This window comes from Bacteroides stercorirosoris (assembly GCF_900142015.1).
GTDB lineage: Bacteria > Bacteroidota > Bacteroidia > Bacteroidales > Bacteroidaceae > Bacteroides > Bacteroides stercorirosoris.
Genome location: NZ_FQZN01000006.1, coordinates 115,344 through 228,527, shown reverse-complemented (window position 1 = coordinate 228,527; position 113,184 = coordinate 115,344). Strand labels below are relative to the sequence as shown.

Annotated in this window: 89 protein-coding genes and 1 tRNA gene (1 of these 90 cut by a window edge); 32 read left to right on the top strand and 58 right to left on the bottom strand. The window is 44.3% G+C overall.

Annotated features, from left to right (window positions below):
- Positions 1-252: 252 nt before the first annotated feature.
- Positions 253-987, bottom strand: a complete 735-nt coding sequence (gene recO, locus BUC01_RS06770) for a DNA repair protein RecO (RefSeq protein WP_025832459.1) — start codon at positions 985-987, stop codon at positions 253-255.
- A gap of 285 nt (positions 988-1,272) precedes the next feature.
- Here recO and BUC01_RS06765 point away from each other — a divergent pair.
- From BUC01_RS06765 to gyrB, 3 genes are all read left to right on the top strand, one after another.
- A tRNA-Glu gene (locus BUC01_RS06765) sits at positions 1,273-1,344 on the top strand.
- Positions 1,345-1,383: 39 nt separating this feature from the next.
- Positions 1,384-1,638 (top strand): 30S ribosomal protein S20, encoded by a 255-nt coding sequence (gene rpsT, locus BUC01_RS06760; protein ID WP_009129655.1) that lies wholly within the window; start codon positions 1,384-1,386, stop codon positions 1,636-1,638.
- Positions 1,639-1,849: 211 nt separating this feature from the next.
- Positions 1,850-3,811: a DNA topoisomerase (ATP-hydrolyzing) subunit B gene (gene gyrB, locus BUC01_RS06755; RefSeq protein WP_025832456.1), complete on the top strand. Its 1,962-nt coding sequence runs from the start codon at positions 1,850-1,852 to the stop codon at positions 3,809-3,811.
- A 182-nt stretch (positions 3,812-3,993) separates the two neighbouring features.
- Here gyrB and BUC01_RS06750 read toward each other — a convergent pair whose 3' ends face one another.
- Positions 3,994-4,575, bottom strand: a complete 582-nt coding sequence (locus tag BUC01_RS06750) for a DUF3109 family protein (protein ID WP_025832455.1) — start codon at positions 4,573-4,575, stop codon at positions 3,994-3,996.
- Positions 4,576-4,645: 70 nt separating this feature from the next.
- On the bottom strand, positions 4,646-6,160 hold the full coding sequence (gene gpmI, locus BUC01_RS06745) for a 2,3-bisphosphoglycerate-independent phosphoglycerate mutase (RefSeq protein WP_025832453.1): 1,515 nt from the start codon (positions 6,158-6,160) through the stop codon (positions 4,646-4,648).
- A 270-nt stretch (positions 6,161-6,430) separates the two neighbouring features.
- Between gpmI and BUC01_RS06740 the strand changes: the two genes are divergently transcribed.
- Positions 6,431-7,357 carry a magnesium transporter CorA family protein gene (locus BUC01_RS06740; protein WP_025832451.1) on the top strand — a complete coding sequence of 309 codons (927 nt, stop codon included), beginning with the start codon at positions 6,431-6,433 and terminating at the stop codon, positions 7,355-7,357.
- A gap of 6 nt (positions 7,358-7,363) precedes the next feature.
- Here the strand turns inward: BUC01_RS06740 and BUC01_RS06735 are convergent, their stop codons facing one another.
- The 6 genes from BUC01_RS06735 to BUC01_RS06710 form a co-directional block, all read right to left on the bottom strand.
- Positions 7,364-8,179: a hypothetical protein gene (locus BUC01_RS06735; RefSeq protein ID WP_025832449.1), complete on the bottom strand. Its 816-nt coding sequence runs from the start codon at positions 8,177-8,179 to the stop codon at positions 7,364-7,366.
- 102 nt (positions 8,180-8,281) lie between these two features.
- Positions 8,282-8,899 carry a hypothetical protein gene (locus BUC01_RS06730; protein ID WP_073313082.1) on the bottom strand — a complete coding sequence of 206 codons (618 nt, stop codon included), beginning with the start codon at positions 8,897-8,899 and terminating at the stop codon, positions 8,282-8,284.
- 20 nt (positions 8,900-8,919) lie between these two features.
- Positions 8,920-10,110, bottom strand: a complete 1,191-nt coding sequence (locus BUC01_RS06725; RefSeq protein ID WP_025832446.1) for a hypothetical protein — start codon at positions 10,108-10,110, stop codon at positions 8,920-8,922.
- Between the two features lie 17 nt (positions 10,111-10,127).
- Positions 10,128-12,668 carry a BACON domain-containing protein gene (locus tag BUC01_RS06720; protein ID WP_025832444.1) on the bottom strand — a complete coding sequence of 847 codons (2,541 nt, stop codon included), beginning with the start codon at positions 12,666-12,668 and terminating at the stop codon, positions 10,128-10,130.
- An 18-nt stretch (positions 12,669-12,686) separates the two neighbouring features.
- Positions 12,687-13,550, bottom strand: a complete 864-nt coding sequence (locus BUC01_RS06715; RefSeq protein WP_025832442.1) for a DUF5683 domain-containing protein — start codon at positions 13,548-13,550, stop codon at positions 12,687-12,689.
- Between the two features lie 4 nt (positions 13,551-13,554).
- Positions 13,555-14,202 (bottom strand): hypothetical protein, encoded by a 648-nt coding sequence (locus BUC01_RS06710; protein ID WP_025832440.1) that lies wholly within the window; start codon positions 14,200-14,202, stop codon positions 13,555-13,557.
- Positions 14,203-14,469: 267 nt separating this feature from the next.
- On the opposite strand from BUC01_RS06710, the gene BUC01_RS06705 reads away from it, so the two are divergent.
- Both BUC01_RS06705 and BUC01_RS06700 read left to right on the top strand, forming a co-directional pair.
- Positions 14,470-14,853, top strand: coding sequence for a helix-turn-helix domain-containing protein (locus BUC01_RS06705; RefSeq protein WP_025832439.1), 384 nt, complete (start codon positions 14,470-14,472; stop codon positions 14,851-14,853).
- 676 nt (positions 14,854-15,529) lie between these two features.
- A complete protein-coding gene (locus tag BUC01_RS06700) occupies positions 15,530-17,038 on the top strand; it encodes an outer membrane protein assembly factor BamB family protein (protein ID WP_243462504.1) in 1,509 nt (502 codons plus the stop codon).
- Here the strand turns inward: BUC01_RS06700 and BUC01_RS06695 are convergent, their stop codons facing one another.
- Positions 17,039-17,644 carry a ribonuclease HII gene (locus BUC01_RS06695; RefSeq protein WP_073313080.1) on the bottom strand — a complete coding sequence of 202 codons (606 nt, stop codon included), beginning with the start codon at positions 17,642-17,644 and terminating at the stop codon, positions 17,039-17,041.
- A gap of 96 nt (positions 17,645-17,740) precedes the next feature.
- Here BUC01_RS06695 and BUC01_RS06690 point away from each other — a divergent pair, with 96 nt between their 5' ends.
- The 9 genes from BUC01_RS06690 to hepB all read left to right on the top strand — a co-directional run bounded on the left by BUC01_RS06690 (position 17,741) and on the right by hepB (position 34,940).
- Entirely contained in the window at positions 17,741-19,363 is a 1,623-nt protein-coding gene (locus tag BUC01_RS06690) for a tetratricopeptide repeat protein (protein WP_073313079.1), read from the top strand.
- A 218-nt stretch (positions 19,364-19,581) separates the two neighbouring features.
- Complete coding sequence (locus tag BUC01_RS06685; RefSeq protein ID WP_139261820.1) at positions 19,582-22,707, top strand: SusC/RagA family TonB-linked outer membrane protein; 3,126 nt, start codon at positions 19,582-19,584, stop codon at positions 22,705-22,707.
- 23 nt (positions 22,708-22,730) lie between these two features.
- The gene (locus BUC01_RS06680; RefSeq protein WP_025832437.1) at positions 22,731-24,251 is read left to right on the top strand and encodes a RagB/SusD family nutrient uptake outer membrane protein; all 1,521 of its coding nucleotides are present in this window, start codon (positions 22,731-22,733) and stop codon (positions 24,249-24,251) included.
- A 163-nt stretch (positions 24,252-24,414) separates the two neighbouring features.
- On the top strand, positions 24,415-26,022 hold the full coding sequence (locus tag BUC01_RS06675; RefSeq protein ID WP_025832436.1) for a hypothetical protein: 1,608 nt from the start codon (positions 24,415-24,417) through the stop codon (positions 26,020-26,022).
- A 29-nt stretch (positions 26,023-26,051) separates the two neighbouring features.
- Positions 26,052-26,330 (top strand): LysO family transporter, encoded by a 279-nt coding sequence (locus tag BUC01_RS06670; protein ID WP_009129666.1) that lies wholly within the window; start codon positions 26,052-26,054, stop codon positions 26,328-26,330.
- Entirely contained in the window at positions 26,327-26,932 is a 606-nt protein-coding gene (locus BUC01_RS06665; protein WP_007660790.1) for a LysO family transporter, read from the top strand. The genes BUC01_RS06670 and BUC01_RS06665 overlap by 4 nt, the downstream gene beginning before the upstream one ends.
- 72 nt (positions 26,933-27,004) lie before the next feature.
- The gene (gene lacZ, locus BUC01_RS06660; RefSeq protein ID WP_394363902.1) at positions 27,005-30,106 is read left to right on the top strand and encodes a beta-galactosidase, LacZ type; all 3,102 of its coding nucleotides are present in this window, start codon (positions 27,005-27,007) and stop codon (positions 30,104-30,106) included.
- A 353-nt stretch (positions 30,107-30,459) separates the two neighbouring features.
- Positions 30,460-32,388: an MGH1-like glycoside hydrolase domain-containing protein gene (locus tag BUC01_RS06655; RefSeq protein WP_025832434.1), complete on the top strand. Its 1,929-nt coding sequence runs from the start codon at positions 30,460-30,462 to the stop codon at positions 32,386-32,388.
- A gap of 236 nt (positions 32,389-32,624) precedes the next feature.
- Positions 32,625-34,940 (top strand): heparin/heparin-sulfate lyase HepB, encoded by a 2,316-nt coding sequence (gene hepB / locus BUC01_RS06650; protein WP_073313077.1) that lies wholly within the window; start codon positions 32,625-32,627, stop codon positions 34,938-34,940.
- 91 nt (positions 34,941-35,031) lie between these two features.
- Here hepB and BUC01_RS06645 read toward each other — a convergent pair whose 3' ends face one another.
- Positions 35,032-37,236, bottom strand: coding sequence for a sodium-translocating pyrophosphatase (locus BUC01_RS06645; RefSeq protein ID WP_021967977.1), 2,205 nt, complete (start codon positions 37,234-37,236; stop codon positions 35,032-35,034).
- Between the two features lie 173 nt (positions 37,237-37,409).
- Between BUC01_RS06645 and BUC01_RS06640 the strand changes: the two genes are divergently transcribed.
- The 3 genes from BUC01_RS06640 to BUC01_RS06630 all read left to right on the top strand — a co-directional run bounded on the left by BUC01_RS06640 (position 37,410) and on the right by BUC01_RS06630 (position 41,577).
- Positions 37,410-39,995 carry an outer membrane beta-barrel family protein gene (locus tag BUC01_RS06640; RefSeq protein ID WP_073313076.1) on the top strand — a complete coding sequence of 862 codons (2,586 nt, stop codon included), beginning with the start codon at positions 37,410-37,412 and terminating at the stop codon, positions 39,993-39,995.
- Between the two features lie 89 nt (positions 39,996-40,084).
- A complete protein-coding gene (locus BUC01_RS06635; protein WP_025832432.1) occupies positions 40,085-40,609 on the top strand; it encodes an RNA polymerase sigma-70 factor in 525 nt (174 codons plus the stop codon).
- Positions 40,606-41,577: a FecR family protein gene (locus BUC01_RS06630; protein WP_083595444.1), complete on the top strand. Its 972-nt coding sequence runs from the start codon at positions 40,606-40,608 to the stop codon at positions 41,575-41,577. The genes BUC01_RS06635 and BUC01_RS06630 overlap by 4 nt, the downstream gene beginning before the upstream one ends.
- A gap of 40 nt (positions 41,578-41,617) precedes the next feature.
- Here the strand turns inward: BUC01_RS06630 and BUC01_RS06625 are convergent, their stop codons facing one another.
- Positions 41,618-41,938, bottom strand: a complete 321-nt coding sequence (locus BUC01_RS06625) for a heavy metal-binding domain-containing protein (protein ID WP_007210905.1) — start codon at positions 41,936-41,938, stop codon at positions 41,618-41,620.
- 167 nt (positions 41,939-42,105) lie between these two features.
- Between BUC01_RS06625 and BUC01_RS06620 the strand changes: the two genes are divergently transcribed.
- Both BUC01_RS06620 and BUC01_RS06615 read left to right on the top strand, forming a co-directional pair.
- Positions 42,106-42,447: a hypothetical protein gene (locus BUC01_RS06620; RefSeq protein WP_034524363.1), complete on the top strand. Its 342-nt coding sequence runs from the start codon at positions 42,106-42,108 to the stop codon at positions 42,445-42,447.
- A gap of 88 nt (positions 42,448-42,535) precedes the next feature.
- Positions 42,536-43,579, top strand: coding sequence for a CNNM domain-containing protein (locus tag BUC01_RS06615; protein WP_025832428.1), 1,044 nt, complete (start codon positions 42,536-42,538; stop codon positions 43,577-43,579).
- Positions 43,580-43,651: 72 nt separating this feature from the next.
- On the opposite strand, the gene BUC01_RS06610 is transcribed toward BUC01_RS06615, so the two are convergent.
- From BUC01_RS06610 to BUC01_RS06545, 15 genes are all read right to left on the bottom strand, one after another.
- On the bottom strand, positions 43,652-44,863 hold the full coding sequence (locus tag BUC01_RS06610) for an aminotransferase class V-fold PLP-dependent enzyme (RefSeq protein WP_025832426.1): 1,212 nt from the start codon (positions 44,861-44,863) through the stop codon (positions 43,652-43,654).
- Positions 44,864-44,948: 85 nt separating this feature from the next.
- Positions 44,949-46,292 (bottom strand): Fe-S cluster assembly protein SufD, encoded by a 1,344-nt coding sequence (gene sufD, locus BUC01_RS06605; protein WP_025832424.1) that lies wholly within the window; start codon positions 46,290-46,292, stop codon positions 44,949-44,951.
- A gap of 14 nt (positions 46,293-46,306) precedes the next feature.
- Positions 46,307-46,747 (bottom strand): GxxExxY protein, encoded by a 441-nt coding sequence (locus BUC01_RS06600; protein ID WP_025832422.1) that lies wholly within the window; start codon positions 46,745-46,747, stop codon positions 46,307-46,309.
- A 54-nt stretch (positions 46,748-46,801) separates the two neighbouring features.
- The gene (gene sufC / locus BUC01_RS06595) at positions 46,802-47,554 is read right to left on the bottom strand and encodes a Fe-S cluster assembly ATPase SufC (protein ID WP_025832420.1); all 753 of its coding nucleotides are present in this window, start codon (positions 47,552-47,554) and stop codon (positions 46,802-46,804) included.
- Between the two features lie 146 nt (positions 47,555-47,700).
- A complete protein-coding gene (sufB, locus tag BUC01_RS06590) occupies positions 47,701-49,158 on the bottom strand; it encodes a Fe-S cluster assembly protein SufB (protein WP_007210913.1) in 1,458 nt (485 codons plus the stop codon).
- Between the two features lie 3 nt (positions 49,159-49,161).
- Complete coding sequence (locus tag BUC01_RS06585) at positions 49,162-49,665, bottom strand: CvpA family protein (protein ID WP_025832416.1); 504 nt, start codon at positions 49,663-49,665, stop codon at positions 49,162-49,164.
- Between the two features lie 102 nt (positions 49,666-49,767).
- Positions 49,768-52,875 carry a translation initiation factor IF-2 gene (gene infB, locus BUC01_RS06580; protein WP_025832414.1) on the bottom strand — a complete coding sequence of 1,036 codons (3,108 nt, stop codon included), beginning with the start codon at positions 52,873-52,875 and terminating at the stop codon, positions 49,768-49,770.
- A 67-nt stretch (positions 52,876-52,942) separates the two neighbouring features.
- The gene (nusA, locus tag BUC01_RS06575) at positions 52,943-54,301 is read right to left on the bottom strand and encodes a transcription termination factor NusA (RefSeq protein ID WP_073313075.1); all 1,359 of its coding nucleotides are present in this window, start codon (positions 54,299-54,301) and stop codon (positions 52,943-52,945) included.
- A 4-nt stretch (positions 54,302-54,305) separates the two neighbouring features.
- The gene (gene rimP, locus BUC01_RS06570; protein WP_025832413.1) at positions 54,306-54,773 is read right to left on the bottom strand and encodes a ribosome assembly cofactor RimP; all 468 of its coding nucleotides are present in this window, start codon (positions 54,771-54,773) and stop codon (positions 54,306-54,308) included.
- Between the two features lie 801 nt (positions 54,774-55,574).
- Complete coding sequence (locus BUC01_RS06565) at positions 55,575-57,908, bottom strand: glycoside hydrolase family 3 N-terminal domain-containing protein (RefSeq protein WP_073313074.1); 2,334 nt, start codon at positions 57,906-57,908, stop codon at positions 55,575-55,577.
- An 85-nt stretch (positions 57,909-57,993) separates the two neighbouring features.
- A complete protein-coding gene (locus tag BUC01_RS06560; RefSeq protein WP_025832409.1) occupies positions 57,994-59,187 on the bottom strand; it encodes an esterase in 1,194 nt (397 codons plus the stop codon).
- Between the two features lie 31 nt (positions 59,188-59,218).
- Positions 59,219-60,043 (bottom strand): alpha/beta hydrolase, encoded by an 825-nt coding sequence (locus BUC01_RS06555; protein WP_025832407.1) that lies wholly within the window; start codon positions 60,041-60,043, stop codon positions 59,219-59,221.
- A gap of 200 nt (positions 60,044-60,243) precedes the next feature.
- On the bottom strand, positions 60,244-61,497 hold the full coding sequence (locus BUC01_RS06550; protein ID WP_025832405.1) for a Kelch repeat-containing protein: 1,254 nt from the start codon (positions 61,495-61,497) through the stop codon (positions 60,244-60,246).
- Positions 61,498-61,675: 178 nt separating this feature from the next.
- On the bottom strand, positions 61,676-61,840 hold the full coding sequence (locus tag BUC01_RS25420; RefSeq protein ID WP_175560867.1) for a hypothetical protein: 165 nt from the start codon (positions 61,838-61,840) through the stop codon (positions 61,676-61,678).
- Positions 61,825-62,100: a hypothetical protein gene (locus tag BUC01_RS06545; protein ID WP_139261819.1), complete on the bottom strand. Its 276-nt coding sequence runs from the start codon at positions 62,098-62,100 to the stop codon at positions 61,825-61,827. Before BUC01_RS06545 ends, BUC01_RS25420 begins: the two co-directional genes overlap by 16 nt.
- Before the next feature lie 446 nt (positions 62,101-62,546).
- Here BUC01_RS06545 and BUC01_RS06540 point away from each other — a divergent pair, with 446 nt between their 5' ends.
- Positions 62,547-62,945: a hypothetical protein gene (locus tag BUC01_RS06540; protein WP_025832403.1), complete on the top strand. Its 399-nt coding sequence runs from the start codon at positions 62,547-62,549 to the stop codon at positions 62,943-62,945.
- A gap of 172 nt (positions 62,946-63,117) precedes the next feature.
- On the opposite strand, the gene BUC01_RS06535 is transcribed toward BUC01_RS06540, so the two are convergent.
- From BUC01_RS06535 to BUC01_RS06515, 5 genes are all read right to left on the bottom strand, one after another.
- Positions 63,118-64,062, bottom strand: coding sequence for a hypothetical protein (locus tag BUC01_RS06535; RefSeq protein ID WP_025833351.1), 945 nt, complete (start codon positions 64,060-64,062; stop codon positions 63,118-63,120).
- A 17-nt stretch (positions 64,063-64,079) separates the two neighbouring features.
- Complete coding sequence (locus BUC01_RS06530) at positions 64,080-65,201, bottom strand: tetratricopeptide repeat protein (RefSeq protein WP_025833352.1); 1,122 nt, start codon at positions 65,199-65,201, stop codon at positions 64,080-64,082.
- A gap of 11 nt (positions 65,202-65,212) precedes the next feature.
- Complete coding sequence (locus tag BUC01_RS06525; protein WP_243462576.1) at positions 65,213-66,478, bottom strand: DUF6175 family protein; 1,266 nt, start codon at positions 66,476-66,478, stop codon at positions 65,213-65,215.
- Positions 66,479-66,493: 15 nt separating this feature from the next.
- Positions 66,494-67,375, bottom strand: coding sequence for a hypothetical protein (locus BUC01_RS06520; protein WP_073313089.1), 882 nt, complete (start codon positions 67,373-67,375; stop codon positions 66,494-66,496).
- 212 nt (positions 67,376-67,587) lie between these two features.
- On the bottom strand, positions 67,588-68,292 hold the full coding sequence (locus tag BUC01_RS06515) for a YgjP family zinc-dependent metalloprotease (protein ID WP_025833354.1): 705 nt from the start codon (positions 68,290-68,292) through the stop codon (positions 67,588-67,590).
- A gap of 295 nt (positions 68,293-68,587) precedes the next feature.
- On the opposite strand from BUC01_RS06515, the gene BUC01_RS06510 reads away from it, so the two are divergent.
- On the top strand, positions 68,588-69,451 hold the full coding sequence (locus BUC01_RS06510; RefSeq protein WP_025833355.1) for a head GIN domain-containing protein: 864 nt from the start codon (positions 68,588-68,590) through the stop codon (positions 69,449-69,451).
- 639 nt (positions 69,452-70,090) lie between these two features.
- Here BUC01_RS06510 and BUC01_RS06505 read toward each other — a convergent pair.
- The 13 genes from BUC01_RS06505 to BUC01_RS06445 all read right to left on the bottom strand — a co-directional run bounded on the left by BUC01_RS06505 (position 70,091) and on the right by BUC01_RS06445 (position 88,795).
- Positions 70,091-72,235 carry a glycoside hydrolase family 97 protein gene (locus BUC01_RS06505; protein ID WP_025833356.1) on the bottom strand — a complete coding sequence of 715 codons (2,145 nt, stop codon included), beginning with the start codon at positions 72,233-72,235 and terminating at the stop codon, positions 70,091-70,093.
- Between the two features lie 49 nt (positions 72,236-72,284).
- Complete coding sequence (locus tag BUC01_RS06500) at positions 72,285-73,610, bottom strand: alpha-amylase family glycosyl hydrolase (RefSeq protein ID WP_025833358.1); 1,326 nt, start codon at positions 73,608-73,610, stop codon at positions 72,285-72,287.
- Position 73,611: 1 nt separating this feature from the next.
- Entirely contained in the window at positions 73,612-74,955 is a 1,344-nt protein-coding gene (locus BUC01_RS06495) for an alpha-amylase family glycosyl hydrolase (protein WP_034524515.1), read from the bottom strand.
- 187 nt (positions 74,956-75,142) lie between these two features.
- A complete protein-coding gene (locus BUC01_RS06490) occupies positions 75,143-76,819 on the bottom strand; it encodes a starch-binding protein (protein ID WP_073313072.1) in 1,677 nt (558 codons plus the stop codon).
- An 18-nt stretch (positions 76,820-76,837) separates the two neighbouring features.
- Positions 76,838-78,634, bottom strand: coding sequence for a RagB/SusD family nutrient uptake outer membrane protein (locus BUC01_RS06485; protein WP_025833362.1), 1,797 nt, complete (start codon positions 78,632-78,634; stop codon positions 76,838-76,840).
- Positions 78,635-78,669: 35 nt separating this feature from the next.
- Positions 78,670-81,648: a SusC/RagA family TonB-linked outer membrane protein gene (locus BUC01_RS06480; protein WP_073313071.1), complete on the bottom strand. Its 2,979-nt coding sequence runs from the start codon at positions 81,646-81,648 to the stop codon at positions 78,670-78,672.
- A gap of 203 nt (positions 81,649-81,851) precedes the next feature.
- Positions 81,852-83,507, bottom strand: coding sequence for a DUF6377 domain-containing protein (locus BUC01_RS06475; RefSeq protein ID WP_025833364.1), 1,656 nt, complete (start codon positions 83,505-83,507; stop codon positions 81,852-81,854).
- A gap of 275 nt (positions 83,508-83,782) precedes the next feature.
- Positions 83,783-84,265 carry a hypothetical protein gene (locus BUC01_RS06470; protein WP_025833366.1) on the bottom strand — a complete coding sequence of 161 codons (483 nt, stop codon included), beginning with the start codon at positions 84,263-84,265 and terminating at the stop codon, positions 83,783-83,785.
- Positions 84,255-84,764 (bottom strand): RNA polymerase sigma factor, encoded by a 510-nt coding sequence (locus tag BUC01_RS06465; RefSeq protein ID WP_025833367.1) that lies wholly within the window; start codon positions 84,762-84,764, stop codon positions 84,255-84,257. The genes BUC01_RS06470 and BUC01_RS06465 overlap by 11 nt, the downstream gene beginning before the upstream one ends.
- A gap of 62 nt (positions 84,765-84,826) precedes the next feature.
- On the bottom strand, positions 84,827-85,600 hold the full coding sequence (gene argB, locus BUC01_RS06460) for an acetylglutamate kinase (protein WP_025833369.1): 774 nt from the start codon (positions 85,598-85,600) through the stop codon (positions 84,827-84,829).
- Between the two features lie 4 nt (positions 85,601-85,604).
- Complete coding sequence (gene speA, locus BUC01_RS06455) at positions 85,605-87,497, bottom strand: biosynthetic arginine decarboxylase (protein WP_073313070.1); 1,893 nt, start codon at positions 87,495-87,497, stop codon at positions 85,605-85,607.
- Positions 87,498-87,603: 106 nt separating this feature from the next.
- The gene (locus tag BUC01_RS06450; RefSeq protein WP_025833371.1) at positions 87,604-88,131 is read right to left on the bottom strand and encodes a shikimate kinase; all 528 of its coding nucleotides are present in this window, start codon (positions 88,129-88,131) and stop codon (positions 87,604-87,606) included.
- 55 nt (positions 88,132-88,186) lie between these two features.
- Positions 88,187-88,795 (bottom strand): nitroreductase family protein, encoded by a 609-nt coding sequence (locus BUC01_RS06445; RefSeq protein WP_025833373.1) that lies wholly within the window; start codon positions 88,793-88,795, stop codon positions 88,187-88,189.
- A 106-nt stretch (positions 88,796-88,901) separates the two neighbouring features.
- Here BUC01_RS06445 and BUC01_RS06440 point away from each other — a divergent pair, with 106 nt between their 5' ends.
- Both BUC01_RS06440 and BUC01_RS06435 read left to right on the top strand, forming a co-directional pair.
- Complete coding sequence (locus BUC01_RS06440; protein ID WP_025833375.1) at positions 88,902-89,537, top strand: ribonuclease H1 domain-containing protein; 636 nt, start codon at positions 88,902-88,904, stop codon at positions 89,535-89,537.
- A gap of 253 nt (positions 89,538-89,790) precedes the next feature.
- Positions 89,791-91,581 (top strand): LTA synthase family protein, encoded by a 1,791-nt coding sequence (locus BUC01_RS06435; RefSeq protein WP_034524517.1) that lies wholly within the window; start codon positions 89,791-89,793, stop codon positions 91,579-91,581.
- Positions 91,582-91,620: 39 nt separating this feature from the next.
- Here BUC01_RS06435 and BUC01_RS06430 read toward each other — a convergent pair whose 3' ends face one another.
- Positions 91,621-93,462: an ABC transporter ATP-binding protein gene (locus BUC01_RS06430; protein WP_073313069.1), complete on the bottom strand. Its 1,842-nt coding sequence runs from the start codon at positions 93,460-93,462 to the stop codon at positions 91,621-91,623.
- Between the two features lie 479 nt (positions 93,463-93,941).
- On the opposite strand from BUC01_RS06430, the gene BUC01_RS06425 reads away from it, so the two are divergent.
- The 3 genes from BUC01_RS06425 to BUC01_RS06415 are packed head-to-tail and all read left to right on the top strand — an operon-like array spanning position 93,942 to position 97,198.
- Complete coding sequence (locus BUC01_RS06425) at positions 93,942-94,913, top strand: hypothetical protein (protein ID WP_025833379.1); 972 nt, start codon at positions 93,942-93,944, stop codon at positions 94,911-94,913.
- A gap of 36 nt (positions 94,914-94,949) precedes the next feature.
- Positions 94,950-96,089, top strand: coding sequence for a glycosyltransferase family 4 protein (locus BUC01_RS06420; RefSeq protein ID WP_025833381.1), 1,140 nt, complete (start codon positions 94,950-94,952; stop codon positions 96,087-96,089).
- A complete protein-coding gene (locus BUC01_RS06415; protein ID WP_025833384.1) occupies positions 96,086-97,198 on the top strand; it encodes a glycosyltransferase family 4 protein in 1,113 nt (370 codons plus the stop codon). The genes BUC01_RS06420 and BUC01_RS06415 overlap by 4 nt, the downstream gene beginning before the upstream one ends.
- Here BUC01_RS06415 and BUC01_RS06410 read toward each other — a convergent pair.
- The 6 genes from BUC01_RS06410 to BUC01_RS06385 form a co-directional block, all read right to left on the bottom strand.
- Positions 97,191-98,003: a glycosyltransferase family 2 protein gene (locus tag BUC01_RS06410; protein ID WP_025833386.1), complete on the bottom strand. Its 813-nt coding sequence runs from the start codon at positions 98,001-98,003 to the stop codon at positions 97,191-97,193. The two genes, BUC01_RS06415 and BUC01_RS06410, sit on opposite strands and share 8 nt — an antisense overlap.
- Before the next feature lie 29 nt (positions 98,004-98,032).
- Complete coding sequence (locus BUC01_RS06405) at positions 98,033-99,172, bottom strand: glycosyltransferase (protein WP_025833388.1); 1,140 nt, start codon at positions 99,170-99,172, stop codon at positions 98,033-98,035.
- A 38-nt stretch (positions 99,173-99,210) separates the two neighbouring features.
- The gene (locus tag BUC01_RS06400; RefSeq protein WP_051568826.1) at positions 99,211-100,212 is read right to left on the bottom strand and encodes a glycosyltransferase family 2 protein; all 1,002 of its coding nucleotides are present in this window, start codon (positions 100,210-100,212) and stop codon (positions 99,211-99,213) included.
- Positions 100,205-101,308 carry a glycosyltransferase WbsX family protein gene (locus BUC01_RS06395; RefSeq protein WP_073313068.1) on the bottom strand — a complete coding sequence of 368 codons (1,104 nt, stop codon included), beginning with the start codon at positions 101,306-101,308 and terminating at the stop codon, positions 100,205-100,207. The genes BUC01_RS06400 and BUC01_RS06395 overlap by 8 nt, the downstream gene beginning before the upstream one ends.
- On the bottom strand, positions 101,301-102,311 hold the full coding sequence (locus tag BUC01_RS06390; protein ID WP_051568827.1) for a glycosyltransferase family 2 protein: 1,011 nt from the start codon (positions 102,309-102,311) through the stop codon (positions 101,301-101,303). The genes BUC01_RS06395 and BUC01_RS06390 overlap by 8 nt, the downstream gene beginning before the upstream one ends.
- Positions 102,312-102,384: 73 nt before the next feature.
- Entirely contained in the window at positions 102,385-103,269 is an 885-nt protein-coding gene (locus tag BUC01_RS06385) for a beta-1,6-N-acetylglucosaminyltransferase (protein ID WP_073313067.1), read from the bottom strand.
- 218 nt (positions 103,270-103,487) lie between these two features.
- Between BUC01_RS06385 and glf the strand changes: the two genes are divergently transcribed.
- Entirely contained in the window at positions 103,488-104,609 is a 1,122-nt protein-coding gene (gene glf / locus BUC01_RS06380) for a UDP-galactopyranose mutase (RefSeq protein ID WP_025833395.1), read from the top strand.
- Between the two features lie 361 nt (positions 104,610-104,970).
- On the opposite strand, the gene BUC01_RS06375 is transcribed toward glf, so the two are convergent.
- The 5 genes from BUC01_RS06375 to BUC01_RS06355 form a co-directional block, all read right to left on the bottom strand.
- The gene (locus tag BUC01_RS06375) at positions 104,971-105,879 is read right to left on the bottom strand and encodes a glycosyltransferase family 2 protein (protein ID WP_025833397.1); all 909 of its coding nucleotides are present in this window, start codon (positions 105,877-105,879) and stop codon (positions 104,971-104,973) included.
- Positions 105,880-105,891: 12 nt separating this feature from the next.
- A complete protein-coding gene (locus BUC01_RS06370) occupies positions 105,892-106,737 on the bottom strand; it encodes an alpha-1,2-fucosyltransferase (RefSeq protein WP_025833398.1) in 846 nt (281 codons plus the stop codon).
- A gap of 25 nt (positions 106,738-106,762) precedes the next feature.
- On the bottom strand, positions 106,763-107,662 hold the full coding sequence (locus BUC01_RS06365; protein ID WP_073313066.1) for a glycosyltransferase family 2 protein: 900 nt from the start codon (positions 107,660-107,662) through the stop codon (positions 106,763-106,765).
- Positions 107,663-107,676: 14 nt separating this feature from the next.
- Positions 107,677-108,453 (bottom strand): lipopolysaccharide kinase InaA family protein, encoded by a 777-nt coding sequence (locus BUC01_RS06360; RefSeq protein ID WP_369862716.1) that lies wholly within the window; start codon positions 108,451-108,453, stop codon positions 107,677-107,679.
- Positions 108,454-108,575: 122 nt separating this feature from the next.
- Complete coding sequence (locus BUC01_RS06355) at positions 108,576-109,292, bottom strand: glycosyltransferase family 2 protein (RefSeq protein WP_025833402.1); 717 nt, start codon at positions 109,290-109,292, stop codon at positions 108,576-108,578.
- A gap of 145 nt (positions 109,293-109,437) precedes the next feature.
- Between BUC01_RS06355 and pdxB the strand changes: the two genes are divergently transcribed.
- Positions 109,438-110,490 carry a 4-phosphoerythronate dehydrogenase PdxB gene (gene pdxB / locus BUC01_RS06350; protein ID WP_073313065.1) on the top strand — a complete coding sequence of 351 codons (1,053 nt, stop codon included), beginning with the start codon at positions 109,438-109,440 and terminating at the stop codon, positions 110,488-110,490.
- Between the two features lie 175 nt (positions 110,491-110,665).
- Here pdxB and purN read toward each other — a convergent pair whose 3' ends face one another.
- Positions 110,666-111,241, bottom strand: a complete 576-nt coding sequence (gene purN, locus BUC01_RS06345; RefSeq protein ID WP_073313088.1) for a phosphoribosylglycinamide formyltransferase — start codon at positions 111,239-111,241, stop codon at positions 110,666-110,668.
- Between the two features lie 148 nt (positions 111,242-111,389).
- On the opposite strand from purN, the gene BUC01_RS06340 reads away from it, so the two are divergent.
- The 3 genes in view from BUC01_RS06340 to rnc are tightly spaced (at most 19 nt apart) and all read left to right on the top strand, a layout consistent with a single transcriptional unit that may run on beyond the window.
- Positions 111,390-111,626 carry an acyl carrier protein gene (locus BUC01_RS06340; RefSeq protein WP_025835181.1) on the top strand — a complete coding sequence of 79 codons (237 nt, stop codon included), beginning with the start codon at positions 111,390-111,392 and terminating at the stop codon, positions 111,624-111,626.
- A 19-nt stretch (positions 111,627-111,645) separates the two neighbouring features.
- Entirely contained in the window at positions 111,646-112,911 is a 1,266-nt protein-coding gene (fabF, locus tag BUC01_RS06335) for a beta-ketoacyl-ACP synthase II (RefSeq protein WP_025835179.1), read from the top strand.
- A gap of 6 nt (positions 112,912-112,917) precedes the next feature.
- Positions 112,918-113,184, top strand: partial view of a ribonuclease III gene (gene rnc / locus BUC01_RS06330; RefSeq protein WP_025835177.1) — the 5' end (the start) only. The gene runs 633 nt beyond the window's last position; only the first 267 of its 900 coding nucleotides appear in the window; it begins with the start codon at positions 112,918-112,920; the stop codon falls past the right edge of the window.

The following is a 113,184-nucleotide window of genomic DNA, read 5'->3' as shown; positions in this document are numbered from 1 at the left end:
ACCTTGGAAGTAAACAATTTTAGGAATTAAATTATAGTGAGTAAACTTATTAAGTCATAACAACCGAAGTTGTCAACTAAAACCAGTACACATCATTCTCTTGACAGGAACGCAAGTTTCTCTTAATGGGAATTGCAGTTTCTCTTAATGGGAACAACAGTTTCTCCTAATAGGAACGAGAGTGTCTCTCAATGGGAACGAGAATGCCCGCCAACAGCGCACATCAATCCCTTATGATATGCCCCGCAGATATCAATCGACGTCAAAGAGTTCCTTTAATACTTCAAGAGACTTTAATACAGGAAAGTCCGGTAGGTGGAGGCGATAATATTCATTCATTATCGTAAGACAACGTGTACGCTCGACGCGGTTCATGGCAAAGAGGTGCATCGTCTCATAATTCATGCGCATCAACATTGTCAGCCGTGCCGCCTCCTCGGGTATTATGTATGAAGAATGGAGTTGCGGACGCAAAGGAGTGAAACAAGCATTCAGCAAGTCGAAATAATCGCCGTTCTGATAATCTTCCAGATTAGGATACAAGCCCAGAAAGCGGGAAAGACGCATCAGAAACACCAAATGGAAATTGGCAAAATTCTCACGGCACTCGTCCAGCCAGATAATGGAATGTTGCAGATAGGCGAACAACGGACGATTCTCCGCCTCCTCACGTACCGCGCGATAAAGAAACTCCGCCAGAAACAAAGCAATAGCCGACTTATACGGATCGTAAGGAATAGTAGAGAACGGATAGAAAGACTTTGCTTCCTTTATCTTATATAGAGTTGCATTCGGAGGAAAATCCGCCTCCATCTCCACCAAAGCCAACGGCTGAAACAATACAGATTTCACCGTAGCCTTACGCGAACGCGGTATCTTTACAACGAACGAAGCACGTCCGGCAACCTCCGTATAAATATCAGCAATAAGAGAGGTATCGTTATATTTCAGGGTGCGCAGCACAATCCCCAGCGTTTTCTGTAACATTCGCGTTTACGATTTTAGTTTCAATCCGGTAACAAAACTACGAAAAAAGACGGAAACAGCGAGAATAAAACAAGGAGAAATAAAAAAATACAGGTGAAAGAGCAAAAAAATGAAAGCACTTATTCCACTGATTTTCAAAGGGCAAGAAACATAGCCAATAAAAACAGCCATAAATTCCTTTATTTTTTTCTTATGATTATTTTGTCAATTCAAAAATAGTCCCTACATTTGCAACCGCAAACGAGAGATAATCTCTCTGCAAGAGCAGAAATGCTCACTAAGGATGGCCCGTTCGTCTATCGGTTAGGACGCAAGATTTTCATTCTTGAAAGGGGGGTTCGATTCCCCCACGGGCTACAATTAAAAAAATAAACGAATTAAAAAAGATTAGTCGAGATGGCAAATCACAAATCATCACTGAAAAGAATCAGACAAGAAGAGACAAGAAGACTTCACAACAGATATTATGGCAAAACCATGAGAAACGCTGTTAGAAAGCTTCGTTCTACAACCGACAAAGCAGAAGCTACTGCAATGTATCCGGGCGTAACTAAAATGCTGGACAAATTGGCTAAGACCAATGTAATCCACAAGAACAAGGCTAACAACTTAAAGTCTAAGTTGGCTCTCTACATTAATAAGCTGGGATAAGCTAATTAATATTACACAAAAGATATACCGGAAGGTTGGACTTTTCAGTCCAGCCTTTCTGCATTTCTACCCCTCTGCTCCGACCTGCTTCCGGAACCTTTCTGTAGAAGCTAAAAAGCTGTAAACGAATGAAATTTATAACTTGCTTTAGTTTCGTATCTCACGATTTTTCACTATATTTGCTCTGTTATTTGAATAAGGAAATTATATTATGACTGAAGAACAGATTAACTCCAATAACGGGAACTATTCAGCCGAAAACATCCAGGTTCTGGAAGGTTTGGAAGCCGTTAGAAAGCGTCCCGCGATGTATATTGGTGACATTAGTACAAAAGGACTTCACCACCTGGTTTATGAAGTTGTGGACAACTCTATCGACGAAGCGCTCGCCGGCTATTGCGACCACATTGAAGTAACAATCAACGAAGATAACTCCATCACTGTACAAGATAACGGCCGTGGTATTCCGGTTGATTTCCACGAAAAGGAACAAAAATCGGCACTGGAGGTTGTTATGACTGTACTACATGCCGGTGGTAAGTTTGACAAAGGTTCCTACAAAGTATCCGGCGGTCTTCATGGCGTTGGTGTATCTTGTGTGAACGCTCTGTCCACCCACATGACTACGCAAGTTTTCCGTAACGGAAAAATCTATCAGCAGGAATATGAATGTGGTCACCCGCAATATCCGGTAAAGGAAATCGGCACAAGTGAAATCACTGGTACACGCCAACAGTTCTGGCCGGACAGTACTATCTTCACGGAAACCGTTTACAACTACGAAATCCTCGCTTCCCGTATGCGCGAGTTGGCCTATCTGAATGCAGGCATCAAGATTACATTGACCGATCTTCGCATGAAAGACGAAGAAGGAAATGCCAAGATGGAAATGTTCTATTCAGAAGAAGGCTTGAAGGAATTCGTCCGCTACATCGACTCTTCCCGCGAACATCTGGTGAATGATGTAATCTACATCAACACAGAAAAGCAAGGTACGCCGGTGGAAGTAGCCATCATGTACAATACGTCTTATAGCGAAAATATCCACTCATACGTAAACAACATCAATACCATCGAAGGTGGTACGCACCTTGCAGGTTTCCGACGCGCACTGACCCGTACGTTAAAGAAATATGCCGAAGACAACAAGATGTTGGAGAAAGCCAAAGTGGAAATTGCAGGTGATGACTTCCGCGAAGGTCTGACTGCCGTTATTTCCATCAAGGTGGCTGAACCACAGTTTGAAGGACAGACCAAGACGAAGCTCGGAAACAGCGAAGTTATGGGAGCCGTAGACCAAGCCGTAGGTGAAGCACTGAACTACTACTTGGAGGAACATCCGAAAGAAGCGAAAATGGTAGTAGACAAAGTGATTTTGGCTGCGCAAGCACGTGTTGCCGCACGCAAGGCACGCGAGTCCGTGCAACGTAAATCACCGATGTCCGGTGGTGGTATGCCAGGTAAGCTGGCCGACTGCTCAAGTAAGGACCCGGAAGAATGTGAATTGTTCCTCGTCGAGGGTGACTCGGCAGGTGGTTCGGCAAAACAAGGCCGTGACCGTAGATTCCAGGCCATCCTGCCACTTCGCGGTAAGATTTTGAATGTGGAAAAAGCCATGTGGCACAAGGCATTCGAAAGCGATGAAGTAAACAACATCATCCAGGCGTTGGGAATACGCTTCGGTGTAGACGGAGAGGACAGCAAAGAAGCGAACATAGATAAGTTGCGTTACAAGAAGGTGATTATCATGACCGATGCCGACGTCGATGGTTCTCACATCGACACGTTGATTATGACGCTCTTCTTCCGCTACTTCCCGCAGGTAATCCGCAACGGATATCTGTATATCGCTACCCCGCCCCTCTACCTCTGCAAGAAAGGTAAAGTGGAAGAGTATTGCTGGACTGACCAACAGCGCCAGAAGTTTATCGACACCTATGGTGGCGGTTCGGAAAACGCCGTACATACGCAACGCTACAAAGGTTTGGGTGAAATGAACCCGGAACAGTTGTGGACAACGACCATGAATCCGGAAAACCGTATGCTGAAGCAGATAAGCATTGAGAATGCTGCCGAAGTAGACTATATCTTCTCTATGCTAATGGGTGAAGATGTCGGACCACGCCGCGAATTTATCGAGAAGAATGCAACGTATGCAAATATCGATGCATAAAAGAAATCAGTGATTAACGACTAACGATTAGTGATTAGTCACTGAATAACACGTTTTTATTAACCAACCTCACATCTTACAACGAAGAAGCGCCGGACGGACAGGAGAATCCTGTTGACCGGCGCTTTTCTTTTCGGCTCATGAGATGATTTCTTTCGCCTCATGGAACAAATTTCATTATCTTACAGCATATCCTGCTTCTTCATTTCCTCTGCCACCAGTTCCAGTTCGGCATACCAATCTTCACCAAACTTACGTATCAGCGGTTCTTTCAAGAATTTATATACCGGAAGGTCCTCCTTTCGCCCCAACAGTACAGCTGCCTTGCAAACATCCCACCGGTTATAATTCACCGCCTTATAAACTCCGTAATCCCCTATCCTTATCGGATATAAATGACAGGAAACAGGTTTATAGAAATCCGTCTTACCTTCCCGGTAAGCCTTCTCAATGGCACAATAACAACAGCCTTTCTCATCGTAACAAGTAAAGACGCAATCCTTATTATTAACAATAGAGGTCACCAGATCACCTTCGCAATCAGTATAAACCACCCCTTGTTTTTCTAATACGGCACGCGCCTCAGGCGAGAGTTCATCCCAAATCACCGGAAGCACTTCTTCCAGTTTGCCTATTTCATCCAATTCCACAGGAGCACCGGCATCCCCTTCAATGCAACAAGCACCTTTACAGGCACTCAAATCGCAGAGGAATTTCTCACGCAGCACATCAAAACTGACCACTACATCACCTATCTGTATCATTGCTCATTCAAAGATTAGAAAAGAGAAAGGCGGAGTTATCCCCCGCCTCTATCCATATGATTATACCCGTTTACTTAATCAAATCACACCCTGTCATATCAGCAGGCTGTTTCATGCCCAAAATGTGCAGGATAGAAGGAGCAACATCTGCCAAAACACCGTTCTCAACCTTGGCGTTCTTGTTCTCCGTCACATAAACAAACGGAACCGGATTCAGAGAGTGAGCAGTGTTCGGAGTGCCATCTTCATTCAGTGCATGATCGGCATTACCGTGGTCAGCGATGATGATTACTTCATAATCGTTGGCTTTGGCAGCTTCTACCGTATCTTTCACACATTCGTCGATAGCTTTTACAGCTTTCTCGATAGCGCTATAAATACCGGTATGTCCTACCATATCACCATTAGCGTAGTTCACAACAATGAAATCGAACTTCTGAGTGCCGATAGCTTCCACCAATTTATCTTTCACTTCGTAAGCACTCATCTCCGGCTTCAGGTCGTAAGTGGCTACTTTCGGAGACGGAACCAGGATGCGTTCTTCAGCATCGTATGGAGTTTCACGACCACCGTTAAAGAAGAAAGTTACGTGAGCATACTTTTCTGTTTCAGCAATGTGCAGTTGAGTCTTGCCTTGAGCTGCCAGATATTCTCCCAATGTATTCTGAACATTTTCCTTATCGAAAAGAATATGTACGCCTTTGAAAGATGCATCATACGGAGTCATGCAATAGTATTGCAAGCCCGGAATAATGTGCATGCCCTGTTCCGGCATATCTTGTTGAGTCAGCACTACGGTCAACTCTTTCGCACGGTCGTTGCGATAGTTGAAGAAGATAACTACATCACCTTCCTTAATGGTTCCGTCGAAGTTACCATTTACAATCGGCTTGATGAATTCGTCCGTCACGCCTTCGTCATAAGATTCCTGCATAGCCTGAACCATATCGGTAGCTACTTTACCTTCGCCGTTTACCAGCAAGTCATAAGCCACTTTCACGCGTTCCCAGCGTTTGTCACGATCCATTGCATAGAAACGACCTATGATAGAAGCAATCTTACCTGCTGACTTTTCACAATGTGCAGTCAGTTGTTCAATAAAGCCCTTACCGCTCTTCGGGTCGGTATCACGGCCATCCATGAAGCAATGAACAAAAGTATTATCCACACCATATTCTTTGGCAATATCGCAAAGCTTGAATAAGTGGTCGAATGAGCTATGTACACCACCGTTGGAAGTCAGTCCCATGAAGTGAACGTTCTTACCGTTTTCTTTGGCATAAGTGAAGGCGGAAACAATTCCCGGGTTCTTCAGAATGCTATTGTCGGCACATGCACGGTTGATTTTTACCAGGTCCTGATATACGATACGTCCGGCACCGATATTGAGATGTCCCACTTCCGAGTTACCCATCTGTCCGTCGGGCAAACCTACATTTTCACCGCTTGCCTGAAGCTGTGAGTGAGGATATGTTGCCAGCAGACTGTCCCAGTACGGAGTAGGTGTATTGAAAATCACGTCGTCTTTACCCTGATCGCCGACACCCCAGCCATCAAGAATCATTAAAAGGGCTTTCTTACTCATAATATTAATTGATTTTAATTGTACAATCCTTAACCTTAGGAAAAGTATTCTCTTTAGAGAAGAACGATTTTTCCGGGTGCAAAGGTACGAAAAAGCACGGTTAATGCGTACTCTTTCAAATGATTTATGTACTTTTGTCGCGTTTTAAAAACAAAAAAGAAGAAATATGGACGATTCAAACCCACGAACGTGCAATAGTATTTACAATTAAAGCGGACTGAGACGTTGCTCGCAATGCCTCTGTTCGCACTAAAGAAAGGAGGCAATAAGATGAGAACGTATCTTTATTGTGAGGCCGGCTTTGTGGAAAAGCCGCAATGGATGCCCAACAGCTGGGTAAACGTTGAATGCCCTGATGACAACGATTTCGATTTCCTTACCCAAGAGCTGAAAGTTCCCGAATCATTTCTGGAAGACATCGCCGATGCGGACGAACGCCCGCGCACGGAAACAGAGGGCAACTGGTTGCTCACCATCCTGCGTATCCCCATGCAGAGCAGTCAGCATGGCATCCCTTTTATCACCGTGCCCATCGGCATTATCACCAACAATGAGATTATTGTATCGGTATGCTACCATAAGACTGAGCTTGTCTCGGATTTCATCCAGCATACACGCCGCAAAGGTATCGTAGTGAACAACAAGCTGGACTTAATCTTGCGGATAATTTATTCGTCTGCCGTTTGGTTTCTGAAGTATCTGAAACAAATCAACAATGACGTCACCAGTGCGGAAAAAGAACTGGAAAAGAGCATCCGCAACGAAGACCTGCTTCGCCTGATGAAGTTGCAGAAGACTCTTGTCTACTTCAATACTTCCATCCGTGGGAACGAAGTGATGATTGGTCGTCTGAAGAATATCTTCCAAGATACCAACTATCTGGATATGGAGTTACTGGAGGATGTTATTATCGAGCTGAAACAGGCATACAACACTGTGAATATCTACAGCGACATCCTTACGGGCACGATGGATGCTTTCGCTTCCATCATTTCCAATAACGTCAATGCCATCATGAAGCGTATGACAAGTCTTTCCATCACGCTCATGATACCGACACTGATAGCCAGTTTCTATGGCATGAATGTGGATATTCACCTGGAAGGTTTTCCGTATGCGTTCATATTTATCATCCTGATTTCCGCCATTCTGTCGGCAGGAACATTTATCTGGTTCAGGAAGATTAAGTGGTTCTAAAGACTATTACCGCATTTGTTTTTGCATTGAAGATGGGGTAGTTACGGTTTCGTGACTATCATCATCTTCAATTTCTATTTCCACATCTTCTTTCTCCTCTTCTTCATTCTTGACAAGACGGGGCCGGTTTTTCCAAGAGAGAGGCGTCACCATGACCGAAGGTTTAGCTGCCGAAGGTTTCATAAAACTGTCCATCCAGGAATCATCCGCATCGTCTACATTCTTCCTATTAGCAGCCGCTGAAGCTTGAGGTCCAGAAGTTTGGGATATAGAAGAGGCTTGTACCGGTTGGTTCGGAGCGTTCAACAGGAAAGCATACGCATTTTTCGTATCCTTCAGAGCGTTCGATGTTTTGAAGAATGTGACAAGATTCATGATTACCAGAAAGAAAGAAGCAATGGGCGCGAAAGCTATGATAAGTGCTAACCTGACCAAGAGTTGCATAATCGGATAGAAAAGGCTGTCAATTATATCAGAGCTGACGACCCGAGTTTCCCTTGAAGATTTTGTAGACTTAAAGGCTGAAGGGATGCCACCGATACCTGCATATATCCACGCATTCATAACGTCACCGGTAGACTGCCAGATAAAAAAGCCCAATATCATAAAAGCCAATACAAAGATACATTTAACCAGAGCCCACACTTTCCGTCTCCCCAAAGTGGATATTTCCTCTTCTGCCGCTTTCAGATTACAGTCATGACACAGAGGTTTACCGTCATAAGAATATACAGAACTATTCAGACAGTTCTGGCACAACCCCACTCCACAAGATGCACAGGTCGCAACGGCATAATCGTTTAAATGTTTGTAGCAATTCATAGCAGTGTCTTTCTTTGTGTACAAAGATATACAAAGAAAGACACTTTACCTACTTAAAATCATAAATAAAAAGAGTAATTACAATTGAAGTCGAATACAAACCTATTCTGACACTCTTTTTGGCACTCCTATTCCTCCGGGAATATGTGTCCATCGCTTGCTATCTGGCTCATAATACATCGCAATCCGGAATTTAGAAGGCATAGTTACCTCATCCACACCAATTTTGTGATATTCAAGATATCTTTTAAAGACAGAACTTAATGATTTTGGATCAACACCTGCTTCAAATGTAACAGTATAAGGTACATATTTCACCCCTTTTCCTGTAGTGTATCCTTCATCAATATTCTCTATTTTCAACACATTTGTCACTATCACACTATATTGGTAAATTTCAACAGAAGTAATACCACCATTTCTAGCCGTATAGCCATTATTTTTGACTTTTGCATCATTAGCATATTCGGGATTTATTGTATATACCCCATCAGGCATCTTTTTTAGGATATCGGCAGCAAGCCACTCTTTATATTTCTCCTCAAATTTACGTGGTGTATCATTATACTCATAAAAAAAGAACCTGGTACTTTTACCAATAATATATCCACGAGCATCCAATGCTTTTGTCACATCAGCAACTGTGGCCTCCGGTGTACAACCAGTTAAACTCAACAGAAGACCACACGCTATACTGATAGTCAATAATACTGTTCTCATTATTTCATTATATAATTTGATTATTTCTCACTCCATGTTCCATCGTTATTTTTCCCATACCATTTGCCATCGTTTCCGTGTCCATAATCGTCCACATCAACACTATGCCCATGTTGATCCTTTAAAGAAGTTGAAGAACCAAAGGTTACGGAATGTTTTATATTCCTGCCATGCACCAATCCTGCTACGAGAAGCGCTACCCCGGCCCCGATAGTCATCACAATGAGCAAAGCCCAAAAAACTAAAGAAACAAAATATACAGTAATCATTATTGTACTCATGGCTATAATGGTACAAAAACACAAATGAATCACCATGTCCGGATAATAATGAATCTTAATTGCACCATGAACATACAACCCTATCTGCATTATCATTGTCGCTAAATAAACGAAGACAGGAATATCTATAAATTCAGGAAAAAAAGCACCGACAGCAAGAACTATTGGAATAAATAAAATGGTACAAATATGATGGATTTTTACTCCCCACCAAACCACGGGAACGGTCACCGATTCATCCATATATATATAGAACTGCAACACAACAAGTCCCGCATAAAGGCAAAAATTTAAAATAGTCAATAACCATCCTGTCGTATCAGGCTCACAAAACCATGTTGGGTCAGTAGTTGTCATACAATACACAATCTCACAAACACACACTGCCAGTATACCACACATTACCATCCATCTTTTACCCCAAAGAGTCAAAATGAAAGTCAAACCGATGCAGCCCAATATTCCCCATATCCAACCTTTATTGTATGGAGTCCGCTCTAAACCATTCCACCAGTTGATAAAATTAGCCGTCAATGTGTTTTGACCTGCAATAGAATCATTATAACGTTCCATAGCATTTCGTTGTTTCTTGTCCGAAAAGACCTTCTTAAAATCATCGCAATCCACATATCCGTCCTGACCTTCATACTTGATATTGAACTGGTATTTAACACTCTCCCCACACAACTGCCGACTGCCATAAGGCTTTATTGTGTCGCCCACATAGACTCTTCCTATCACATTGTCAGCTCCTGAATAAATATTCGTATTCCTACTTGCCACATACCAATATTCTGTTTCTTCTCCGAACACAAAGTCTTCCGCTTTCTTTATTTTACTATAGCCACAGGACGCAAAAGACATAACCACAAAAGCAATTACGGCTAAATGGACGATGCTATACACCAGCAACAATTCTTTCTTTTTCATAGTAATCTTTACCGTTATTAGTTTTGTTTTTCCGCCTCGTATATTTCCCGTACTTCGCTCCCACTCAAAACGCGCGTATCATAAACACGAAGATTATCAATGTTCATCGATACGGCATTCAATGTTGTCGTCGAGTTCCGCTTCATTGCACCGCCAAACTGGAATTTGACGCCATACCCATAATCAGCCTGACTTGAATTACCCTGACTGTAAGGATTACAGTATTCCGTAGACACCCCCACATACTCGCCATCAATATAAAGCTTACTCGTTACTGTCGCATCCGAATTATTTGGGAAATCAGAAGTCAAAGTAATCATGTGCCAATCATCATCCAGCGTTGAATGCTCAAAAGGAGTAGATTTATCATAAGACGGGTATCCGTTATAGTACTTGGTTACAGTAAACTTCAACTGGCCATTCACCATCGAAAGGCAGAAATTATTCTCATTAGTACTCTTAACTGAATGGAATATATGTCCATCCGAAAGCCCCTTTGCCCAGAAAGATACAGAGAATTTATATTTGTCAACTAATCCCTCAGGGATGCTGATATAGCTTTCACTGGTACGGCTGAAACTGATAGCCTGGCTTCCATCCTTACTATTCGATACATAAGTGGGAGAGTTTATAGCAGAAGCTGTTAAAGTCTTCTCTGTTACACTCTTCGTATTTCCCTCAAAAGTGTAATAAACATATAGCCCGTTAGCCACTACTTTGGAGGCATCTTTCTTCTCAACAATCATTGTCAATGGAATTTCTTTATCGCCAAGATCCGTCTGCACCACAACCGTACAACTATAATCACCAACAGTCAGACCATTCCTGTTTATCCTCACTTCGACGTTCTCTGTCGCAGAAGCAGCCACCGTACCGGAGTTCTTGCTAAAAGACACCCAAGCTACATTTTCTTTTGTAGACAACTGATAAGATGTAGCCCCGTTATAAGAGCTGACAGAAAAAGATGCCTTATCATTCACTCCAATTGTCAGCGACTGCGGATTCACCTCAAAACGACGTTGCGGTTTCTCCTCGGCACTGACCGTAATTTCTTCCGAAGCCCCGGCGGCATTTACTTTGATGATAGTCCCCACTTGCCCTTTCACCTTAGAACGGTCCAAGGACACTGTTACGGTAGCAGACTTGCCCATACCCAAAGCACCCTCAACCGGAGATACTGTAATCCAATCTGCATTGACTCCGGAAACATTCCAGTCCAGCGTTCCCGTATTTCCGACATTCTTGACAGTAAAGGTTGAAGAATTAGTATCCTGTCCAAAGTCTATTGCTTTCGGAGTTACTTCCAGTTTTTTATCCGATTCTTTCACTTTCATCGTAACAGGTATTTCCAAATCCTTCAGGTCAGAACGTACTATTAAAGTGCAGCTATAATCTCCTGCCTGCAATCCTTCTCTCGAAACTGACAATTCCACCGTTTCCTTCATTGCAGGATTGGCGGCATCATATTGCGGAATGCTCCCATTCATTTTCGACAGTTTCAACCAATCGGCATCACTTTCCTTTATTATCAGCAAATAAGACGTAGCCCCATAATATGAACGCAAAGTCAAAGTGGATTTTTCCTGTTCTCCCAAAGCCACAGTTGCAGGATCAACTTCTATGCGGCGTTCCAACTTCTCATCGGCAGATACTTCAAGAGGCAGCGATTCACCATCTGCATTAATCAATATCGAAGTCTTTACATGATCTTTCACCTTAGCCCGGTCTAACGTAATCTTTACAGCACTGGATTTTCCCTGTTCTGTCTCACCCTTCATGGGAGTAATGGAAGCAATCCAGTCGACATCCAGTCCAGTAATGTTCCAACTAACATTTCCGCTATTACCGATATTCTTAACGTCAAATGTCAAGACAGATTCATCCGTTCCGAAATCCAACTTCGAGGGAGTGATTTCGATTTTCGATGTTTTCTTTTCCACTTCGGCCGTAATCTTCAATGATACGGATTCCTTATCGGCATTTACAATAATCGTCAGTTCTTTATTCTCCGTCAGCTTTTCGCGTAACAAAGAAACTTGTACGGCACAGCTCTTACCAGCTTCCAACGCTCCACTTGCAGGATTCACTTCCAGCCAGTCCACCTTATCAAGACCTGATATATTCCAATTAAATTTCGCAGTACCTTTATTAAAGATATCAAAAGAAAGAGAAGTATTATTCTTTCCGAAATTCAAAGTGGAGGCACTCAGCTCTATTTTTGCATCTTTCTTCACAGGAGCCAGCGTAATATCCCCCATCGCATTTTTAGCCGTAACGACACTGATACTTTTCGTATTGGTGACATAATCAGCTTTTTTTGCTTCAACCTGATATTGTCCCGGTTCCAGATTCAGAAACTCATAAGTACCATCACTACCCGTCGTCCGGGAGATGCCACCGGGAGTCAGCGTCACTGTTGCTCCTTGCAAGACTTCTCCGCTTTGCGCATCCGTCACTTTACCATATATAGAACCTGTTAAATCTTCCTCATCCTTGGCGCAGGAAAGCATCAGAAGTAACATCAACAAATACAAACATTTATTATTTAAAGATTTCATCTACTCAGATTTATTTAGTTAAAAATGAAAAGTCAAAGCCAACCCATTGCATTCGGTACCCACGACCGGAGTCATTGACAGGTATTTACTTCCCGATTGTATACGTCCGCGTTTCGCACCATTGGCAACGGCAGCATCCACCAGATTATAAATATAAAGAGCCGCCGCCGCACCAATGCATACATTGCGCCCTGTTTCCCAATTATCCGCTTTTGAGTTATAGGTTTTTGCATGTTTAGGTTGCTCCTTCATCTTTTTCACATAAGAGGCACGGGTATTTTCACATAGCACTATGGCAGCCGCTAAAGCTGCCTCACCGCCCAAAATAGAAAGTCCCTTTGCCGTACTTCCTTTATATAGCTGGCCTACACCGGGAATTAAGGAATACAACAACCCACGAGCTCCATATTTTTTTGTGAAAGCAACTTCCTGGAAGCGTACCTTGTCTGCATTATTTGCCACCTCAAACAGTACCCAGCAATTATACAAACCGTTTCTATCTTTCTCCCAATAAATATCAATTTGCGTAAAAGCCGTTCTAAAATTTTCAAAATCAAGATTATACGTATAGTTATGCTCTATATTCTCCGTATAAACATGATTTCGGCTTTCCGCCTTTATCTTCTCGATAGCCGTACCTTTGACAGATACCCCATGCATACTTGCCAAATCTCCCACCAAAGTCAAGACTGCGTTTCCACAAGCATCGGACAACGTTCCGCCCTCTCCTTGCACCACCTTAAAGTAATAGCTGCTATCATGATTTTTAGGAAAATTCCCATTCTTCCAACGTGGTGCAATCTTATCCGATTTGTCAGATTGGGCAGCCTGAACATTTATGCCACATAAGCATAGCAACAGGAATCCAAATATAATTTTCATGCCGTCACTCCGTTATTTGTGTCACTTTATCATTAATGAAGTCGGAAATCTGTTTCGCATATTCCTGCTTCAGTTTGGATTCTTCCAAAGCGGCATCCAAAGCTTTCTTTCTTATGTCCAAAGCCTTATCTTCATCCACCAGGAAAATAATCTGATACTCTTTAGCACCGTTCACCTCTTTATATATACTATAGCTTTCCGTCAAGGTTCCTTTATTGATCAATGTGCCAAGCACCCTTTCATAGGCTCCATAAAAACGGTCCAGTTCACCGGTTTCCGAATCTGCGGTAGCGACGTCGGAAGCTGTACGCCCCTTGATATAAGAACTCGCTAAATTAGCATACGTCACAATCGCATTGTTGTACGCAGCCTGACGGCAGACATTAGTGCGCATACAGCCGGATGATGTACCCACCAACTGTGTACAATTGCCATTCTGCAATTTGTCATAGTGTTGTAGCAAAACAACCTCAAAGGACCTTGAAGTTGCATCCAATTTCCAGCCATCTTTTTTGTACTCTTTGAGTTTGCTCTTATACTCTTTCTTCAGAGCTTTCTCTAACTCTTTGTTTTGTGCATTTCCATTTTGAGGCATCACGCACAATAATACAATTGCCCAAATGACAACCCAGGGTTTCATTGTAAGTTTCATAATTTTTAAAAAATTTAAAGCAGTAACATTGTCACTGTTTCATGTTTGTTACTTAATTTATCAATCTCTCTTAAACAAAAAAAATCTATTCGCGTTATGTAATCAAATGGGCAGAGACGAACCAACTGCATTCTATCGGCTTAACTGGTACTGGTATGAGTGTTTTTGTTTCTTTGCAAAGATAAGCACGGATTAACATTGATTATATCCACGATATTTGCTACATTTGCCCGATAAATGAAGAATATTCCCCTAATTTTTACGACCATGGAGACAGACTTGAAGAAATTTGTAGGACAACGATTGCAATTGCTCCGTTTGGAAAAGAATCTGACACAAGAGCAAATGGGTGAAAAGCTCAGTTTATCTACCAGTGCATATTGTAAGATAGAGTATGGAGAAACAGACTTAACCTTGACAAGGTTAAATAAGATTGCAGAAGTATTGAATATGTCGGCACTTGATTTATTCAGAAAAATAGACGGAAATTCATACATCAACAATTCAAGTACCATCGGAACCAGTATTGGAGTTGCCAGAGACTTGAAGATAGAATCGCCTGTAGATCTTCGTGAATTGATAAAAGCCAATAGCAAAATGATAGATATGCTGTGCAGAAGAATCGAAATGTTAGAAAATAAACTCCAGTAAACATCCCGGCTACTTGGAGTTTATATCTTCATTTCATATCAAATTTGCTTCGTCTTAAACCTTTTCAGCCAAAAGCAGCCATCACTCCTCACTCTGCTTTACCGCTCCGTTTTTATTTAATCTCGTTTACTTTCATCTTTCATCACCTCCCTGTTTATCGGCTTTCCCGCTGAAACCACTGACTGAAAGACAGGAAATACTTTCATTACAGAGCACACGGAAAAGAAAAAGCCTGTACAAAAAGAACAAACGGACACGGGCACTTAAGAAAAATGATAGAGCATTTTTGCAAGATACTTATATGCATAAGACGGTCAATAAGCAATATTACAAGCGACCGACTCCAATCGTTCGATCGAACAACTTCAGTCATTCAATCGAACAACAACAGTCGTTCGCACGAACGACTCCAGTCGGTCACTTGTAAACTGCCACTATGACTACAAGCAGAAGGCTATACAAGCCGAAAGATAAAGCACTCCTTCATACTTCATACCTCATGCTTTCTGCTTCATGCTTTCTGCAATGCACACTTTAGTAAGCGAAGTTTCACCTGCAATGCCCATATTCCGTTCCTTCTACCTAAAAGTTCCGCAAATAATATGTATGTTTGCGCCAAACTAAGTCAATGAACATGAAAATACACAGGATTCTAACGCTTGTATGCCTGGCTCTCATGGCATCAGTATCTTACGCGCAATCCGAAACCATCGTTGTAGGAAAGAAAACGGACGGGACGGAACTGAAAGCGCAGTGCTACACTTTTCCGCAACGGGTAGAAACTTTTTCCATGAGTAGCAAGGGAGATTATCTCTGCATCAGTTTCAGGGAAACGACCAAAAGCGGCAAGTATCTGAAAAACAAAGGAGAAATAGGTTTTTATGATACCAAGAGTAGTCAGTTGCTATGGAAACAGCCGATTGACTTCAGCAAATCACGCATCACCTGTCTCTCGGAAGGAGTATTGATAACCGAAATCGGCAGTAAGATATCATTGCTCAGCAAAGAGACAGGGGCAAAGAGATGGGAAGCTGACTTATTCCCGGTATATGTGGACGACTCATTGAACCTGGCATTGGGCTACAATTCCCCCACATCCAACAAGCTCCGAGCCGTCAGCCTGAAGTTTGGCAATGTCCTGTGGGAAAACAAGATGCCCCATCAATATGGCTGGAATGAAGTTCTCGACCTCGAACAGAACAAACGGCTGATTGTGGCTGACGCATTGCATAAACTGGATTTCATGACCGGAGAGTTTTTCACTTATCCGGGCAAGCCGGGAGCACACGACACGAAAGCGGCATTGCTGCAAGGACTTGTAGCCGTGGCCGGGGCAGCAGTCGGTGTGGCAGCCGGTGGTGGCGGGTATTACTACGTTCCTGTTGCCAACAATACAATCACGGGACTGACTTCCAACATCCTGTCACAGGACTCACTTTATTACTGGGCAGACCGCCAACAGATTTCCTGTTTGGACACCGCTTTCAATGTTGTGTGGCAAAAGGAATTTCCGGATGTAAAGGCTTCCCGTTCACAACTGTTCATGCAAGACGGCAAGTTGTTCATGCTTAACTACGGTTACGGTTTACGCGAAGGAGCAAGCCGCAGGAAATACGGACGCCCGTTTATCACCTGCTATAATCCACAGAACGGGGAAGAGATATTCTTCAATCAGTTGAGCGTCAGGAAAGATATGATTGAGGATGCTTTGCGGACAGACAATGCATTGTATATGCTGTTTGACGATGGGATGGCTTATCAGGAACTGACGGATTCGGCAGTAAACATAGTGCCGTGGGATACCAAGCAATATGGCAAACTGGAAGCAATATTGCCCGGCACATTGTACGCTGCCAATAAAGATACAACGGCTTTCCAGTCGCTTGCTTTTGATGGAGAACATTGTCTGGTGTACAATGATCAGGGAATTATTTACGAAGTGGATAAAGATTTGAATATCAGCAACACCTATGAACGGGAGCGCATTTATGTCCCCAGCATTCATCTGAAAGATTATTTGTGTATCGGCAATCGTGGAGACTACTGGTTTATCCACGAGATGGGAATGCCTGTGGCTCATCTGGAAACGGATTTCAAAAAGGGGCAGGTAATTGACAACAAACTGCTGCTATTAACCGACAAGAACCAGTTCCTGTTTATTGACCTGGACGAGGCGATAAAATAATTATCCGAAGTCGAGTGCCAACTGCCCGTCGCCCAGCAGATTGAATGTCATGCGGTGATAGGGAGTAGTGCCGTGTTCGGCAATGGCGGCACGGTGCTTCTTGGTGGGATAGCCTTTGTTATGGTTCCAGTCATAATAAGGGTATTCTTCGTGCAGGCGGTTCATATAGTCGTCACGGTAGGTTTTGGCAAGAATGGAGGCGGCAGCGATAGACAGATATTTGCCGTCACCCTTGACTACCGTTGTATGCGGCAGGTCCTGATATTTCTTGAAGCGGTTGCCGTCAATCAGAAGATGCTGCGGACGCATCTTCAACTGGTCCACCGCGCGATGCATGGCAAGGAACGAGGCATTCAGGATATTTATCTTGTCAATCTCTTCGGGAGATACGATGCCGACAGCCCAGGCAAGCGCTTCTTTCTCAATCACCTCACGCAAGGCATAACGCTGGTGCTCCGTTAACTGCTTGGAATCATTCAGTAATTCGTTCTTGAAATCTTTGGGAAGAATCACGGCAGCGGCATACACAGCTCCTGCCAGACAACCACGGCCAGCCTCATCACAACCGGCTTCTATCAAATCTTTATTCAAATAAGGCAATAGCATACAGCATTAATTTAGAGGCACAAAGATAAATCTTTTTGAAAGCAAACCGGACTTTTTAAAGGAAAATAATTACATTTGCAAAAATAAGACTATATCATGAAGAAAGCTCTGTATCTAATACTTGCAGTTCTCCCGCTAACTGTAACTCCTTTACAAGCCCAAGATATAAACCAAGCCAAGACTTTAGTTGAACAAGCTCAAAATGCTCTGTTCAGTAATCCGAAACAGGCTTCTTACTATGCGGCACAAGCTGCCGCTCTATTTCCCGAAGACCAGCCTAATGAGATTTGTACACAAGCCATGATTCTTCACAGTCAGGCAGAACAGCTACTGGGTAACTTCGACTTAAGCATCAAAAATTTATATGACACACAGAGATATATCAACCCTGCAAACAAACGGCAAACAGCTCAACTCTATTCCCTCATGGGGCGCGTATACAGCAAGTTGGGCGATTATAACAAAGGCATCGAACTAAATGACAAAGCCACTTCCATTTTCAAATCCTTAGGGGATTCGGCTTCGGTGGCCGGATGCTATAATGAGCGCGGAGTCATGCACTATCTACTTGATGAATTTGTGGTAGCTGAAAAATTTCTTCAACGGGCACTGACAATCAACCGTGCCCAACGAAACTTAAAGGAAATAGCTACCAATCTGAATAATCTGTGCCTATATCAGGGAGATACGGAAAAGAAACTCTCCCTTATTCAAGAAGCAATTGCCATCAACAAGAATCTGGATGCCCAATGGTCACTGGGTGAAAACTATAACAATATGGGCAAACAGTATTATTTCGGCGAACAATACTCCAAAGCCCTGGAAGCTTTGCAGAAAGCCTATGAATATGCCCGTAACATTGGTGCCAAAGAGCTGATCTGCGATAATTATGAATATTCATCGTGGGTATATGCCGCCATAGGTGACTATAAACAGGCTTACACCCGCCTCAGCCAGATGTATGCTTTGAGTAAAGAGCTGCAAAGCAGCAACAAGCTGCGCAACATTGAGCAGGAAATCTCTTATAAAAGATATCAAGACCAGAAATATGCTACTGAGATGCAGGAGCAAACCTATAAGATTGAACTACTGAAACGTAATTTATGGTTTTTGGGTAGCGTGCTCGTGCTTGGATTAGCTTTCAGCATCTTCTTATATAAATGGTATAAACGCAGAAAAGGCCTTCAACTGATAGAGGCCCGTTACCAACTGGAGTTGTCGCAACGCGAGTTATCCGAACTGAAACTGCACCAACAAGAGTTGGAACTACAGAATATACAGAATGCACTGGACAGTAGCCAGCAAGAAGTAACCAGCTTCGCCGTCTTCCTGAGAAGCCGCAACGAATTGCTGGACAAAATACGCGAAATGATTAAGGAAGGGTATAAAATGGATAATCAAGCACTTATCCCCCACCTGAAAAAAGTGAATGCCTATATCAGTCAATACCAAAGCGGAGACAAGACCAATAATGCGTTACTGCTGAATATCGAAGACAAGAGTAAAGAATTCATTGAAAGGCTCACAAAAGAACATCCCAACTTGACACAAGGAGAAAAATATCTGGCAACCATGCTGCGCGTCAATCTTTCAACGAAAGAAATTTCCATGATTAGCGGGAATAGTCCTAAAACAATTAATATGAATCGCTACAGATTACGTAAGGCTTTGAACTTACCAACAGAAAAAGACCTGGTGGAATACTTGCAAAACTACTAAAACACCCATTAGCACAAACTGCTTGTTTGTAGATATACCACCCCGCAATATAGCACTATATTACAAGCATTTACGATTATCTTTGTAGATCAAAAAGCCTGTAATTCCACCCCCTTTGTAGATATTTTACAGACCGTTCTTTATAGGAATACTTTTAATTATATCCTTTTCTTTGCCATGTGAGAAACAAATGTTATTAACCTTAAAAACTATCACACATGGGTAAAATTAAAAAGTATTCCTTAATACAAAGAGCCGCTTTGTTGGCCTTGCTCTTTGTATGTTTGGTACCGCTAAGTTCTTTAGCACAAACCATCCAATTAACCGGTACAGTAACCGACACCAAAGGAGAAACTCTCATTGGCGCCAGTGTTTTGGAAAAAGGTACAACCAATGGTTGCATTACCGACATCGACGGTAACTTTGCACTGACTGTTGCTCCTAATGCGACAATGGTAATCTCTTATGTGGGCTATGTCGCTCAAGAGATTCCTCTGAACGGACAAAAAGTATTGAAAGTAACTCTGAAAGATGATACTGAAATGCTGGATGAAGTTGTGGTAATCGGTTATGGTACAATGAAGAAAAGTGATATGACCGGAGCTATTTCTTCAGTGAAAGCGGAAGATCTGATGAAGCGTGCCACCACCAGCGCAACCGAAGCACTGCAAGGTAAAATTGCCGGTGTAAGTGTATTGAAATCGGGAGGTAATGCAGGTGCAAGCATTTCTGTAAAAATCCGTGGTATCAAGACTATGGGTGACAACGAGCCACTTTACATCATCGACGGGTATCCTGGTGACATCAACACCATCAATCCGCAGGATATCGAATCCATGGAAATCCTAAAAGATGGTGCTGCTGCTGCTATCTACGGTTCTGTGGCCGCCAATGGTGTAGTTATCGTTTCTACCAAGAACGGAAAGGAAGGAGAACTGAAAGTTTCCTTCAATACGTATATGACGGTCAACTCAGTAGCCAAGAAATTCGACATGCTCAATGCAGACGGTTACTTGAAAGTGCACAACATGATGTACGAAAATGCAGGAACAAACAAGCCCGCTTATCTTACATACAAGAACGGACAGAACCCTACCGGTGCCGATACAAACTGGCAGGATGAAATGCTCCGTATCGGTATCGCACAGAACTATTATGTAAACCTCATCGGAGGCTCCGGGATTGCCAAATATTCACTTTCTTATGGCCATGCCGATGAGAAGGGTATCTTTAAGGGTAACTCTTACATCCAAGACAATGCCCGTCTGAAACTGAATGCACACAAATATATCTTTGATTTCGATGCGAGCTTGAACTTCAAGGTCACACAAAGCAAACAACCCCAGTATTCCTTGAAAGAAATGTATTCCATTTCTCCGCTGGTACCCGTTTACGACGAAAACCAGACATACGGATATGGTCTGACCGACATGTCGGTAGACGGGACAAAGATGGAATTCCCGACCAACCGTAATGTCATGGCAGACGACCATTACAAAGACAGAAAATATACGGGTTATGACATCACCGGCAACATTGGCTTGACCATGAAGTTCGCCCCGTGGCTTACATTCAAAACAAGCTACACATACGACGGCTACTACTACAACGACCGTTATCATCGTGCCAAGTACGAAGCCAATGCACAAGAGCCAAGTCTTTATCCTTATAACTACGAGTATAACTCATACTATCGCAAGCAAACATTCGAGAATGTATTGACATTCATGAAGGACTTCGGCAAGCATTCTGTTACTGCCATGATAGGTAGCTCCATTATCTCCGCCCATCAGGATAAAAGTTCTGTCAGCGTAGAAGGAAAGAAAACCAAATATGACGTAGTAGGCGGAAGCCTGAGTTCCAGTGAAGTTCCCGGCGGCTTCTTCGACCCGACATCTCCCACTATTGATGCAGGTATCGGTGGTACATTTGCCGGTACGGGTACTTTCTACGACTACAACCGCGCTTCCTTCTTCGGACGCTTCAACTATTCATACGCCAGCCGTTATTTGCTGCAGGTGACAGTACGTTCCGACGGTTCTTCCAAGTTCGGTAAAAACAACCGTTGGGGTACCTTCCCTTCCGTAGCAGTGGGATGGAGACTCAGTGAGGAAGATTTTTTCCCTAAAAGCACCCCTATCAGCAACTTGAAGTTCCGCGCCAGCTGGGGACGCCTGGGTAGCGAGAGTGCACTGGGCTACTACTATGCGCCGACAATGAGTAACAGCAACACCCAATGGATGAGCTATATCCAAGGCGGTAATCCTTGGGCCGGCATGTCCAACCTCTATCTGGTAAACGACGATTTGCGTTGGGAAACTACTGATACCAAGAATATCGGCTTCGACTTCGGTCTTTTCAACAATAAGCTGAGCGGTAGCCTTAACTACTATTACAACACTACGGAAGACTTGCTGATTGAAAAAGTCATACCGCCTTCTGCAGGTATCTACAATCCTACTGTCAACGTAGGAAAAATGGTAAACAAAGGTTTCGAGCTTGAATTGAACTATGGAGACAACATCAACGGTTTCGACTATAACATCGGCTTCAACCTTTCTACCATCCACAACGAAATGTTGAAGGCAGACCCGAACCAGGTACTTTATGGTTCTGCATGGAAGGGCGACGGTCACTTCGTAACCCAAACACTGAAAGGTTATCCAGTAGCCAGCTTCTGGCTATACCAGACCGACGGTATGTTCCAGACAGATGCAGAAGCTGCTGCTTACGTAAACAGTGTAGGCGAACGTCTCCAGCCGAAGGCCAAAGCCGGTGATATCCGCTTCAAGGATGTAGACGGCAACGGAAGCATCGACTCTGGCGACAAGGTATATTCCGGTTCTGGTATTCCCAAGGTAGAAGCCAACTTGTCATTCAGCGGTTCCTATAAGAACTTTGACCTTTCCTTCCAGTTCGGCAGCGCGTGGGGACACAAACTCTACAACATAAACCGTCTGTATTATGAAGGAATGGACGCCGGTAGAAACTACTTTACAAGCACCATGAATGCATGGACACCGCAAAACGCAGGAACAAGCATGCCGAGAGCCGTACTGGGTGACCCGAACGAAAATGCCCGTGAATCCGATCGCTTCCTCGAAAACGGTAACTTCGTCCGCCTTCGCCAGTTGCAGTTAGGATACAGCTTGTCCAAAGCTTTGGCAAAGAAAATGTATCTTGAAAAATGCCGCCTCTATGTCAGTGGAGAAAACCTCTTTACCATCACCAAATATTCCGGTATCGACCCTGAATTCTCTTCAAGCATTCTGAACACCGGTGTAGACTCCTTTGTATATCCGTTCACCCGCTCATTTGTAGTAGGTCTGCAAGTTACATTCTAATCACCATTAAAAACAAGAAGACAATGAAAAAAATTATATATCTAGCCTCTTTCTTATGCACCGCCTTACTGGCAGGATGCGACGATTTCCTAACGACAGAGTCTCCCGACTTTTCTACAGACAAATATTGGAGAGATAAAGCCGACGTAGAGGCAGGTCTATCAGCAGTATATGGCCAACTGGATAACCGTACTGGCTCTTACACGGTTGCAGAAGTCAAGTTTGTTGTGGAAACCTTCCGTAGTGATGAAATGGTAAAAGGCCAGGACGTCAACAACTATCCGGAATGGGCTGCATTGTACGGATACACCTACAACAATGAGAACTCCAGTATCAAAGCATACTGGATGAACAATTACAATGGTATCAACTATGCCAACAACGTATTATACGGTATCGACAAAGTACAGACCAGCGGTGAGAAAATGAGTGCCGATGACGAGAACCATCTCACGGGCGAAGCTCTGTTCCTGCGTGCCTACTATCATTTCAAACTGATTATGAGCTGGGAGAAAATCATTATCCGCAACGAATATCTGACCGGAGAATCCCAGACTCACAAGGCATTGTCTACCAGAACGGAAGCATGGGACTTTATCTGTACTGAACTGGACAAAGCAGGCAGCATGCTGCCACAAGACCGCCCTTCTTCCGAAGCGGGACGTGTAACCAAAGGAGCAGCCTACTCTTATCTGGGATGGGCCTACTTGACCCGTGCTTATGAAGAAAGTGACAAAAAGGCCGAATACCTGGGACTGGCAGAAGCCGCCTTCAACAAAGTGACCGGCTACGAACTGGAGTCCGACTACGGAAGCATGTTCGATGGGACCAACAAGAATTGCAAAGAGTCCATTCTGGAACTTCAGTTTACCAACAGTACGGCCGACGGTACTTTCCACAAGCACGTACTCCATTTCTGGGTAGCTCCGGGCAGCATGTCCGGTTGGGACGAAATCCGTGTCAGCGACATGATGTACAACGAATTTCTGAAAGAAGGACGCATTGCCGAAAGCAACATGTACGATGCCCGTGCCTATGGCTCCATGATGTTTGATGATCCGTATTACTACGAAGGCGAGCATATCCTAGGGTACAATTACGATGACATCTACGATGAGAATTCCGCCACCCGATATAACTACCGTAAATACATGCCTTCAACTTGGAGCGACTACGCACAAAACTACGTAGGAACCAACATGCCACTGATGCGTTATGCCAATGTATTGCTGATGAAAGCTGAAGTCTACAATGAACAAGGTCATCCAGAAAAAGCCATTCCATTGATTAACGAAGTACGTAGCGTGCACGGCAAGCTTCCTGCCATGACCGGAAGTGACCAAGCTGCTGTTAAAACGCAGATTGAGCATGAACGTCTGGTGGAATTCACACTGGAAAACTCACGTTTCTATGACCTCCGTCGTTGGGGCAAATTAGATGAGGCTATGAATGCCGACGGTAGAACCGGATTCAATTCTGCATCGCATTCATTCCTGCCTATTCCGTTAATGGAAATCCAAACAAATAATGAGATATCAGAATAATTCTTTTTCTCTTATATAATCTTCAAGGCGGAATTTGCTTCCGGCAGTGCCGCCTTGAATATCTTAAATGTTTTATCTTTGCACATGCAAAAGACAGATATATACTCATAATCCTTTGCATGAAATTATCTTAGATAAGTAACAATTTAAATCCAATGCTAATATGAAGAAACTTATATATTATATCACATTAACTTCTTTATTTCTTTGGGGTTGCCAAAATGACAACTTAGAGAATATAAAAGGTACAGAACAAGTAGTAGATACATATGATAGCAATATAACCTATCCTATGGCTGCAACTACACGTAGTATAGATAACCTTAGCACATTCTGGGAAACCATAGAACAGATTAAATTACCCTCAGGAAATATTGTTTATACACCGTGGAATCCAAATTATTCTAAAAGTACAATTCCAACAGATTACAGTAGAGATATACAAAAAGCAGACGGTTGGAACATAATAGCACATACTATAAATGGTGTAGAAAGTGGACTCAATTACATATTATTCTACAATAAATTTACAGGAATGCTAAAAGTATTCTACTATTTGGAGCATAACTATTCACAAACAACAGGTTTATGGCATGTTCGTATAGACAGACCCCAGAATTTATTAGCTTTCACCAATAGCTTTGCAAATGCAATAGATTATTCTAATAAAATTCAAGACGTCTATTGTAGTAATATTACCATCAATCAGAACAAAGCATTCACCGAGGGTTGGAATTGTTTCGAATTGGAACTTGCATACGACCCATATTTTACAACCGGAATAATGCAAATTGAGCCTTGTGGTATTATTCAATCTGATTTAAGTATTTCTGGGAATTACGAACTCAATTCTGAAGGAAATATTATAACAATGAACAACCAGAAAACGGGAAATCTTAAGGGTAGTGGTGAAGATGCAAAAAAGTATATTACATCCGAGGCTTCCAAAGTGACAAATTCTCCTATACATGGAATTAATGTGAGTGGCATTAGCGCATCGTCTCTTGTCGTTGATATGCTCAAAAAAGGCGTTGCAAAACTTTTTAAGTCATTTACAAGTAGGACTAAAGAACAAAAGCCTCAAGAATATAAACTACAATTTACGACTAATGGAACAGCTACCTTAAACGGGAATATTACTACCAATTTGGGAGGAGGCTTCTCACCTATAGAAATCAATATCAGCAATGATAAAGTAGGAATATTAGGTGTATGGAACCTACTAAAACAGCCAGAAATTCAATTCAACACCCTGGGAAGACACATAGCAACCAGTGAAACAACATTTCCCACGTTCCGTATTTATGGCGCTGGAAAAGAGCTGTATTACCCAATTCGTAATCCTGACATAAAAGCTAATGAGTCTTACACCTACAATATCTTCACAGGAACTCATGACGACAATCAAGCACCTTACGGTTCTCTTAATGGAGGTATGAACTATAGTGGCAAAGGAACCCATATCTATGATGGATTATACACCGCAAAAGCCGTTGAATTCAAAGTGTATTTTCCTGGAGTAGACAACCATGACCGTTCTCAAATTCCAGGAATGATTTATTTGTACGATAGTACGGGAGAATATTCAAAGTTTGGAATCGCCAATGATTATATTTTCAGAGTAATTCTTACTTTAAATATAGGAGACATCCAAGTTACATCAACCAAAAGCTTTATTCCTAAATTAGAATGGAGAAAAGACAATTTAGAATTTAACAAAGGATGCATTGATCAACCTGATGCAAAGTTCATTTTGCAACAAATGTGGTAGATTATATTAATTGCTATAGCGACATAGATATGTTTACAATCATCGGACTAATGCTCACAGGAATGCTGCTGGGCTACCTCTTACGGAAACGGAATCTGAGCGGAATCCACAAAGTCATCACGGTGCTCATCTGGTTACTCCTCTTCATACTGGGTATTGAAGTGGGAGGAAACGAACAGATTATCAAAGGACTTCATACCATCGGACTCGAAGCCGTCATACTCACCATAGGCGGAACTTTGGGAAGCGTGATTGCTGCCTGGGCATTGTGGAGAGCTTTATACAAACGGAAAGGAGGCCGGGCATGAAAGGGAGTCTCATCATAGTCGGCTTTTTTGTGCTGGGAACACTCTGCGGAGTCTTTCACCTAATACCTATCGATATCGTAATAGATAGTAAAGTCAGCTTTTATGCACTTTGCGCACTGATGTTCAGTGTAGGGCTAAGTGTAGGCAACGACCCGCAAACGTTGAAAAACTTCCGTTCACTCAATCCACGGTTGATATTCCTGCCTATCATGACCATTCTGGGTACGCTGGCAGGTTCTGCCGCAGTCAGCCTGATACTGACACACCGTTCCCTGACGGATTGCCTGGCTGTAGGCTCGGGCTTTGGCTACTACTCACTCTCCAGTATCTTCATCACCGAATATAAAGGAGCCGAATTGGGAACCATCGCACTGCTCGCCAACATCAGTCGCGAGATACTGACACTACTGGCTGCCCCCTTGCTGGTGCGCTGGTTCGGTAACCTCGCCCCCATCTCAGCCGGAGGTGCAACCACGATGGACACCACACTGCCCATCATTACACGAACGGCCGGACAACAATTTGTAGTTGTCTCCATCTTCCACGGGTTCGTGGTCGATTTCAGTGTCCCGTTTCTTGTGACCCTGTTTTGTTCGATATAAACACTTAATCTGATTGATATCATGAAACTTAAATTATATTCTTTCATCTCCGCCTTACTGATTTGCAGTAATATGCTTGCTGACAATGAACCTTGGCAGAACCCGCAAGTCAATGAGATAAACAGAGAGCCAATGCATGCGCACTTCATTCCGTTTACGAATGAGGCCAACGCCCTGAAGCAACACTCCCTGCCTGCGGATGTACGTTTCAACGTAAATCCTGCTACCGAACGCCGCATCTCGCTGGACGGTACTTGGAAGTTCCTGTTCTCAAAGAACAACGAACTTTGTCCCAAAGACTTCCACAAACCGGGATACAACACCCGGAAATGGAGCAAAATACAAGTTCCCGGAAGCTGGGAGTTGCAAGGCTTCGATGCACCTATTTATACGGATACCCGTTATCCATTCCCTGCCAATCCCCCGCATGTGCCAGCCGATTACAATCCGGTGGGAGCATACATCCGCGAATTCACGGTTCCCGGCGGTTGGGAAGGTATGGATATCTTCCTCGACTTTGAGGGAGTGGAATCCGCCTACTACGTATGGGTGAACGGCGAACTTGCCGGATATGCCGAAGACAGCCGCCTGCCGTCTCACTTCAACATCACGAAGCTCTTGAAAAAAGGCAGCAACAAACTTGCCGTCAAGGTATTCCGTTACAGTGACGGCTCTTACCTTGAAGGACAGGATTACTGGAAATACAGCGGCATCGAGCGTGATGTTTATCTCTACGCCCGTCCGCAAAGCCGCGTGCGCGACTTCCGGATGACTGCCGAACTGATAAATGATTATAAAGACGGAGAACTCAACCTGGATGTCATCCTCCATCAGCCGAAAGCGGGAGAAACCGTTGAAGTAAAAGTGCTGGATGCAGGAAAGGTGATTTATAACCAGAAGAAAACCGTCTCTTCTCCTACGGACACTTTATTTAGCCAGCAACAGATTTTCCCGGACGCACGTGCCTGGAATGCCGAAACGCCCAATACCTATACACTGGTAGTCAGCACCTTTGATGCACAAGGAAAGCCGTTGGAGTCTTTCACCCAACTTTTTGGTTTCCGCACGGTGGAGATGCGCAACGGCATGCAGATGATTAACGGAAAAGCGGTGCTCTTTAAGGGAGTGAACCGTCACGAACACGATCCGCACAAAGGACGCACCATCAGCGTAGCTTCCATGATACACGATATTCAGTTGATGAAGCAATTCAATCTGAACGGTGTGCGCAACTGCCACTATCCGAATAATTATGCGTGGTATGAGCTTTGCACGGAATTCGGCCTGTATATGGTGGATGAAGCCAACATCGAAAGCCACGGCATGCAGGATCACAAGGATGGCACGCTGGCCAATTATCCGGATTGGGAACTTCCTTTCATGCAACGCATGAGCCGTATGATTGCACGCGACCGTAACTGCACAGCTATCGTCACCTGGTCTATGGGCAATGAGTCCGGCTATGGTAAGCATTTCGAAACCTTATACGATTACACGAAGAAGGTAGACTCCACCCGCCCGGTACAATACGAGGGTGGCGGTTATGATGCCAAGAGTGACATATACTGCCCGATGTATGCACGCATCTGGTCGTTGCGCCGCCATATCAATCAGCGCGACAAGCGTCCTATGATTATGTGCGAATATGCTCATGCCATGGGCAACAGTGTAGGAAACTTCCAGGATTACTGGGATTTGATTTATAAGTACGACCAGTTGCAAGGCGGCTTCATCTGGGACTGGGTAGACCAGACATTCGCTATCAAAGATAAGGATAACCGCGACATCTGGGCTTTCGGTGGAGACATGGGATTTGTAGGCATCGTCAACGACTCCAACTTCTGCGCCAATGGTCTGGTAGCTGCCGACCGTACTCCTCACCCGCATATCTATGAGGTGAAGAAGGTGCTTCAATATATCCACTTTGAGCCGGTTGCCTTCACACCTAATAAAATAAAGGTTACCAACCGGCACGACTTCATCGGTCTGGAAGGATATACCTTGCGTTGGGCAGTGGAATGTGACGGCAAAGCGGTACAAAGCGGTGAAATGGATTTCCCAGCAATCGCACCGGGAAGCTCTGTCAACATCGAACTGCCTCTGAAAGCACTGCCTGCCGATGGCAAAGAGTACTTCCTTACCCTGCGCGCATTCACCAAAAACGAAGCGCCGTTAATCCCGAAAGGACACGAGGCCGCCATCGAACAATGGGCGTTGCCTTCCGTCCCTGCTGCAAAAGCCATTCAGCCGGCTAACGGTAAACTGACCGTAGACCGCAACAATGACGCCATCACTCTGACAGGAAACAACTTCCGGATAGCTTTCTCGGCTCAAAGCGGTGGAATGACAGAGTTGAGTTACAATGGAAAGAATCTGATAAAAGAAGGTCTGCAATCCAACTTCTGGCGTCCGCTGACGGACAATGATATTCCGAACGGACATCTATACCGTTGTCTCACTTGGAAGACTGCCGGACAGGATGCCAGACTGGAGAACCTGGATATAACGGAAAATCAACAGACAGTTACCCTTACCGCTACCTATAAGATGGAAGCGCAAGACTCGAAGCTGCAAACAATATACGATATTCATCCTGACGGAGCAGTCCGCGTGAGCATGCACTTCACTCCCGGCAAACAGGCGTTGAACGAAATGCCTCGTCTGGGTATGCGCATGATACTTCCGGCTGAATATGAAAGGATGTCCTGGCTGGGACGCGGACCACAGGAAAACTATGCAGACCGGAAGACGGGAGCATTGGTAGGACTGTACAGCGCGACGGTTTGGGAACAGTTTCATCCGTATGTGCGTGCTCAGGAAACAGCTAATCATTGCGATGTACGTTGGGTTGCACTGCGCAATGCCGATGGTGACGGTTTGCTCGTTACGGGAGAAGAACCGCTAAGTATCAGTGCCTGGAACTTCCCGATGGAAGATATCGAGTACCGCCCTTCGCAGGTGGAACGCCGCCACGGGGGAAGCATAGTGAAGAAAGATATGGTGTGGCTGAACATCGACCACAAGCAGATGGGCGTAGGTGGTGACAATACGTGGGGGGCACAAGTGCACCCGGAATACACCATCACACCGCACGAATGGAAGTACAGCTTCACGCTGCTGCCACTCGGAGCTAAGGATGATGCAGCAGAACAGGCGCATAAGTGCTGGTTCTAAGGGATAAATGATAATTTAGGGGCACATAGCCTAAAATTAAATATGTAAGGAATTGAAAAAATACCATATATTCTGCTTTCTAAGTAATATGTGTCCTACAGGCTATTCTGAAGGGGGCGGGAGACTTGTGCTAAGTATCAACGATACTTGTGCTAAGTGTCGGGCACACTTGTGCTAAGTATCAGGGATACTTGTGCTAAGTGTCAACGACGCTCATTTAGGTCTTCTCCCGCCTGTATCAGATGTCGGAATTTATTTAATTCTCGGAACGATTGTTTAAGCACAATATAGCGCAGCCTAATTATCAATTATCCCCCCAAAAAGTAATTATTAAATCCGTAATAATAAGGAATATGAAACACAAGTTTATACACATCATTTGCTTTACGCTACTGGTTGCAGGCCTCACCGCCTGCACCTCCGGTAGTAAAAAAACTGCGGAGCAAAGGTACACCTTCAATAACATACTGGATATTGCCTACACTCCCGACACCCTGCACCGTTGCTACGGCTGGTTCACAGACGCCGGTTCATGGATGGGCTTCACCCTGCCCGAAAAGGCACAATGGGTGAACGGCTTCTGCGGTCCGTTCAGTCTGGATATGTTCCGCCGCCAATGGATGGCACAGTCCGCCGTCACAGTAGATTTCGCCGGAAACGCTTCTGCCAGCTTCATTCCCGACTCTACCTGCTACTTCCCCGGCGAGCTCTATATGTCCGCCCACTCCGATGCAGGGAGCATCACGCAACGACTTAACTTTGCAGACGCCTCAACCGCCCTCCTGCGCATAGAGTCCGATAAAGCAGAAGACCTGCTTCTGACAGGCAGTCAATGGGGAAAAGACGTCACCGTCACCGTAGAGCAAAACTCCGTCATTGCCCGCCACCCCAGCGGAGAGAGCGTGACCGTAACATTTACCCCCGACGTGACACTTTCCCGGACGGAAAACAACTACACAGCCCTTGTTCACAGTCCCAGATATCCCGTCCATGTAGCCATTTCCTTCTTCACCTCGGAAAAAGAGATGACCGCCGGATTGCAGAATATCCCTACCCTACTCAACAATCCCGGAAAGGCATTGCAAGCCAATGCCGAACGCTGGGAGGGTTATCTGACCAAGATACTGCGCAAGGACATGAAGCCCGAATACGACCGTATAGCCGTGAAAGCCGTCACCACCCTTATTTCCAACTGGCGCACGCATCGCGGCGGACTGCTTCATGAAGGTATCGTCCCGAGCCACGCCGTAGGCTACTTTGTGGGTTTCTGGGCATGGGACAGTTGGCGTTTCAGTGCCGGAACCGCTAAATTCGACCCTGAACTGGCAAAGAACAACATCCGCGCCATGTTCGATTATCAGCAACCGGACGGCATGGTTATCGACTGCATCTACACCGACCCGTCGGAAAACAATGCCCGCGACAGCAAACCGCCTTTGGTGTGCTGGGCGGTAGACGAAATCTTCACGCATACAGGCGACACCGCTTTCGTTGCCGAAATGTACCCGCAACTGCTCTCTTACTACAAATGGTGGTACGAGAAACGCGATCACAACCGTAACGGCATGTGTGAATACGGTGCAACAGACGGCACACTGGAAGCTGCCGCATGGGAAAGCGGCATGGACAATGCCATTCGTTTTGACAACGCCGTGATGCTGAAGAACGACGGAGCCGATGATGCCTGGAGCATGGACCAGGAAAGCGTAGACCTGAATGCTTATCTGGCCTTGGAGTGCAAACTGCTGAAGAAGTTTGCCGGGCTGCTCAACGTGGCTTTCGACGGTCCCGATTATAGCGATAAAGTAGCAGATTACTTCTTCGACAAGCAACTCAATTTCTTCTTCGACCGCCGCCTGAAAGATGGCTCTTTCATCGAAGAACCGGGCTGCGAAGCTTATACTCCGCTGTGGACACAGATTGCCACGCAATCGCAGGTGGACAGCATGTTGCCCATACTGCAAGACCCCGCGAAGTTCTCCACGTATATCCCCTTCCCTACCATCGCAGCAGACAATCCCAAGTATAACCCGCGCGGCTACTGGCGTGGCCCCATCTGGCTGGACCAGACTTACTTTGCCATTCGCGGACTCCGCAACTATGGTTATCATAAACTGGCCGATGAATATACCTTGCAGGTATTCGACCGCCTGAACGGACTGAAAGAAGGAGCGCCCATCCACGAGAACTACGGTACGCATACCGGAGAACGATTGAAAGCACCGCACTTCAGTTGGAGTTCCTCCCATCTGCTGATGATGTACGATGATTACGGGAAGTAATTCTTGCGTGAGGGATAGCTTTTCTTGGAAATCTATCCCTCTATGATTTCACAGCTACGCTAATATTGTTTCGGAGAATGTCACTTATGTCTCAGAATGCTGCACTGGCAGTATTTTGTTGTTTTATAATGATGTAGGTAATGGTTGAATGTTCTACATTTGTAAACAGAGTATATGGTTTTCACACCGTATATCATGCATGAACAAGTACTTTATTAATCTATAGAACAGCAACCATGAAGAAAAATTTTCTTTTAGCAGCGAGTTTTCTCTTCATCTTTTGTCTGGAAGCCGGTGCTCAGAAAAGAGATGAAGTAACTTGGGAGAAATTCGAGGACATCACCATCCCCATTCCTCCCTCAACTCACCCCCGACTCTATGTACGTCCCGCCAATTTACCGGATTTAAAGAAACGGATGGATCACCCGCAAGTAAAAGCAAACCTGGCAACCTTGCGCAAACTTGGCATAGACCGCACCGCAGAGGAAGAGGCAAAAGTAACCGACAGAGGCTTCCGCTACTACTTCGAGATGCGGGGAGTAACCAGCCGTGTACAAGTACAAGCTCTCGACTATCTGGTATATGGTGACAAGAAGCAAGCCAGACGCGCCATCACTTCCATGCTCGATTCATTGCAGCATACCAATTTCGGAACCAAACAAGACTTATCGCGCGCCAGCGGAGTCATGCTGATGTGCGGCGCGATGGTATATGACTGGTGCTACGACCAGATGAAAGAATCGGAAAAGAAAGCCTATATAGAATCGTTCATCCGAATCTCCAAGACCATGGAATGCGGTTATCCGCCCAAAAATAACGAACCCATAGCCGGACACTCGTCCGAATGGATGATCTTGCGGGACATGCTTTCAGCCGGTATTGCTATCTACGACGAATATCCGGATATGTACCTCCATGTCATCCGAATGCTGTACAAGGATTACTTGCCGGTAAGAAATTACATCTATTCTGGTCATAATTATCATCAGGGAACAAGCTATGTCAATGTGCGTTTCAGCAATGACCTGTTCTCCTTATGGATTCTGGATCGTATGGGAGCCGGCGCAATCTACAATCCCGCACAACAATTCGTACCGTACGACTTCCTGTACCGCCGTCGTCCGGACGGACAAGTAATGCCCGCAGGCGATACGAATCCTAACAAAAGAAACATTCCTTCTTACTCCCTGCCCGCCATGCTCGCTTCCAGCTTCTATAAAGACAATTATCTGGCTTACGAATACGAACTCAAGCCCAAATTAGAAAGCCACTGCCTCATCTTCGAGATACTGTGGAGAGATTTTGATTTGAAAGCCAAGACTCCCGATGACTTGCCGCTGACCCGATACTCAGGCTCACCTTTCGGGTGGATGATAGCGCGTACAGGATGGGACAAAAACAGCGTGATTGCCGAAATGAAAATCAATGAACAATTCTTTGGTAACCATCAACATATGGACGGTGGTTCGTTCCAACTTTATTATAAGGGTCCGTTGGCAATAGATGCTGGAGCTTACCAAGGAAGTTCCGGCGGATATAACAGCCCGCACAATAAAAATTTCTTCAAACGTACCATTGCCCATAACTCATTGTTAGTATACAACCCGAACGAGAAATTCGCCAGCTGGAATTATGGCGGGCAAGATAAAACAGAATTTGCCGATAATGACGGTGGACAACGCATGCCGGGTGACCGCTGGGAGACTTGCCGCTCTTTTAAAGATTTATTAAGCAAGGAATATACTACAGGCAAAGTCCTGGGACATGGTTTCGGCCCCGATGCCAATAAACCTGACTATTCTTATCTGAAAGGTGACATCACACAAGCCTATACAGACAAGGTAAAAGAAGCGAAACGCTCTTTTGTTTTCCTCAACCTGCACACTACCGAAGTGCCTGCCGCCTTAATCGTGTTTGATAAAGTAGTCTCTGCCGACCCTCAGTTCAAGAAGTTCTGGCTACTGCACAGTATAGAAGAGCCGATAATAGAAAGTAACCGTTTCACCGTCAAACGCACCCAAAACGAAGACACCGGCATGTTACAGAATCAAGTGTTGCTCCCCGAAATTCAAGATGCACGGATAGAGAAAATCGGTGGAAAAGGAAAAGAGTTTTGGGTATTCGGCACCAATTATGCCAACGATGCCATGCCGAGACGTCCCGACGACGCCAACGAAAGAGGCGCATGGCGTGTAGAAATATCACCTGCAACCGCTGCTGCCGAAAATTACTTTCTGAATGTAATGCAAGTAGCCGACAACACCTGTCTGCAAATGAATGAAGTAAAACGCATCGATGCAGATAAAATAGTAGGCGTGCAGATAGCCGACCGCGTCGTCACCTTCAGCAAAGACAGCCAACCACTGCCCGGTAAATTTGATTTCGCGGTAAGTGGCAGCCAAACTATGAAGTTTGTCATTACCGACCTTATCCCGGGAACCTGGCAAATCAAAAAAGACGGCAAGGTATATATTCCCGCGCTGGAAGTTCGTACAGACGATGGTATCCTTTCTTTTGAAGGTACTGCCGGACGGTATGAATTTCTTCGATAAAAAGAAAGCCATCTGTCAATGTGGAAGAAGTCATTGACAGATGGCTTATTTATTAAGTTTCCTCACCCCTTGTTTTTCCAGGCAACTTTCCTTAGAAGAGGCTCCACGCAACCGTCAGTCCGGCCATCACGATAGCTACCATACTCATCAGCTTGATAAGTATATTCAAACTCGGACCGGAAGTATCTTTGAATGGATCCCCTACTGTATCGCCTACCACAGTAGCTTTATGTACTTCGCTACCCTTACCGCCGAAGTTTCCTTCTTCCACATATTTCTTTGCATTATCCCATGCACCGCCCGCATTCGCCATAAAGATGGCAAGAACGAAACCGCTACTCAATCCACCGATCAGCAAGCCCAGAACACCGGGAACACCAAAGATAAGTCCCGTAGCAATCGGAGCTAAAATGGCTATCAGCGAAGGAACTACCATTTCACGTTGCGCCCCCTTTGTGGAGATAGCTACACAACGTTCGTAATCCGGTTCTGTCTCACCAGTAAGTATACCCTTGATTTCACGGAACTGGCGGCGTACCTCATCCACCATGTGACCGGCAGCACGGCCAACAGCGTTCATTGTCAATCCGCAGAAGAGGAATGCCATCATACTACCCAGGAACATACCCGAAAGTACTTTCGGATTCATCAGCGTCACATCATAATGATGCATGAAGTCGAAGAAGGTGGCATCCTGAAGAGCCACGGCATCCCCATGGGGAAGCGCTAATTCCGTGGTTCCCAAACGGGTCAGTCCAATACGGATTTCTTCAATATAAGAGGCTAACAGGGCAAGTCCCGTAAGTGCAGCCGAACCAATAGCAAAGCCCTTTCCGGTAGCGGCAGTAGTATTACCCAAAGAGTCGAGGGCATCCGTACGTTTACGCACTTCCACACCCAGACCGGACATTTCAGCGTTTCCGCCCGCATTATCAGCAATAGGACCGTAAGCATCCGTAGCAAGCGTGATGCCCAGGGTAGAAAGCATACCTACGGCGGCAATACCGATACCGTAAAGTCCCATGCCTACATTATTGAAATCGAACCCCGATGCAAACAGGTAGGAAGCAATGATACCGACTACCACAGCAATCACAGGAATTGCAGTAGACAACATACCCAAACCGATACCGGAGATAATTACCGTAGCCGGGCCAGTCTTTCCGCTTTCGCTCAACTTCTGAGTAGGACGATAGGATTGTGAGGTATAGTATTCCGTAGAGCGTCCGATGATGATGCCGACTACCAGACCGACTATAACGGCACAAGATATCCACATCCAGTTATCAAGTTTCAATAGCCAAAGAATAAAGAAGGTAGCCACTACAATCAGTACGGAACTCAGGTTCGTACCGAAAGCCAACGAAGCGAGCAGGTCTTTCATCTTCGCATTCTCCTTGGTACGTACTGCGAAGATACCGATAATAGAAAGAAGAATACCTACGGCCGCAATCAGCATCGGAGCTATAACAGCTTTGAACTGCATGGCCGTATCTCCCGTATGAATAAAGGCAGCAGCACCCAGAGCGGCAGTTGCCAGGATAGAACCACAATAGCTTTCGTAAAGGTCTGCACCCATACCGGCTACGTCACCTACATTATCACCTACGTTATCAGCAATCGTTGCAGGGTTACGCGGGTCATCTTCGGGAATACCGGCCTCAACCTTACCTACCAGGTCGGCGCCTACATCGGCAGCTTTCGTATAAATACCTCCACCTACACGGGCAAAGAGCGCTTGTGTGGAAGCACCCATCCCGAAAGTGAGCATGGTGGTAGTGATAATGCAGAGTTTATGAGTCGGAGTCAAAACATCTTCCGGTATAACCGCATTCAATAACAGATACCAGAAAGAAATGTCGAGCAAACCCAAGCCCACTACAACCAGTCCCATTACCGCACCGCTACGGAAAGCGACGCGCAATCCCGCATTCAGTGAACTACGGGCAGCATTTGCTGTGCGTGCCGAAGCATACGTTGCCGTCTTCATACCGAGGAATCCGGAGAGTCCGGAGAAGAAACCGCCCGTCAGGAAAGCAATCGGTACCCAACGATTCTGTACATCGAAACCATAAGCCATAATAGCGAAAAGGATCACAAGTCCCAGAAATACCCAGCCAACTATCTTATACTGTTGTTTCAGATAAGACATCGCGCCTTTACGCACAGCGGCGGCAATCTTTATCATTTGCGGAGTACCCTCACTCTCTTTCATCATTTGCTTATGGAAATAGTAAGCAAAGCAGAGAGCTAAAACGGAAGCGGCCGGAATCAGCCAGAAAAGCAAACTGTCCATGGTGTTATTCGTATTAAAAGGTTGATTGAAAGTCTAAAAGTATTGATTTGAAACGAAATAAACAAAGGAATAAAAGAAAAATCAACTCATTCTATTAAATTTGCAGGCAAAAACCGTACCCGATTGAGCACCCATGTTGTAGTATAAGTAAAATCAATAAAAACAAAGGAACAATGGAACACACAGATTTTACTTTCAGAAAGGCATGGATGATATACACAGTATATGTTCTTCTACTCTTTACTCCCACCGCAAAAGCACAGCAGACAGCCAGACTGATCAGTCTGGAACTAAAAAACGAGAAGCTGTCGGCCGCACTGAAACAGATAGAGAAGATGGGCGGCAAGAATATCCTTTTTGCCTATGAAGAGACGGAGAATTATCACGTAACAGCAAGTATACGTAAACAGACGCAAGGCGAAGCCATCCGCACAGTGCTGAAAGGAAAACCTTTCAACTGTATCGAACGTACCGATTACTTCGTGATTCAGCGGAAGGGAAAAGATGGCAAGACTACCCAAGTACGCGGAACCATATACGGAGACCGGAATGAACCGTTAGCGTATGCCAACGTCATCTTGTTGGCAGCAACCGATTCCGCCTTTATTACAGGATGCGTCACAGCGGAAGACGGTAGCTTTATCCTACCCGGCAACAATGAAAGAAATCATTTGCTGAAAGTAACCTACATAGGTTATCAATCCTTGACGCTTCCTTGCCAGCCGGAAAATGACATTCACCTGCAACCGGATGCACAAATGCTGAAAGAAGTGACCGTAACCGCCTCCCGTCCGCTGGTGGAACGCAAGAATGGCGCTTTCGTTGCCAACGTAGCAGGGACACCGCTTTCCATGCTGGGTTCGGCAAGCGATATGATCGGGCACCTCCCTTTTGTCACCGGCTCGGACGGTAACTATACCGTTATCGGACGAGGCAAACCGGACATCTACATCAACGGCCGGAAAGTACGCGACACCTCCGAACTAAACCAACTTCAAGCTAACGAAATACTCTCCGCTGAAATTGTAACCACGCCCGGAGCACGTTATTCCTCCAGCGTGTCATCCGTTATCCGGCTACGTACCATCCGCAAGCGCGGACAAGGTTTAAGTGCCAATGCCTACGCAGACTATACTCAGGGACACTCGGCAAAAGGTAAACAAGGTGCCTCCCTAAATTATCGTACCGGCGGACTGGACATCTTTGTCAAAGGGCACTTCAATGAGTCGGACACATACTCCACCAGTCATACCCAACTGCAACTGAGCACTTCCTCCGAATGGAAAAGTATCTCTGACAACGTCAATCGTGCACATGATGCAAACTTCAATGGCGAAGTAGGTTTCAACTACGAACCGGATGACCATCAGTCTTTCGGTATACGCTACATGCCCCAAAGCGGGCTGGGTAACACCGAACTTAAATCGCAAGGCGAAACCGTAATGACCAAAGACGGCAAGGAAGTGGACCGCCTCACCTCCTACTCGCATAGTCGCCGACAGCCCCACTGGACGCACAGCATGAACGGCTACTATAACGGCACCTTCGGCAAGTGGAATATCGACTTCAATGCCGATTACCTGAACGGTCGTTCTGCAGGCGGACAGAAAGTAGACAACAACGGCGAAACGGACGCCACCTCCAGCAGTGAAGTGAAAAATCGCCTTTATGCCGCCAAACTAATAATAACCGCCCCTCTCTGGCAAGGCAAGTTTTCTTTCGGAACCGAAGAAACCTTCACCGAACGACATGATATCTTTAAGCAAAGCGGCTTCTCCAACGATGCCGACAACCGTATCAAACAATCTGTAGTCTCTACTTTTGCAGACTACTCCATAGAATTAGGCAAGTTCAGCCTGATGGCCGGCCTGCGCTATGAATGCCAAAAGACAGATTACTACGAATCCGATGTTTATAAAGAAGAGAAGAGTCCCGTCTACCACGACCTGATTCCCGTAGCCGGCATATTTTATAAAGAGAAGGATTGGAGCATAAACCTAGCCTACCGGATGACCAAGTATAATCCCGGTTATCGGATGTTAAACAGCAGTATCGGCTACCAAAGCAAATATCAGTACAGCAACGGTAATCCGGAACTAAAGCCGCAGAAGCAGAGTCTCTTTTCACTGGATAGCGGTTGGAAATGGATTAATGCCAGTATACATTTTGTCCACGTGCAAGAGACATACATTACGTATGCAAAGCCTTATGACGATGTAAAACACCCCGGTGTAGTGCTGTGGACCAATGCCAATGTGCCGGATTCTTATGCTTATGGAGGTGCCATAGTGCTCTCCCCGCAGTTCAAATGGTGGCGGCCACAACTGATGGGCAGCATATCCTGGTTCCACTCTAACGCCCGTTCATTGAATATTCAGCAGCTCTATAACGAACCACTCATGCAATTTAGCCTGGACAACAGCTTCACATTGCCTCGTGAATGGTTTCTCAACGTGCAAGGCAGACTTTCTTCGGATGCCAAGCAAAGTTTCGGCGTAAGAAAAACAGAGGGGAGAGTGGACGCACAACTTACAAAGTCTTTTCTGAAAGATCACTCCCTACGCGTTTCTCTGGTAGCCAACGATATCTTCCGCACCGGTAAGTATCACTTCTACGTCTACGGTGACCGCACTTACAATGAGTTTGAACAGTATGCCGATAACCAGCGTTTCGGCATCCGCCTCAACTACCTGTTCAATGCCACCAAGAATAAATATAAAGGTAAAGGAGCCGGTGAGAGTGAAAAAAGACGTCTCTAAGGATATAATTCTGGCTCATTTATAGAACTACGCATTCTCCTAATGAACCAGAATTCTTACCTTTGCAAAATCTCAAAACGATTCGGAGAATGTCCTTGTTTCATAAAAAAGACACAAAAAGAGAAGTTTTCGGACAGATGTTCACGGAGCTATATCCCCGTCTGGTGCGCTACGCCACCCAACTATTGGGCGACGGAGAAGAAGCCCGTGATATTGTGGGTAGTGTGATGGAGCAGGCATGGAAGCAATTCGAAAAGCTGGAACCGGAAAACCGGGGAGCCTGGCTTTACACTGCCGCACGTAATGCCTGCCTTAACCGTCTGAAGCATCTGCAAGTAGAAGCCACCAACCTGGAAGCGCTACACGAAGCCACCCGCATAGATGTAGCGACCGACTACCGGGAACATGAACGACTACTGCAACAGGCGGAAAGCATCGCCCGCAACCTACCGGAACCAACCTGCACGGTATTGCGGCTCTGTTATTATGAACATAAAACCTATCGGGAAGTAGCCGAACAGCTTGGCATCAGTCCCGACACCGTAAAGAAACATATATCCAAAGCTTTGCGTACCTTGCGCGAAGCAATGACCCTGAAAGGAGGAAACCGATGATGGAAGAGAAAAAAGAAAATGATTTCAAGATGGATACTGAAGACCTCAGATTACTGAATGCCTTCGGAGAAGCGCTCGGAGACTTGCCTTCGGAAGAAGAAACCCGCGCGGCATGGAATGCTTTTGCCTCCCGGCAAGACGCCCGAAAGCGCAGACGCATCATACAGATGTGGACTTCCGGCATTGCAGCTGCCATCGTAGTGCTGGCAGTGCTTATCGTGCCCCGCATCACCGGCGAAGATACGATTCAAGATATTGAAATCTTTGCGGCCCTGGATGTCCCCGAAGCAATCATCACCTCGGAGAGCAATGGTAGGATTACTCTTTCAACTCCCCCTGCCACTACCACGCAAATCACTCTGGACGATGGCACACAGGTTACACTCAGCGCCAATTCCCGCCTGGAATATCCTAAACAATTCCCCACAGAGGGCACCCGTGAAGTCCATCTGACAGGAGAAGCACGCTTCGAAGTGGCAAAGGATGCCGAACGCCCTTTCATCGTCTCATCCAGCAAGATGCAGACACAAGTATTGGGCACGGTATTCGACGTAAATGCCTATCCGGGAAAAGTAGCGGCAGTTACTTTATTTCAGGGGCGCGTCCGCGTCAGCGACGAGAAACAAACACAGCAGAAAGACATCTTGCCCGGACAACAAGCTATATTGTCTGAAGATAATGGTTTCACCATATCCGAAGCACAACTCACCGCAACGGAAGGATGGACCAAAGGAGAGTTCAGCTTCGATGATGCCGAACTGGCGGAGATTATGAAGTCTGTCGGCACATGGTATAATACCAGTATCATCTTCCATTCGGCCGACTTGCTGAAACAACGCATTCATTTCCGCTTCCCGCGAACAACTTCCTTGGAAGAAGTAGTGCAAGCGCTCAATGATCTGGGCATAGCCAAACTGGAACAAAAAAAGGGAAAAGTAATCATCAGCGATTATTCTCCCAAGCATTGATATACAGGGGAAGAGCTTTCCGGCTCTCCCCCTGTATTCATTATTCTACGGTCACAGCCGTACCACAAGCGGTTACCATCAGCATACTGCCGCTTCCACCCACGGTTTCATAATCCAGATCCACGCCAATCACGGCATTGGCTCCGAGTGCCCTGGCATGCTCCTGCATTTCACGAAGGGCGATATCTTTCGCTTCGCGCAGCACTTCCTCGTAAGAGCCGCTACGTCCGCCCACTACATCGCGAATGCTGGCAAAAAAGTCACGGAATACATTGGCACCGATAATCGTCTCGCCTGAAACGATACCGTAATAGCGGGTGATACGTCCGCCCTCGATAGTTGGGGTTGTTGTTACTAACATAATCTTTCTCTATTTATTTAAGTTATTTGCACCCTATTAGACGCGCGAATAGAGCAGAAAGTTGCAGTAACGGGACTTTTTATATCTCTTCATTATAATAAAAAAACAAAAAAGGCAACATCCATATATGAGCTAAGATAACTATTTCTCTATCTTTGTCCGGAAGAATGGAAACAGATCATTTTATATTCAAGTTAGTGGTATGTCTGGTAGTTGTGCTTTTTGCACTGCAACCCGAGGATTATAACACCTTTTCCGAAAATGAGCCTCCCTTTCTTTGCATCGAACAAAGCGAACAGCATTCGTCTGGAGAGTTTAACGATGAAGCTGTTATCTCACGTACACTTTCTTTAAACCGTGCCCGCAAGCTCTGTGCAGAGATTACGACGACTTATACTTTCTCTACTGAGAACACTAATTTATACCAATATAGTGACGGTACCCAACCGCACACTCTCAAGAGCGTATACTCCCCCGAACGCTCCTTGCTCTGCACATACCGTCTTTAGAACAAGCCCTTCCATCACCGTATTTTTATATTTTATCCGGTACGAATCATAACATTCGTTCCGCTATGTTTAATTAATTAATTTATATATGGGACTTGTTTTATTATACCTAACCATTGCATTAGCATTATCATTTTTATGCTCCATCCTGGAAGCTGTCTTATTATCCACCCCGATGTCGTACATCTCCACCAAAGAGAAAACACACGGGAAAAGCGCCATTTTACTGAAGAAGTTCAAACAAGATATCGACCGGCCTATTGCCGCCATATTATCTCTGAATACCATTGCCCACACCGTGGGTGCGGCAGGTGTCGGTGCCGAAGCGGTAAAGATATTCGGAGAAGCTTACTTCGGTGTAATCTCCGCCATACTGACTATCTTAATCCTTGTTCTCTCGGAAATCATTCCTAAAACGATAGGTGCTTGTTACTGGCGCTCATTGGCGCTTCCGTCGGCACGTATCATTAACTTCCTTATTATTATCTGTTATCCCCTGGTGTGGCTGTCCGAGCTGATTACCCGTCTGTTTTCTTCCGGCAAGCAGGAATTATCCGTAAGCCGCGAAGAGGTTTCAGCTATGATTTCCATCGGAGTGGAAGAAGGTGTTTTCCAGATGAAGGAAAACAAGATGATACAGAACCTCATCAGATTGGATAAAGTAAAGTCACAATCCATTATGACTCCTCGTACCGTGGTGGCAACAGCTCCCGAAAGTATGTCTCTGAAGGAGTTCTATCAGGATGGGAAGTATAAGTTCTACTCCCGTATTCCGATTTATAATGATAGTGAAGATTACATCACAGGCTATGTGCTGCGGCAGACCGTACTCGAAAAGTTAGCCGAGGACAGATTCGATATGTGTCTGAAGGATGTGGCCCGCCCTATCCTTTCCTTCCCCGAGAATAGTCCTGTTTCCACGGTTTGGGAACAGATGCTTGAACGGAAAGAGCATATCTCGATCCTGATTGATGAATACGGTTGCTTCTGGGGAATTGTCACTATGGAAGATATTATAGAAACAGCCTTAGGCTTTGAGATTGTGGATGAGAAAGACAGCGTAACGGATATGCAGAAACTGGCACGGGATAAGTGGCAGAAGAAGCTGGCGGAGGCGAAAATTAATGATTAGTGATTAGGGATAGTGATTAGTGATTGGCGCTATACGGATGGTTATCACTAATCACTACCCCCTAATCACTAATCAAAACATCTTACTGACACGTTCGATGCCTGCCACCAAGACATCTATCTCCTCTTTCGTATTGTAGATTCCAAAGGAAGCACGCACCGTACCTTCTATGCCGAGACGCTGCATCAGCGGTTGGGCGCAATGGTGTCCTGTGCGCACGGCAATGCCGAGACGGTCGAGCAATGTGCCCATATCGAAGTGATGGATATCGCCTACCAGGAAAGAAATAACACTCCCCTTCTCTGCCGCTTCACCAAAGATGCGCATACCGGGGATTGTTTTCAATCGCTGCGTGGCATACTCCGTCAGTTCATGTTCATAGGCGACAATCTTATCCAAGCCGATGGCGGAAACATAATCGAGCGCTTTCGCCAGTCCCGTAGTGCCGATATAGTCGGGAGTTCCGGCTTCGAATTTAAACGGCAGTTCGTTGAAGGTGGTATGTTCAAAAGACACATGCTGTATCATCTCACCGCCGCCTTGATAAGGAGGTAACTTATTCAGCCATTCTTCCTTACCATAGAGCACGCCCACACCGGTAGGACCGTACACTTTATGTCCGGAGAATACAAGGAAATCAGCATCCAGATCCTGCACGTCCACTGCCATGTGGGGAATGGATTGTGCCGCATCTACCAGGAAAGGTACATCATGCTTATGGGCAATCTCAATCATTTCCTTGATAGGATTGACCGTACCCAGAACATTGGACACATGTACTACGCTCACAATCTTCGTCCGGTCAGTGAAAAGCTTCTCGTATTCATCCATCAGGAGTTCGCCGCGGTCGTTCATCGGAATAACCTTCAGATTGATGCATTTCCGTTCGGCCAGCAATTGCCAGGGGACGATGTTACTATGATGTTCCATTACGGAAACAATCACTTCATCACCCGGATGCAGGAATGCTTCACCGAAGCTGGAGACTAACAGATTGATGCTTTCCGTAGTTCCCCGTGTAAATACGATTTCATTTGTAGAACCGGCATTGATGAACTTCCGCACTGTCTCACGGCTTGCCTCGTGCAGTTCCGTTGCCTGTTGCGACAGAAAGTGTACGCCACGATGCACATTGGCATTGACAGAATAATATTCATCCGTTATGGCATCCACCACACAGCGCGGCTTCTGTGTCGTCGCCCCATTATCGAGGTAGACCAATGGTTTGCCGTACACTTCACGGGATAGTATCGGAAAATCGGCTCTTATCTTTTGAATATCCATATTAGCTTAGAATTATGAATGAAGAATGAAGAATTGGCTGCGCCATGTCATGCCGCATGGTAATTCTTCATTCTTAATTCTTCATTTATTTGCATATCGCACAGCCCTGGCACTTATTCAGTTCTCCACGGAAACGTTTTTCCACCAGCAGATGCAAGCGGTCTTTCAATGCATCCAGCCGGATAGTGTCGATCACTTCGTTCACGAAAGCGAACATCAGTAACAGGCGGGCTTCACGCTCCGGAATACCGCGCTGGCGCATATAGAAGAGTGCATTTTCGTCCAACTGACCAACGGTAGCGCCATGACTACACTTTACATCATCGGCATAAATTTCCAGTTGCGGCTGCGTATACATACGTGCCTCACGGGTAGCGCAAAGATTCCGGTTCGTTTGTTGAGAATTGGTATGTTGCGCATCCGGGCGCACCAATACCAAACCGGCAAATGCACCGACTGACTGGTCATCGAGCACATACTTGAAAAGTTCATTGCTCGTGCAGTTAGGTACGGCATGATCGATACTTGTATTGTTATCTACATGCTGATTCTTATCTGCAATGGCCATACCGCAAAGGTTGATTTCGGCACCTTCACCCGCCAGCAATACTTCGGTGGTGTTGCGGGAAGTACCGTTATGCAAGGTCATGCCATTCAGCAATACGTTGCTGTTGGCTTCCTGTCTCACATACATATTGCTGATACGCACGGTACTTGTATGCGTTTCTTCGAGCTCGTAAAGATCAAAGACAGCATTCTCACCTACGAATACTTCTATCACCTGGGTTGCCAGGAAATTCACGGCATCCATGGCATGGTCGCACACCAGCATGCGTGCCTGTGCGCCATCTTCCAATACAATCAATACCCGGCGGTTCACCAGGAAGTTCACGTCACCACGCAGGATGTTTACCAACTGAATGGGACGTTCCACTATTACATTCTTCGGCACATACAGCAGCACACCGTCTTGTGCAAAAGCGGTGTTGAATGCTGTCACTCCGTCTTTTGAAGTGTCTGCCAGTTTGCCATAATACCTCTTTACCAGTTCCGGTTGCTTCTCCGCCATCTCCTTCAAACTGCCGAAGATGACTCCTTCGGGCAGATGTGAAGCGGGTAGCGCTTTATTGTAAAAAGCATCATTCACTACAAAGTACAGGGAGGTACTCATATTGGGCACATCACATTTGAATACTTCATAGGGATTTACCGGAATATCCAGACGGTTCAGGTTCAACCCATAGTCCGGTTCAAAGAACTTGCTGACATCGGTATATTTATATTTCTCCTGTTTACGGGTAGGAAAGCCAAGCCGCTCAAAGTCGGCAAACGCAGTGGCACGAGGGGCATTCATCACCTCGGCACTGTGCTGGCATATCATCGCTTCCGTTTGGGAGAAAAGATCTATGTATTGTTGTTCTGCATTCATATTACATTTATATTTTATTTTTTAGACACGGATAACACGGATGACACGGATTCTTTATTTTCTTTCTGTAAACACTCTCTGTAATAGTTAGAGAACACCTTCCTGCTTATCTCTGGTTTTGGTCCAAAGTTTAGCAATAAACCAATCTCTATATTTGTTGCCTTCAGATAGTTTACTAATTGCAATTCATGTTCTTTTGATAGCCGACTGACTGCTTTCAGTTCTAATATAACAGAATCATAAACAATAATATCAGCTTCATAATAACCAACTATTTCATTCTTATAATAAACATTTATTTTCGGATGTGCAACACATGGGATATCACGTCTCAATAACTCCCTATATAATGCATTCTGGTATACATTCTCTATAAACCCATATCCGAGTTCATTGTACACATCATAAAATGCATTTATAATAGCACTCGTCTTATCAGCCTGTGTTAAACTCATAATATACTAATAAAGAATCTGCGTCATCCGTGTCATCCGCGTCTAAAAAATCAATTATTCTCCCAACTCCTTCTTAATCCAATCATACCCCTTCTCTTCCAGTTCCAGCGCCAATTCCGGTCCCGCCGTCTTCACGATACGACCTTTGTAAAGCACATGTACGACGTCAGGTTTGATATAATCCAGTAAGCGTTGGTAGTGGGTGATGACGATGGTACTGTTCTCCGGTGTTTTCAACTTGTTCACACCTTCGGCTACGATACGCAAGGCATCGATATCCAGCCCGGAATCCGTTTCATCCAGAATACTTAATTTCGGTTCCAGCATCGCCATCTGGAAGATTTCATTCCGCTTCTTCTCACCACCGGAGAAGCCCTCGTTCACCGAACGGTTAGCCAGTTTATTATCCAGTTCCACAATGGCACGCTTTTCACGCATCAACTTCAGGAACTCGCTTGCACTGAGAGCAGGCAGATGATTATATTTACGTTGCTCATTCACCGCTGCACGCATAAAGTTAACCATACTCACACCCGGAATTTCTACCGGATACTGGAAGCTGAGGAAGATACCCTCGTGACTACGGTCTTCCGGTGAAAAGTCCAGCAGGTTCTTACCGCAGAAAGTCACGCTTCCTTTCGTCACCTCAAAGGCAGGATTACCTACCAATACAGCCGAAAGAGTACTCTTTCCGGAACCGTTCGGTCCCATAATAGCATGCACCTCACCAGCTCTTACCGACAGGTTGATGCCTTTCAATATCTCTTTGCCATTTACACTGGCATGCAGGTCTTTTATCTCTAACATCTTTATATTTACTATTTGACTATTTACAATTTACTATTTAATGTCACTTCTCCACTATTCACTATTACTACCGACCTTTTACTTATCTACCATTCATCTGCCGATTGTGCAGTAAAATAGTAAATAGTAAATCGTCTAATAGTAAATCACCCTACGCTGCCTTCCAGCGAAATAGCCAACAACTTCTGAGCCTCTACCGCAAACTCCATAGGCAGCTTATTAAGCACTTCCTTAGCATAGCCGTTCACAATCAGCCCTACAGCATCCTCCGTAGAAATACCACGCTGGTTGCAATAGAAGATCTGGTCTTCATTGATCTTGCTGGTAGTCGCTTCATGCTCCACAACCGCCGTCTCATTATGGATATCCATATACGGGAAGGTATGCGCACCGCACTTGTCACCCAGCAACAAAGAGTCGCACTGACTATAGTTACGTGCATTATCCGCCTTTTGAGCTACACGCACCAAGCCCCGGTAAGAGTTCTCACTATGTCCGGCAGAAATACCCTTGCTGACAATGGTACTACTGGTATTCTTACCCAGATGAATCATCTTCGTACCCGTATCCGCCTGTTGGTAGTTGTTCGTCACCGCCACACTGTAGAATTCAGCCGAAGAGTTATCTCCCGTCAAAATACAGGAAGGGTATTTCCACGTAATAGCCGAACCTGTCTCCACTTGTGTCCAGGAGAGCTTACTGTTCGCACCTTTACAGTTACCACGTTTCGTAACAAAGTTATAAACACCGCCTTTACCTTCGGCATCACCCGGATACCAGTTCTGTACGGTGCTGTACTTCACTTCTGCACGTTCGTGCACCACAATCTCCACGATAGCGGCATGCAACTGGTTCTCATCGCGCATCGGAGCCGTACAACCTTCCAGATAGGAAACGTATGAATCATCATCCGCCACAATCAGCGTCCGCTCAAACTGACCTGTATTACGCGCATTGATACGGAAATACGTGGATAACTCCATCGGACAACGTACTCCTTTCGGGATATATACAAACGAACCGTCGGAGAATACCGCCGAGTTCAGCGCGGCAAAGAAGTTATCACGGTATCCCACTACGGAACCAAGATACTTCTGCACCAAATCCGGATGCTCACGTACAGCTTCACTGATGGAACAGAAAATAATTCCTTTCTCCATCAACGTTTCCTTAAACGTAGTTTTCACAGATACGGAGTCCATCACGGCATCCACCGCCATGCCACTCAGCGCCATCTGTTCTTCCAAGGGGATGCCCAGCTTATTGAAAGTTTTTATCAACTCAGGATCTACTTCATCCATGCTCTTAGGCGCATCTTTCTTCTTCGCCAACGGATCGGCATAGTAGGAAATAGCCTGATAATCTATCTCAGGAATACGGAGATGTGCCCATGTAGGCATCTCCATCGTCAACCAGTGACGATATGCTTTCAGACGGAACTCCAACAGCCATTCCGGCTCGTTCTTCTTCGCAGAGATCAGCCGTACAACATCTTCATTCAGCCCACGCTCAATGACTTCCGTATGCACGTCGGTGGTGAAGCCGTACTTGTACTTCTCTTGCGTCAGTTCCTTTACATATTTATTGGGTTCTTCGGGTTGCATTATTTAATTAAGTATATATTGTTCAGTAACTTCTTTTGCAGCCGGGAAAAACATTCCCGCGAACGACTCTATAGGATAATATAACACGGATTCCTCCTTCATTGTTCTATCAATCATCGTATTATCCGAGTCGATAAACTCGACAACACAGATCAGCAGGCTCACCAGCAGCAGAAACTTCAATGCGCCCAATCCGGCACCCAGCCAGCGATTCAGCCAACCGAGCGAGACTGCCTCCATCGCCTTCGTCAGCAAAGCCGCCACCAGCAGGAACAGCAATGGCACCACTACCCAGATAACAACAAACGCCAATATCTGGGCAAACGTCATGGAATCCGTTATCTTAGAAAAGACTCTCTCCGCTACCGACACATACAATGCTTTTGCAGCCAGCAATCCGACAATCAATCCGAGGATAGATGCCAATTGCTTGATGAAGCCTTTTATAAAACCGATGACCGCTCCCGCACCAATCACCACTAATAAGATGATATCTATTATTGTCATAACTATATCTAAAAAAAGACACGGATTACACGGATAAACACGGTTCTTCTTTTAAACCAATCCGTGAAATCCGTGTAATCCGTGTCTAAAAGATTATTTCGCTTACAGAGTCTGTTTTACTTCTATTTCTTCGTAAGATTCGATCATATCGCCTACCTTGATATCGTTGCAGTTCGTCAGGCTGATACCGCACTCGAAGTTGGTACCTACTTCCTTCACGTCGTCCTTGAAACGTTTCAAAGCATTGATAGAACCGGTAAAGATTACGATACCGTCGCGGATCAAACGGGCCTTGTCGCTGCGTTTCACCTTTCCGGTCTTCACTACCGCACCGGCTACGAGACCTACCTTGGTGATATTGAACACCTCGCGTACCTCGATGGTTGCAGTTACCTGTTCCTTCACCTGCGGTGCCAACATACCTTCCATGGCGGCCTTCACCTCTTCGATAGCGTCGTAGATTACCGAGTACTTGCGGATATCCACACCTTCGTTCTCCGCCAACTTCGCAGCGGCATTCGACGGACGTACCTGGAAGCCGATGATGATAGCATCCGAAGCAGCAGCCAATGAAACGTCGGACTCAGAAATAGCTCCAACACCCTTGTGGATTACATTCACCTGTACCTGTTCGGTAGACAGCTTGATCAGTGAGTCGCTCAATGCCTCAACAGAACCGTCCACGTCACCCTTAACGATAATGTTCAGTTCGTGGAAGTCACCCAGAGCCAGACGGCGGCCTACTTCATCCAGAGTCAACATCTTCTGAGTACGCAAGCCCTGTTCGCGTTGCAACTGTTCACGCTTGTTGGCGATTTCGCGCGCTTCCTGTTCCGTATCGATTACGTGGAACGTATCACCTGCGGCAGGTGCACCGTTCAATCCGAGGATCAATACCGGCTCAGACGGTCCGGCCTCTTTCAGACGCTGGTTGCGTTCGTTGAACATGGCTTTCACTTTACCGTAAGCCGTACCTGCCAGCACGATGTCGCCTACGCGCAACGTACCGTTTGAAACCAGCATGGTAGCTACATAACCACGTCCCTTGTCCAAAGAAGACTCGATGATGGAACCGGTAGCCTTACGGTTCGGGTTTGCCTTCAGGTCGAGCATTTCAGCTTCCAGCAACACCTTTTCCAAAAGATCGTTCACACCCAGCCCCTTCTTGGCTGAGATATCTTGTGACTGATACTTACCACCCCATTCTTCAACGAGGTAGTTCATCGCTGCCAGTTCCTCCTTAATCTTGTCGGCATTGGCAGTCGGTTTATCAATCTTGTTAATTGCGAATACGATAGGTACACCGGCAGCCATAGCATGGTTGATAGCTTCCTTCGTCTGCGGCATCACATTATCATCGGCAGCGACGATGATGATAACCACGTCCGTCACCTTCGCACCACGGGCACGCATAGCGGTAAATGCCTCGTGACCCGGAGTATCGAGGAACGTAATCTTACGTCCGTCTTCCAGCTTCACGTTGTAAGCACCGATGTGCTGCGTGATACCACCGGCCTCACCGGCAATAACGTTCGCCTTACGGATATAGTCGAGCAACGATGTCTTACCGTGGTCTACGTGACCCATGACGGTAACAATCGGTGCACGCGGTTCCAAATCTTCTTCGGCATCTTCTTCCTCGACAATGGCTTGTGCCACTTCCGCACTGACATACTCGGTTTTATATCCGAATTCTTCCGCCACCAGATTAATGGTTTCAGCATCCAGACGCTGGTTGATGGAAACCATGATACCGATGCTCATACAGGTAGCGATGACCTGTGTAACAGAAACATCCATCATGCTTGCCAACTCGTTGGCTGTCACAAATTCCGTGATCTTCAACACCTTGCTGTCCGCCATTTCACGGTCTTCCATTTCCTGCATACGGTTGGAAGCCATGTCGCGTTTGTCCTTACGGTATTTCGACGTCTTGCTCTTACCTTTGGAAGTGAGGCGTGCCAAAGTTTCTTTTACCTGCTTAGCTACATCTTCCTCCTTAACTTCCTGTTTGATAACCGGTTTCTTGAAACGGTCCTTGTTGTTGTTATTACGGTTGTTACGGTTTCCACCCGGATGATTATTACCACCACCGCCTTGACCGCCAGCACCTTGGGGTTTGCCACCGCCGCCGGGGCGGTTGTCACCTCCACGCTGGAAGTTGGACGCATTGTTGATATCTACTTTCTCCTTATTATTATTAATACGGAGACGTTTCTTCTTGTTGCCGTTAGGATCATTATCTTTCTCCTTACCATCCTTCACTTTATTGTCTTCGCGACGAATTTCCTTGATAATGGCCTCTTTCATCAGTTTCTTCTGATCCTGACGAATCTTCTCTTTCTCTTCACGTTCCTTACGTTTTTCCTCTTTGGTCTTCTTTTTGGGACGTGTAGACTGGTTCAACGTAGCCAGGTCAATCTGACCGATGATATTGATTTTGGAAACAAACTCCGGTTTATGAATTGTGAAGATTTCCTCTTCACCACTTTTTGCAGGTGCTTCTTCTGCCGCAACAGACTTCGGTTCTTCCTTGGCAGGTGCCGCAGGAGCAGGCGTTTCTTTTTTCATTTCTTCGTTATGGGGCACTGCCGGAGCAGGTGCCGTTTTTTCTTCCACAACCACTTTCGGTTCTTCTTTCACCACCGGCTCAGGCTTGGGAGCAGGAGCAGGTACCGGCTTAGGTTCTGGTTTGGATTCTGGCTTCGGTTCCGGTTTGACTTCCGGCTTAGGCTCCGGTTTAGGTTCGGGCCTGGGTTCCGGTTTAGGCTGCGGTTTGGGTTCTTCCTTCACCACAGGTGCGGTTTCTTCTACTTTCTTTTCTTCCACTTTCTCCACTACCGGTTTCCGGTTGTTCAGTTTATCCAAGTCTATTTTTCCGACAGGTTTAAACTTCGGACGCGCATCTTCGGGAATCACAGTCTTGATTTCCTCAACTTTCGCTTTCTCCGTAGTCTCCGCTTCGTAACCGTCAATAGATACCGACGCTTTGTTGCGGTCTTTGTTCTGTCGCTCCTGAATGAAACGTTCCGATTCAAGTCTAAGGTTCTTATCTGTACTGAACTCTTTCACGAGCAAAGCGTATTGCTCCTCGGTAATTTTCGTGTTGGGATTTGCCTCAACGGCAAAGCCTTTCTTCTGCAAGAACTCAACTACCGTTGAAATTCCTACATTCAAATCTCTTGTTACTTTATTTAACCTAATCGTCATACTAAAAAATTAATGAATAATGTGGAGAAAGAAGTTAGTGCAAACAGAAACAAACGTCAACAGACGCTTATTCGGCCTCAGGCTCAGGTTTTGTCTCAGCTTCAGTTTCTGTCTCAGGCTCTACCTCAGCTTCCGGCTCAAATTCAGGCTCCGGCTCGAACTCGGGTTCGCCTTCTTCAAACTCCGAACTTAAAATGCGTAATACCTCGTCCACCGTTTCTTCTTCCAAGTCAGTCTTCTCAATCAACATCTCACGCGGAGCGTTCAACACGGCTTTTGCGGTATCGATACCAATCGCTTTGATAGCATCAATCACCCAACCGTCGATTTCATCTCTGAACTCATCCAGATAGATATCTTCATCTTCAACGGCCTGATCCAACTCACGGAACACGTCAATGGTGTACTCGGTCAACATACTGGCAAGTTTGATATTCAAACCGCCTTTACCAATAGCCAGCGACACCTCTTCCGGTCTCAGGAAAACTTCTGCCTTACGCTCTTCTTCGTTCAGTCGGATAGAAGAAATCTTTGCGGGGCTAAGGGCGCGCTGAATAAACAACTGAATATTGTTCGTATAGTTGATTACGTCAATATTCTCGTTGCGCAACTCACGAACGATACCATGAATACGGCTACCCTTTACACCTACGCAGGCACCTACCGGGTCGATACGGTCGTCGTACGACTCAACGGCAATCTTGGCGCGCTCGCCGGGGATACGGGCAATCTTCTTAATGGTAATCAGTCCATCATTGATTTCGGGCACTTCCATCTCGAACAAACGCTGCAAGAATACAGGCGATGTACGTGAAAGGATGATTTTCGGGTTGTTGTTCTTGTTATCCACACGGGCAACCACAGCGCGTGCGGTTTCTCCTTTGCGATAGAAATCGCTCGGAATCTGTTCCGTCTTGGGCAACAGCAATTCGTTTCCTTCGTCATCCAGCAGCAGCATTTCCTTCTTCCATATCTGGTATACCTCTGCATTGATGATATTGCCTACCTTATCAATGTATTTATTATAGATACTGTCTTTTTCCAGTTCCAGAATCTTTGAGGCCAACGTCTGGCGCAGGTTCAGGATGGCGCGGCGACCGAAATTCGCGAAGATTACCTCATCCGTCACTTCTTCGCCTACTTCATAAGAAGCATCAATTTTCAGTGCTTCCGACAGTGCAATCTGCAAGTTCGGATTCTCCAAGTCTTCATCCGCCACCACTTCACGGTTACGCCATATTTCGAAGTCACCCTTGTCCGGGTTCACGATTACGTCGTAATTTTCATCGGTACCGAACATCTTCGCAATCACACTACGGAACGACTCTTCGAGTACGCTCACCATCGTGGTTCTATCGATATTTTTCAGTTCCTTAAATTCCGAAAATGTATCTATCAAGCTGACAGTTTCTACTTTTTTGGCCATAGTCTTATTTAAAACTGATTAAGTATTTAGTATATTTTATTTCATCATACGCAAAGGTTTCGTCCTCTTGCACCAACTGGGGGCGCTTGACTCCTTCGGGTTTTACTTTCTTCTCAATGGTTACGGTGAAATGCTGTTCGTCGGCGTCCTTGAGCACGCCGCACAACTTGCGTCCATCTTTTTTCAGCACTTCCACTTCTTTTCCGACGTGGTTACGATACTGTTGCAACACTTTAAACGGCTGTCCGATACCGGCAGAACCTACCTCCAACTCATAATCATCCTCTTCACGGTTCAACTTGGATTCGATGTATCGGCTCAGTTCCACACAATCCTCAATCCAAACACCTTCTTTGTGGTCAATTTCCACCACAATCTTATCGTCCGGGCTGATAGTCACTTCCACCAGGAAGTACTCTTTTCCGTCCAGCCACTCGTCAACAATTTGACAAACAGTTTTCTTTTCTATCATTGATTAACTATATAAGAACAAAAAAAGGAGCTCAATTGCCCCTCCACCTTTCATCCATTGCGGTTGCAAAGATATAAATAATCTGTTCGACTACAAAATATTAGAGAAAAAAAGAATCATTTAACGCTCTTGAAGAGAGAAAGTAGCATAAATGACTTCTGTAAAACGGCTTCGGAGGTGTAATTATGCATTTGACATTTTGTATTTTATGCATCACGAGAATGGCGTATTTACGTGTAGCGGGCGGCGTAAACGGAAATACGGAAGTAAAAAACCGTATCTGGCAGATAAATAAAGGAATACATAAATACGAACAACTCTAAAAAAAGAAATATATTCCGCTGGAGGACGAAATAGTGTTGGTTCATGAAGGAAATAGAGATGGGAAGTGTCGGATATAGAGATGGAAGGCATTACATATATAGATCGGAAGCATTAGATATATAGATTGGAGGCGTTACATATATAGATTGGGCATATCAGATAGTTAGTTATTTTGCATAAACATGGGGGAACTGGGAATTATTATTCAGATTCATGCATTTATATTCTTTTATGCAATAGAAAGGAAATCTATTTTCACCTTTTTACGAAACGAGAAGGACAGCAATACGGATGTTTTACTGTCTTTTTGATAAAGGGGAAGGGCGACAGGGTTACTTTATGTATGTGGGTGTATCAAAATACACCACAGATTACACGAATTGACACAGATCATCTATCTTGATAATCAATTATTTTATTTTAATCTGCGTCAATCCGTGTAATCTGTGGTGTGTTTCGGCACCTTCCGGAAAAATCTTATTTATTCGGCGTATTCCACTTCTTCGTATCCGTGCAGGTGATATTCAGCGTCTGATTACCTGTCTGGATGCGAAAATCACCTTTCTCCAATATCCATTTGCCGTCATAGCCAACGAAAGCAAGGTCGGAGCCTTTCACTTTCAGGGTAACGGTTTTGGTTTCACCCGGTCTCAATTCCACCTTCTCGAAAGCACGCAGACGGCGCACATCAGGCGTGAGTGAAGCTATCAGGTCGCTGCTGAACAACAGGACGCTTTCTTTGCCTATACGGTTTCCAGTGTTCTTCACGTCCACAGTAAAGGTCAGCACATCATCGGCAGTGAAACTCGTTTTGTCCGCCTTGAGATTACTGTAAGCATAAGTAGTATAGCTCAATCCGTAACCGAATGCCCACTGTACGGACATCACGGCATCATAATCATAAGCGCCCTGCATCTTTTCGAGGTCTTCACAAGGTTTATAGTCATAGGTAAACAGTGAATTGATATCTCTCGGATAAGTATAAGGCATCTTTCCGCTGAAGTTGGCGTCGCCGGATACAAGGTTTGCAAGAGCGTCGCCACCGTAATTGCCCGGGAGCATCGTGTTGATCACCGCTTTTGCCAACGGTTCTATTTCGCTGACGATGCGCGGACGTCCCTCGTTCAGCACAAGCACAACCGGTTTACCGGTGGCAGCCAGTGCTTTCACCAAGTCGAGCTGATTTTTGGAGAGGAAGAGGTTGTTCAGGTTACCCGGAGTTTCACAGTAGGAATTCTCTCCGATACAGGCAATGATATAATCCGCATGGACGGCGGCAGCCAAGGCTTTATCTATTTCGGGAGCGTTTTCTTCCCACCAGGCACCACCTTTCTTATAAGTAACGCCCGGCTCATAGATAATATTGGAAGCACCGAACTTGTTGGTGAACGACTCAAGGATGGTGTTATAATCGGCCGCGCAATCATCAGCCTTGTCGCCTTGCCAGGAGTAAGACCAGCCGCCGTTAAGCGTGCGCATGGAGTTGGCATTAGGGCCGGTTATCAACAGTTTCTTACCGGAAGCCAACGGCAGGATGCCATCTGCATTCTTCAGCAGCACCAAAGACTCTTCGGCAGCCTGCAAAGCCGCAGCAGCATGTTCCTTACCACCGAACAAAGGAAATTCCTTATGATTGTAAGCAGGGGTATCGAACAATCCCAACCGGTATTTCATGCGCAACACACGGCGTACGGCATCGTCAATACGGCTCATAGGCACTTCGCCTTCTTCCACCAGCTCTTTCAGATAGGTACAGAAACTCCATTCGTAGGGGACCATAGACATATCGATACCGGCATTGATGGCGATTTTGATGGCTTCCTTCTTGCTTCCGGCAATCTTGTCACGGGTATAGAGGTTATTGATATCCGCCCAGTCGGTCACGATCAGGCCATCCCAGTTCAGGTCTTCTTTCAGCCACTGCGTCAGCAATTCGTAGTTGGCGTGGAAAGGAAGTCCGTTGTTCATGGCAGAGTTTACCATAACGGACAGGGCACCGGCCTTGATACCCTCGACGAACGGTGCAAAATGCTTTTCACGCATATCCTGCACAGTAATAGATGAAGGAGTACGGTCCTTGCCCGACACCGGAACGCCATAGCCCATATAGTGCTTGAGGCAAGCGGCCACGTGTTGTTTTCCTATCTTATTGGGGTCTTCTCCCTGGAAACCGAGGACGGACTCGCGTCCCATTTCTGCATTTACATAGCAATCTTCGCCATAGTTTTCCCAATGGCGGGGCCAGCGGGCGTCACGCGCCAGGTCGAGAACGGGAGCATACGTCCAGGGGATACTTCCGGCCTTGGTCTCATAAGCGGAGATGCGCGAACCTTCACGCACCAGTCCGCGGTTGAAGGTAGCTGCCATATTGATGCCTTGCGGGAAGAATGTTCCGCCCAACGTATAAGTGGTTCCATGTATCTGGTCTACGCCATAGATGCAGGGAATACCCATCACTTTCATTGATTTATCTTGTATCTTCCGGATGATTTCCTCCCACTTCTCCTTGGATTGGGCAACACCCTGGGGGACATTCAGAATAGAGCCTACTTTATACTTACCGATAACGGTGTCCAGCAGGGCATCGTCTACCTGAAAATCTTTAGAGGAATGATCGCGCTTCGTAATCACGTCGATGGTAAGTTCCGTCATCTGACCTATCTTTTCTTCAAGGGTCATCTTCTTGAGCAGAGCCTCTACTTCCTTCTCTATTTTCTCGTCTCTGGGGATGGCGGGAGCTACGGAAGTCTGCGCCATAGTGGTTAACACAAGCCCGGACAGGGCTAAGGATAAGATTAATTTTCTATTCATGGTTTTGAATTTGGTTATTATGCGTGCAAAGATAACAACATCCTGCTATACCGAAGGGTACGGCAGGATGTATTTGCGGAAGACTTTACTTGAAAAGCAATGGAATAAACTCGCTCAGATAAATACGCCAGTTCTTCCAGATATGTCCTTCACCGGTTTCGTAATAAGTATATTTATACCCGTTCTCATCCAACAGTTTCCGGTAATCCTCATTCGCCTTATAAAGAAAATCGGTTTTTCCGATAGCTATCCAGTAGAGAGACGGTTTCTTGGCAAACTGTATTTTCAGCTTGCCTTCCATATCTTCATATACCGGAGAGGAAACATCCTTATTCGGCAGGATGGCGGCAGAGAACAAACCGACATAATCAAACATATCGGGATATTGCTTGGATATGTGCAGGGAGTGGAAACCACCCATAGACAATCCGGCAATGGCACGCCCGGACTTACTCTTAAGGGTACGATAGTTCTTATCAACGAATTTCACCACATCGGGAAACGCCTGTTCGAAAGAGCCGTCCATCGTTTTGGGCAATTGCATTGTAGGAGGCTTCATGCCGAGGGAAGACTCACCCGGAGCGGCTTCCTGTGAGGCATTGCCATTCGTCATCACCACAATCATGGGCTTCGCCTTACCTTGTGCAATCAGATTGTCCAGTATCTGCGAAGTACGGCCGAGGGAAATCCAGGCTTCTTCATCACCACCCATGCCGTGGAGAAGATAGAACACCGGGTAGCGTTTGCCACTGGTTTCATAACCGGCAGGAGTGTAGACAGTCATGCGGCGCTCCATGCCAAGTGCCGGACTGTTGTACCAGATGCGGGACACCGTGCCATGAGGTACCTGATTGACCTTATACAAATCGGCACGCTCACCACCGATGATAAATACATTGGTAAGAGTGGCCACGTCACGTATCAGATAGACATTGGCGGGGTCATTCATGCGAAGCCCGTCTACTATAAAAGAGTAACTGTAAAGTTCCGGTTGCAATGGTTCGGGGGTAGTGTATTCCCATACGCCATCCTTACCTTCGGTCATATCTACAACTCCCGGGATTTCATATTCCCCATTCGGAATCTTTACTTTCTGCTTTGGCAGGAAATCACCCGTGATTTGTACTTTCACCGCTTTCGGAGCCTTCAGCCGGAAAAGAACTATGTTATTATCATAAATTTCGGGAGATACGAGTGGACCGATTCCCCAAAGGGCTTCCTGTGCAAAGGTTGCCACACACATCAGCAGGACAGCGGCTAAAATTGTGAGTCTTTTCATAATGGCAATTTTGTTGAAGGTATGATGGATGTTATTTCTTCACCGCTTTGTCCGGACAATGTTCGCGGATATAATTTATAATCAGGAAGCAGGCGGGTTCAAGCACCGTGCCGTGATTGAATCCCTGCAATTCATACAAAGTGACTTGTTTATTACCGATATTCTTCGATACGGAAGCAAACAGGGCATTCTCTTCCCAACGGTCGGCCATTTCCAGATTGCGGTCTCCGGTAATCAATACAACAGGAGCAGTATTCTTACGCACGCGGTTCACCGGAGCGTATTCGTCAATAATAGGAATGCCATTCGGCAGCCCGCGTTCTTTGCGGATAGTGAAATGAGTAACCGTCTGTCCGCTGACCGGAAGATAGGCCGCCACCTTATCGGCGTCTGCGCCATAGGCTTCCAAATATTTCTTATCCATAGCCAGTATCAGTGAAAGGTAACCTCCGGCGGAATGACCGGAAACAAAAATTTTATCCTTATTGCCGCCATATTCTTCGATATGATTGAACGTCCACGCCACGGCAGCCGCAGCATCTTCAATATAAGCAGGATTCTTGGCTTTAGGACTCAGACGATAGTTCACCGCCACAACAGCAAATCCTCTATTCATCAGTTCCCGGGGAATGTGTTTATTGCCTCCTTCCAATCCACCACCATGAAACCAGACGATAGTCGGGAAATCTTTCTTGCCTGCCGGATAGTAGACATCCAGTTTGCAGCGTTCTTTCCGGTAAGCATCCGCTTCCGTGTCAGGGATATAGGACAAGTCTTTTTTCGTTTCATACACTTCCTGCGCGTGCAGGGTAAACATGCAGAATAATAGTAACAGAAAGGTTACTTTTCGTTTCATGGCATATTCATTTAAAGGTTTTCAGCTGCAATATTAGGCAAATAAATTCAAAGAGCAGCTTCTTAATTGTTGAAAAGATTGTCTGTACGTTCAAAATCAGTCATTTTTCTCATTCTTCATATCCGACCATCTTTCTTAATGATGCCAACAACCTTTCCATTTTGTCTAACTGTTTATAAAAGGAAAAGAACTCATTTTGTTTATTCAGAACTTATATGACTTACATCAACAGAAAAAACATTTTCAGGTTCGATTCTAGGCTCCAGGTCGTCAGAAAATGAAGGTTGTTGACGACCACCTACGACATAAAGTTTTCCGTCAGCATAGAACAATCCGGAACTCTCCGAACCGTCCGTAAAATAATAGGCATTCACAGTATTCGTTCTGATATTATATATCTGCAAGTTCATATTTTCATAAATATAAATCAGATTTCCATTGGTTGTAACTCCCGGGCAACAGACTCCTTCCTTTAAATTACATAAGTCGTTCCAGGCACCTGTCTCCAAATCATAACTTCTGACTTTCCACATTGAAGTCGTGTATTGACCACCAAAGAAATAAGCAATATGTCCCACCAAAACACATCTCATAAAATCTCTTCTTTCTTTTGGAATAACAATTCTGGCATCATACCAAATACCTGTTTTAAAATCAAGTATATGTATATTATCAGAGTACACGTTCTTTTTTATGGTGCCACCCATCATATACAGACAATCATCATAAATGAATGTAGCTGGATCTACCGCCTGATGAGGATTCACCCAATCCACATACAGAGTATCTCTATCCGAATCATAAATTTCAATCTGAGGTGCCGTATATTCCAATCTACGGTTGGTGGATAAATACTTTCCCCCCACGATGAATACCTTTCCTTTATAATAATGCGCTCTATGCCCATTACGTCGGGCAAACTTTTGCAGACTTTCTGTCCAAGTATTTGTAGCAACGTCATAAACATACATTTTATCAGAAAGACTACTGCCGGGTACCAGAGTCTTTTCATTTCCTGATATGATATATATCTTGCCATTTTGGATGAAGGAGCCAGAAGAGACAACAGCTACAGGCAAATCCTTCAAAGGTTCATAATTGAGAAAGATGCGTCCTCGTTCTCCCTTCACACTCACTTCCGGCAATTGCTGAGAATAAGTATACATTGTCACGCGATAGGCCGAATATCTCAAATCCTTAAGGGTAAGTTTAAGAGAAAGATATCCCACATACGAGAAAATAATCGTATCACTTCCTGCAATATTCTCCATATCCTCAATATTGAAATGCCCATTTTCATCAGTCACACCTATTCCTACAGAATCTTTTTGCAGGTATATATTTACGCCGGATAAGGGGCTATTATCTTTCCCGTCTATAACATACCCCTGTGATTGAGATTCCATCGGCAGGGAACAAGTCATTATAAGAAATAAAAATATGATTATCTTCATATATAAATATTTAACATTAAATTAAAAGGGAGAAAAGAGAAACATTCTTTCTCCCAATAATCAAGCAATTAAATTTGACTAATATACTGGCTAATTAATTGCTCATTGGCAGCAATAATTTCCTTGTTTTGTTTCATATACTTCTGTAAACTCTCCCGATAATCCTGCTCATTACATTTCACCTTCTTTTTGTTATAAAAATAAACTTCTGATAGTTATCCAATGCCATATCATATCTTTCTTGATCATCATTTATTCGTCCGACATATTCTTGTATCCAAGCCTGCAATTTATATTCTTTTGTACCTTCCAGCCTTTCTTGTGCTTCTAAATAGGCTTGCATGGCCTTTCATTATCTCCTTGTAAAGCAATTACTTTACCATAATAGAATAAAACCTTCCCCCCTCTTACCTTATCATCACTATCCTGATAATAATCTACCGCCAGCTTTATTAAAGAATCAGATTGTAAACTATCCAAACAGTTTTTATCACGTGCCTGAGTCAATAGTAAAGCATAATCAGCACATTCCTTTCCTTGAAGTTTTTCCGATTGTGGTATTTGATTTAAAAGCAATAATGCACTATCAGGACATGTTTCCATATACTTCTCTACCCTATCAAAAATTTCAGATGCATCTTTTGTTCTTCATATCTTATCAGCAAAAAGACTGTTTATTCATAGCATTCAGAACAGAGTTCTCATTCCTGACAACCAAAGATACGAATATGTAGTTTAATAACATACAAAAACAAGGGAAAAAGTACTCAATCATATAAAATAATTACCACCATTTCTAAAGCGAAATATTATCCACTCCAAGGCTACACCCTTTCCCTAAAAGGGCTACACCTTTTATCGGAAAGGGTGTAGCCATTCCAACCAAAAGGTGTAGCCCTAGCAAAAAGGCCTTGTAGCTATCTGTAGATAGGATAGTAATTACACATTTGCCCAATGATGAGTGCATTCATCAGATACAAAACTCTTAAAATATTACCTAATATAGGGTTTATTCATTACATTTGTACCATTCTTAAAACTTTATCCTTATGGCACACCACTTGAATACCAACAAACAGTTTATGATAGGCAATGGCATCCTGGCTTTTGCAGTTATCTTCATAGTCGTTATCTTCATCTATATGAGCCTACGCCTGCAAAAACAAAAAGACGAAGACCGCAACTTCATCGAGACATATACCATTACGTTAACGAAAGGATTTACCGGAGACTCCCTATCGATCCTGATAAACGACAGTGTACTGGTAAATAAAAAAATCACAGAAGAGCCGTTCAGTATGGATGTAAAGCGTTTTGCGGAACAGAGCGCATTGCTGATTGTGGATAATGCAACGGAACAACTCTCTTTATTCGAACTGAGCGAGAAAGGTGGTAATTATCGGTTTGAAAAAGAAAATGGCGAGGTGAAACAACTGTCTCAAAAATAAGACAGGCGGTTGATTCAAAACGGTACAGAAATGAATTATTTCACCACAGATTACACAGATTAGCACAGATTTAGTTTATTAATAATCAGAGACATCTTTCCTAATCTGTGTAAATCTGTGTAATCTGTGGTGCATCATAACCGCTCAAAAAGCAATGAAACAATCAATGCCACTATTTCACCTGAAAATAAAACTTATGCTTCAATGATTTTCCCGGCATCCTGAATGTCAGCTCCACAAAGTTTTCTTCATCTTCCAAACAGTCTTCACTACTATAAGTTATCAGAATATCTTCGCCACGCGGCACAGCTTTCAATTGGGAAGCGCAGTTGGACGTCAGTTTCGGCATGGCAGCTGTCGTAATCTTCTTTCCTTTTATAAATAAGGAAACCACATACGCACCTTTTCCGTTCTCTTTTCCTTCGGCAGTGATAAATCCAGGCAGTTTCTTGTAATTCAGAACTACACCTTCCGCCCATTCCCGACGAGTCTTATCAAAGAAATACTCCACAGCAGGACGCATCTTAGTAATGCACTGATCTATCTCTTCCACGGAAGATATATCGGAAATATGCTCTTCCAGACCCTTTACCAAATCTTCCATCGCACGGTCCTGCTCTTCAAACTGACGTACTAATGCCTTATGTTCACTCTCAGGAAAGGGATAGCGTATGGCATAAACATAAGTAATCTTACCGGATTTCTTGTCACGGCGTTTCTCCCAATAGGAACCGTCTACTTTAGAAAGCGAAATACCTTTGATAAAAGGCAAAGAAGCCGCACGGGTAGAACCTTCCGCCAGATATTGATCCACAAATTCCGTGATACGGTCACCGTTACCGGAAGTTTGCTTCACTACGTGAGAATCCGAAAACTCGATATTCTGCGCAACGGCCTGGATAATCTGCCGCTTTACGCTTTCCATACATTGCTGGCGAGCCTCTTCCATAGAAGCCGTCTCAGCAGAAGCTACAATGTAACCGGACTCTGCCGACTCATACCATGCAGGAGCCCTTTTGTCACTCTTCTCAATCACCTTATATGCCTGAGCAAACAAGGAAACTGTTCCCATACAGAAAAGCAAGGCTACCGTCAGCCCTATTCTTTTTATCTTCATAAGCGATTCTCCTTTCCTTATTTCCACACAACGGGCAGATTGTGAATAATCACCTTACAATTATCTACCGTAATTTCCACATACGAAAGAGTAGTACAAGGCGAATTAACACCCTTGATTTCAAACACTTTTCCAATTTTTATTCCCTTCGGCATCTTATTGCCGTAAGTCCAGGACGTACAACCATTTGTCTCCACCTGAGAAAAATTAGTAAATGTCGCACCATTCGGATCGATGGCTGAAGTCATGCGGATAGTCGCACTGTTGTTCGTCACTCCTGTGTTGGTGAAACGGGCATAAATGCGGATGGACTCAGCCGTCTCATTACCTTCGCAAGACACAAGTTCAAAAGAGAGGTCATTGCAAGATACTGAAATCTTACACTCCGGCAGAGGAGTAGTTTCCGGCTGTGGCACTACGGATTCAGGTTCAGCCTCAGCCACAGGTTCTTCCGACACAGGCTGCACTTCCGGTGCAGGCTCTTGCGGAACCACTTCCGGAACATCGGGAGTTTCTTCCGGCTTATTTTTACCTATCTTCTCAAGCAAGGTAATTACCTCATCATAGCAAGGTGCCGTTGCAGGAACAGCTGACAAGTAATCCGCCGCTTCTTCCATTCTGCCCGCTGCCACCAAGGCTTGCGCTTTCTTCAGAATAACGGAACAATTCTGGTCGTAAAATTCTGCAATACGTTTACGTGTAGTACGAATGAAACGGACAAAGGCCGGGTCTGTCACTTTAATGCTGGAAATGAGTGAAGCAATGGCATCCTCTTTACTTCCGGTAGCATCACCCTGCACTTCTATCACCGACGTTCCGTAAACGCTGTCATCATATTTGTTACGCGCCGTCAACGAAAATTCACCTGTAACCAACGTCACATCACGCAGCAATCCTTCTGTTTTCTTTGTTTCTCCAAGCACCAGTTCCGGCTGGATGACAAAGGCATTGTACACCGAAGCCGCTCCGGCATTATTGCGCGCAATGATTTGCTCCACTTTCAGTTTCAACGCATCTATTGTTTTCTGACTCAATCCTTGCTGTGCAGGCGTACCCGCTACAAAATGGATAGTCTCTTGCGCCGCCGCTCCCAACGAAACAACGAACAATAAAGCCCACAGAATTATATTCTTCTTCATACAGTGCTGATTTATTTGATGGTTACAGTCAACCCTTGCCCCATTGTAACTACAGAGGCAACATATTCTCCCCCTAATTTTTCATCAAGGAAGTTCTTCAGTTCGGTACTGAAGCGGGAAATGGTATAAGCACGTCCCTGTCCTTCATCCCAAATAGGCACTTGAACAGACATATCAATCACCTTGTCATTGCTACGGCTCATATCGTAAACCCCATTCAGCGCATGAGTCTGCAACCAGTCTTCCAGTACCGGTTTAAAACTTGCACTTCCATCGGGCAACGGCTGGTCGAAGTCCCAGTCGGTAACGGATTTTGCCAGAACCATCTGGATAGCCATCTCGCGTCCGTTCTTCACAATGTCATTGAAAGAAGCCTGCAATTTGGTGAAGAATTCATCTTTCACCTTTTTGAGAGCATAATCCGTCAGTTTGATGGTATCTGTAGTGACAAATTTACCACTCTGGAAAGTAGCGCTTGCCAGGTTACCCGCAGTCTGGAATTCGGTTGCCGTCAGTTCCAGCGACACTTCACTCTGGCGTCTGGCGTCGGTGGTAGTCATTACTTTGGCTGTCACAATGATGTCCGCACCCATGTTCTGTATCATCTTTGTCACGGCATCGGACTGGGAACCGGCTGTCAGCACATCGTTTCGTTTCGCACGCTTCAGTTGAGCGAGAAAGTCTTTCGTCTTATATCCACGTGAACTGAATTCACTGGTCATTTTACTTACGGCATAACTCAGCATCTGGTTATGGTCGAGCACAACCCGCACGTCTTCGTTTTCCCTGGTATAAGGAACCACCGCCACTGTAGGCAAACTTACCTGACTATTGGGAGTTCCCACCGCCATTCCGAGATTAGTCTGAACTTTATTCCGGTTCAAGTCTTTCTGCAAAGCATCGAACAAGATGGTCATCTCCACCGTGCAACGATATTGTTTGTCTTGCTTCTCCGGCCCTTCCGTAATGGTATAGTCTCTCACGAATATCGAGTAACGATTCTCATCGAAGAAGCGGCGGTCATAATCGGGTTTCGTAGTCGAAATCATCGGATTGCCTTTATTTACACCCTCCACTCCTGTATAGAACAAGGTATAGAAAGCAGACTTCAATGCCATATTCGCCGCTTCCTTCTTCTTCTCACTGATGCCCAAGGCGCGCACCGTCAAAGTATTTCCCTGCTGTTGCAGGAAAACGACTTCACTGGAATAGTTCTGTCCACAGAGCACAGCGGACAAAAATATCCCCAAAAGAAACATAAAACAATGCTTCATCATAGTTGTATTTTTAGATTAGTTGAAAATTCCGCCCATCAACGTCTGCTCGCGGGAAATAATCTTTATCGGTTGCTCGTCGCGGATAGCTTTCATAATTTCCTCGCCACCCTTCTGAACCTTGCACAAAGAAATATCATCACCTTCAACAGCCTTCACGGTCAGACGTCCGATTTCTTTCTTGGCTTCGCGTCCGGCAACCTCACGTATGGCATAAACCGTAAATTTCTGGGCTTCCTTCACACCGTTCATAGAACCGAGATTGATATAAACTTCCTCTGCCTTACCCTTCTTCTCACTGTTCACTTCAAGAATAGTTCCTTCCATTTTAAAGTATTCGTCCACAAAGTCACGCATACTGTACACTGCACTCTTGATGGTATTGGCAATCGCTTCTTCCTTATTGGCTCCCGTACCTCCGGTCAAGCCGCTATGCTGGAATGTTTTCGTACCTATCAGCGTACCATTCTTTGCATTAACCACTTTAAGCGTATAAGAAACGGAACCATCATAATAACCTTTTCCATCTCTTGTCTTATAGGCAGCGGTCATCGAAGATACTTGTCCGGTCACGATAAACTGAGCACCTAATTGTTCCATCACAGCAAGACGGTCCATTTCATTATCATCTCCCGAGGAAATATTAGCGGATGAACGGCGTTGCGACTCGATGCGCAAAGCGTCCTGCGCATCCACATCAATCAAAATTACACGTTCCATCTTCTGTATACCTTCGATTACCGTATTACGCAACCCTTCAACCCATGAAAACGGTGAATCGTTGGAGCGTTTAAAATAGTCGATAAACACTGTCGGCTTTCCTTTCGGTTCATCAAAATTCTGGCTATAACCTGCAAGTGAGCATACCACACAGAACACTAAGAGTACGATCTTTCTCATAAACATCTGATTTTATAATTTAAACTATTGACTTATATCCCGTTTAATTTTTCAAATTTAAACATTTGTTATCAAACAGCAATAACGTTCACGTTTATTAACTCAAAAAGAAAAGACAATCACGGAAAACAGTGACAAGAAAGTAGATAGCAAATGGCAGATAGGGAATAAATAAAGAAAGAATAAACAAGATACGCTTGTTCCGGCCGACATTAGAAATCAGTACGATATTGCCTTAGTTCTTTTCGCAAGAGCTGGGATTTACCTTCCGTCAGTTCGTCAAGAAGAGCCCAGAAACGTTCTCCATGATTCATCTCACGGGTATGAGTCAGTTCGTGCAGCAGCACATAGTCTATCAGATGCTTCGGAAGCAACATGAGGTAATAGGAAAGATTTATGTTCCGGCGTGCCGAACAACTGCCCCAACGGCCGTTACTGGAATTGATTTTCACACACTGATAAGGCAGATTATGTTTCTGTGAAAGCATATACAACCGGGGCGGAAGAATAATTTTTGCATTACGCCGCAATGCTTCTTCTATGACTTTGCGCAGCCACGCTTGCAATGCAGGATCGGTAAAGTCGGCGTCCGGCGGGCAGATGATTTGCATCTCGCCCAGTTCGGAACGCGAAAGGAAACGCTCCCGCTGTCCGCTCACAAGGCTCAGTTTGAAGAATTCCGTATCAATCCGGTAGTTCAAATCAATCAGAGGCCGGGTATATTTTTGCCGGGCCACCCTCAAGCGGGGACGTAACTCTTCTATTGCATTTTTCACCTCGGTAAGCGTGGTTCCGGGTGGAACGGTCACGTAAATAGCATCTTCCCGCGTACGAAAAGTCAGACGACGCGCACGGACATTAACCCGAATCAACAGGCGTCCCAGTTCCTTATCTTCCAATACATTTTCCAAAGCAATAAAACCTCCCGATGAATAAACGGACAAATGAACAAAATATCGCCCGAATATACAAATGATTGTGTACCCAAAAACGGACAAGTGTCCGAAAATGAACACTTACAGAAAAAGAGCAAGAGCTAATTATCAGTATTTTACACTTTTGGCACACATATTGACTTAAAATATGCAACCGGACGTCATTAAAAAAAGTTTCTGAAAAAAGAAGAAACAGCGTGCAACTTTTTTTAAGTAACATACGTCTAACATATAAACAGGAATAATATTAATGAATAATCATAAAACAAAAGAAGTTATGAAAAAGTTAGCAACTCTTATCACATGCATCTGTCTAATCATGAGTACAACAGCATGTTCGCAAAGCAAGAACTACAGTTCAGGAAACTGGGGCAGTAAGAAAGTAGTAGCCAGTAATAACTATGTAACCAAAGACATCAAGGTAGACAATTTCAAAAAACTTAGTGTAGCCGGAAGTCCCGATGTTATATTTACCCAAAAGTCAGGACGTCCCGAAGTAGAGGTTTACACTTCAGATAACATTGTAGATTTGCTGGATATCAAAGTTAAGGATAATACATTATATATAGGTTTCAAGAAAGATGTCAACGTTTCTTATAAGAAACTTGAAGTACGCGTATCTGCCGAAACTCTGAATGGTATTTCCGTCGCCGGTTCGGGAGACATCTTCCTGAAGAACGGGCTCCAGATCAATGATGACCTGACTATCAATGTGGCCGGTTCGGGTGATATCAAGGGCAGCAACATCAAATGTAATGACATGAAGGTATCCGTTGCAGGATCAGGTGACATCAAGTCTGATAATATTACTTGCAATAACCTGAAAATATCTGTTGCAGGATCGGGCGACATGGTATTGAACAGTGTAACCGCCATAGATACGAATGCAAGCATCGCCGGTTCAGGTTCGGCAACCATAAGCGGAACCACCCAGACTGCTTCTTACAGCGTTGCCGGTTCGGGTGACCTCTTTACCGAAAGCTACGAAGCCAAACGCGTAAATGCAAGTGTAGCCGGTTCGGGCAGCATCAAATGCTTCGCCACCGAGTTCTTGAAAGTACGCACCAGCGGTAGTGGCAAAGTAGGCTACAAAGGTAATCCGGAACTGGATTATCCGAAGAAGAGCCTGTATAAACTTTAAAATTCTCTCTTAGATTATTATAGGAAGGATAGTTTAACACACTATGAAGCGAAGGGTTTCCGTGAGGAAACCCTTCGTTGTATCACAGATTGATCATCAGATACTATTTTTATCTTGCAGTTCTTTCATTTCTCTTCAACTGCCTTGTTTATCGGCTTTCCGACTAAAAGAATCTTCTGAAAGAACATTTTTTTGCTTTCAGCCAGCCCCCTTCGATTGATCTAAAAATAGAACAAACCAACGGATTGACAAGATGAGCAAGGAGAACAATCAGGATGGCCTATTGAGCCTGTAGGATTCACTGCACGCATAAGTTAAAGCTGAGTAAGTTCTGATTACACAATCACGCCATATTTATGTTCGAGAAATGCTTTCAGATCCCCCAGTAAATCTGCTGACAGTTCTATTTGTTCGCCCTTCAACATTTCAAAAGGAAGATAAGTTCTACCTTTAAGTGTTAACAAAAAGGTTAGTGGAGAAACATGTTGCTCCATGCAATAATGATGAAGAAATGAGACACACCAGAAAAATAGGGAAACCTCACGGCCTCCCTATTCGCATTGTTAACTTTAATATTAAATGCAGAGTATATCTCCATTCAATGCCTTTATACCTTGGCAGAGGCCTCATGCCTCAGCCTTAGCGAATGACTTTCAATCCTTTCATCTCCGTTTTATCAGCTTCTTTTATGCTGATGGCAACGCCACCGCTTGCGGCCAGTTTCTGTTTCAGTACACTTTTAGGTGTCACTATTACCTTACGGATTTGATAGCTTTGGGGATTGGTGTCCCAATCAGCATCCTTGCCATCTTCGTATATGGTAGCAATATATTGTTTTCCTTCCGGAAGCCAGGAGAAAGGAATCGTTGCCGTACGCCTGTTCTCATCGGTAATTCCGCCAACAAACCATTCGTTCTTGCCTTTTGCCTTACGGGCTACAGTGATGTAGTCTCCCGGTTCGGCTTCCAAATACCAACTGTTATCCCAATCTACCGCCACATCTTCAATAAAACGGAAAGCATCGGGGAAGCGGGCATAGTTGGACGGCAGGTCGGCTACCATCTGGATAGGAGAAGGCATGGTCATGTAGAGTGCCATTTGCTTCACCAAAGTGGTATGCACGCGTTCGTTGGGTTTCTCACCATTATAATAAGACAATCTTGTCTCGAAGATGCCGGGGGTGTAATCCATCGGTCCACCTTTCAGACGGGTGAAAGGAAGAATACAGGTATGGTCGGGATCGTTACCTCCCATTGTTTCGAACTCTCCGCCACGGGCAGACTCCTGAGCCAGCCAGTTGGGATAAGTGCGGCATAAGCCGGTAGGACGTACCGCTTCGTGACTGTTGACCATAACCTTATAATCGGCAGCACGGCGGACTACATGGATATAATGATTGTTCATCCATTGGGAAGAGTGGTATTCATTGCGGGGAATGATATATCCCACATAACCGGTCTTCACGGCGTGATAGCCATTATCAACCATGAACTGGAAAGCCTCATCCAATTGGCGCTCGTAATCGGCGGCATTGGCAGCAGTCTCGTGATGCATAACCATCTGCACGCCTTTCTCTTTGGCATAACGCTGCAATTCCTTGACGTCAAAATCAGGATAGGGTTTGGTGAAAAGGAACTGACGGTCTTTACGATAGGACGCCCAGTCCTCCCAACCTTCGTTCCAGCCTTCTACCAATATGCCATCGATGCCGTGGGCGGAGGCAAAGTCGATATACTCTTTCACATGGGCAGTATTGGCGGGATGATGCCCATTCGGTTTCAGCTTTTCATAGTCCGTAATGCCGGGTTTCGCCTGATAGAAATCACTGTAAGCCCAGGTCTTTCCTTCGCCCGTGAACATCTCCCACCATACGCCAACGAATTTCATCGGACGAATCCAGGAAGTGTCTTCGTAACGGCAGGGTTCATTCAGGTTATAAATCAATTGGGATGCAAGAATATCGCGGGCATCATCGCTGACGATGACCGTGCGCCAGGGCGACAGCACAGGTAATTGAAGATATCCTTTCTTACCCAGTTTATCGGGAGTGAGATGGGCACTCAGTTTATAGTGCTTATCATCCACGTTCAGCAACATTCCGGCATAGTCCACCAAGGCGGCTTCATGAATATTCAGATAAACGCCATCTTCACTTTTCAGCATGAGCGGGGTTTGCACGGTCAGCCCGCCTTCCGCTTTCGACTCGTATGACTTCCTGGCGATTCTTCTTTCCATATCCGCAGCGATCTCCGAGATGGGGGCTGTGGTATAGGCAAACTCATTGGTATCATAATCGCCGGGAATGCAAAAGGCTTTGTGATTTCCCGTGAGATTGAATTCGGTTACTTCATCTTTTACGGTGAGGTAGTTCATCTTGCGTTGCAAAGGCAGTTCGTAGCGAAAGCCCAGGCCATCATCGAACAGGCGGAAACGGATCTTTAGGATACGTCCTGTTTCCGGTTGTTCCAGGGTGACGGTCATTTCGTTATAATGATTCCGTACCCGGTTGTACTCACCCCAGACGGGATTCCAGTAGTTATCAACAGAGGCACGTTCGAGGTTAGTCTGCTTGAATCCGCGGGTCAGGTCGGCTTCTTCCGTCAGGAGACCTAAACGACCGGAAGTTAAAACGGGTTTGCCTTTATAGTCCAGCCGGTATGTCGGAACACCGTCTGCCTGCTCCATAAACTCCAATGACAGGTTACCGTCAGGAGAAGTGAGTTGCTGGGCCGAGGCGAACGAACCGAGGCAAAGGAAAAAGGCAATAAAAAGAGAATGTTTCATATTCTATTATGGTTTTAGTATGATACTTTTAAATACTAATATCAGCTCATCAATACTTAAAGATTCGATACTGATAAGGGCACAGACTCAGCTCAGCTTCCAGCTTCTCTTCTGTTCCGCTATACATATCTTTACTTGGATGTCCATTCCACTCTTGCGGAAGAGTCACATTTACTTCACGATTACGTACATTTACAGCAACCAACACACGGTCTTTACCATCCTGTTTTTCAAAGAGCAGCACATCGGGTTGCGGATATGTCTTCAATCCCCCTTTACGGATAGCCGGATACTCGTTGTAAAGAGCCATCAGACGGCAGTATTCCTGATACAGTTCACTGTTCCCCGTCCAATCCACCGGAACATACGTAAAGAAGTTGATAGCTTCGGGATAACCCGCCTCTTGTGAGCCATAAATCAACGCTCCTCCATGCAGATAAGTAGTCAGTACGAAAGCTGCCATAGAGCCGCGCACATCTCCGAATTCTTTAGTAGGCGACATCTTTGCCGACTCATCATGGTTGGTGGTAAAACGCAGTTTCACTTTTCCTACGGGGATAGTGTCATACTCCGCTTTATCCGTAGCAAACAGTTCCTGTGCCGGAGCATCTTTTACGAATACATCGCGAAGTGACTCCAGAAAGTCCCAGGAATAATTCATATCGAAACCAGCATCAAAGTGGTCGCGTCTTTTCCCTTCAGCCAGCATCAGCAACGAACGCTCGGGGATGGCACGCAAAGAGTCGAGCGCCTGTTTCCAGAAGTCGAAGGGAACAAAGTCCGCCGCATCGCAACGGAAGCCATCGATGCCGATTTCTGTAACCCAAAACCTCATGGCTTCAATCATTGCCAGGCGCATCTCCTGATTATCAAAATTTAAGTCGGCCACATCCTTCCAACCGGTTCCGGCAGGAAAGATTATGTTTCCGGCCTCATCCTGCGTATACCATTCTTTGTTGGCAATCCAGGCATTGTCCCAGGAAGTATGATTGGCTACCCAGTCGATAATCACATTCATCCCCTTCTGATGGCAAGTGGCAACCAAGGCCTTAAACTCATCCAGTGTACCGAACTCCGGATTCACTCCTTTATAGTCCTTCACACAATAGGGGGAATTCACAGATTTCTCCTGCCCCACTTCATTGATCGGCATAAACCACACCACGTTGATTCCCAATGCCTGAATGGAATCTAAGCGACGTTCCACCGCCTTAAATGACTTCTCAGGAGCAAACACACGCGGATTGACCTGATACATCACCACATCTTCCACAGCAGGCAACGCCGCAACTTTCGCCGCCGCTTCGCCCTGCCGCTTACCTGTACAGGCAGCAAGCAGGCACAGCAGGCTTACAATAAATATATGTTTCTTCATATTATCCTTCTATTTTCCAGATGTAATATTGATAGGGCTCCAACGTAATCGTCCTTGGCAATACAGTGCTTTCTCCGGTCCAGAGATTCTTTGCACTATCCCCTACCCGTTCCATAGGCAGATTCAATCTTTCCTGATTGCCACTGATATTTATCAGTACCAGTATCTTTTCCGTACTGGAAATACGATAAGAGCATATCGCTTTACTCGTCTGATAAAGTTTGATCTCTCCATTTTGTAAAGCAGGAGAATTGCGATACAATTGCATCAGTTTGGTATAATCCGCCTGATAATCGGCATTAGAGTTCCAGTCCATCGCCTGATAGCCAAAGAAAGAGAGGGCCTTGTCATAAGCCAGTTCCTGCGAACTATAAATCATTGGGCAGCCACCCATAGAAATAGAGGCCACAAAGGCTGAGAAAGCACCTTCCTTGGTTTGATAAGCCTGCACGGGCGATTTTTCGGAAGCCATATCATGGTTGGTGGAATAACGCATAAGTAACCGTTTATCTGTTACCGAAGCAAGCTCACTACGATGTGTATCATACAGATTAGCCACAGAAGCGCTTCCTGCATATACATCCTGTAGTTTATAAGCGAAGTTCCAGGCATACAGCATATCAAAGCCTGCATCGTAGAGTGCGGTTTGTGAACCTTCGGCCAGCATCAGCAAGGTACTTTTGGCGGCACGAAGCTTCGTGATAGTTTCCTTCCAAAAGTCATTGGGCACACCTTCGGCATGGTCGCAACGGAATCCGTCTATGTCCGCTTCGGTCAGCCAGTAAAGCATAGCCTCCTGCATGGCGGCACGCATGGCAGTGTTGTCATAATTCAAATCAGCCACATCGTCCCAACCCATTCCCGGGGGAGAAACAATATTACCGTTGGCGTCCTGCGTATACCAGTCCTTATGTTCCGTAGTCCAGGCATGATCCCAGGCGGTATGGTTAGCTACCCAGTCCAGGATGACCAACATACCTTCGGCATGAGCCTTCGTGACTAATGCTTTCAGATCGGACAGGGTTCCATAGGCAGGATTGATAGCCTGGTAGTCCTTCACACAATACGGAGAACCGACAGCATTCTTTTCACCTTGCTGGAAAATGGGCATGAGCCAAAGAACATTGGCTTCCAGCTTTTTGATACGCGGCAGTTGGGCAGTCAGTCCATTCAGTGCTTGCGTTTCACCGAAGAGGGCCGGATTGGCTTCATAAATCACCATTCCGTCCGTAGTAACGTCATCTGCGGGAGGCGGCATATCAGGATCATCATCCGAACTGCATCCGGTAAAGTTCAACAGCAAAAGGCTGGAGCACAAAATCTTAAGGATATCTTTTAGTCTCATATCTATAATGTTATACCTATTAATTATCTGATAAAAGTGTTTCAGCTTATGTTTCAGCTGGTGGAACTCTTAGTTTCATTGCTTGAAACCAAGAGTTTCTCGGTATGAAACAGAGAGTTTCAAGTAATGAAACTACTTGTTTCAAGGCATGAAACAAACGGTTTCCCGCCTTGAAACTCAAAGCATCTTAGGGCTTGGGCAGTTTTTCATAAGAAGTAGCTGTGATGGAGAAGTAAATATCTCCTATCAATGCTGTATACAGCCCGCCATCTTCTATTTGCTGTCCGCCTCCATTATTATTGAAAATCAAATTCGAATACTTACCAACATGTTCCGATAAATCAAAGTATTTATAAGTAACGCCATTGATTTCCCTCGTTCCGGTTACCTGTATGCCGGGCCAACTGTCACCAATTGCAGCATCGCCCCAACCATAGAGAGCCAAAGCATCCCAACCGGAATTATCCTGTACATAGACCGTACAATCTTTTATTTCACTACAGCCATCACCCGAGATGCGGAGATAGTAATCACGATCTATCGTCAGGTTATAGTCATCCAACTGACTTCCACCGCCGTTATTATTGAATATCAGGTTGACATTCTTATTTGTACAAGCCGGTGTCAGATGGAAACACTTATACGTCGTACCGTTGATTTCTTTCGTCTCCGACACCTGTATGCCGGGCCAGCCGCCACCAAGTTCCACATCTCCATAGCTGTAAAGTGCCAACGCACCCCAACCAGTATTATCTTCCACATAAAGAGAATAGCGCGTACCATGATTTGTGGGATCTATCTCCTCGCACTTCTCTGGAGTAATGCTGAAATAGAAATCGCGGCTGAAAGTGATGTTCTTAACGAAAGACAGCACGAGTCCCGGATCGTCTTCCTTTTTGTTATTATTAAATGTCAGCTTCAGACTCTGATTCATCAATTCCACATCGGTTTCAAAGTATTTATAAACCACTCCGTTGATTTCCTTCGTTCCAGCAGGTTCAAGTCCCGGCCAGTCTTCGTTGTTATCACCAGCTCCGGAGATGTAAAGTGCCAGATCTTCCCAACCGGACTGGTCGTCCACATAGATGCAATAGCTTGCTTCCGGATCTATTTCCTCAAAGCCTTTGTCGGTAATGCGAAAGTAGAAGTTTCTGTTAAGCGTCACTGCCGGACCGTCCACCTGCACATCTACATTATTGAATATCAGATTCAACCCTTCATAGCCATCCAAAGATTTCCCCATATCGAAGTACTTATAAGTAACCCCATTGATCACTTCCGTACCTTTCACCGAAAGTCCCGGCCAAGCAGGCGTCACATCACCATCACCGGCCCAACCATACAGGTACAGATTATCCCAACCGGACTTATCAGCCACATAAACCACAAAGCCATCATGTCCTTCTTCTTCCGTATTAAAGTAAGCCTCCCAGCGGTCTACCCATACATTGGTACGGGTTCCCACCTTTACATCCAGCCGATGCACCACGGTCTCATTCTTCACCGAACGTTCTTCACCTTTCGAGGCTGATACGAAGTAGAAGCCATCCGCCAGTGTCTTTCCATCTTTAAACGTGGAAGGTAACAGATAGATTCCCCACTTGGATTCGCTACCGGTAGCTTTCTCCAACTGCCATTCCAAATTACCAACAGCAGCTTCGGCTCCTCCGTTAAAGTCGCCTACAATGTAGTATTCGTCATCGGCAGCACTGCCTTTCGGCATGATGACTTCCAGCAATATGGCGTTCGCCTTGATTTCGAACTGAGGCAGTTCGTCATCGAATATAATCGTATCTGTATCGTCGCACCCGTTGAGCAGAGTAAACAACGGCAACATAAACAGCCAATAAACTATCTTTTTCATGGATTTTCTGTTTTTGAGTTATTTATAATTCGGGTTCTGTATCAGTCCCTGATTGACAAGCAATGCAGAAGCAGGCAACGGATACCACTCATATTTACGATCACGCTTGGCGGGATAAAGTTGACCATTGTCCGTGGCACGTCCGAAGAACCACCACTGCCCTTGCGTGAATTTGTCGAAGCGACGCAGGTCTGTACGGCGGCGGCGGCCTTCATTCAGGAACTCAACACCCCACTGGCTCAACATCCAGTCCATATCGAAGGCGGTGAAGCCACGCCCCGGTTTGTCTTTCACGTCTGCCCAGTCGCCGGCACTGAAGTAACGTTTACGTACTTCGTTCACCAGTTCTTTGGCCTTGTCGGCCTGTCCGGCACGCATTTCACACTCTGCCAGCATATAATACACTTCGCTCAGGCGGAATTCCACCTCGTCGATGTTCTGGAAGTCGATGGCTGCGGAAGTAGGATATACCGGGTACTTCACCAGACGAAGGCCGGAGTTCGTCTCTCCCCAACGCGGTGACATGACGGTTTCCAAATTGCGTCCCAGATTCATGAACGTACCTACCTGATCCACATACGCCAGGTCTTGTCCGTCACGGTCGGCATCGGCTTTCAAGGCTTCACCCTTACCATAGTTAGCTTTTATGGTACCTTTCAGGAAGATACCGCTGTAGCCGTTCTTTTTGTCATAACTATAGTTCTTTTTACGGATGTCGCGGTCGTCGAAGCGTTCGTAGACTGCGCCCAGTTTATCACCGTAAGCCGCATCAAGGAAACAGGTAGCTCCCTGCGTACCTCCCAGTTCATTCACCGTTCCCGCATTGTCATACGAAGGAACCAGACAAGTACAGTTCCAACCGCTCTGGCTGTAAGTACCTCCGAAATAGTCCCAGATATTATAAGGGTAGAAAGTCATGCGCATCCATCCCATATTCAGTTTACCGTCTTCGCAGGCAAAAGCCATGATAACTTCGGGACACTCGGTATTATTGATAGAGTAAATATCACGGTAATCCTTTGCCAATTCATAGTTACCATATTTACCGCTGATTATTTCACGGCACAATTCGGCACATTCGGTATAGTGGTTTTCTTTGATGAACACTTCGGCATTCAGCAACAGCCGGGCTTTGATCATACGGTTCACGGCCTTGTTCATGCGGTTCACCTGATTTTCGACCATTCCTTCGTAGCAATCATCCAGCTCGGTAGCAATGAAGTTATAAATCTTCTTGCAACTTGTATCGAAGTCCGGATCGGCAGTGGGTGGCAATTCAGCGTCTACGGTGGCCGGTTCAATATTCAGCGGCAATGCACCACCCCAGATTTCGAAGATATTGTAATAAGCCCAGGCACGGAGTGTACGTACTTCGCCTTCATAAGCTTTCAGTTTCTCATCGGTCATCTTCAGGTCGGCAGAAGTTAACTTCCCCATATCAGCCAATAAAGTGTTACACAGGCCGATAGTGGTCCATGCCTTTTCCCAGGCACTGCGAATAATCTTGGCATCGGGAGTCCAGTTCTGGATGGAGAAGATAAACTTTTCACCTTCATCATATCCCCACTGACCGCCATTCCATACACGCCAGGTCACCTGATCGGCAGGAAATTCCTGCATGTACCAGAAGTATTCGGCATAACTGGTAGCCCCTGTGGAGTAAATGGTAGCTACCGCACTCTTCACACTATTCTCGTCCTGATAATAGACGCCGGAGTCTACACGGTCGAATACTTCTTCCGTAAGGTCGAAGCAACCGCTCAATGAACAACCCAGAATGATTGCCAACAGACATTTATATTTCAGATATTTCATAATTCTTTTCTGTATTAATGATTAAAACGATAGCCTTATTTAAAACGGATATTCAAGCCTACGCTCAACTGGGTAGCCGAAGGATAGGCGCTGTTTGTATCTACACCCGGAGTCAGTCCGTTGATGGCAACGGCTGAAGGATCGTTACCGGAATAACCGGTCAGCGTAAACAGATTCTTAGCTGTCAGATAAACTCTCATACCCTTGATGAACTTGTTTTCTTTCGGGGTAATGGTATATCCCAGAGTCAGGTTATCCAGTTTAAAGTAATCGCCCTTTTCGAGGAAGAAGGAAGAGATCACACCGCCACCGGTTGTAATATCCGCATCTTTTCCATAAGCATCGCGCAGCACATTGTCCGTACCGCAACCTTTCAGCCCCATTCCGTAACGACGCATATTGAAGATTTCAAAACCGAAAGCACCGTTGAACATCAGGCTCAGATCGAAGTTCTTATAACGGATCGTGTTGCTCCAGGAGAGATAAGAGGTCGGTGTACCATTGCCTATATAGCGTTTGTACTTCACATCCGCCTTGGACACGGGAACCTTTTCGCCTTCATCGGTATAAATCATCATATCACCATTCTCTACACCGGCATACTCGTAACCATAGAACTGACCGATCTTGCTACCCTCTTCCACGCGGAAGAAGTATTCGCTGGTACCTACACCCGGTTTCTGATACAGTTCCACATACGAAGCTTTGTACAGGCTGTTGGAGAGTTTATCCAGTTTTGTAGTACCGTAAGAGTAGTTGATGCCGGATGTCCATTCTACGGGAGTTCCTTTGAAAACGTCGCCTTCCAGAGACACTTCGATACCACGGTTCACAGTAGTTCCTACATTTACCAGAATTGTAGAGTAGATGTAAGGAGGCTGTGGAGCCGTATAGTTGTAAAGCAAGTCGCGTGACTGGCGGTCGAACCATTCGACAGAACCGCGCAATCTGTTCCACAAGGCAAAGTCAACACCAATGTTCATACTGACACTCTTCTCCCAGCCCAGTTTGGAGTTGGCATTCACCGAAGGAGCATAACCCGTTACCCAGGCACCATCCATCAGATAGGTATCCGTAACATTCAGTTGGGCATTTTTATGAGAGCCGTAAGTGGCCAATGACTGATAGCAATCGAAGTCCGAACGGCCTGTCACACCATAAGAGACACGGGGTTTCAAACTCTGGACGATGTTTTGATGGTCTTTCAGGAAACCCATATTCGCCATTTCCCAAGCAAGGGAAAGAGACGGGAAAGCACCCCATTTATGATCTGCACCGAATTTGGTAGAGCCTTCGTAACGGATGGAGGCGGAAGCAATCAACAGATTCTTCCAGTTATAGTTAACACGTCCGAAGACACCGATCAGTTTGGCAAGAGATTTACCGGTACCCATGCTTGCTTTTCCTTTGGCAAGATAAGAACCGCTTCCAAGGTTATTCCAGAGAATATCATCGAAATTGAAGTCACTGTTTCCGGCTTGCAGGCGTTCCCAGGTGGTTTGCTCGTAGTTGTAGCCTACCATTGCTTTGATGTTGTGGTCACCCAGATCCAGCGAGTAGTTACCCAACCACTCCAGGCGGGAAGTGTACCATTTCTGGTAAGTCACTTCTGCACGCCCGTTATAACCGTTCCAGTATGATTCACCGGCGGTGGAAGGGGTATAATAGTGCTGTTTCAGATCGTTGTAGTGCAAAGAGTAGCTCAATGAAGTATTCAGCATTTGCTTTTCCGAACGAATCAGATTGACTTTTACCTCAGCAGTACCCAACAGGTAAACGCGCTGTCCGTTATTGTCGATCTCTTTCAGTTCCTGCACCGGGTTGCGTGCTCCGGTAGGAGAAGTAGGCTGGAAGTAAGTTCCGTCCTCGTTATACAAAGGCATGGTAGGGTTCATGCTCAGGGCAGTATCGAACATACCGTCGTTGCCCCATACTTCATTCACGCGACGGGCGTTGAGTGAACCGTTCAGTTCTACGATTCCATCCATCATACGCTGGTTCAGGACAAAGCGTCCGCCAAATTCTTCGCGGCTGCTGTTCAGATCGAGACCGGTTGCTTTCTTATAATTGAAAGAAGCGCCATAATATCCGTTCTTGGTACTGCCGTCGATAGAAAGATATTGGTTGTTATCATACGAGAAGTCGCGCAGCAACAGGTCATACCAATCAGTAGAATACCCATAGTCCGTTGCACGGCGGGAACGACGGAATTCGTCTGCGCTCAAGATATCCGGGCCACTCTTTGCCAGGTTCACACCGAACCAGCTGTCGTAAGTCACTTGGGCGCATCCGGCTTCTCCGGCTCCCTTACGGGTAGTAATCAGGATTACACCATTGGCACCACGTGTTCCGTAGATAGCGGCGGAAGCGGCATCTTTCAGTACGGTCATCGACTCAATGTCCTGTGCTGCCAGGTTGCGGATATCGCCACCTGCCACACCATCAATTACCACTAACGGGTCATTGGATGCCGAAATAGAGGTTGCACCACGAATCTGAAGGGAGGAACTTGCATTCGGATTGGCTGCCGCCGTATTGTTTACGGTCAAACCGGCTACTTTACCGGTCAGCATCTCCATCGGATTGTTCATGGAACCTTGCAGGAACTTCGATCTGTCTACCTGCACAATGGAACTGGAAAGTTCTTTCTTGCTCAATGAACCGTAGCCCACTACCACAACTTCATCCAGTGCCTGGGCGTCTTCCGACAGCACTACATTGATTTCTTTGCGTCCGCTACAGGGGATTTCTTGTGTTTTGTAGCCAATAAAGGAGAAAACAAGGACGGAAGAAGGTTTCACTCCCGACAAAGTATAGTTACCGTCAATATCGGTAATGATACCATTAGTTGTACCTTTCACGGTTACGTTGGCACCGATTACAGTTTCGCCCGTGGTATCCGTTACTTTTCCTTTCACGGTTAAATCCTGGGCAAAGGATGCCACTGCAAAAAGTAATCCGGCCATAAGAAGAAGAGACCGGCACAAACATAACTTTGTTCTTTTTACATTCATACTATTAGTTTTTAGATTAGCAATCATTCTGTTCACCTCCACAGGTTGAGGCGACAATGCAAATGTCTGTAAAAAGAAGGGGGAAGAAAAAGAGGACTAAAGAAAATCTAGATTAACAAAAGAAGCAAAATATTATATATCAATAAGATAAAACAAATAAAGGGCGTTAAAAAACTAAATGAAAACAAAGATAAAACACCTCACTAACCAGCAAAAGACCCAATCTTCATCACCTCTTCTTCAAAATTATCACGGCAAAGAGAGCGATTCTTCAATTTGGAGCGGTAGGTATAAATAGTAGTAATGGAATAACGCAGGAAACCTGCAATCTTGGCACTGTCCGTAATTCCCAGGCGAATTAAGGCGAATATACGAAGTTCCGTCGTCAGCCGTTCATCCTGTTTAGGAATAATTCTTTCTTCTTCCGGCAACAACTCATTAAAGCGTTTCACAAAATCAGGGAAAATACTAAGGAATGAATTATCGAAGTTCTGATAGAATTCCTTCAGCTCCTCATCGATGAAACGGGACGATTTCAACGTTTTGTAGAGTTCTTCCACCTTACCGGAAGCAGCCTGTTTGTTAAGCATCCGGCGGTATCCCTCCAACTTATCAATGTATGTGGAGCACAATCCCATAAACCGGCCGACATACTCCTCCTTAATATGATTAGCCTCCGTCAGCGAGTTATTCGTTTCGTGCTGTCTCTGATTTACTTCGATTAATCTTTCATTCAGAAGTTTCAGTTCTTCATTCATAGCCAGCAAATCCTGCCGCGCACGAGCCAGCTTCTTCACCTGACGAATTACATACCACACCGCACATGCCAGAAACAGCGTCAGTAAACTGGTAACAACCAGGAAGATCTGTAACACCTGCTGATGCTTCTGTTTCTCCACCTGATAGGCATGGTCTATGACCGGGAGCATCCTTGAAGCCTGCACATTCCGGAGACGGGCATTGTAGAAATTGGCATCTTCCATACTGCGCTTCATATAAACATCCGCCCGTTGCAATTGTCCCTCTTCATATAACAGTTCCGCCAATGCACGCAAGGAATTATTCTCTTTCACCACACCACGAATATCGGCAATTGCGCTCTTTATCAAGTACTCTTTTTGCTTTTCCCGCTGTCCCGTACTCTGATAGATAAAGGCTAGAATAGAGGTCACCACTGCATAGTCCCGTGTATCCGATGAAAGCTTTTGCTGATAAGCTTCCAACATTTCGATGGCTTCCTCTCCTCTTCCTTGTTGCAGAAGTTCGGGAGTATAAGCTATGACATACTGATAAGACCCTTCTTCTACCATCTGCAATACAGAGTCGCGGTAGGTATACAGGTTATTCAGATATTCAATCTGATATTCGTCGTCCATCGCATACTCTGCATGATAGAGATAAATATCCTCAAAAGTGATGTAATATTCAATGAGTTGTTCTCTGGAAAGCTGCTTGCTGTCTATAGACTTCAACAAGGCCACGCCTTCTGCATACAGACCTGTCTTTCCCAGGATGCTTGCTTTCTTCAGTTTGGCTTCATCCAGCCAATCTTGATTGTTGTGCTGAAGGGCAATCTCAATGTTGCGATTGATGTAGTGCCTTGCAGAATCGCAAATATACGCTTCATATTCATTAAAAAGCTGTTGATTGATTTGGTATTCCTCGGAAGGAGAAGTACTCTTCCTGGTTCGGAAATACTCCTTTATCTGATCAATGCGTTTCAACCTGGCTTGCTCGTATTGAGTGGTGTTCTCAATTGTCCTGTCCAGAACCACCAGTAAAGAATCTATTTTCTCCTGCGCTTGCAGAAGGCAACAGAACAGCAAAGAGATTACAAAAAGCAGGTACCGGTTTTTCATGTTTATAAACGTTTACGGACAGGACAAAGATATAAAATCCTACTATAATAACCATCTTACCGGTTCGTTTTTAATAAATCGCCTCAGCTTTGAAGAGTATATATACATAAAAGGGACGCTGCATCTCGCGGCGTCCCATCTATCTTAGTTAGTTTTTATAAGAATTTGAGAGAATTGAAACTTCACAGCCTCAACTTGTTGTTTTAATAAAGCACACTAACTATATTTATGTTTAAAGCAAATGAAAATGTTATTCTTAAAAGCTAATGAAAATGTTACTTCTTCAGTTCCACCTTCTTGTCTATCCGTTGCAGACTATCCAGAATCTGTTGTTCATGGGTAATCGTCACGTCTCCCGAGAGAGCTACCGAAGGTGCGGTAATTTGTTTGCCTATCGTATCGGCTGCGGCCACTTCTTTTATATCACTATAGAATGAATGTTGCATCACATTCCCTAATGAAAGTACCACTGCCACTGCTGCGGCGGCTTTGAACAGCGGAATGAAGCGTGCGGTGAGCGTCAGGCGTTTCGCCTTTACCACCGGAGTCTCCACTTCTGCAAGCACACGGGCATCGAAATCTGCTCCCAATCCCACTTCTTGTTGCAGTTGCTGGTATACGAACAAATCTTTGTATCGCATCAAATGCTCAGGAACATCACTTCCGTTGAAGAAAGCACGCAACTGCGCTTCTTCTTCGAGGGAAGTCTCGCACTGCCAGTAGCGTTCCAAGAGTTGTTCTATATATTTAAAGTCCATAACCATCTATATCTAAATACCGTTGTTTTACTTTCTGCCTCGCCCTGAAAAGGTTCACTTTCACCTGTTCCTCCGTTAAATGCAGGACGACTGCAATTTCTTTATAGCTTTTACCCTCAATGTCCCGCAACTGCATAATCAGCCGTTGTTTATCGGGAAGTTCACTAACCAGGCGATGAATCAAAGTCATTTGTTCCTTGTCCACCAGACGGTCGTGAGGGCTTGATACTTCTGAAGCCTGTTCCATTTCGGGTGTCAATCCCACGGTTTGAGCGTCTTTTCTCTCGCTGCGGTCTATCGCCAGATTCTTTGCCACTGTCAGGCAATAAGCTTCAATAGAACCGAACTGCGTCCACTCATCGCGCTTGTTCCAGACTCTTATCAGTGTTTCTTGTACAACGTCCTCCGCCTCTGCTCTGTCGAAAGTAATCCGGAGAGCCAGCCGAAAGAGTTTGTCTTTCAGAGGGAGAATGTCATTCCGAAAACTGATTTCTTGCATCTCTATAAATAATGACGGTTAAGTATATGGAAAGTTACAGTTGCTCACTACTTTTTTTTGAATTATTTTTTGATGCGGGTTCCGCTACTCTCATTAATTGCTGACGCCAAGGTAATTACAACTTCCCCGACTCCCGCATTCAAAGCTTCAAAAGAGTTCTCCAACTTCGGTATCATACCTCCTTGAATAACGCCTTCCTCCACATATTGTTTGAATTCGGCAGGAGTAATCTGCGGTATTACACTGTCATCATCGTTCTCGTCGCGAAGCACACCTTTCTTTTCAAAACAGAACACTAATGTCACGTCAAACAGCGTAGCAAGTGCTTTCGCCGTCTCTCCGGCGATGGTATCGGCATTTGTATTCAGTAAGTTGCCTGCACCGTCGTGCGTCAGCGGAGCCATCACAGGGACTACTCCTTTATGAATCAAATCACCCAGAAATTCCGCATTCACTTGCTTCACATCACCCACGAAACCGTAGTCCACCTCTTTCACAGGGCGTTTCACAGAACGGATAACGTCCATGTCCGCACCAGTTAGGCCCAATGCGTTAACACCACGTGCCTGCAAACCGGCTACAATGTTCTTGTTCACCAATCCGCCATACACCATCGTCACTACTTTCAGTGTTTCGGCATCCGTGATGCGGCGTCCGTTCACCATCTGGCTTTCTATGCCCAACCGGGCAGCGAGCTTCGTAGCCGAACGCCCGCCTCCATGCACCAGGACTTTGTAGCCCTCGATAGCCACAAAGTCGTTCAACAACTTATGGAGGGTGGCTTCTTCCTCCACGATTTTGCCACCCACTTTAATTACTGTCAGTTTTTCTCTCATATTCTTATTCCAAATAAGTATATCCGTACAAACCGGAACGATAATTGGAAAGGAATTCCTTACCTTCTTCCAATGAAATACGTCCCTCTTTTACCGATTGAGTCACCCAGGTCTCCAGCGTACGCACCAGTTTCTTAGGATTGTACTGTACATAATCAAGCACTTCTGCCACCGTTTCACCGTCAATCACCTGTTCGATGCTATACCCTTTCTCGCTAACGGATACATGCACCGCATTCGTATCTCCGAAAAGGTTATGCATATCTCCCAGTATTTCCTGGTAAGCGCCCACCAGAAACACACCCATATAATAAGGTTCTTTGCTCTTCAAAGAATGGGTGGGCAAATAATGCGCCACGTTCTTGGTAGAAATAAAGTTGGCAATCTTGCCATCTGAGTCGCAAGTAATATCCTGCAAGGTCGCCGCACGGTCGGGACGTTCATCCAGACGTTGGATAGGCATGATAGGGAATATCTGGTCGATGGCCCAAGAGTCCGGCAGGGATTGGAACAACGAGAAGTTACAGAAATACTTATCCGCCAGCAACTTCGGCAGTCCGCGAAGTTCATCCGGAGCATGTTTCAATCCGCCTGCTATCTGGTTTACCTCACGCATGACAGACCAATAAAGGCGTTCAATCTGCGCACGCGTCTTCAAATCCACAATACCGTGGCTGAACAGGTCGAGCGCTTCTTCACGGATTTGCTGTGCATCGTGCCAGGCTTCCAGCATTTTATTCTGATTCAGCGTATCCCAGATGCCATAAAGTTCCTGCACCAATTCATGGTCCTCTTCGGTCACTTCCTCATCATCGTCCCACTCGGGCAGGGTTGTTGTTTCCAGTACCTCGAAGATGAGTACGGAATGGTGTGCAGTCAATGCACGTCCGCTCTCCGTAATAATATTGGGATGGGGAATGTCGTTCTTATCACTGGCGTCTACCAATGTAGAGATGGAGTCGTTCACATACTCCTGAATGGAATAGTTGACACTGCTTTCGCTGCTGGACGAGCGGGTTCCATCGTAGTCAACACCGAGACCGCCGCCGATATCTACAAACTCCACCTTGAATCCCATCGCATGAAGCTGCACATAGAACTGGGACGCCTCACGCAAAGCCGTCTTGATGCGACGTATCTTCGTCACCTGGCTACCGATATGGAAATGTATCAATTTCAGACAATCTTTCAAGCCTTTTGACTCCAGAAAGTCAAGAGCTTCGAGCAATTCACTGGAAGAGAGGCCAAATTTACTAGCATCACCGCCTGAATCCTCCCATTTACCACTTCCGGAAGAAGCCAGTTTAATGCGAATACCGATATTAGGCATGACATTCAATTGCTTCGCCATCTTGGCAATCAATTTCAGCTCGTTCATTTTCTCTACTACAAGAAAGATGCGTTTACCCATCTTCTGAGCGAGCAAAGCCAACTCTATATAGCTCTCATCTTTGTAGCCGTTGCAGATAATCAGCGAGTCCGAATCCGAGTTAATGGCAATCACCGCGTGAAGCTCAGGTTTAGACCCGGCTTCCAATCCGAGATTGAATTTCTTTCCGTGGCTGATGATCTCCTCTACCACGGGGCGCATCTGATTTACCTTGATGGGATAGATGATGAAGTTCTGTGCCTTATAGCCGTATTCCTCGGCGGCCTGTTTGAAACACGAAGAAGTCTTCTCAATCCGGTTATCCAGAATGTCGGGGAAGCGTATCAGCATGGGAGCCGCTACATCGCGCAACTGCAATTCATCCACCAATTCTTTCAAATCGACGCCGACACCGTCTTTACGAGGTGTCACCACTACATGACCTTTGTCATTGATACCAAAGTACGAAGTGCCCCAACCTGTAATATTGTAAAGCTCTTCTGAATCTTCAATACGCCATTTTCTCATTTCTTGTTACTCGAATGTTTATTGTTTGAATTAATAGGGCGACAAAAATACGATAATTCCTGGTATTTCTTTCGTTTTCCACCTAAAAATACACATTTACAAGCGGTTAAACGTTCAATAGGCTACGTAATTGTTGCACAGATTCCGATATTTGCCTACGGCTTTCCAATTGCCCGGCATCGAATCGGTAACTCGCCTTTCCATAGTGCGGAGCACGCTTCTCCAGGGCTTCCACAATGAATGCACGCAAATCTTCGTCCGTCTTTCCTTGCAGGATGGGGCGTTGCTGGGTGGCCACACGCAGACGGCGGAACAGGACATCGGGATGCACATCGAGGAAGACGGTTTGCCCATGCCCGTTCATATACTCCATATTATCGAAGAAGCAAGGCGTGCCGCCTCCGGTCGAGATAATGACATTTTCAAACTCAGCCACTTCATGCAGCATGGTTCGCTCCAATTCACGAAAAGAAGCCTCTCCCCGCTCGGTGAACAGTTCACGTATGGATTTGTGATACCGTTCTTCGATGTACCAGTCCAGATCGATGAACGGTACGCCAAGTTCGCGGGCAAAAGCCTTTCCTAAAGTTGTTTTACCGGCTCCCATGTAGCCGGTTAAGAAAATACGTATCATAAGCACTTACCTTTGCGCACAAAGGTAAGCAATTCTATTTTGAGAGAATTTACTATCAGGTGAAAATTTTAATGCGTTCACTCAAATCATTGAATTCTTTCTCCCCCGGCTCGGCTACAGGAGTACCGAAAGGCATCTGTGCAACGAGTTGCCAGCTTTCGGGCAACTTCCAGGTGTTACGTACTTCTTCGTCAATCAGCGGGTTGTAGTGTTGCAGGGAAGCTCCCAAGCCTTTATCTTCGAGCATCGTCCAGATGGCGAGTTGATGCATGGCAGAGGTATGCTGCGACCAGGTGGGGAAATTATCTTGATAAGTAGGGAATGCTTTCTGCAATTCCTCTACAATGGAGTGGTCTTCAAAGAAAAGTATCGTACCATATCCACATGAGAATGAAGTGTCTATTTTCTTTTCCGACTGGCGGTAACGTTCTTCAGAAAGGCGTTCTTCCAGTTGGTCCTTCACAATCCGCCACAACTTCTGATGCTCGTCGCCCAACAAGAGCACCACTCTCGTAGTCTGGGAGTTGAATGCCGAAGGCACGTGTTTCACTGCTGTACGAATGATGTGTACAATCTCCTCGTCCTGAACCGGAGAGTCGTTACTGATGGAATAATAACTGCGGCGATGTTCCAATGCCTCAGCAAATGTCCGTTGTCTGATCATATTGAGTCCTTTCTTTTGGTATTTTTCTTTTTTTGCTTATATAAGGAAACAAGTGAAAGAGGAAAGTTGTTCGGAGTTGCAGAATATTTATACCTTTGCACCCGATATGGGAAAAGATAAATTTTACGTTGTATGGGCAGGCGTCAATCCGGGCGTTTATACTTCCTGGACAGACTGCCAATTGCAAACCAAAGGCTACGAAGGAGCGAAATACAAGTCGTTCGAAACACGCGAAGAAGCGGAAAAAGCCTTTGCGTCTTCTCCATATGAATATATCAAACGGGCATCCACCGCCGCGTCCGCCCCCAAAAGGGATGCCGACGCCCCTCTCCCCGCTTGTGTGGTAGAAAACAGCCTCGCCGTAGATGCAGCCTGCAGCGGTAATCCCGGAGCAATGGAATACCGGGGTGTACACGTGGCAAGCCGGCAGGAAGTATTTCACTTCGGCCCGGTGTACGGCACAAACAATATCGGTGAGTTCCTTGCCATCGTCCACGGGCTTGCCTTGCTGAAACAAAAAGGATTCGATATGCCCATCTACAGTGACAGCGTGAATGCCATCAACTGGATAAAGCAAAAGAAATGCAAGACAAAACTGCCGCGAGAACCCAAAACGGAAGAACTTTTCAAACTGATAGAGCGTGCCGAAAAATGGTTGCGCGAGAATACCTATACCACCCAAATCATGAAATGGGAAACAAAGCAGTGGGGAGAGATACCTGCTGACTTCGGAAGGAAATAAGAAGCTTAAAGCCAGCGCATTCCGTTTCATAGCAATGCCACTTCTGTTCCACCGTATTGGAACGTTTGTTTCACAAGCAAGAAACATCAGTTCCTTAGGCAAGAAACTTTTGTTTCTCAATAAAGAATCTCTTGTTTCAATGCGGTGAAACAAAGTGGAACAATAAATATAATCTTCACATTTACTTAATCGTATTAAATAATATAGTACTTTTGCGCCCAAGTCAATAACACATCACAATTATTTTACGGCAATGAATAGCAAAAAAAGACTTTGGGATAAACCAACATTGATTTTTGGGATCTGTATCTTCTTAAAATTTATCATCTTTGACGTAATCTGGTGCGCCTACACCACCTTCACGCCCTTCTCACATTTCGAATCTTATGCAACTAAAATCATTGCTGTAATGATTTTGCTGGCTCCTTACTTTTTCTTTCACCGATGGAAATTACAAGTTGTAATCCTATTCCTGCTCGACATATTGCTGATAGCCAATCTCATGTACTATCGCACCTACTACACTGCCATTCCACTAAGCAGCTACAACCTGATAGGTAACCTGGCTGATTTTACGCAAAGCGTTTACGACTCCATCCACTGGTATGACCTCTTGTTCCCATTATCCAGCATTGCAGCCACGATATTCTACCTCCGTCACCGGAAAATCAAACGACCTCAGGAACAAATAGCGTGGAAGCCCTACCTCACCATATTCGCCACTATATACATCCTTTTTACCGGCCTCACCATTCTACAAGGCGGATTCAAGAAAAGATGCAGCGAGCTCAAGTATTCCGCCCACTTGTACGCCAGTTGTGTTCCTATATACACCGTTTTCGGCAATCTCTATTACGAACTGATTGAGCAAAAACCTGCCTATACCCCCGAAAAGGAAAAAGAGATAGAAGACTGGTTGGACAAAAGGCCTCCGCTCCGTCCACTTTCTTTAGATACAGAAAAGAGAACAAACTGTATCATCATTCTCGTCGAATCACTGGAAAGCTGGGTATTGGAAAAGAGTGTGGAAAACAAAGAAATTACCCCCTGTCTGAATCAACTGTTGCAAGACTCCACCACTCTTTACGCCCCGCATGTACTGACCGAAGTGAAAGGGGGACGCTCGATTGACGCCCAATTATTGCTTTGCGCCGGACTGTTACCCATCAACAACGGGACTTACAGTACATTGTACACAGGAAATACCTACTATACTTTGCAGAAGGCTCTGAAAGAGAAGTATAATACCTGCAATTATCTATTGACCGTAGATAAAAAGAAAACCTGGAATCAGGAAGCAGTAGCACAAAGTTTTGGCATAGACACCATCCTTTCATATCCGGACTTCAAACTGACCGAAGCCTTCGGCCCGCGGAAACGTGTGGGAGACGGTTCATTCTTCGCTCAGTGCCGGGAGAAGATGGAAAAGGGTGAAGTCTGGAAAAAAGGCGAACATGTCTACCTACAATTCGTAACCTACTCCAGCCATAACCCATTTAAAATGCCGGACGAGATGAAGCAGATCTCTTTCTCCAAAGACATACCCGAAGTAATGAATGACTATATGACAGTCATCAACTACACCGACCGGGCCATCGGGCAGTTCGTTGATTACTTGAAAACAAGGCCGGAATACAAAGAAACTCTGATCATCATCACAGGCGACCATGAAGGACTGGCTTCTCACCGCTCCGAACTGTGCAACACCCCTCAAGGCAAAGGCGTCGTCTCAGATAAACAGTTCACGCCGTTCATTGTCTTAAATTCACCTGTAGGACTACGCTACGAGAAAGTTATGGGACAAATAGACATGTATCCCACCGTGCTGAACTTGCTACAACTGGAAGATTATCGCTGGGTCGGCCTCGGACAAAGCATACTTGACCCCGAAAAGAAAGGGTGTGCTGTCAGCCCGCAGATGCAAGTGGAAAGCGATGACACAACGCCGGAAGATATCGATTTCAAAAAGGAAGCATATACGATATCCGATGAAATCATACGACTTGATTACTTCGGCAAGCGACAACAACAGCATAGAATGTAGGAAGAAGGCTATCTTCCTACGTAGCAGTACAGCCACCTGTCAGGCCAGAGACTGCATATCATTCAAACGCTTGTAATATCCATCTTTCTCCAGCAATGCTTCATGCCTTCCGCGTTCCACAATTTCTCCTTCATAAAGCACACAGATTTCATCCGCATTCTTTATGGTAGAAAGGCGGTGGGCAATAGCAATCGTTGTGCGAGTCTTCATCAAACGCTCCAAAGCCTCCTGCACCAAACGTTCGGATTCTGTATCAAGAGCAGAAGTCGCTTCATCGAGAATAAGAATAGGCGGATTCTTCAGAATGGCACGGGCAATACTGACACGTTGCCGCTGTCCGCCGGAAAGTCTGCCGCCACGGTCACCGATATTCGTATTGTACCCTTGCTCTGTTTCCATGATGAAATCGTGGGCATTGGCTATTTTTGCCGCTTCAATCACTTGTTCCAATGTAGCATTCTCTACACCGAAAGCGATATTATTGAAGAAAGTATCATTGAACAGGATAGCTTCCTGATTTACGTTCCCTATCAATCCCCGTAAGTCGTGAATACGGAAATCCTTGATATTGACACCATCAATCAAAATCTCGCCGAAGTGTATGTCATGATAACGCGGCAGCAAATCTACCAACGTAGACTTACCCGAACCGGACTGTCCGACCAGTGCAATCGTCTGTCCCTTAGGAACAACAAGATCGATATGTTTCAGGACCTCCCGCTTACCATCGTAACTGAAAGAGACATTCTTAAACTCTATCTTACTGTTCATCCCGTGCAAAGGTTTCGGGTTTGCCGGTTCTTTAATCGGGTTTTCAGCTTTCAATATTTTGTCCACACGTTCCATAGAAGCCAAACCTTTCGGAATATTGTATCCTGCCTTCGCAAACTCTTTCAGCGGATTAATGATGCTATAGAGAATAACCATATAAAAAATGAACGTAGGAGCTTCCAGCGAAGAATGTTCATCGCCTAAAATCAGCATACCTCCAAACCAAAGCACCAGCACAATGAGAAGCGTTCCCAGAAACTCACTCATCGGGTGAGCCAAGGCCTGACGGATAGCTACTCTATTAGTTGCATCACGCAATTCGTTACTGCATCTGGTGAAGCGGTCCACCATCTTATCTTCAGCAATAAAGGCTTTGATGATGCGCAAACCACCCAACGTCTCTTCCAGTTGAGACATAGTGTCGCTCCACTTGCCCTGTGCCTCCAGCGACTGACGTTTCAGTTTCTTGCCGACCTTACCCATCAACCAACCCATTCCGGGAAGCACGACTACAGTGAATAAAGTCAGTTGCCAACTGGTGATAATAAGCGTTGAGAAGTAGAGCAAAATCAAGATAGGATTTTTTAGCAACAAATCCAGCGAACTGGTAATGGAGTTCTCGATTTCCCCCACATCACCACTCATGCGGGCAATGATATCTCCTTTCCGCTCCTGAGAGAAGAAACCGAGCGGCAGATGCATGACTTTGGAATAAACCATAACACGGATATCGCGAACAACTCCCGTACGCAAAGGAATCATGACGGCTGAAGAGCCGAAGTAACAGGATGTCTTCAACATCGTCATGAAAGCGAGGAAAAGTCCCATAAAAAGAAGCGTCATTATCGGTCCGTGTACTTCAATCAAGCGGGTGACATAGTAATAGAAGTTATTTATCGCCACATCTTTCAGGTCCTCACTTCCCCACTCCATAAAATGATATACCTTTGCACCTTCACCTGTCTTAAACAGGATGTTCAGAATAGGAATCAACAAGGTAAATGAGAATACATTGAAAACGGCCGATAAAACGTTGAGCACGATTGCCCATCCTATATACTTCTTATAAGGCGACACAAAACGTCGCATCAGTTGCAGGAATTCCTTCATTGCTTGGCATTTAACGAATTAGGGGGACAAAGATACAAGAAAAATCCTTAAGATAAAGAAGTTATAGCTAATATTAACGAGATTTACCCATACACACCCACCAACAAACAAGCCTTGCAGGCCTATCTGTCCCTGCTACAGCTTATAGTTGCGATTGCTACAAAGGTACGAGAAAAACGGATAATAATGAAGAAATACAATCAGGCTTCAAGGAACACCACAGCGATATTTAGTACAGTTGTCCTATCTTCAATATAAGAAACCAACAATCCAGAAAAAGCAAAAACCGTAAGTTCAGGTGTCAAAGCAAACTTTTCTGAATATAGTTTTTTACAGATACTACAATTTGAGTAATACCATTCATACCAATCTCAACATGGCAAAAAAGTAGATACACTTTTTAACACAGAAATACACTATTATATGCTACAAAATACCTATCATTGTATAAACTATAACAAAATTATATTTTTAGTTCAATGCAGAAAATATTTATAAAACTACTAAAAAAGCTACGCCAACGCTATATTCGAAAGCATGGAGAGCCACAGCATTGCAATCCATGCAAAGAAATAGATCCCAATATAATATCAAGCCAAATCAGGCAGAAGTTATTATCACCCGAGCCATGTATGCTTTCAAGATTCGGCTCAGTAGAAATTGGGTGTGTAACCAACTATTTAGGTATCTTTCATCAAAAAAGAAAAATCATAAGATACATAAAAGGAGAAGCGCTCCCTTGGTGGTGGGAAAAAGAAACAATATATGCAATGAAGAATAATGCCGGTTTTTTTTCTGCAACTCCCAACCTATTAAAACACTTTTCTGAAATGATGATTGAAGATATGTCTCTGATTGACATACTTGCTTCCTGGAGATACGAAGAACTATATTTTTCAAAAGAATTACAGCATACATATAAAATAGATTTTGAGCCTTATAACCCTTTTTGGAGTAATACACCATGGACAGTCGCTTTAGAAAACCAAAAAGTATTAGTGGTACATCCTTTTGCAGAGACTATACAAAAGCAATATCTCAGAAAAGAACTTATTCACAAAGATTCTAGGATCTTACCAACTTTTAATTTACAAACGATTCAAGCTATTCAAACAATCGGTAACCGTATTGACAGCAGATTTAATACTTGGTTTGATGCCCTAGAATTCATGAAAAGCGAAATCGATAAAAGGGATTATGATATTTGCCTTTTAGGTTGTGGAGCATATGGACTACCATTAGCCGCACATATCAAACGTAGCGGCAAAAAGGCCGTACACATGGGAGGTAGTCTACAGTTATTATTCGGAATACGAGGTGCCAGATGGGAAGACAATCATTATAATGCAACTTACAATTATGCGCAACTAATGAATGAATATTGGGTCAAGCCTTCTGAAGCCGAAACTCCTGAAAAGGCCCAGCAAATTGAGGCAGGATGTTATTGGTAGAAACATATTCTTTCGTAACTCAGAACTAACTAAATAATGGAAAAACAAATAACTATAGGTTTTATATCTTATGCTGACCCAATGGATAAAACAGCATGGAGTGGTACAATACATCATTTATACAAAAGTATTGAGGGAGCCGGATATAATGTAATATGGATTAAAGCAAGATTTTCTAAATGGATAAAATACTACCAAAAACTACTTGACAGTTTATCAAAATACTCTGGTAAACGTTACTCCATAGCACATACGATACTGGCTGCCAATCTAACCCACATCGACAAAACAAGTATTCAAAGAGTTGACATCTTGTTCTCTCCAGGTTGTACTGCAATATATAAGCTAAAGACAGATAAACCCATTATATATTTGGCAGATGCCACATTTAAGGCTATTTACAACTATTATGACGAATTATCGAACTTGTTCTCTTTCAACATTACAGAAGGGAACAAAATAGAAAAAAAGGCATTAACCAAAGCCACACATATCATCCATGCATCCGACTGGGCTAAACAAAGTGCCGTAAAGGATTACGGGATTCCCCAAAATAAAATCTCCATTATAGAATTTGGAGCAAACATCACCAGACCATATATTCATAAGATCAAAGATAAAGAGGATACTCTGCACCTTTTATTTTTAGGAGTAGACTGGAAACGAAAAGGAGGAGACATAGCCATAGAGACATCAAAAATCCTAAATGACCAAGGTATCAAAAATATAATTCATATAGCAGGTCCAATGGACTTCCCTCAAAAGTACAAGGAGCTTCCATATGTTGATTTTATTGGTTTCTTAAACAAAAACAAAGAAGAAGAATATCGAAAATTTATTCAAATCATTTCCTCCTCAGACATATTTATATTGCCTACCAAAGCGGAATGCGCTGGTATCGTATTTGCCGAAGCATCCGCTTATGGTCTACCCATCTTTACATATGATACCGGTGGAGTAGGAAACTATGTAATTAATGAAATAAATGGTTATCGTTTGCCATTGAAATGCAATGCTAATGAATTTGCAGAACAAATAAAAGACTGTGTCACAACAAAAAAGCTGGATCAAATGCATAAAACAGCAGTAATCTTATATAAAGAAAGACTTAACTGGGATAGATGGTCAACATGTTTTAAAAGTATCATTGAAAATATAAACACTCATAAAGTATGAAACAACCATACATTCTATATGACTCACAAGTATTTGATATGCAAAAGTTCGGAGGCATATCACGATATTTCTGTGAAATAATTCCTAGAATGAACATATCTTTCGATATTTCAGTACGGTATTCAGACAATATCTACCTAAAAGATTCCAAGCTCTGTAAGTATCGTCGCCCCATTCCTCAATGGATATTCAATAAATACAAGTATAAACTACTGCAAAAGAACAAACAATTTTCTGAGCATTTACTCAAATCATCTTCGTCATATTTGCTACATGCAACTTATTATGAACCATATTTTCTGGATTGGATAGGAAACAATCCCTATGTCATCACAGTACATGACATGATCTATGAAAGGCTACCCGAATTCTTTTCAAAGGAGCAAAGAGAAACTATCTTCGAACAAAAGAAAAAGGTTATTACACGGGCTGATAGAATCATTGCAATAAGCCAAAACACTAAGCAAGACATAATAGAACTGCTACACATTGCACCGGAAAAGATTGACGTTATATATCATGGAACAAATATGCAGGAACCTGCCCACAAGACAGATGCGACACTTCCCAAAAACTATATACTATATGTTGGTACCAGATATCCCTATAAGAACTTTGACCGCTTCGCCAAAGCCTTCTCTTTATTGAGCTTAAAAGATAAAGAATTATATGCAATTTGTACAGGCAGCCCCTTTTCTAAAGATGAAAAGAAATTGTTTGAAACACTAAACATCCAAGGAAGAATTATAAATATTCAAGCTTCTGATACCATGCTTTATACACTCTACAATCAGGCGAAAGCATTCGTCTTTCCATCACTCTACGAAGGTTTTGGTATTCCTATCCTAGAAGCATATGCCTGTCATTGCCCAGCTATCATAAGTAACGCCAGCTGTTTTCCTGAAATAGCATCAGATGCTGCTGCATATTTCAATCCATATTCAGAAGCAGAGATGGCAGACACCGTCGCTAATGTTATATACGACTACACTCTGCGAGCAGAACTTATCCATAAAGGACAAGAACAACTCAAATTATACTCTTGGGAAAAAGCAGCCCAACAAACAAAAGAAGTATATCAAAAGGTAATAAACAGAAAAACTATTTAGAAAAACACTGATTCAATCTAAATAAAAAATTAATAATCGGTTTTATTCTATATTGAAAACGATGAGTTGCACTTATTTCACAGAAGAGCTTGTATAAAGGCTGCTTCCGCATCTTTGCCGCCGACTGTAAGGTGTCATACAACATACCTGGAAAATACTTATGCATCACCCATTCCCGTTCTTCATTACATAAGTCTATAGATTGGGAACTAATACCTCCCATATCAAAATCAGCTATAACCCTATCTATATGTTTATAGGAAACTGATTCCAATACTATTTTCTTTAGAAAGAATTCCCAGTCAGAAACTATCTTTAAAGTTTCAGAATAAAGAGAGTTTTGGAACAAGCTTTTCTTAATGAAAGAAGCAGGATGCCCCAATGAGTATTCCAGAAAATAATCTAAATCCAAAACAGAAGGATAAACGCAAGTATCTTTCTTTACGCCATTTTCAATATAAAGTAAATCTCCGTAAATAATATCTTCACCTGATAAAGTTGTGACTATTTCTTCCAGCACAGTAGTATCATGCAAATAATCACCTGAATTCAAAAACAGCAAGTACTCTCCCGTCGCTTTCAATATTCCCTTATTCATGGCATTATAAATTCCTGCATCTTTTTCAGAACACCAGTCAGAAATATTATTTTGATTTTCAAGAATAACTTTTTTACTATCATCATTGCTACCTCCATCTATCACAATATATTCAAATTCATGATAGGTTTGCTCAACAATACTTTCAATGGTCTTCTTCAAACCGATGGCATTATTATAATTAATCGTAATAATAGACAGTTTCATTTTATGACATTTAAAGTTGTTTTTAGTAATTAGAGTTCCAACAACTTGCTAAAAGTTGAGGTAAAATTATCAATACTATATTTATTTTCTAACATAGTAAAATCTATATTCGCTGAGAATCTTTTTCTAACAGTTGCATCCCTAAGTCTTTCTATCTTTTCTACCAAGTCTTCAATATTGCCTTTTTGATATAACAGACCATTCACCCCATTTTCAATACGTTCAGGATTAGCGCCTACATCAGAAAGAATCACCGGCAATCCACATTTTTGCCCCTCAACAGCAACCCTACCGAAGGTTTCAAGAGTTGAACAAACCATCAGTACATCTGCCAAATAGTAATATGGATATACCAGCTTAACAAAAGGCACTATTTTTACATGACCGGTTAACTTATTATTCTTTACATAATCTTCACATATAGACATGAATCCATAATCAGGGCCAACCAAATAACAATAAATATCTTTACCTTTATCTACAATATTCCTTACCGCCTGTAATAACTCCATTTGTCCCTTATTTGAATCAAAGGCCCCCATCAGCAACAATGTATACCAGTCATGCAAATTTCGATTCTTATTTATCCCAGAAACAGGTTGTAACTCAACAGCCTGAGTTATTGAATGAACCTTATCACTCGTCATTGCATTCTGATAATAGAGTTTCGCATATTCAGAAGTAACCAAAACTTTTGCAGATAACTTATTGATCAATTTAAAAATAGACTGAGATTTAAATATAAAACGATTATTGGCCCATGTTGCACTAGGTATCTCATGAATGAACCAACAATGCCTAATTTTCAGCAGCTTACAGGCAACCGCCAGATGAGGGAGCACAATTGTATTTGTTATTCCATAATCTGGTTTTATCTGTTTCAAATAGCGAACTAACTTTATTGAGTATTTAAATAATCTACGAATATATACAAGTTTGTCACACATGGTTATACGCTCACTTTCCCCAATCAGCCACCATCTCATCCGGAGTATCTTATAACCATTGATATAATCGGAACAAGCATCAATCAAATCACCTTGACCGGGAAACACCATATAAATTTGCCACTCCGGATGATTATATTTGATACCCTTCAATAAGTCTAACAAACATTTTTGAGCTCCTCCCGTACAATTACTTTCATGTGAAAGAAATACCAATTTCATAGTGCAGCAAGTTTATGATTTAATTTTTTCTTTCAATTTTAACAACACCTTTCCGCTTTTATCCTATTCAAGAGTGGAAATATGCCGGACAAAGCTTTATTAACGCGCTCTAAATAATAGGCAACTTTTAATATACAGCACCGATTATTCAGTTTTTCCAATAATTCCTTTCTAATCCCATCTCCGATATCCTGCCGCCTAAACATTTTGTAATAATTACCATAACAAAGCAAACGCTTATACATACTAAACGATAAGCAGTCTTCAACAGCCCATGTGAAATTCATACATTCTTTCATACATGCAGCATACGCTTCATCACTTTGTTTAGAATCTACCGTAACGCTATTCAAATGCTTCCTAAAATAATTCAAACGTTCATATAATTCTATCACATCCCCCTGTAACGCCAGAAAAGTCCAAAACCACCAATCGCCGCAGTAACGCATTGAACTCCACCTATCATCAACCAATTTCAAGAAAGAGGCTTTCCGAAAAAGAACACCGCTTGCATTATAGACATAATTAGTCCAATACAGATTTCCTGCAACATAATCCACACCCGAGAACAGTTTGTATTTTTTAGGATTATTCCGTTGCTTTTTAGTCCAATGATCCATATCTTTATCAAGAATATTGCCTATTTCATCCACAATATAAGATCCTGTAAAGCAATACACCGCCATAGGATATTCTTCCAACAAAGTAACAGTCTTGTCCAAAAAAGAAGCATCAGCATAATCATCACTCTCGGCAATCCAAATATATTTTCCTTTAGCAAGTTCTATTCCTTTTTGCCACTGCTTAAAAGGACTACCTGAGTTATGTTCATTCACTATAACATGACTAACCCGTCTATCTATCTCTTGATACTGCTTTAATACCTCTACACTATTATCAGAAGAAGCATCATCTAATAATATTAATTCAAAATCATGAAAACTTTGACTTAAAATCGAATCAATACGTAAGGGCAGATATTCCGCATAATTGTAATTGGGAACAATCACACTAACTAAAGGAGTTTTCATATCATACATCCCGACACTCTTTTACAACACATTCTTTTATGACCTCCAAATAACTTCTTCCATACCGCAAATCCGGTTCCAGATAATTTCCTTCCGCCCACTCATTCCATGATTTCACAAAAGCGAGGCGATGTTCCAATGTTTTTTTCCCAAGGCATGCCATTACGTCCTTCATGTGACGCCCAAAATATTCAGGTTCCGAACGATGCAATACCAAACCTTGCTTCCCCGAACGGGGGGAATGATCCCAGTTAGGAATAATTGTGGGAATAATCTTCTCATCACTCTCTTCATCAGCGACAAAAAAGCGACTAACCTTTTCATAACTAACAATCCACGGAAGTCCCAACCAATTATGCCAACGACGGGCACGTCTGTAAAGGCTTCGCTGCTTCCGCTCATAATCAAACAAACGTACCACATTGATAGCATCAAAATCCATATCCTCCAAATCAGCCTTTTCGTCATCCAAATGATAAGTCTGCCCCACAAAGAAGATTCCTTCTAATCCATTCTGCACAGCCAGTTCACGCCACAACTTTATAAAGGTATTGATTTCCATTTGATTATCAAAAGGATGATAAATCATAAATAAAGGCTTACCATCCACCGTTATATAACGTTTATCTTTAAATGCCGGAAGCACCGCATTAAAATGTGCAATATAATCTTCCTCACCTGGATATAATTGATCTATTAACGTTTCCTTAGCCTTTATTCCATGGTAATAACCTCTCCACGACTCATTAGCCCATGCCAAACAAAAAGGAAAATCCGGTTCACCTGAAGCCAACACTTCATTGAATGGACGCTCCAACAAACGTTTTCCATTGCCAAACCAATAGTGCCAATAGCAAAAGCCTTCTATTCCATACTCCCGTGCCATATCAGCTTGTGCCTTACGAGTTTCAGAAACCCGTAAATCATAATAACCTAAATCTGCCGGCACCTTAGGCTGATAATGCCCAGGAAATAAAGAACGTGCTTTTCCAACATTTGTCCATTCCGTAAACCCCTTTCCCCACCACTCGTCATTTTCTGGTACTGGATGAAATTGAGGTAAATAAAAGGCAATCACTCTTGCCGAATTAATATCATTACTCATAATAGTTTCCCTTACTTCTGTTTCCAAATTTAAACAATTCACTGAATCGCATCGACCAAACATACCATGAAAGGAAATGTTGTAATTTCCATAACCGGACATACCTCTTTATGCCAAGATATCTATAATCTACCGGCAAATATTGTCGAAGTTCCAACCTGATTTTCTGAATATAATAAAAGGCTTTCGTTCGATCTTTCGCATATCGAGCTATACCCTTCGTTTCTTGAACTCCTATCATCACAACCTTAGCTGCAAATTCCTCTAACCTTTCCGGCAATAATCTGTGTTCACGCAAATAATGATACCTTTCCTGCTCGGCAACAAAAAAATGATACTTCTTTAATGGATCCCTGTCATGATCAGTACTTCCCTTACGCTGGCGATAGTGATATTCAGGTTTCCAACAGCATACAATCTTTTCTGCTTTAATGAACCACTTAAACAGAGTTGCATAATCCTCATAATAAAAAGATTTTGGCAACAAGTCTGTTATCACTTTCCGGCAAAACAACTTATCCCAAAGAAAACTCTTAATTTCCTTATCTTCCAATATAAGATTCAATGCTTCATTGCAATTATAAACCGTAATACCACCACCAGAACATGATGCCTCCATACGGTCCTTATAATCCCAATAATATCCGCAAATCGAAATATCCGCTTGATTATTCACAAGTGTATGATACAATATATCATACATATCAGCTTCTATCCAATCATCACTGTCCACAAAACCAATCAGGTCAGCCTTTGCATGTTGCAATGCCACATTACGGCTATCAGCTTGTCCGGAGTTTTCCTTATGTAATACACGAATCCTCTCATCTTTCAACGCATACTCATCGCAAATAGCTCCTGATTTATCTGTAGAGCCATCATCAATAAGCAACAACTCCCATTCTTGAAATGTTTGGGCAATAATGGATTCGATACATTGAACCAGATACCGTTCAACATTATAGACAGGAGTAATAATACTAATTAAAGGAGAATTATTCATATGAATTTTGATTACATTCTAAGGCAAAGATATAAAATATAGTAATGAATCATTGCACAAAGAGGACTTTATATCACTTGTCATTCATAAATTTCTCCATTATCAGATTCACTATCTCCATTTGATCGGAACTGAATTTACGGGCAAAGAGCTGATTCGAATGAATGAGCTCTTCATAATCTTGTCTGCGCCAGACATAAGGAGCGCCTCGTTTCCAGTCAATTAGGCGCATATTCCCTTCATTGTCATCGTCAACGTGATAAATGTTGCCTTTATAAGGAGAATTCCATAAAATGGTTTGCACAAATATTTCATCAGGGCACAAAGTGTACTTAAAGCGCTTCAAAACGAAAGCCTTTTCCTTGACCAAATACTGGCAGAAGTCATGAGTAATGCTAAACCATTGCGAACCTTTCTGGAATCCCATTTCCCGCTTCCTGCGGAAGTGAATCAATTTTTGCAGAATCAATGCAAAGTTATAAAAGGGTACGGTAAGAGCATGCCATTTGTCACTAGGGCGTAAACTCTTGGTGAACAGATAATAGCGGGATATTTTCCGGTCCAAATCTTTCTGATGTTCCGAACTTTGCCAGTAGCCCACAAATTCTTTCCCAGCGTTTTGCCGGAAGAAGTCGTGAATGTAGTCCTGACTCTTAATAGGAAGATCAGCACCGGACAGTAAATGGTAGTAGGAATAGGCGCCATGCTCCACAGCGGCCTCCATCAATATGAATTCCGCCTCAACAAGACTGATGTCCCCCCAATAAAGTTTGATAGGAGCAGATACAAGATGAAACTGTGCCTTTAACATTTGATAGTCCCGCATTTTTTTACGTAATGCTCTGGAACGACGATCTATGTACAGATAGATATCATTCCGTTCATCGTCGAGCATCGTTAAAAGGCTCTTCAATACTGGGTACTCATTGTGTGCAATTATTAAATAAGCATGCTTCATTAGAAAATTTCTAAAATATGTCTAGGCTATATTATTACAAAAATACACTATATTTCGATACCATGTTCATTTTTAGAGAAATATTTTATATCAAGAGGCGGAAATTTATCTATAAAGAGGAGAAATTATCTTTTTTTCATGAGCGCAATCCGATCTTTTGGGATTTGTAGCTTTTTAAGTTATCTTTGCGAGATACAATAAACATAATACCGAAAAGAATGAAACAGTATGATTATCTGATTGTCGGCAGCGGCTTGTTCGGAGCAGTATTTGCCCATGAAGCGCAAAAAGCCGGAAAGCGTTGTCTGGTCGTAGAAAAACGCACGCACACGGGTGGAAATATCTACTGCGAAGAAATAGCCGGTATACATGTACATAAATATGGCGCGCACATATTCCATACGGACAACAAAGAGGTATGGCAATATGTAAACCAACTTGTCGAGTTTAATCGTTACACCAATTCACCGATAGCCAATTATGAAGGAAAGTTATATAACCTTCCCTTCAATATGAATACATTCTATCAGCTTTGGGGAGTGCGCACTCCCGATGAAGCCAAAGCCAAGATAAAAGAACAATGCAAGGAATACGAATACATCACCAATCCTCAAAATCTGGAAGAACAAGCCCTTAAGCTTTGTGGAAAAGATATCTATCAGCGCTTGATAAAGGGATATACGGAAAAGCAATGGGGGCGTGCCGCAACAGAACTTCCGGCATTTATCATCAAACGCATTCCTTTCCGTTTCGTTTTCGATAATAATTATTTCAACGATCCATACCAAGGCATTCCTATCGGAGGCTACAATTGCCTCATCAATGCTTTATTGAAAGGTATTGACGTCCGTATAGGAGTAGATTATATAGAACATCGTCAGGAATTAGATGCCTTAGCCGAAAAAGTGCTTTACACTGGCTGCATAGATGAGTATTTTAATTACGTCTGTGGCCCCTTAGAATATCGTAGCCTGCGTTTTGAGCATAAACATCTAAAAGATATCGAAGATTTCCAAGGAAATGCAGTTGTCAATTATACAGCACGCGAAATACCCTACACCCGTATCATTGAGCACAAACATTTTGAGTTTGGCAAGCAACCCTCCACAATCATCACCTATGAATATCCCGATGATTTTGAAAAAGGGAAAGAGCCCTATTATCCCGTAAACGACGAAGACAATACTAAAATATTCAAAAAGTATCAGGCACTTGCACAAAAAGAGAAAAACGTATTGTTCGGAGGAAGGCTGGCTCAATATACATACGCCGATATGGATGATACAGTGGCAGCGGCACTAAAACTATGGAAAGATTCAAGAATCATATCCGCACAATAAACAATTACCTTGGAATCTTCTGCAATAGCAGATTATTGTTCCAATGCTTCTTTATCTATATACCTCCAGCGCTGCAACCACCACAAGCCACCCATAAGGCAAAACCTTCGCATACAGCTCCGCCAAAAAGTATTCCTTATGTGTTTCAAACAAATGGTTTGAATATCCGGATGTTCAATACCGCCAATAATATAGTTCAAAAGCGGATAATCCGAATGGATGATACAAAGTTTACTCATTACCCATAATAATATTCGATACCTCTTAAATTCCTCATCCTTTCAGCCTTACTTCAGAATTTATATTTATAATCGGTCCGTAAGTGTTTTTTAAACGCCCATGCGTTTAGAAAGGAGTTCTGCTAATCTTTACAAATCTTCTTAAAGAACTCCGGTATGGTAGTATCCACATAAATAAATCCATCCTTGCAGAGTTTGTCAAAAGTCGGGCTTCCTATGACGCGTTCATATTCCATTTCCAGCTTGCCCTCTTTGTACAACTGGTAAAAGTAACGCCAGTGGCGACCACCATGCTTGCTGCTATGCTGCTCCAACTGCTTGCCGCCATTTATCATCTTCTCCATAAAGTGCTGCTTGCCACGTATATTGTAATGGTAGACGCGTATCTTCCCAAACTCCGACCGTTTAGGAAACATAGTCACCTTATGATTTCCCATAGAAATCTGAAGGTAACAAGTGGCACGATGAATAACTTTCTTGTTCTGACGTTCGAACAAAGAATAAAGAGACAAATCATATAACTCCGGCTCGGAAACCGCCTTCACCATTTTATCCCATTGCCAGAAGGGCTTGCCTTCTTCCGGATAAACGCTTCTCATCTCACAATTCAGCACATTGACATGAGTGGCGGATAATTCCGTCTTAAGATTACCGGAAGGCGAATACCACAATTCGTCTGCATCGGCATTAATCACCCAGTCAGCTTTATAAACAGTTTTGGCTTTCCAAATCATACGGTCCACCCATTCTTTCTGCTCATAGTTAGTGGCTGTTTCTTCGATGACTTCTTTCACCCAGCCTTTTTCTTTGTATTTCCGGATAATCTCCGAAGTGCGATCCGTAGAATTATTGTCGGTAATGATAAACCCATCTACCCCCATCGCTTTATGGAACAATAGATTATCCTCCAACACATCCTCCTCATTCTTCACCAGCAGCGTCATTATCAGCCGTGGAGAAGGGGTTAGCCGAAAAGCCTTAAAACTTTCGGCGAGGGCAAAACCTACCTTTTTCAATAAATACAAACTCATCGTTTACAGGCATTAATTGATTGCTACGGTTAACCAACCGGCAGGGTAAATATTCGGAGTCTCACAATGACGGAACCAACGGTTCGGAGCAATGACAATCTTATCCTCACGAGGATTCAGCCAGGCTCCCCACCAACTGAATGTGCTGTTGCAAATAATATGGTGGCGACAACAACTCATCAACATCATATCCTGCCAGCTGTCCTCACCCTTATTCCAGTCAACATAAACAACATTCTCCAGCGGAAGGTTCTCCCTAACCCAGGGTATGTCGTCCGAGAACACATAATAAGAAGGATGATTCATCCGCTGATTCATCTCGGCTATAGCATTCTGATAATAAGGCAACTGGCATATACTTCCTGTGGTTTCCCAATGTTTCGGCAGCAGATAGTCGCCCCGACGGATATGTAAAGACACGGCATTCGCATCCGACCCGATCTGTTCCAGCAGCCGGAGGCTCCGCTCGTTAGCATTCCGTTTATCAAAAGTAAAAGCTTCCCGCACATCATCCTTTATATCCGCAAAAAACCGTTCGGACTGATAAAAGCCTTTAAAATAGAGTAAAGGCCAAAAATATTTCTTTTCAAAAGCCCGCAGACTATTGGGATCTTGCTTACGCTCATATATCTTCTTGAAAAAAAGGAATTCAATCACCTTCTTCAAAGGCTGGTTAATACAGAATTCCGTATGCGGAAGATTGAACACACGATGCATCTCATAACCATAGTGCACCTTATAATGAACCATATCCGAAAGATCTATGCGCACTTTTGGAAAACGCTTCTTCATCCGCAGATAAAAAGCATAGATAAACATTTGATTTCCTAAACCACCTGTTACTTTAATAAGTCTCATCGCCCAATCGTTTTTTTTACATATCCTACTTCATTATCCCAAGCTTTTCGTGTATACCGTCACGATACGCTTTCCATAATTTGGAGACATCGCTCCAGCGCCAGGCATCCGCAAAGGGAGAGGTAATCAAAGCTACAAGAATATATCCCATCACCCCATTAAAGCCACGAAGATATCTGACCGCCACATTACGCCCATAATGGTGATTAAGATAAGTAGAATTGCGTATTTGATAAAAACGTTTCCATTTTTTCTTTTTGCCACGCTCGCTCCAGCTGTCATTTGAAAAGAATTTCTCTTTATCCATCAGAGCTGTAGGGACATATACAATCTTAAACCCGGCTTGCACAGTACGAAAACAATAATCCGTATCATCGCAGAATATAAAGAGCTCTTTGTTGGGAAGTCCAACCTTTTCAACCACCGCGCGCCGTATAAGTGGTCCTTCAAATGCAGTTCCCTTAATTTCGGTAGGGCCGGTCACCACTTGCTTCGCCAGTTTCTTGCTATACATTGAGGCGAACGGATTTGTCAGGTTATATTCTTGGAAATCATGAGTAAAAAGCTTGCCGTCCTGAAGCCTGCGGGGAGCAAGAATACCAATATCCGAACGGCCGGCTTCAGCCAACAGTCCGTCCAGACAGTCTGCCCGCGGAAAGACATCATCATCCATACACCATATCCAGTCTGCGCCGGCCCGGCAGGCATACTCCATACCTGTATAGAATCCTCCCGCACCTCCTACATTCGACTGATGAATAACGATAAGCCCTGTTTGCCCCTTCAACCATTCAGCTGTTCCATCCGTACTTCCATTATTTACTACTACAATAGAAGATATCGGCTTATTTTGTTGCAAACAATATATATTCTTTTTCAGCAAGTCTAAGCGGTTATATGTCACCACTACGGCTATAATGTTCATGGCAGACTCCTTTCTTAATAAAGATCATCTATTTTTCCGGTTTGCTTACTCCGATAAGCAGCCATCAATTCACAACACTTCTCAACATCAAAACCACGTATCTTGGCATACTCTTCGGCCATATACCGGTGCATTTGAGGGGAAGCCGGCAAACGCTCAAAGTTCTTGCAACCGGCTTTCATGCTTACATGACCGATATGCATCCGGTTCAAATCTACAATTTCTATCTTGATTGTGCCATCGGCCTGCTTCTGAAAAAGAATATTCCCGCGACCGTAGTCCTTATGCGCATAGCCATTTTCATGCAGAATAGCAGTAGTCCGTCCGATAGCCCGCAATACCTCTTCAGAATAATCAATTTGCCGTTCAAATAAATCAGAATAAATATAAGGACATGTGGACAAACAGCTGACATAATAACTTCTATTAAACGAAAGTCCGGAACGTTCATCCATCCAAGCCACCGGCTGTGGAGTTCCGACCCCCATTTCAAGAAAGCGCTTCGCATACAAATAGGAGCGTTTTGCCTTTGAGGCACGAAAAATCCCATAGATAAAACGATTTATCAGATTGGGCTGGTGGAACGATTTCACCACATAAGTCCGCCCTCCACATTCCATCTTTCTCAGTTCATTGCGCCCTTTATGAATCACCACGCCTTCACCTCTAAGGAAACGCGCTGACAACGATTTGATGAAACACTCCAAATCCTTATAATCCGGATGGACAGCCAATACACATGGATGAAAAAAACGATATATAGCGGCCATCAGCCCCTGCTCTTTTATCATAATAAATCTATCTAAGTCTTTATAGACAATGTCATCTCACAGCATTAGAGACAACGGAATTCGCAACAAATATAAGTAATATTTAAAATACATCCAAACTTTTACAAAAAGCGGAACAATGCTCAAATCTTATCCAGCCCCTTTGTATATTTCAACCAATAATACTTCAACGGATTCTTATATTTCAATTGTTTCCACGGACGACTGCCATGTGGACGGTGCCACACAGGAAGTGTAGTAAACAGATAATTCTGGAATCCCTCTTTCAACGACTGATGAGAAATGGTCACATCATGCCAGTTCTTTTCAGGGTCTAACTGATGGAAATCAAAGGAACGGAGAAACTTCAACGTCAGGAGCGAGCAACAGAAGCTACAATGCTTTTTCTCAGGAAACACCTGGTTTTCGCGTCCTTTTGCAAACAAATAGGGATAGTTTATCTCCCCCTTCTCATCTACGGTGACAGCAGCGGCAATGCCGCAATCTCCCCTTTCCAAAGCGCCATCGAACAACGCCTGCAAAGTATTGTTCTTCACTACGACATCAGACTCCACTATAATCAGTCCGGCCTCTTCCGCAACAGCCCGCTCTTGCGCCATTTGCAGAACCTGCAAATAATTAGGCGAAGGATGATTTGTGATATCCGCAAGATTCACCAGTTCAAAGCCCAGTCTTGCGGAAGCTTCCTGCAATCTGGCCGTATTCTCCTCCGTACTGAAATCATTATAAATGGTATAGGTAAAAGGAGTTTTAAAGTCAGATGCCATAATAGCATCTACCGTCTGTAAAGTCAATTCTATGGAGTCCTTTACAGGCGTAATGATATGGATACACTTCATTCCTTATAACTGTTTTTTCTTTATTCTACAAACCGTGATATTTGTACAAGTTGACAAAGTTATGTATTATTTGGCACACAGCCAAACAGTTTACCGCTTTTATAACTAACTTTGCCTGCAACAAATATAGAAAGAAAAAAAGAAAATGAGAATCATAGTTGACAACAAAATACCGTTTATAAAAGAAGCCATCGAAAAAATAGCCGATGAAGTGATGTACGTTCCCGGAAAAGATTTTACCCCGGCGTTGGTGAAAGAGGCGGATGCACTGATTATCCGCACACGCACCCATTGCAATCGCGAATTGCTGGAAGGAAGCCGGGTGCGCTTCATCGCAACCGCCACCATCGGTTTCGACCATATAGATACGGAATACTGCCGCCAGGCAGGTATAGTCTGGAAAAATGCTCCGGGATGCAATTCTGCCTCCGTAGCCCAATACCTGCAATCCACGCTCCTGCTATTGGAGGCGTCGAAAGGAAAGAATCTATCAGAAATGACAATCGGAATTGTAGGAGTCGGAAACGTAGGAAGCAAAGTGGCAGGTGTAGCCCGCGAACTGGGCATGCGGGTATTACTGAACGACCTGCCACGGGAAGACGAAGAAGGGAGCACAGACTTCAGCTCTTTACAAATCCTTGCCGAAGAATGTGACGTACTCACTTTCCATGTACCATTATATAAGGAAGGAAAATACAAAACCTTCCATTTGGCTAATGACACATTCTTCCATTCATTGAAACGCCACCCCGTCATCATCAATACCTCCCGTGGCGAAGTGATAGAAACAAATGCTTTATTGAAAGCCCTTGAAACCCGGCAAATATCCGATGCGGTCATCGATGTATGGGAGAATGAGCCGGACATCAATCTCACCTTATTAAATAAGGTATTCATCGGCACCCCACATATCGCCGGTTATTCAGCCGACGGAAAAGCCAACGCCACACGTATGGCCCTGGACTCCCTTTGCAGCCATCTCAGCATACAGGCCGAATATCTCATCACCCCGCCCGCCCCTGAAAATCCGGTCATCACCGCCACTACCCCGGCAGAAGCCTGCCTGCAGATGTACGACCCGCGAAGAGACAGCGAGACATTGAAGGCACACCCCGAACTCTTTGAACAACTGAGGGGAGATTATCCGCTGCGGCGTGAAAAAGCGGCATTCTCAGTCCAGCTTACCGCTAAAGGATAGCAAGCAACTTCTTTTCCGAAGGAAATTCAGCCGGCAACACCTTTTGGTCAGAACTTCTTCTTGCCTACGTCTTCTCCGCCTCTTCTCCACTCCTATAGCGAGCCAAAAGCAGTGGAGCAGGTGTGGAGCAGATATGGACCGGATATGGAGAAGGTACGGTGCGGAGATAAATATTCTAAACCTCCGATTCAATCAGCCCTTCTATCACCTTCGGATAAGTCTCATATTCCAGCACATGGATGCGTTGCGCCAACTCCTCCGGTGTATCTTCCGGCAACACCGGACATTTCACCTGGCGAATAATGGCTCCTTCATCATAATGTTCATTGGTATAATGTATAGTGATGCCGCTCTCTTTCTCGCCCGCAGCAATAACCGCTTCATGTACGCGATCGCCATACATTCCTTTTCCGCCAAACTTGGGCAACAGCGAGGGATGAATATTTATCATTTTATTGGAATAAGCATGCAAAATAACGTCCGGCACGCGAGCCAGAAAACCTGCCAGCACCACAAAGTCTATTTTATGCTCCCGCAGTACAGATAAAATCGCATCGCCGCTCTCCCAGTCACTCTTGGGAAAATGGAAACAAGACACTCCTAACCCGCGAGCACGCTCTAAAACGAACGCATTCTGCCGATTAGTCAAAACCAAGGCCACACAAGCCGAACTTTTTTCCTGGAAATAACGAATGATATTTTCGGCATTCGTTCCACTTCCCGATGCTAAAACAGCGATATTTTTTCTCATAAAACCTACTTTTTGTGCACAAAACCGTGAAAAATGTGCAAAACTCTGCATTTATTTCCTCAAATATTTGCGAGTGACGATAAATATTTATTCCTTTGCCCCGCAAATTTAAAGAAAAAAACTATTTATTAATTAAAAACTTAAAGTTATGTCTGAAATTGCATCAAGAGTGAAAGCGATCATCGTCGACAAATTAGGCGTTGAAGAATCAGAAGTTACAAACGAAGCTAGCTTCACCAACGATTTAGGAGCAGATTCTCTTGACACTGTAGAACTTATCATGGAATTCGAAAAGGAATTCGGTATCTCTATTCCGGATGACCAAGCTGAAAAGATTGGTACTGTAGGTAACGCCGTTTCTTACATCGAAGAACACGCTAAGTAATTCTATCCATCAATTTAATATGGAATTAAAAAGAGTTGTAGTAACAGGTCTTGGCGCCATTACTCCCATTGGCAACAGTGTTCCCGAGTTTTGGGAAAACCTTGTGAATGGGGTTAGTGGAGCGGGACCTATTACTCATTTCGACGCTTCCCTTTTCAAGACTCAATTTGCCTGCGAAGTGAAAGGCTTCGAAGCAACCAAATATATCGACCGCAAAGAAGCACGCAAGATGGACTTGTATACACAATATGCCATTACCGTAGCCAAAGAAGCGGTTGAGAACTCTGGCCTTGACGTCGAAAATGAGGATTTAAACAGAATCGGTGTCATCTTTGGCGCCGGTATTGGTGGTATCAATACATTTGAGGAAGAGGTCAGTAATTATGCCTTGAACGGAAAAGAGAACGGTCCCAAGTTCAATCCGTTCTTCATCCCTAAGATGATTTCGGATATTGCTGCCGGACAAATTTCAATTATGTATGGTTTCCACGGACCCAACTACGCAACTTGTTCTGCATGCGCCACTTCTACAAATGCTATCGCTGATGCTTTCAATCTTATTCGTTTAGGTAAGGCTAACGTCATCGTAAGCGGTGGTTCGGAAGCTGCTATCACCGTTGGCGGTGTAGGTGGTTTCAATGCCATGCACGCATTGTCAACACGCAATGAGTCTCCCACAACAGCCTCTCGTCCGTTCAGCGCAAGCCGTGACGGTTTCGTGATGGGTGAAGGTGGCGGTTGTCTGGTTCTTGAAGAACTGGAGCACGCTAAAGCACGTGGTGCCAAGATTTATGCGGAAGTTGCCGGCGTAGGTATGTCTGCCGACGCTCACCACTTGACTGCTTCCCACCCGGAAGGTTTAGGAGCCAAGTTAGTGATGAGAAATGCGTTGGAAGATGCAGAAATGACCCCTGAAGAAGTAGATTATATCAATGTTCACGGTACATCTACTCCTGTAGGTGATATATCGGAAGCCAAAGCCATCAAAGAAGTATTCGGCCAACATGCATACAAGTTGAACATCAGTTCAACGAAATCCATGACCGGTCACTTACTGGGTGCTGCCGGTGCGGTAGAAGCCATTGCAAGCATTCTTGCAATCCAGAACGGCATCGTACCTCCGACTATCAACCACGAAGAGGGTGATAACGACGAAAACATCGACTATGACCTGAACCTGACGTTCAACAAAGCTCAAAAGCGTGAAGTGAACGTAGCCCTGTCCAATACATTTGGATTCGGTGGTCATAATGCATGTGTTATCTTCAAGAAATACGCAGAATAATCAGTCGTGTTACGTAATCAAATAAACAAGATAAGGCTCTTATTCCATAAGGACAGAGAGTCTTATCTTTGTTTTTATAAGATACTGGGATTCTATCCTCGCAACATTCAGCTTTACCAGCAGGCATTGTTGCATAAATCCACTTCCATCCGCTCGGAGAAGGGACGCCCTTTGAATAATGAACGGCTGGAGTTCCTGGGTGACGCCATTCTTGACGCCATCGTGGGAGATATTGTCTATAAGCATTTTGAAGGCCGTCGCGAAGGTTTCCTC

Excerpts from the sequence above, each read along its gene's own strand:
- recO (WP_025832459.1), bottom strand. The coding sequence starts at position 987 with ATGTTACAGAAAACGCTGGGGATTGTGCTGCGCACCCTGAAATATAAC.
- rpsT (WP_009129655.1), top strand. The coding sequence starts at position 1,384 with ATGGCAAATCACAAATCATCACTGAAAAGAATCAGACAAGAAGAGACA.
- gyrB (WP_025832456.1), top strand. The coding sequence starts at position 1,850 with ATGACTGAAGAACAGATTAACTCCAATAACGGGAACTATTCAGCCGAA.
- BUC01_RS06750 (WP_025832455.1), bottom strand. The coding sequence starts at position 4,575 with ATGATACAGATAGGTGATGTAGTGGTCAGTTTTGATGTGCTGCGTGAG.
- gpmI (WP_025832453.1), bottom strand. The coding sequence starts at position 6,160 with ATGAGTAAGAAAGCCCTTTTAATGATTCTTGATGGCTGGGGTGTCGGC.
- BUC01_RS06740 (WP_025832451.1), top strand. The coding sequence starts at position 6,431 with ATGAGAACGTATCTTTATTGTGAGGCCGGCTTTGTGGAAAAGCCGCAA.
- BUC01_RS06735 (WP_025832449.1), bottom strand. The coding sequence starts at position 8,179 with ATGAATTGCTACAAACATTTAAACGATTATGCCGTTGCGACCTGTGCA.
- BUC01_RS06730 (WP_073313082.1), bottom strand. The coding sequence starts at position 8,899 with ATGAGAACAGTATTATTGACTATCAGTATAGCGTGTGGTCTTCTGTTG.
- BUC01_RS06725 (WP_025832446.1), bottom strand. The coding sequence starts at position 10,110 with ATGAAAAAGAAAGAATTGTTGCTGGTGTATAGCATCGTCCATTTAGCC.
- BUC01_RS06720 (WP_025832444.1), bottom strand. The coding sequence starts at position 12,668 with ATGAAATCTTTAAATAATAAATGTTTGTATTTGTTGATGTTACTTCTG.
- BUC01_RS06715 (WP_025832442.1), bottom strand. The coding sequence starts at position 13,550 with ATGAAAATTATATTTGGATTCCTGTTGCTATGCTTATGTGGCATAAAT.
- BUC01_RS06710 (WP_025832440.1), bottom strand. The coding sequence starts at position 14,202 with ATGAAACTTACAATGAAACCCTGGGTTGTCATTTGGGCAATTGTATTA.
- BUC01_RS06705 (WP_025832439.1), top strand. The coding sequence starts at position 14,470 with ATGGAGACAGACTTGAAGAAATTTGTAGGACAACGATTGCAATTGCTC.
- BUC01_RS06700 (WP_243462504.1), top strand. The coding sequence starts at position 15,530 with ATGGCATCAGTATCTTACGCGCAATCCGAAACCATCGTTGTAGGAAAG.
- BUC01_RS06695 (WP_073313080.1), bottom strand. The coding sequence starts at position 17,644 with ATGCTATTGCCTTATTTGAATAAAGATTTGATAGAAGCCGGTTGTGAT.
- BUC01_RS06690 (WP_073313079.1), top strand. The coding sequence starts at position 17,741 with ATGAAGAAAGCTCTGTATCTAATACTTGCAGTTCTCCCGCTAACTGTA.
- BUC01_RS06685 (WP_139261820.1), top strand. The coding sequence starts at position 19,582 with ATGGGTAAAATTAAAAAGTATTCCTTAATACAAAGAGCCGCTTTGTTG.
- BUC01_RS06680 (WP_025832437.1), top strand. The coding sequence starts at position 22,731 with ATGAAAAAAATTATATATCTAGCCTCTTTCTTATGCACCGCCTTACTG.
- BUC01_RS06675 (WP_025832436.1), top strand. The coding sequence starts at position 24,415 with ATGAAGAAACTTATATATTATATCACATTAACTTCTTTATTTCTTTGG.
- BUC01_RS06670 (WP_009129666.1), top strand. The coding sequence starts at position 26,052 with ATGTTTACAATCATCGGACTAATGCTCACAGGAATGCTGCTGGGCTAC.
- BUC01_RS06665 (WP_007660790.1), top strand. The coding sequence starts at position 26,327 with ATGAAAGGGAGTCTCATCATAGTCGGCTTTTTTGTGCTGGGAACACTC.
- lacZ (WP_394363902.1), top strand. The coding sequence starts at position 27,005 with ATGCTTGCTGACAATGAACCTTGGCAGAACCCGCAAGTCAATGAGATA.
- BUC01_RS06655 (WP_025832434.1), top strand. The coding sequence starts at position 30,460 with ATGAAACACAAGTTTATACACATCATTTGCTTTACGCTACTGGTTGCA.
- hepB (WP_073313077.1), top strand. The coding sequence starts at position 32,625 with ATGAAGAAAAATTTTCTTTTAGCAGCGAGTTTTCTCTTCATCTTTTGT.
- BUC01_RS06645 (WP_021967977.1), bottom strand. The coding sequence starts at position 37,236 with ATGGACAGTTTGCTTTTCTGGCTGATTCCGGCCGCTTCCGTTTTAGCT.
- BUC01_RS06640 (WP_073313076.1), top strand. The coding sequence starts at position 37,410 with ATGGAACACACAGATTTTACTTTCAGAAAGGCATGGATGATATACACA.
- BUC01_RS06635 (WP_025832432.1), top strand. The coding sequence starts at position 40,085 with ATGTCCTTGTTTCATAAAAAAGACACAAAAAGAGAAGTTTTCGGACAG.
- BUC01_RS06630 (WP_083595444.1), top strand. The coding sequence starts at position 40,606 with ATGATGGAAGAGAAAAAAGAAAATGATTTCAAGATGGATACTGAAGAC.
- BUC01_RS06625 (WP_007210905.1), bottom strand. The coding sequence starts at position 41,938 with ATGTTAGTAACAACAACCCCAACTATCGAGGGCGGACGTATCACCCGC.
- BUC01_RS06620 (WP_034524363.1), top strand. The coding sequence starts at position 42,106 with ATGGAAACAGATCATTTTATATTCAAGTTAGTGGTATGTCTGGTAGTT.
- BUC01_RS06615 (WP_025832428.1), top strand. The coding sequence starts at position 42,536 with ATGGGACTTGTTTTATTATACCTAACCATTGCATTAGCATTATCATTT.
- BUC01_RS06610 (WP_025832426.1), bottom strand. The coding sequence starts at position 44,863 with ATGGATATTCAAAAGATAAGAGCCGATTTTCCGATACTATCCCGTGAA.
- sufD (WP_025832424.1), bottom strand. The coding sequence starts at position 46,292 with ATGAATGCAGAACAACAATACATAGATCTTTTCTCCCAAACGGAAGCG.
- BUC01_RS06600 (WP_025832422.1), bottom strand. The coding sequence starts at position 46,747 with ATGAGTTTAACACAGGCTGATAAGACGAGTGCTATTATAAATGCATTT.
- sufC (WP_025832420.1), bottom strand. The coding sequence starts at position 47,554 with ATGTTAGAGATAAAAGACCTGCATGCCAGTGTAAATGGCAAAGAGATA.
- sufB (WP_007210913.1), bottom strand. The coding sequence starts at position 49,158 with ATGCAACCCGAAGAACCCAATAAATATGTAAAGGAACTGACGCAAGAG.
- BUC01_RS06585 (WP_025832416.1), bottom strand. The coding sequence starts at position 49,665 with ATGACAATAATAGATATCATCTTATTAGTGGTGATTGGTGCGGGAGCG.
- infB (WP_025832414.1), bottom strand. The coding sequence starts at position 52,875 with ATGACGATTAGGTTAAATAAAGTAACAAGAGATTTGAATGTAGGAATT.
- nusA (WP_073313075.1), bottom strand. The coding sequence starts at position 54,301 with ATGGCCAAAAAAGTAGAAACTGTCAGCTTGATAGATACATTTTCGGAA.
- rimP (WP_025832413.1), bottom strand. The coding sequence starts at position 54,773 with ATGATAGAAAAGAAAACTGTTTGTCAAATTGTTGACGAGTGGCTGGAC.
- BUC01_RS06565 (WP_073313074.1), bottom strand. The coding sequence starts at position 57,908 with ATGAATAGAAAATTAATCTTATCCTTAGCCCTGTCCGGGCTTGTGTTA.
- BUC01_RS06560 (WP_025832409.1), bottom strand. The coding sequence starts at position 59,187 with ATGAAAAGACTCACAATTTTAGCCGCTGTCCTGCTGATGTGTGTGGCA.
- BUC01_RS06555 (WP_025832407.1), bottom strand. The coding sequence starts at position 60,043 with ATGAAACGAAAAGTAACCTTTCTGTTACTATTATTCTGCATGTTTACC.
- BUC01_RS06550 (WP_025832405.1), bottom strand. The coding sequence starts at position 61,497 with ATGAAGATAATCATATTTTTATTTCTTATAATGACTTGTTCCCTGCCG.
- BUC01_RS25420 (WP_175560867.1), bottom strand. The coding sequence starts at position 61,840 with ATGCAAGCCTATTTAGAAGCACAAGAAAGGCTGGAAGGTACAAAAGAA.
- BUC01_RS06545 (WP_139261819.1), bottom strand. The coding sequence starts at position 62,100 with ATGGAAACATGTCCTGATAGTGCATTATTGCTTTTAAATCAAATACCA.
- BUC01_RS06540 (WP_025832403.1), top strand. The coding sequence starts at position 62,547 with ATGGCACACCACTTGAATACCAACAAACAGTTTATGATAGGCAATGGC.
- BUC01_RS06535 (WP_025833351.1), bottom strand. The coding sequence starts at position 64,062 with ATGAAGATAAAAAGAATAGGGCTGACGGTAGCCTTGCTTTTCTGTATG.
- BUC01_RS06530 (WP_025833352.1), bottom strand. The coding sequence starts at position 65,201 with ATGAAGAAGAATATAATTCTGTGGGCTTTATTGTTCGTTGTTTCGTTG.
- BUC01_RS06525 (WP_243462576.1), bottom strand. The coding sequence starts at position 66,478 with ATGATGAAGCATTGTTTTATGTTTCTTTTGGGGATATTTTTGTCCGCT.
- BUC01_RS06520 (WP_073313089.1), bottom strand. The coding sequence starts at position 67,375 with ATGAGAAAGATCGTACTCTTAGTGTTCTGTGTGGTATGCTCACTTGCA.
- BUC01_RS06510 (WP_025833355.1), top strand. The coding sequence starts at position 68,588 with ATGAAAAAGTTAGCAACTCTTATCACATGCATCTGTCTAATCATGAGT.
- BUC01_RS06505 (WP_025833356.1), bottom strand. The coding sequence starts at position 72,235 with ATGAAACATTCTCTTTTTATTGCCTTTTTCCTTTGCCTCGGTTCGTTC.
- BUC01_RS06500 (WP_025833358.1), bottom strand. The coding sequence starts at position 73,610 with ATGAAGAAACATATATTTATTGTAAGCCTGCTGTGCCTGCTTGCTGCC.
- BUC01_RS06495 (WP_034524515.1), bottom strand. The coding sequence starts at position 74,955 with ATGAGACTAAAAGATATCCTTAAGATTTTGTGCTCCAGCCTTTTGCTG.
- BUC01_RS06490 (WP_073313072.1), bottom strand. The coding sequence starts at position 76,819 with ATGAAAAAGATAGTTTATTGGCTGTTTATGTTGCCGTTGTTTACTCTG.
- BUC01_RS06485 (WP_025833362.1), bottom strand. The coding sequence starts at position 78,634 with ATGAAATATCTGAAATATAAATGTCTGTTGGCAATCATTCTGGGTTGT.
- BUC01_RS06480 (WP_073313071.1), bottom strand. The coding sequence starts at position 81,648 with ATGAATGTAAAAAGAACAAAGTTATGTTTGTGCCGGTCTCTTCTTCTT.
- BUC01_RS06475 (WP_025833364.1), bottom strand. The coding sequence starts at position 83,507 with ATGAAAAACCGGTACCTGCTTTTTGTAATCTCTTTGCTGTTCTGTTGC.
- BUC01_RS06470 (WP_025833366.1), bottom strand. The coding sequence starts at position 84,265 with ATGGACTTTAAATATATAGAACAACTCTTGGAACGCTACTGGCAGTGC.
- BUC01_RS06465 (WP_025833367.1), bottom strand. The coding sequence starts at position 84,764 with ATGCAAGAAATCAGTTTTCGGAATGACATTCTCCCTCTGAAAGACAAA.
- argB (WP_025833369.1), bottom strand. The coding sequence starts at position 85,600 with ATGAGAGAAAAACTGACAGTAATTAAAGTGGGTGGCAAAATCGTGGAG.
- speA (WP_073313070.1), bottom strand. The coding sequence starts at position 87,497 with ATGAGAAAATGGCGTATTGAAGATTCAGAAGAGCTTTACAATATTACA.
- BUC01_RS06450 (WP_025833371.1), bottom strand. The coding sequence starts at position 88,131 with ATGATACGTATTTTCTTAACCGGCTACATGGGAGCCGGTAAAACAACT.
- BUC01_RS06445 (WP_025833373.1), bottom strand. The coding sequence starts at position 88,795 with ATGATCAGACAACGGACATTTGCTGAGGCATTGGAACATCGCCGCAGT.
- BUC01_RS06440 (WP_025833375.1), top strand. The coding sequence starts at position 88,902 with ATGGGAAAAGATAAATTTTACGTTGTATGGGCAGGCGTCAATCCGGGC.
- BUC01_RS06435 (WP_034524517.1), top strand. The coding sequence starts at position 89,791 with ATGAATAGCAAAAAAAGACTTTGGGATAAACCAACATTGATTTTTGGG.
- BUC01_RS06430 (WP_073313069.1), bottom strand. The coding sequence starts at position 93,462 with ATGAAGGAATTCCTGCAACTGATGCGACGTTTTGTGTCGCCTTATAAG.
- BUC01_RS06425 (WP_025833379.1), top strand. The coding sequence starts at position 93,942 with ATGCAGAAAATATTTATAAAACTACTAAAAAAGCTACGCCAACGCTAT.
- BUC01_RS06420 (WP_025833381.1), top strand. The coding sequence starts at position 94,950 with ATGGAAAAACAAATAACTATAGGTTTTATATCTTATGCTGACCCAATG.
- BUC01_RS06415 (WP_025833384.1), top strand. The coding sequence starts at position 96,086 with ATGAAACAACCATACATTCTATATGACTCACAAGTATTTGATATGCAA.
- BUC01_RS06410 (WP_025833386.1), bottom strand. The coding sequence starts at position 98,003 with ATGAAACTGTCTATTATTACGATTAATTATAATAATGCCATCGGTTTG.
- BUC01_RS06405 (WP_025833388.1), bottom strand. The coding sequence starts at position 99,172 with ATGAAATTGGTATTTCTTTCACATGAAAGTAATTGTACGGGAGGAGCT.
- BUC01_RS06400 (WP_051568826.1), bottom strand. The coding sequence starts at position 100,212 with ATGTATGATATGAAAACTCCTTTAGTTAGTGTGATTGTTCCCAATTAC.
- BUC01_RS06395 (WP_073313068.1), bottom strand. The coding sequence starts at position 101,308 with ATGAGTAATGATATTAATTCGGCAAGAGTGATTGCCTTTTATTTACCT.
- BUC01_RS06390 (WP_051568827.1), bottom strand. The coding sequence starts at position 102,311 with ATGAATAATTCTCCTTTAATTAGTATTATTACTCCTGTCTATAATGTT.
- BUC01_RS06385 (WP_073313067.1), bottom strand. The coding sequence starts at position 103,269 with ATGAAGCATGCTTATTTAATAATTGCACACAATGAGTACCCAGTATTG.
- glf (WP_025833395.1), top strand. The coding sequence starts at position 103,488 with ATGAAACAGTATGATTATCTGATTGTCGGCAGCGGCTTGTTCGGAGCA.
- BUC01_RS06375 (WP_025833397.1), bottom strand. The coding sequence starts at position 105,879 with ATGAGTTTGTATTTATTGAAAAAGGTAGGTTTTGCCCTCGCCGAAAGT.
- BUC01_RS06370 (WP_025833398.1), bottom strand. The coding sequence starts at position 106,737 with ATGAGACTTATTAAAGTAACAGGTGGTTTAGGAAATCAAATGTTTATC.
- BUC01_RS06365 (WP_073313066.1), bottom strand. The coding sequence starts at position 107,662 with ATGAACATTATAGCCGTAGTGGTGACATATAACCGCTTAGACTTGCTG.
- BUC01_RS06360 (WP_369862716.1), bottom strand. The coding sequence starts at position 108,453 with ATGATAAAAGAGCAGGGGCTGATGGCCGCTATATATCGTTTTTTTCAT.
- BUC01_RS06355 (WP_025833402.1), bottom strand. The coding sequence starts at position 109,292 with ATGAAGTGTATCCATATCATTACGCCTGTAAAGGACTCCATAGAATTG.
- pdxB (WP_073313065.1), top strand. The coding sequence starts at position 109,438 with ATGAGAATCATAGTTGACAACAAAATACCGTTTATAAAAGAAGCCATC.
- purN (WP_073313088.1), bottom strand. The coding sequence starts at position 111,241 with ATGAGAAAAAATATCGCTGTTTTAGCATCGGGAAGTGGAACGAATGCC.
- BUC01_RS06340 (WP_025835181.1), top strand. The coding sequence starts at position 111,390 with ATGTCTGAAATTGCATCAAGAGTGAAAGCGATCATCGTCGACAAATTA.
- fabF (WP_025835179.1), top strand. The coding sequence starts at position 111,646 with ATGGAATTAAAAAGAGTTGTAGTAACAGGTCTTGGCGCCATTACTCCC.